This window comes from Streptomyces sp. CB01201 (assembly GCF_002803085.1).
GTDB classification, from domain to species: domain Bacteria; phylum Actinomycetota; class Actinomycetes; order Streptomycetales; family Streptomycetaceae; genus Streptomyces; species Streptomyces hundungensis.
The window spans coordinates 204801-320143 of sequence record NZ_NNBJ01000004.1 but is presented as its reverse complement, the minus strand read 5'-3'; the positions used below and the strand labels follow the sequence as shown (position 1 = coordinate 320143).

The 115343-nt window shown below is 71.0% G+C and carries 103 protein-coding genes and 2 pseudogenes (2 of these 105 cut by a window edge); 42 read left to right on the top strand and 63 right to left on the bottom strand.

Features of this window, described 5'->3' with window-relative positions:
* From CG740_RS11625 to CG740_RS11615, 3 genes are all read left to right on the top strand, one after another.
* Nucleotides 1-185: the 3' end of a TIGR04053 family radical SAM/SPASM domain-containing protein gene (locus tag CG740_RS11625; protein ID WP_100574967.1), read on the top strand. 994 nt of this gene lie to the left of the window's left edge; 185 of the gene's 1179 nt are visible here — the last part of the coding sequence; its start codon lies beyond the left edge, outside the window; it ends in the stop codon at nt 183-185.
* Nucleotides 182-1579 (top strand): protoporphyrinogen oxidase, encoded by a 1398-nt coding sequence (gene hemG, locus CG740_RS11620; RefSeq protein WP_100574966.1) that lies wholly within the window; start codon nt 182-184, stop codon nt 1577-1579. Before CG740_RS11625 ends, hemG begins: the two co-directional genes overlap by 4 nt.
* 69 nt (nt 1580-1648) lie before the next feature.
* Entirely contained in the window at nt 1649-3235 is a 1587-nt protein-coding gene (locus CG740_RS11615) for an alpha/beta hydrolase (protein WP_234376197.1), read from the top strand.
* A gap of 199 nt (nt 3236-3434) precedes the next feature.
* Here CG740_RS11615 and moeZ read toward each other — a convergent pair whose 3' ends face one another.
* From moeZ to CG740_RS11560, 12 genes are all read right to left on the bottom strand, one after another.
* The gene (gene moeZ, locus CG740_RS11610; RefSeq protein ID WP_100574964.1) at nt 3435-4613 is read right to left on the bottom strand and encodes an adenylyltransferase/sulfurtransferase MoeZ; all 1179 of its coding nucleotides are present in this window, start codon (nt 4611-4613) and stop codon (nt 3435-3437) included.
* 63 nt (nt 4614-4676) lie between these two features.
* Nucleotides 4677-5453 (bottom strand): spherulation-specific family 4 protein, encoded by a 777-nt coding sequence (locus tag CG740_RS11605; protein ID WP_100574963.1) that lies wholly within the window; start codon nt 5451-5453, stop codon nt 4677-4679.
* A complete protein-coding gene (locus CG740_RS11600) occupies nt 5441-6409 on the bottom strand; it encodes an NAD-dependent epimerase/dehydratase family protein (RefSeq protein WP_100574962.1) in 969 nt (322 codons plus the stop codon). Before CG740_RS11600 ends, CG740_RS11605 begins: the two co-directional genes overlap by 13 nt.
* Before the next feature lie 146 nt (nt 6410-6555).
* On the bottom strand, nt 6556-7623 hold the full coding sequence (locus CG740_RS11595) for a hypothetical protein (RefSeq protein WP_234376196.1): 1068 nt from the start codon (nt 7621-7623) through the stop codon (nt 6556-6558).
* Nucleotides 7620-9431, bottom strand: coding sequence for a DUF3492 domain-containing protein (locus tag CG740_RS11590; protein WP_100574961.1), 1812 nt, complete (start codon nt 9429-9431; stop codon nt 7620-7622). The genes CG740_RS11595 and CG740_RS11590 overlap by 4 nt, the downstream gene beginning before the upstream one ends.
* Nucleotides 9432-9622: 191 nt before the next feature.
* The gene (locus CG740_RS11585; protein ID WP_100574960.1) at nt 9623-11470 is read right to left on the bottom strand and encodes a dipeptide ABC transporter ATP-binding protein; all 1848 of its coding nucleotides are present in this window, start codon (nt 11468-11470) and stop codon (nt 9623-9625) included.
* Nucleotides 11467-12465 carry an ABC transporter permease gene (locus tag CG740_RS11580; RefSeq protein ID WP_100574959.1) on the bottom strand — a complete coding sequence of 333 codons (999 nt, stop codon included), beginning with the start codon at nt 12463-12465 and terminating at the stop codon, nt 11467-11469. Before CG740_RS11580 ends, CG740_RS11585 begins: the two co-directional genes overlap by 4 nt.
* Nucleotides 12462-13511, bottom strand: a complete 1050-nt coding sequence (locus CG740_RS11575; protein WP_100574958.1) for an ABC transporter permease — start codon at nt 13509-13511, stop codon at nt 12462-12464. The genes CG740_RS11580 and CG740_RS11575 overlap by 4 nt, the downstream gene beginning before the upstream one ends.
* Before the next feature lie 2 nt (nt 13512-13513).
* Nucleotides 13514-15244, bottom strand: a complete 1731-nt coding sequence (locus CG740_RS11570; protein WP_100574957.1) for an ABC transporter substrate-binding protein — start codon at nt 15242-15244, stop codon at nt 13514-13516.
* A 169-nt stretch (nt 15245-15413) separates the two neighbouring features.
* Nucleotides 15414-15509, bottom strand: coding sequence for an Ms4533A family Cys-rich leader peptide (locus tag CG740_RS41720; protein WP_317617795.1), 96 nt, complete (start codon nt 15507-15509; stop codon nt 15414-15416).
* Nucleotides 15510-15597: 88 nt separating this feature from the next.
* Nucleotides 15598-16923, bottom strand: a complete 1326-nt coding sequence (locus CG740_RS11565) for a DUF3152 domain-containing protein (protein ID WP_234376195.1) — start codon at nt 16921-16923, stop codon at nt 15598-15600.
* Nucleotides 16924-16931: 8 nt separating this feature from the next.
* On the bottom strand, nt 16932-17930 hold the full coding sequence (locus CG740_RS11560) for an alpha/beta fold hydrolase (protein ID WP_100574956.1): 999 nt from the start codon (nt 17928-17930) through the stop codon (nt 16932-16934).
* Nucleotides 17931-18065: 135 nt separating this feature from the next.
* Here CG740_RS11560 and CG740_RS11555 point away from each other — a divergent pair, with 135 nt between their 5' ends.
* From CG740_RS11555 to CG740_RS11540, 4 genes are all read left to right on the top strand, one after another.
* Nucleotides 18066-18287, top strand: a complete 222-nt coding sequence (locus tag CG740_RS11555; protein ID WP_100574955.1) for a hypothetical protein — start codon at nt 18066-18068, stop codon at nt 18285-18287.
* 145 nt (nt 18288-18432) lie between these two features.
* Entirely contained in the window at nt 18433-19074 is a 642-nt protein-coding gene (locus CG740_RS11550; RefSeq protein WP_100574954.1) for a TetR/AcrR family transcriptional regulator, read from the top strand.
* Between the two features lie 153 nt (nt 19075-19227).
* Entirely contained in the window at nt 19228-19455 is a 228-nt protein-coding gene (locus tag CG740_RS11545; protein ID WP_100574953.1) for a DUF3107 domain-containing protein, read from the top strand.
* Between the two features lie 223 nt (nt 19456-19678).
* Nucleotides 19679-19942 carry a hypothetical protein gene (locus tag CG740_RS11540; RefSeq protein ID WP_100575091.1) on the top strand — a complete coding sequence of 88 codons (264 nt, stop codon included), beginning with the start codon at nt 19679-19681 and terminating at the stop codon, nt 19940-19942.
* A 55-nt stretch (nt 19943-19997) separates the two neighbouring features.
* Here CG740_RS11540 and CG740_RS11535 read toward each other — a convergent pair whose 3' ends face one another.
* On the bottom strand, nt 19998-20759 hold the full coding sequence (locus CG740_RS11535; RefSeq protein WP_100574952.1) for a ferritin-like fold-containing protein: 762 nt from the start codon (nt 20757-20759) through the stop codon (nt 19998-20000).
* 383 nt (nt 20760-21142) lie between these two features.
* Between CG740_RS11535 and CG740_RS11530 the strand changes: the two genes are divergently transcribed.
* Both CG740_RS11530 and CG740_RS11525 read left to right on the top strand, forming a co-directional pair.
* The gene (locus CG740_RS11530) at nt 21143-23605 is read left to right on the top strand and encodes a DEAD/DEAH box helicase (protein WP_100574951.1); all 2463 of its coding nucleotides are present in this window, start codon (nt 21143-21145) and stop codon (nt 23603-23605) included.
* 97 nt (nt 23606-23702) lie between these two features.
* Entirely contained in the window at nt 23703-24554 is an 852-nt protein-coding gene (locus CG740_RS11525; RefSeq protein WP_100574950.1) for an alpha/beta fold hydrolase, read from the top strand.
* Nucleotides 24555-24825: 271 nt separating this feature from the next.
* Here the strand turns inward: CG740_RS11525 and CG740_RS11520 are convergent, their stop codons facing one another.
* Entirely contained in the window at nt 24826-25755 is a 930-nt protein-coding gene (locus CG740_RS11520) for an NYN domain-containing protein (protein ID WP_234376194.1), read from the bottom strand.
* Between the two features lie 277 nt (nt 25756-26032).
* Between CG740_RS11520 and CG740_RS40305 the strand changes: the two genes are divergently transcribed.
* Nucleotides 26033-26185, top strand: a complete 153-nt coding sequence (locus CG740_RS40305; protein WP_167157160.1) for a hypothetical protein — start codon at nt 26033-26035, stop codon at nt 26183-26185.
* A gap of 126 nt (nt 26186-26311) precedes the next feature.
* Here CG740_RS40305 and CG740_RS11515 read toward each other — a convergent pair whose 3' ends face one another.
* The 3 genes from CG740_RS11515 to CG740_RS11505 all read right to left on the bottom strand — a co-directional run bounded on the left by CG740_RS11515 (nt 26312) and on the right by CG740_RS11505 (nt 28751).
* A complete protein-coding gene (locus CG740_RS11515) occupies nt 26312-26917 on the bottom strand; it encodes a MarC family protein (RefSeq protein ID WP_100574949.1) in 606 nt (201 codons plus the stop codon).
* A gap of 182 nt (nt 26918-27099) precedes the next feature.
* A complete protein-coding gene (locus tag CG740_RS11510) occupies nt 27100-27966 on the bottom strand; it encodes a PHP domain-containing protein (protein WP_100574948.1) in 867 nt (288 codons plus the stop codon).
* A gap of 146 nt (nt 27967-28112) precedes the next feature.
* Nucleotides 28113-28751 (bottom strand): DUF6758 family protein, encoded by a 639-nt coding sequence (locus CG740_RS11505; protein ID WP_100574947.1) that lies wholly within the window; start codon nt 28749-28751, stop codon nt 28113-28115.
* A gap of 238 nt (nt 28752-28989) precedes the next feature.
* Between CG740_RS11505 and CG740_RS11500 the strand changes: the two genes are divergently transcribed.
* Nucleotides 28990-30231: an MFS transporter gene (locus tag CG740_RS11500; protein WP_100574946.1), complete on the top strand. Its 1242-nt coding sequence runs from the start codon at nt 28990-28992 to the stop codon at nt 30229-30231.
* A 723-nt stretch (nt 30232-30954) separates the two neighbouring features.
* Here the strand turns inward: CG740_RS11500 and CG740_RS11495 are convergent.
* Nucleotides 30955-31539 (bottom strand): suppressor of fused domain protein, encoded by a 585-nt coding sequence (locus tag CG740_RS11495; protein WP_100574945.1) that lies wholly within the window; start codon nt 31537-31539, stop codon nt 30955-30957.
* A 482-nt stretch (nt 31540-32021) separates the two neighbouring features.
* Here CG740_RS11495 and CG740_RS11490 point away from each other — a divergent pair, with 482 nt between their 5' ends.
* Entirely contained in the window at nt 32022-33146 is a 1125-nt protein-coding gene (locus tag CG740_RS11490) for a magnesium and cobalt transport protein CorA (protein ID WP_100574944.1), read from the top strand.
* Nucleotides 33147-33150: 4 nt separating this feature from the next.
* On the opposite strand, the gene CG740_RS11485 is transcribed toward CG740_RS11490, so the two are convergent.
* Nucleotides 33151-34053 (bottom strand): DMT family transporter, encoded by a 903-nt coding sequence (locus tag CG740_RS11485; RefSeq protein WP_100574943.1) that lies wholly within the window; start codon nt 34051-34053, stop codon nt 33151-33153.
* Between the two features lie 68 nt (nt 34054-34121).
* Here CG740_RS11485 and CG740_RS11480 point away from each other — a divergent pair, with 68 nt between their 5' ends.
* Entirely contained in the window at nt 34122-34634 is a 513-nt protein-coding gene (locus CG740_RS11480; RefSeq protein WP_100574942.1) for a hypothetical protein, read from the top strand.
* 24 nt (nt 34635-34658) lie between these two features.
* Here the strand turns inward: CG740_RS11480 and CG740_RS11475 are convergent, their stop codons facing one another.
* On the bottom strand, nt 34659-35411 hold the full coding sequence (locus CG740_RS11475) for a hypothetical protein (protein ID WP_100574941.1): 753 nt from the start codon (nt 35409-35411) through the stop codon (nt 34659-34661).
* A gap of 193 nt (nt 35412-35604) precedes the next feature.
* Between CG740_RS11475 and CG740_RS11470 the strand changes: the two genes are divergently transcribed.
* Genes CG740_RS11470 through CG740_RS11460 form a run of 3 tightly spaced genes read left to right on the top strand, consistent with a single transcriptional unit; the run spans nt 35605 to nt 38622 of the window.
* Nucleotides 35605-36882: a magnesium transporter MgtE N-terminal domain-containing protein gene (locus tag CG740_RS11470; RefSeq protein ID WP_100574940.1), complete on the top strand. Its 1278-nt coding sequence runs from the start codon at nt 35605-35607 to the stop codon at nt 36880-36882.
* Nucleotides 36869-37444, top strand: coding sequence for a DUF1003 domain-containing protein (locus tag CG740_RS11465; protein ID WP_100574939.1), 576 nt, complete (start codon nt 36869-36871; stop codon nt 37442-37444). The genes CG740_RS11470 and CG740_RS11465 overlap by 14 nt, the downstream gene beginning before the upstream one ends.
* 44 nt (nt 37445-37488) lie before the next feature.
* Nucleotides 37489-38622, top strand: a complete 1134-nt coding sequence (locus tag CG740_RS11460) for an Mrp/NBP35 family ATP-binding protein (RefSeq protein WP_100574938.1) — start codon at nt 37489-37491, stop codon at nt 38620-38622.
* 102 nt (nt 38623-38724) lie between these two features.
* Here CG740_RS11460 and CG740_RS11455 read toward each other — a convergent pair whose 3' ends face one another.
* The 6 genes from CG740_RS11455 to sigE form a co-directional block, all read right to left on the bottom strand.
* Entirely contained in the window at nt 38725-40488 is a 1764-nt protein-coding gene (locus tag CG740_RS11455; protein WP_100574937.1) for an FAD-dependent monooxygenase, read from the bottom strand.
* 280 nt (nt 40489-40768) lie between these two features.
* The gene (locus CG740_RS11450; RefSeq protein WP_100574936.1) at nt 40769-41452 is read right to left on the bottom strand and encodes a hypothetical protein; all 684 of its coding nucleotides are present in this window, start codon (nt 41450-41452) and stop codon (nt 40769-40771) included.
* 152 nt (nt 41453-41604) lie between these two features.
* Nucleotides 41605-42054, bottom strand: coding sequence for a sec-independent translocase (locus CG740_RS11445; RefSeq protein WP_100574935.1), 450 nt, complete (start codon nt 42052-42054; stop codon nt 41605-41607).
* Nucleotides 42055-42296: 242 nt separating this feature from the next.
* Complete coding sequence (locus CG740_RS11440; protein ID WP_100574934.1) at nt 42297-44159, bottom strand: trypsin-like peptidase domain-containing protein; 1863 nt, start codon at nt 44157-44159, stop codon at nt 42297-42299.
* 90 nt (nt 44160-44249) lie between these two features.
* On the bottom strand, nt 44250-45239 hold the full coding sequence (locus tag CG740_RS11435; RefSeq protein ID WP_100574933.1) for an anti-sigma factor family protein: 990 nt from the start codon (nt 45237-45239) through the stop codon (nt 44250-44252).
* Nucleotides 45236-46012 carry an RNA polymerase sigma factor SigE gene (gene sigE, locus CG740_RS11430; protein WP_189761889.1) on the bottom strand — a complete coding sequence of 259 codons (777 nt, stop codon included), beginning with the start codon at nt 46010-46012 and terminating at the stop codon, nt 45236-45238. The genes CG740_RS11435 and sigE overlap by 4 nt, the downstream gene beginning before the upstream one ends.
* A 163-nt stretch (nt 46013-46175) precedes the next feature.
* On the opposite strand from sigE, the gene CG740_RS11425 reads away from it, so the two are divergent.
* On the top strand, nt 46176-46841 hold the full coding sequence (locus CG740_RS11425) for an O-methyltransferase (RefSeq protein WP_100574931.1): 666 nt from the start codon (nt 46176-46178) through the stop codon (nt 46839-46841).
* A 101-nt stretch (nt 46842-46942) separates the two neighbouring features.
* Here the strand turns inward: CG740_RS11425 and CG740_RS11420 are convergent, their stop codons facing one another.
* Nucleotides 46943-47110: a DUF3117 domain-containing protein gene (locus tag CG740_RS11420; protein WP_003966491.1), complete on the bottom strand. Its 168-nt coding sequence runs from the start codon at nt 47108-47110 to the stop codon at nt 46943-46945.
* 320 nt (nt 47111-47430) lie between these two features.
* On the opposite strand from CG740_RS11420, the gene CG740_RS11415 reads away from it, so the two are divergent.
* Nucleotides 47431-48231, top strand: a complete 801-nt coding sequence (locus tag CG740_RS11415) for an enoyl-CoA hydratase/isomerase family protein (protein ID WP_100574930.1) — start codon at nt 47431-47433, stop codon at nt 48229-48231.
* A gap of 72 nt (nt 48232-48303) precedes the next feature.
* Here the strand turns inward: CG740_RS11415 and CG740_RS11410 are convergent, their stop codons facing one another.
* Both CG740_RS11410 and CG740_RS40845 read right to left on the bottom strand, forming a co-directional pair.
* A complete protein-coding gene (locus tag CG740_RS11410; RefSeq protein ID WP_100574929.1) occupies nt 48304-48885 on the bottom strand; it encodes a DNA-3-methyladenine glycosylase I in 582 nt (193 codons plus the stop codon).
* Nucleotides 48882-49337, bottom strand: coding sequence for a hypothetical protein (locus CG740_RS40845; RefSeq protein ID WP_234376193.1), 456 nt, complete (start codon nt 49335-49337; stop codon nt 48882-48884). Before CG740_RS40845 ends, CG740_RS11410 begins: the two co-directional genes overlap by 4 nt.
* Before the next feature lie 112 nt (nt 49338-49449).
* Here CG740_RS40845 and folP point away from each other — a divergent pair, with 112 nt between their 5' ends.
* Complete coding sequence (gene folP, locus CG740_RS11400) at nt 49450-50334, top strand: dihydropteroate synthase (RefSeq protein WP_100574928.1); 885 nt, start codon at nt 49450-49452, stop codon at nt 50332-50334.
* A 7-nt stretch (nt 50335-50341) separates the two neighbouring features.
* Here the strand turns inward: folP and CG740_RS11395 are convergent, their stop codons facing one another.
* Complete coding sequence (locus CG740_RS11395; RefSeq protein ID WP_100574927.1) at nt 50342-51103, bottom strand: TIGR00730 family Rossman fold protein; 762 nt, start codon at nt 51101-51103, stop codon at nt 50342-50344.
* Nucleotides 51104-51250: 147 nt separating this feature from the next.
* Nucleotides 51251-52330 carry a succinyl-diaminopimelate desuccinylase gene (gene dapE, locus CG740_RS11390; protein WP_100574926.1) on the bottom strand — a complete coding sequence of 360 codons (1080 nt, stop codon included), beginning with the start codon at nt 52328-52330 and terminating at the stop codon, nt 51251-51253.
* Between the two features lie 48 nt (nt 52331-52378).
* Between dapE and CG740_RS11385 the strand changes: the two genes are divergently transcribed.
* A complete protein-coding gene (locus CG740_RS11385) occupies nt 52379-53350 on the top strand; it encodes a hypothetical protein (protein WP_234376192.1) in 972 nt (323 codons plus the stop codon).
* Between the two features lie 320 nt (nt 53351-53670).
* On the top strand, nt 53671-54120 hold the full coding sequence (locus CG740_RS11380; RefSeq protein ID WP_100574925.1) for an ATP-binding protein: 450 nt from the start codon (nt 53671-53673) through the stop codon (nt 54118-54120).
* An 83-nt stretch (nt 54121-54203) separates the two neighbouring features.
* On the opposite strand, the gene dapC is transcribed toward CG740_RS11380, so the two are convergent.
* A complete protein-coding gene (gene dapC / locus CG740_RS11375; protein ID WP_100574924.1) occupies nt 54204-55301 on the bottom strand; it encodes a succinyldiaminopimelate transaminase in 1098 nt (365 codons plus the stop codon).
* A gap of 103 nt (nt 55302-55404) precedes the next feature.
* The gene (gene fdxA, locus CG740_RS11370) at nt 55405-55725 is read right to left on the bottom strand and encodes a ferredoxin (protein WP_018845645.1); all 321 of its coding nucleotides are present in this window, start codon (nt 55723-55725) and stop codon (nt 55405-55407) included.
* Between the two features lie 141 nt (nt 55726-55866).
* On the opposite strand from fdxA, the gene CG740_RS11365 reads away from it, so the two are divergent.
* From CG740_RS11365 to CG740_RS11355, 3 genes are all read left to right on the top strand, one after another.
* Entirely contained in the window at nt 55867-56898 is a 1032-nt protein-coding gene (locus CG740_RS11365) for a GNAT family N-acetyltransferase (RefSeq protein ID WP_100574923.1), read from the top strand.
* A 71-nt stretch (nt 56899-56969) separates the two neighbouring features.
* On the top strand, nt 56970-57800 hold the full coding sequence (locus CG740_RS11360; protein WP_100575089.1) for a transglutaminase-like domain-containing protein: 831 nt from the start codon (nt 56970-56972) through the stop codon (nt 57798-57800).
* A gap of 613 nt (nt 57801-58413) precedes the next feature.
* On the top strand, nt 58414-58902 hold the full coding sequence (locus CG740_RS11355) for a DUF11 domain-containing protein (RefSeq protein ID WP_100574922.1): 489 nt from the start codon (nt 58414-58416) through the stop codon (nt 58900-58902).
* 56 nt (nt 58903-58958) lie between these two features.
* On the opposite strand, the gene CG740_RS11350 is transcribed toward CG740_RS11355, so the two are convergent.
* From CG740_RS11350 to CG740_RS11310, 8 genes are all read right to left on the bottom strand, one after another.
* Nucleotides 58959-59564 (bottom strand): response regulator transcription factor, encoded by a 606-nt coding sequence (locus CG740_RS11350; protein WP_199846410.1) that lies wholly within the window; start codon nt 59562-59564, stop codon nt 58959-58961.
* Entirely contained in the window at nt 59561-60679 is a 1119-nt protein-coding gene (locus tag CG740_RS11345) for a sensor histidine kinase (RefSeq protein ID WP_234376209.1), read from the bottom strand. Before CG740_RS11345 ends, CG740_RS11350 begins: the two co-directional genes overlap by 4 nt.
* Before the next feature lie 86 nt (nt 60680-60765).
* Nucleotides 60766-61524 (bottom strand): ABC transporter permease, encoded by a 759-nt coding sequence (locus CG740_RS11340; RefSeq protein WP_100574920.1) that lies wholly within the window; start codon nt 61522-61524, stop codon nt 60766-60768.
* A complete protein-coding gene (locus tag CG740_RS11335) occupies nt 61518-62456 on the bottom strand; it encodes an ABC transporter ATP-binding protein (protein ID WP_100574919.1) in 939 nt (312 codons plus the stop codon). Before CG740_RS11335 ends, CG740_RS11340 begins: the two co-directional genes overlap by 7 nt.
* A gap of 320 nt (nt 62457-62776) precedes the next feature.
* Nucleotides 62777-64933 (bottom strand): hypothetical protein, encoded by a 2157-nt coding sequence (locus CG740_RS11330; protein WP_159030275.1) that lies wholly within the window; start codon nt 64931-64933, stop codon nt 62777-62779.
* A 168-nt stretch (nt 64934-65101) separates the two neighbouring features.
* On the bottom strand, nt 65102-65509 hold the full coding sequence (locus tag CG740_RS11320; protein ID WP_100574916.1) for a DUF6113 family protein: 408 nt from the start codon (nt 65507-65509) through the stop codon (nt 65102-65104).
* Complete coding sequence (mshB, locus tag CG740_RS11315; RefSeq protein WP_100574915.1) at nt 65506-66393, bottom strand: N-acetyl-1-D-myo-inositol-2-amino-2-deoxy-alpha-D-glucopyranoside deacetylase; 888 nt, start codon at nt 66391-66393, stop codon at nt 65506-65508. The genes CG740_RS11320 and mshB overlap by 4 nt, the downstream gene beginning before the upstream one ends.
* Nucleotides 66394-66472: 79 nt before the next feature.
* The gene (locus CG740_RS11310) at nt 66473-66667 is read right to left on the bottom strand and encodes a hypothetical protein (RefSeq protein WP_100574914.1); all 195 of its coding nucleotides are present in this window, start codon (nt 66665-66667) and stop codon (nt 66473-66475) included.
* Between the two features lie 190 nt (nt 66668-66857).
* Here CG740_RS11310 and CG740_RS11305 point away from each other — a divergent pair, with 190 nt between their 5' ends.
* From CG740_RS11305 to CG740_RS11275, 8 genes are all read left to right on the top strand, one after another.
* Nucleotides 66858-69029 carry a S9 family peptidase gene (locus tag CG740_RS11305; RefSeq protein WP_100574913.1) on the top strand — a complete coding sequence of 724 codons (2172 nt, stop codon included), beginning with the start codon at nt 66858-66860 and terminating at the stop codon, nt 69027-69029.
* A gap of 351 nt (nt 69030-69380) precedes the next feature.
* Nucleotides 69381-70418 carry an ABC transporter permease gene (locus CG740_RS11300; RefSeq protein ID WP_100574912.1) on the top strand — a complete coding sequence of 346 codons (1038 nt, stop codon included), beginning with the start codon at nt 69381-69383 and terminating at the stop codon, nt 70416-70418.
* A 29-nt stretch (nt 70419-70447) separates the two neighbouring features.
* Nucleotides 70448-72229, top strand: a complete 1782-nt coding sequence (locus CG740_RS11295; protein ID WP_100574911.1) for an ABC transporter substrate-binding protein — start codon at nt 70448-70450, stop codon at nt 72227-72229.
* Between the two features lie 69 nt (nt 72230-72298).
* Nucleotides 72299-73276, top strand: coding sequence for an ABC transporter permease (locus CG740_RS11290; protein WP_100574910.1), 978 nt, complete (start codon nt 72299-72301; stop codon nt 73274-73276).
* Nucleotides 73277-73303: 27 nt separating this feature from the next.
* On the top strand, nt 73304-74371 hold the full coding sequence (locus tag CG740_RS11285; RefSeq protein WP_100574909.1) for an ABC transporter ATP-binding protein: 1068 nt from the start codon (nt 73304-73306) through the stop codon (nt 74369-74371).
* A gap of 19 nt (nt 74372-74390) precedes the next feature.
* Nucleotides 74391-75518: an ABC transporter ATP-binding protein gene (locus CG740_RS11280; RefSeq protein WP_100574908.1), complete on the top strand. Its 1128-nt coding sequence runs from the start codon at nt 74391-74393 to the stop codon at nt 75516-75518.
* 207 nt (nt 75519-75725) lie between these two features.
* The gene (locus CG740_RS39610; protein WP_159030274.1) at nt 75726-75881 is read left to right on the top strand and encodes a cittilin family RiPP precursor; all 156 of its coding nucleotides are present in this window, start codon (nt 75726-75728) and stop codon (nt 75879-75881) included.
* A 107-nt stretch (nt 75882-75988) separates the two neighbouring features.
* A complete protein-coding gene (locus CG740_RS11275; protein ID WP_199846409.1) occupies nt 75989-77311 on the top strand; it encodes a cytochrome P450 in 1323 nt (440 codons plus the stop codon).
* Nucleotides 77312-77346: 35 nt separating this feature from the next.
* On the opposite strand, the gene CG740_RS11270 is transcribed toward CG740_RS11275, so the two are convergent.
* The 12 genes from CG740_RS11270 to CG740_RS11215 form a co-directional block, all read right to left on the bottom strand.
* The gene (locus tag CG740_RS11270) at nt 77347-78381 is read right to left on the bottom strand and encodes an ABC transporter ATP-binding protein (protein ID WP_100574907.1); all 1035 of its coding nucleotides are present in this window, start codon (nt 78379-78381) and stop codon (nt 77347-77349) included.
* Nucleotides 78374-79348, bottom strand: a complete 975-nt coding sequence (locus tag CG740_RS11265) for an ABC transporter ATP-binding protein (RefSeq protein WP_100574906.1) — start codon at nt 79346-79348, stop codon at nt 78374-78376. Before CG740_RS11265 ends, CG740_RS11270 begins: the two co-directional genes overlap by 8 nt.
* Before the next feature lie 11 nt (nt 79349-79359).
* Complete coding sequence (locus CG740_RS11260) at nt 79360-80334, bottom strand: ABC transporter permease (RefSeq protein WP_100574905.1); 975 nt, start codon at nt 80332-80334, stop codon at nt 79360-79362.
* The gene (locus CG740_RS11255) at nt 80327-81250 is read right to left on the bottom strand and encodes an ABC transporter permease (protein WP_100574904.1); all 924 of its coding nucleotides are present in this window, start codon (nt 81248-81250) and stop codon (nt 80327-80329) included. The genes CG740_RS11260 and CG740_RS11255 overlap by 8 nt, the downstream gene beginning before the upstream one ends.
* Nucleotides 81251-81331: 81 nt before the next feature.
* The gene (locus CG740_RS11250; protein ID WP_100574903.1) at nt 81332-82960 is read right to left on the bottom strand and encodes a peptide ABC transporter substrate-binding protein; all 1629 of its coding nucleotides are present in this window, start codon (nt 82958-82960) and stop codon (nt 81332-81334) included.
* 161 nt (nt 82961-83121) lie between these two features.
* The gene (locus tag CG740_RS11245; RefSeq protein WP_100574902.1) at nt 83122-84270 is read right to left on the bottom strand and encodes an ABC transporter ATP-binding protein; all 1149 of its coding nucleotides are present in this window, start codon (nt 84268-84270) and stop codon (nt 83122-83124) included.
* A complete protein-coding gene (locus CG740_RS11240; protein WP_100574901.1) occupies nt 84263-85321 on the bottom strand; it encodes an ABC transporter ATP-binding protein in 1059 nt (352 codons plus the stop codon). The genes CG740_RS11245 and CG740_RS11240 overlap by 8 nt, the downstream gene beginning before the upstream one ends.
* 14 nt (nt 85322-85335) lie before the next feature.
* Nucleotides 85336-86277 carry an ABC transporter permease gene (locus tag CG740_RS11235; RefSeq protein WP_100574900.1) on the bottom strand — a complete coding sequence of 314 codons (942 nt, stop codon included), beginning with the start codon at nt 86275-86277 and terminating at the stop codon, nt 85336-85338.
* The gene (locus CG740_RS11230; protein ID WP_100574899.1) at nt 86270-87199 is read right to left on the bottom strand and encodes an ABC transporter permease; all 930 of its coding nucleotides are present in this window, start codon (nt 87197-87199) and stop codon (nt 86270-86272) included. The genes CG740_RS11235 and CG740_RS11230 overlap by 8 nt, the downstream gene beginning before the upstream one ends.
* Before the next feature lie 141 nt (nt 87200-87340).
* Nucleotides 87341-88972 (bottom strand): peptide ABC transporter substrate-binding protein, encoded by a 1632-nt coding sequence (locus CG740_RS11225; RefSeq protein WP_100574898.1) that lies wholly within the window; start codon nt 88970-88972, stop codon nt 87341-87343.
* Nucleotides 88973-89458: 486 nt separating this feature from the next.
* Entirely contained in the window at nt 89459-91366 is a 1908-nt protein-coding gene (gene typA, locus CG740_RS11220; protein WP_100574897.1) for a translational GTPase TypA, read from the bottom strand.
* 290 nt (nt 91367-91656) lie between these two features.
* The gene (locus tag CG740_RS11215; RefSeq protein WP_100574896.1) at nt 91657-94008 is read right to left on the bottom strand and encodes an ABC transporter family substrate-binding protein; all 2352 of its coding nucleotides are present in this window, start codon (nt 94006-94008) and stop codon (nt 91657-91659) included.
* A 321-nt stretch (nt 94009-94329) separates the two neighbouring features.
* Between CG740_RS11215 and CG740_RS11210 the strand changes: the two genes are divergently transcribed.
* The 4 genes and pseudogenes from CG740_RS11210 (at nt 94330) to CG740_RS11195 (ending at nt 98216) form a co-directional block, all read left to right on the top strand.
* Nucleotides 94330-94626 (top strand): hypothetical protein, encoded by a 297-nt coding sequence (locus tag CG740_RS11210; protein ID WP_100574895.1) that lies wholly within the window; start codon nt 94330-94332, stop codon nt 94624-94626.
* A gap of 18 nt (nt 94627-94644) precedes the next feature.
* A pseudogene (locus tag CG740_RS11205) lies at nt 94645-95479 on the top strand (hypothetical protein).
* Nucleotides 95480-95496: 17 nt separating this feature from the next.
* Complete coding sequence (locus CG740_RS11200) at nt 95497-97449, top strand: fumarate reductase/succinate dehydrogenase flavoprotein subunit (RefSeq protein WP_100574894.1); 1953 nt, start codon at nt 95497-95499, stop codon at nt 97447-97449.
* Nucleotides 97446-98216 (top strand): succinate dehydrogenase/fumarate reductase iron-sulfur subunit, encoded by a 771-nt coding sequence (locus tag CG740_RS11195; RefSeq protein ID WP_100574893.1) that lies wholly within the window; start codon nt 97446-97448, stop codon nt 98214-98216. Before CG740_RS11200 ends, CG740_RS11195 begins: the two co-directional genes overlap by 4 nt.
* Nucleotides 98217-98223: 7 nt before the next feature.
* Here the strand turns inward: CG740_RS11195 and CG740_RS11190 are convergent, their stop codons facing one another.
* Nucleotides 98224-99258 (bottom strand): glycosyl hydrolase family 18 protein, encoded by a 1035-nt coding sequence (locus tag CG740_RS11190; RefSeq protein WP_100574892.1) that lies wholly within the window; start codon nt 99256-99258, stop codon nt 98224-98226.
* Nucleotides 99259-99392: 134 nt separating this feature from the next.
* On the opposite strand from CG740_RS11190, the gene CG740_RS41515 reads away from it, so the two are divergent.
* Complete coding sequence (locus tag CG740_RS41515) at nt 99393-99584, top strand: hypothetical protein (protein ID WP_159030273.1); 192 nt, start codon at nt 99393-99395, stop codon at nt 99582-99584.
* Between the two features lie 28 nt (nt 99585-99612).
* Here the strand turns inward: CG740_RS41515 and CG740_RS11180 are convergent, their stop codons facing one another.
* From CG740_RS11180 to CG740_RS11155, 6 genes are all read right to left on the bottom strand, one after another.
* A complete protein-coding gene (locus tag CG740_RS11180; RefSeq protein WP_100574890.1) occupies nt 99613-102156 on the bottom strand; it encodes a SpoIIE family protein phosphatase in 2544 nt (847 codons plus the stop codon).
* 166 nt (nt 102157-102322) lie between these two features.
* The gene (locus CG740_RS11175; protein ID WP_100575086.1) at nt 102323-102727 is read right to left on the bottom strand and encodes an ATP-binding protein; all 405 of its coding nucleotides are present in this window, start codon (nt 102725-102727) and stop codon (nt 102323-102325) included.
* A 93-nt stretch (nt 102728-102820) separates the two neighbouring features.
* On the bottom strand, nt 102821-103222 hold the full coding sequence (locus CG740_RS11170) for a (deoxy)nucleoside triphosphate pyrophosphohydrolase (protein WP_100575085.1): 402 nt from the start codon (nt 103220-103222) through the stop codon (nt 102821-102823).
* A 130-nt stretch (nt 103223-103352) separates the two neighbouring features.
* Complete coding sequence (locus tag CG740_RS11165) at nt 103353-103535, bottom strand: hypothetical protein (protein ID WP_100574889.1); 183 nt, start codon at nt 103533-103535, stop codon at nt 103353-103355.
* Nucleotides 103536-103755: 220 nt separating this feature from the next.
* Nucleotides 103756-104508, bottom strand: a complete 753-nt coding sequence (locus tag CG740_RS11160; RefSeq protein ID WP_100574888.1) for a GntR family transcriptional regulator — start codon at nt 104506-104508, stop codon at nt 103756-103758.
* A gap of 156 nt (nt 104509-104664) precedes the next feature.
* Nucleotides 104665-105840: a DUF4190 domain-containing protein gene (locus CG740_RS11155; protein ID WP_159030272.1), complete on the bottom strand. Its 1176-nt coding sequence runs from the start codon at nt 105838-105840 to the stop codon at nt 104665-104667.
* A 549-nt stretch (nt 105841-106389) separates the two neighbouring features.
* On the opposite strand from CG740_RS11155, the gene CG740_RS11145 reads away from it, so the two are divergent.
* Nucleotides 106390-106575: a hypothetical protein gene (locus CG740_RS11145; RefSeq protein ID WP_100574886.1), complete on the top strand. Its 186-nt coding sequence runs from the start codon at nt 106390-106392 to the stop codon at nt 106573-106575.
* A gap of 291 nt (nt 106576-106866) precedes the next feature.
* Here the strand turns inward: CG740_RS11145 and CG740_RS11140 are convergent, their stop codons facing one another.
* Both CG740_RS11140 and CG740_RS11135 read right to left on the bottom strand, forming a co-directional pair.
* Nucleotides 106867-107610 (bottom strand): DUF4097 family beta strand repeat-containing protein, encoded by a 744-nt coding sequence (locus CG740_RS11140; protein WP_100574885.1) that lies wholly within the window; start codon nt 107608-107610, stop codon nt 106867-106869.
* A gap of 323 nt (nt 107611-107933) precedes the next feature.
* Nucleotides 107934-109250, bottom strand: a complete 1317-nt coding sequence (locus CG740_RS11135; protein ID WP_100574884.1) for a cation:proton antiporter — start codon at nt 109248-109250, stop codon at nt 107934-107936.
* 626 nt (nt 109251-109876) lie between these two features.
* Between CG740_RS11135 and CG740_RS40835 the strand changes: the two genes are divergently transcribed.
* The 4 genes and pseudogenes from CG740_RS40835 to CG740_RS40300 all read left to right on the top strand — a co-directional run.
* Nucleotides 109877-110005, top strand: coding sequence for a DUF6408 family protein (locus CG740_RS40835; protein ID WP_234376191.1), 129 nt, complete (start codon nt 109877-109879; stop codon nt 110003-110005).
* Nucleotides 110006-110166: 161 nt separating this feature from the next.
* Nucleotides 110167-112224: a DUF2075 domain-containing protein gene (locus tag CG740_RS11130; RefSeq protein ID WP_234376190.1), complete on the top strand. Its 2058-nt coding sequence runs from the start codon at nt 110167-110169 to the stop codon at nt 112222-112224.
* Between the two features lie 110 nt (nt 112225-112334).
* Entirely contained in the window at nt 112335-114215 is a 1881-nt protein-coding gene (locus CG740_RS11125) for a DUF2075 domain-containing protein (RefSeq protein WP_100574883.1), read from the top strand.
* Between the two features lie 198 nt (nt 114216-114413).
* Nucleotides 114414-114500 (top strand): annotated as a pseudogene (locus CG740_RS40300) (type II toxin-antitoxin system prevent-host-death family antitoxin); the annotation flags it as partial.
* Between the two features lie 168 nt (nt 114501-114668).
* Here CG740_RS40300 and ychF read toward each other — a convergent pair.
* On the bottom strand, nt 114669-115343 hold the 3' portion of the coding sequence (gene ychF, locus CG740_RS11115) for a redox-regulated ATPase YchF (RefSeq protein ID WP_100574881.1). Its footprint extends 414 nt past the window's final position; 675 of the gene's 1089 nt are visible here — the last part of the coding sequence; its start codon lies beyond the right edge, outside the window; its stop codon occupies nt 114669-114671.

Genomic DNA, 115343 nt, shown 5'->3' with positions numbered 1-115343 from the left:
CCACGCTCCGCGACCCCGCGCTGCTGCGCGGCAAGTGCGGGCGCTGCGAGTTCAACACCGTCTGCGGCGGCTCGCGTTCCCGCGCGTACGGACTGACCGGCGATGTGCTCGCCGCCGACCCGTGGTGCGCGTACGAGCCCGGCAGCTTCCCCCATCGAGACGACCTGCGAGAGCTGGCCCCATGACATCGAAGCGATCGGTCATCATCGTCGGCGGCGGCATCAGCGGCCTCGCCGCCGCCTGGCAGCTGCGCGGCCGGGCCGAGGTCACCGTCCTGGAGAGCGGGCCGCGGGTCGGCGGCAAGCTCCGCACCGGCACGCTGGCCGGGGTCGCCGTCGACGAGGGCGCCGAGTCGGTGATGGCGCTGCGGCCCGAGGCGGTCGACCTCGCCGAGGCGGTCGGTCTCGGCCGGGCCCTGGCCGACCCCGCGCCCGCCCCGGTGACCGTATGGACGCGGGGCGCGCTGCGCCCGATGCCGCCCGGTCATGTGCTCGGCATCCCGTCCGACCCGGCGGCCCTCGCCGGTACCGGACTCCTGTCGGAGGAGGGTCTCGCCCGGCTGCACCAGGAGCCGTCCCGGCCGGCCGTCCCCGTCACCGAGGACGTCGCGATCTCCGCCTACCTCGCCGAGCGGATCGGCCGGGAGGCGGTGGACCGCCTGGTGGAGCCGCTGCTCGGCGGGGTGTACGCGGGCAGCACCGACGCCCTGTCCCTGCGCTCGGCGATGCCGGGCATCGCGGGCATCGCCGAGCGCGGCGGGCCGCTGCTCCCGGCGCTGCACGGCCGCCCGCGTCCCACGGGTTCCTTCGTGCGCGGCATCGAGGGCGGCACCGGCCGGCTGCCGCTCGCCGTCGCCCGGGCCAGCGGGGCCCGCGTCCTGACCGGGACGACCGTACGGGCGCTGGAGCGCACCCCGTCCGGCACCTGGCGGGTCCAGGCGGCCACCGCCGACGGCCCGCTGCTGCTCGCGGCGGACGCGGTGATCCTCGCGGTGCCCGCTTTCGCGGCGGCGGCCCTGCTGCGCCCGCACGCGCCCGTCGCGCACACGGACCTGGCCGCGGTCCCGTACGCGAGCACGGCCGTGGTGACGATGGCGTTCGCGCGCGACCGGGCCGCGCTCGGCGGGCTTCCGTCCGGCAACGGCTTCCTCGTACCGCCCGTGGACGGGCACACCGTGAAGGCGGCCACCTTCCTGTCCAACAAGTGGCGCTGGCAGGCGGACGCGGCCCCGCACCTCTTCCTGCTGCGCGCCTCGATCGGCCGGGCCGGCGAGGAGCACCTCCTCGACCGCCCCGACCGTCACCTCGTGCGCACCGCCCTGAACGATCTGCACCACGCGGCGGGCCCGATCGGCGAGCCGCTCGCGGCCCGGGTCAGCCGCTGGGACCGGGGCCTGCCCCAGTACACGGTGGGCCACGCCGCCCGGCTGGCCCGCATCCGCGAGGACATCGCCCGGCTGCCCGGCCTTGAGGTGTGCGGCGCGGCGTACGACGGCGTCGGCATCGCGGCCTGTGTGGCGACGGGGTTCGCGGCGGCGGACCGGGTGGCCCGGGCGACCCCGGTGGGCGTGCCCGGCTGAGGGGGGCGCGCCACCCTGATGGGCCGCCCCGCTCGCGCGCCCCCCGGTGCGGCGCCGCAGGATGGGGGGATGGAACACCACCGTGCCCCGCGAGGGCGGAACCGGGCCGCCGCGATCAGCGCCGCCGCCGTACTGCTCGCCGCCGTCGGCTGTTCCGGCGGGGCGAAGGACGACGGCGGGCTCACCTCCGGCACCGCCGACGTGTCCAAGCTCGCCGCCCAGAAGCTGAACTGGAAGGCGTGCGCGGCACCCACCGCGGCGGAGGGCACGGGCTCGGCGCCCTCGCCGCCGCCGGGCGGCGGCGAGTGGAAGTGCGCCACCATGAAGGCGCCGCTCGACTACGCCGACCCCAAGGCCGGCACGATCGACATCGCCCTCATCCGCGCCGAGGCCACCGACAAGAGCCACCGCATCGGCTCGCTGATCTTCAACTTCGGCGGCCCCGGCGGCTCCGGCGTCACCACGCTGCCCGCCGCCGCGAGCGACTACGGCGCCCTGCGCGCCCGCTACGACCTGGTCAGCTTCGACCCGCGCGGGGTCGGCGCCAGCGCGCCCGTCCAGTGCGAGAACGACTCCCAGCTCGACACCTACTTCGCGCAGGACGCCACCCCCGACGACCCCGCCAAGGAGAAGGCGTACGTCGCCGGACTCAAGTCGTTCGCCGGCGCCTGCCAGGACAACTCCGGCAAGGTCCTCCCGCACGTCGGCACGACCAGCGCCGCCCGCGACATGGACCTGCTGCGCCAGGTCGTCGGCGACCAGAAGCTGTACTACATGGGGATCAGTTACGGCACCGAGCTCGGCGGGGTCTACGCCCACCTGTTCCCGAAGAACGTCGGGCGGGCCGTGTTCGACGCGGTCGTCGACCCCACCAGCGATGTGGAGCAGGGCGCGATCGGCCAGGCCAAGGGCTTCCAGCTCGCCCTCGACAACTTCGCGCAGGACTGCGTGAACCGGGGCGACAAGTGCCTGCTGCGCGGCGCGAACGTCAAGGAGGTCGAGGACGTCATCGTCAAGCTGCTCGCCCAGCTCAACACCAAGCCGATCCCGGCGGGCAACAGCGGGCGGCAGCTCGGCCAGACCCAGGCGACGAACGGCATCGCACAGGCGCTGTACTCCAAGGAGTACTGGCAGCTCCTTGAGCAGGGCGTCGACGAGGCCGAGGGCGGCAACGGCGCACTGCTGCTCGCGCTGTCGGACGCGATGAACGGGCGGAGCAAGGACGGCACGTACAGCAACATCCAGGCGGCCAACGCGGCCATCAACTGCGCCGATTTCAAGCAGCGTTACACGCTGGAGCAGACGAAGGCCAAGCTCCCCGAGTTCCACCGGGCCTCGCCGGTCTTCGGCGACTTCATGGGCTGGGGCCTGATGGGCTGCTCCGCCTGGCCGGTCGCCGGGCAGTGGACCACGCCCGACGTGAGCGCGCCGGGCGCGGCCCCGATCGTGGTCGTCGGCAACACGGGCGACCCCGCCACGCCGTACCAGGGTGCCAAGAACATGGTGGACAAGCTCGGCCCCGGCGTCGGCGTGGAGCTGACGTACAAGGGGCAGGGGCACGGGGCGTACAACAGCGGCGACAAGTGTGTGCAGAGTGCGGTGAACTCTTATCTCTTGGACGGAAAGGTGCCCTCTGCCGGGGCGGTGTGCCAGTAGACGGGTTTCTTGCTCCTCGGCTGCGGGCCGGTGGGGGCGTTCGCGCAGTTCCCCGCGCCCCTAGCAGGGTTGACGCCGCAGCACGGCCGAAGGGGCGGCCCCGCACGCATGGTGCGGGGCCGCCCCTTCGGCCATGTCTTTTGGGGGCGCGGGGAACTGCGCGCACGCCCCACGACGGCCCGCAGTCGAAAACCACGCCTCAGTAGATCGGCTTCTCCGGTTCGATCTGGTTGACCCAGCCGATCACGCCGCCGCCCACATGGACCGCGTCGGAGAAGCCCGCGGACTTGAGGACCGCGAGGACCTCCGCCGAGCGGACGCCCGTCTTGCAGTGCAGGACGATGCGCTTGTCCTGCGGGAGCGACTCCAGGGCCGTGCCCATCAGGAACTCGTTCTTCGGGATCAGCTTCGCGCCCGGGATCGAGACGATCTCGTACTCGTTCGGCTCGCGGACGTCGATGATCTCGATCTTCTCGTCCGCGTCGATCCACTCCTTGAGCTGCTTGGGAGTGATCGTCGAGCCCATGGCCGCTTCCTGGGCCTCCTCGGACACGACGCCGCAGAAGGCCTCGTAGTCGATGAGCTCGGTGACGGTCGGGTTCTCGCCGCAGACCGCGCAGTTGGGGTCCTTGCGGACCTTCACCTGGCGGTACTGCATCTCCAGGGCGTCGTAGATCATCAGGCGGCCGACCAGCGGCTCGCCGATGCCCGCGAGGAGCTTGATGGCCTCGTTGACCTGGATGGAACCGATGGACGCGCACAGCACGCCGAGCACGCCGCCCTCGGCGCAGCTCGGGACCATGCCCGGCGGGGGCGGCTCCGGGTAGAGGCAGCGGTAGCAGGGGCCGTGCTCGGACCAGAACACCGAGGCCTGGCCGTCGAAGCGGTAGATCGAACCCCATACGTACGGCTTGTTGAGGAGCACGCACGCGTCGTTCACGAGGTAGCGCGTCGCGAAGTTGTCCGTGCCGTCGACGATCAGGTCGTACTGGCTGAAGATCTCCATCACGTTCTCGGCTTCGAGCCGCTCTTCGTGGAGGATCACGTTCACGTACGGGTTGATGCCCTTGACCGTGTCCCGCGCGGACTCGGCCTTGGAGCGGCCGATGTCGGCCTGGCTGTGGATGATCTGCCGCTGGAGGTTCGACTCGTCGACCTCGTCGAACTCCACGATGCCGAGCGTGCCGACACCGGCTGCGGCCAGGTACATCAGGGCCGGGGAGCCGAGCCCGCCGGCGCCCACGGCGAGCACCTTCGCGTTCTTCAGCCGCTTCTGCCCGTCCATCCCGACGTCGGGGATGATCAGGTGGCGCGAATACCTGCGGACCTCGTCTACGGTGAGCTCAGCTGCTGGCTCGACCAGGGGTGGCAGCGACACGGAAACTCCGTCGGTCGGTAAGTCAGTACGGTTGTTCTCTCCGTAACACTGCCACGCTCCCCCTCATTCCGAGATAGCGGGTCCGATCCGCGAGACGATTTCGTCCCAGTAGCCGGGCAGCGCCTCGAATGGGTTGATCTGTCCGTTTCGACGGCGGGGGCGGTCGGCGCGGTCCGTGAAGTAGATCGTGCCCGCGCCCTGCCAGCGGGCGATCCGCAGCGCCTCCTCCAGATGCGTCCGGGGCACCCCGTGCACCAGGTGGCAGAAGCGCTCCGGCGGGTAGTCCGCGGTCCACTCGGCCACCTGGGACCAGCGGTACTCGTGCCAGGGTCCGCTGAAGGTGACCAGCTGGTCGGCGACCTCCGCATAGCCCGGGTACGGATGCGTTCCGTGGCCGAGGACCAGGTGGGCGCCCTCGCGCAGGGCCCGGAGGGTGTCGATGGTGCGCCGCATTTCGGGAAGTGCGTCTCGCTCTGTGGGACAGCGGTCGAGGAGGAAGCCGTCGACCCGGTACCAGTCGAGGTAGCGGTGCGCCTCGGAGATCCGCTCGCCGAACGGCCGGCTGCCGTGCGCCGTGTCGAGATGGCCGAGCACCCGGATCCCCGCGTTGCGGAGCCTGCCGACCGCTTCCAGGCAGTGCGGGTCGGGCCGGCTGCCCGGGCCCCCCGGGCTGCCGCCGGACACATTGAGCACGGCCCAGTGCAACGGCGTTCCGGGACGCGTGAGTTCGGCCCATTCCACCGGGGCGACCAGTGGGTGGGCGTAGCCGGGGACGCCCAGGCCGAGCCGGGTGGAGCCGGTCGCCGCGCGCCGGCTCTGGAGGCGGGTCAGATTCGGCATGCCGCCTCCATCCAGATGTCGGCGAGGGACTCCTCCAGGTTGATCCGGGGCCGCCAGCCGAGCCGGTCGCGGGCGGTGCGCACGTCCGCCTGCTGCCAGCTGCCGCAGCCGTCGGGGTACGGGGAGGGAGTGGCGAGGTGTTCGAGGGCGGCGCCCTCGCCGGAGCGCGGCGAGCCGATGAGGCCGGGCCGCATGACGGGCGGGCCGTCGAGTTCGTGCAGCGCGCCCGCGTAACCGGCGACCCTGGCCAGTACGGCGGCCGCGTCGCGGAGCTTCACCGAGCGTCCGGTGCCGATGTTCACCACGCCCTGCGCGGCCGAGAGCGATGCCGCGTGCACGGCCCGCGCCACATCGCGGACGTCCACGAAGTCCCGCTGGACTCCGAGCCCCCCGAGCTTCAGCTCGCCGTCGCCGGACTGCATGGCCCGCCGCATCGCCTCGGCCAGCCGGCCGAGGGGTGAGCCCGCGGGGGTGCCGGGGCCGACGGGCGAGAAGACCCGCAGCACGATCGCGTCGAGCCCCGAGCCGAGGACGAGTTCGGTCGCGGCGAGCTTGGAGACGCCGTACGGGCCACCGGGGCGCGGCACCGCGTCCTCGGCGGTGGAGGAGCCGGGCTGCGAGGGCCCGTACTCCGACGCGCAGCCGATCTGCACCAGACGGGCGCCGCAGCCGCTGCGCCGCAGCGCCTCGCAGACGGTGGCGACGGCGACGGTGTTGTGCCGGGTCAGTTCGCGGGCGCCGCCCCGGGTGGCTCCGGCGCAGTTGACGACGACTCCGGGGTGCACGGCGTCCAGGAAGCGGGTCAGGGCTCCCGGGCTGCCGGTGGCGAGGTCGAACCGTACGTCGGCGTCGTCGCCGCGCCCGAGCGCGGTGAGCTGGACGGCGGGGTCGGCGAGCAGGCGGTCGGCGACGAACCGGCCGAGGTATCCGTTGGCTCCGAGCAGCAGCACCCTCATCGCACGGTCCTTCCGTGCGGGCGGCGGGAGGCCGGGGGCAGGGCGGTCATGTGTCGTTCTCCTTCAATTGCCGTCTCGGCAGGCCCTGTTGGCGGGCGGGCGAGGTCGGCGCTTCGGTGGGGTGGGCGCGTCGTTCATCGGGCGCCTCACTGGTCACAGTGGGCCGAGGCGCGGGCCAGTACGGCGGCGGCTCGGGCGAGCAGGGCGAGAGCGGCGGCGCCGCACACCACGGCGGGCACGGCCCCGGGACCCCAGGCCGCCACGACGGCGTCCACGGGACGGCCGAGGAGGGCGAGTCCGGGCAGCCGGCCGGCGAACACGGAGGCCAGTGCGAGGAGTTCGGCTCCGGCCGCGGCGGCCAGCACCTTGGTGGCGGCGGCGGAGAATCCGTGCGCGGCGAGCAGCCGGGCGAGCCAGAGCAGCAGACCGAGCGCGACGCAGGACGCCAACTGCACCGATCCATACACGAGTTGAGCCGTGGCCAGGCATACGGTCAGGCCGCCGAGGAACAGCACCGCGGTCGCGAGGAGCAGGGGCCGCGAGCGTCCCGAGAACTCGGCGAGCCCGCGGCTGGAGGCCAGCTTCCCGCGCGCCTGTACGGAGAAGAGGTGCGCGCACCACAGCGCGGGGGCCACGGCGAAGGCGAGGCCGGTGGCCGCCGCCGGGTCGAGCGCCCAGAGTCCGTCGGGGCCGCCGCGCAGGGCGTCGCCGAGCAGCCCGTCACCGCCGACCGCGTACGCCAGCAGCCAGCCGGCGCAGACACGGCCGAGGGGCCGGGCGCCCCGGCCCGCGCGCAGGGGCCCGCGCCGCAGGGTCAGGGTGAGGGCCACCGCGAAGGCCACGGCGCCGAGCGCGCCCACCGTCGGGCGGATACCGCCGGAGGTGAGCCGCACGCCCGTGACGGCCAGGGCGCTGACGACACCGGGCAGCAGCGCCCACCGGGCCCACCCGGTGGACGGCCGGGTCAACTCCCGTACAGCGGAGGGAGTTTGCGTGTCCCGGGGCACCCGGGCGTAGAGCTCTTCGGCGAGCGAGAACACGTCGCGGTGGCGGAAGCGCGCGGCGGTACGGTCGGTGACACCGTGCGCCTCAAGGCCGGCCGCGATCTCCAGGGGGTCGACGGCGCGTTCGCACAGTTCGCGGTGGCGGTGCATGAGCGCCTTGACCGGGTCGGCGGGTCCGCGCCGGGCGGTGGCGGTGGGCAGATCGGTCATGCGCCGGCACCTTCCTCCGCGATGTCGAGGCGCTCACGCGGCTCGGCGCGCTCGCTCGGGTCGGCGCGGTCGCGCGGGTCGGGGCGGTCGCGCGGGTCGAGGCGGTCGCGCAGGAGAACGGCGAGCGGACGACCGGCCGCCCAGCTCGGCGCGCGTAGGGCCGCGCCCGCCGGGATCCGGGCGGCGGTCGGGGCGGCCCAGCGTCCGGGCACATGGGCCTCGGCGGGGTGGGCGAAGGGCCGGGGCGCCTGCGCCCGGTCGGCGCTCTCGCGGTGGACCGGGTTGTGCGACATGAGCTCCAGGTAAATGCCGCGAAATGCCGCGATGTTCTGCTCGACGGTGAACAGTTCGAGCGCACGGGCGCGGCCGGCAGCACCCAGGCGCGCGCGCCGCTCGGGGTCGCGCAGCAGGCTCACACAGGCATCGGCGAGGGCGCGCGGATTGCGCGGCGGCACCACCAGGCCCGTGCCGCCGATGACTTCGACGACCGCGCCGGTGTCGGTGGAGACGGTGGCCCGGCCGCAGAACATGGCCTCGACGAGGCTGAGCGGGAAGCCCTCGACGACGCTGGACAGGACCACGACGCTGCCGGCGGCGTACGCGCCGGCCAGGTCGGGAGCCTCGGGGCCGCCGAGTTCCTCGAAGGAGACGGGGTTCTCGCCGACGGCGTGGGCACCGGCCGCCTCGTCCGGGAAGAGCTGGGCGGCGAGCGACCGGCAGTGCGCGAGATAGCCGGCGGCCCCGGCGCCCTCGGTGGGGACGCAGACGAGGCGCAGCCTGGCCGCGGGTTCGGCCCGGCGGACCTCGGCGAAGGCGTGCAGCAGCGCGACGAGGTCCTTGGCGGGTTCGATTCGGCCGACCCACACCAGGGTGTTCGGTTCGCCGCCGTAGGCGCCTTCGCCCACGGCGTGGAAGCGGTCGGCGGACATGCCCGGGTAGACCGTGCGCAGTTTGGCGCGGTCCGCGCCACAGCGCTCCTGCCAACGGCGGGCGTGGGTGTTGCCGGGGGTGACGAGTTCGGCCCGCGCGTACACCTCGGCGGCCAGGCGGCGCTGGAAACCGGCCTGCAACGCCCTGACGGGGGCGGACAGTTGACGGCTCGCGAGGTACTGGGCGCGCAGCTGGACGCCGTATTCGGTGACGAGCAGCGGGACCCCGCAGAAGCGTTTGGCCAGAAGGCCGGGCAGGGCCGCGCTGCCGCCGGACGTGGCGTGGCTGAGGTCGGCCGCGCCGAGCGCGTCGTCGCCGTACCAGTCGAGGGAGAGCGGGCGCAGGGCGCGCTCAAGGAGGCCGGCGAAGGCCAGGTGGTCGGGCACCCGGGCGGCCCGGACGGCCCGGTTCGCGCCGGGCGCGCGGCAGGCGGCCTCCAGGATGCGGACGGCCGTCTCGGAGCGCAGCTCGACGTCGAGGGCGCCGTGTTCCCGGGCGAGGGCCGCGAGCCCGTAGAGCCCCTCGGCGAAGCCGTCCGCATCGTGTGGACCCGCGGTTTCCTCCGCGCACAGGGCGGTGGCGAGACGCCCGAAGTGGGCGGCGAATTCCCGGCGTTCACGCCGCCCGTGGCCGCGTCGCGCGGTGCGCCCGCGTCCGACGGGGCGGTGGTCGGGCGCGGTCCAGAGCGGGGCGGTGTTGACCCGGCGGACCTGGGGCGGCAGCTCGACCAGGCCCCGCTCCTCCTGCTCCCGGCTGCGGCTCAGCGCGAATATGTCGAACTCGTGCCGCGCGAGCCCGCGCACGAGCCGGTCGCACCACAGTCTCGACTCGCCGGTCGTGTACGGATAACCGCCATCCGTGAGCAGTCCGATCCGCATGTGCGCACCCCCGATCTCCCTTGTGGGCGGCCCCCGTCGGCACCGGGGACTCGCAGCGGGACGAACGTAAGCGGAGATACCGATGGCGCGACGGACGGTTGTCCATCGCGCCACCGGAAGGGGTGAATGCACGTAACTTTCCCGACCCGGGTGCGTTCGGTCGCGCTACGGTGCGGCTCGGTCACATACGGCTACGCCACCGCCGCTTCCGCCCCCTCACGCCGGGCCGCACGGCGGACGGCGGCCAGGGCGGGGTCGAGCGACGGCACGGCGGCGAGCAGCTGCCGGGTGTACGGGTCCTTCGGCTCGCCGTACACCACGTCCACCTCGCCCTCCTCCACGATCCGGCCCTGGCGCATCACGGCGACCCGGTCACTGACCTGCCGCACCACGGCGAGGTCGTGCGCGACGAAGACCAGCGCCAGGCCGAGCTCGCGCTGCAACTCGGCCAGTAGTTCGGTGACTTGGGCCTGGGTGGTGACGTCCAGGGCCGATACCGGCTCGTCGCAGACGATGAGCTTCGGTTCGGCGGCCAACGCCCGTGCGATGCCCACGCGTTGGCGCTGCCCGCCGCTGAACTCGTGCGGGTAGCTGTCGTAGCGGTCCGGGTCGAGCCCCACGCGCGCCAGGAGTTCGGCGACGCGGGCCCGGATGCGGGTGTCGTCGCGTTCGCCTGCCGCGCGGAGGGGGTCGGCCACGGATTCGCCGATGGAGCGGCGGGGGTTGAGGGAGGAGACGGGGTCCTGGAACACCATCTGGACGTCGCCGGTGCGGGTGACGCGTCCCGCGCTGGGTTCGAGGAGGCCGACCAGCATGCGGCCCAGGGTGGTCTTGCCGCTTCCGCTCTCGCCGACGATGCCGAGGGTTTCGCCCCGGCGGACGTGGAGGTCGACGCCGTCGACGGCGTCGAACGCGGCGCGCCCCCGCCCGAACCGCTTCCGAAGCCCAACGGCTTCCATCACGAGGCCCTCGCCTGCGGCGGGCTCCTCCCCCACCCCGCCCCTTCCCGAACCCCTCCGGGGGGATGGGACGGCTGCGGACCGTGCGTGGCTGGTCGCGCAGTTCCCCGCGCCCCTGGCAGGGCTGGGCTCGGCCCCCTCTGCCACTGCGGGCCACGCAGGGCCCGTCGCTCTGTCCGTGCTGGGCTCGGCGGCATCTTCAGCCCGTCCGGCGTTTGAGGACGAGCGCCGTTCAGGCGCGAACGGGGTCCGGGGCGGAGCCCCGGCGGCCTCCGTCCCCGGGCTGGGGGAAAGCCTCGGCACCGCAGACAGCAGCGCCTTCGTATACGACTCCCTCGGCGACGCCAGGACCGAGCCGACCGGCCCCCGTTCCACCTCCCGCCCCGCCCGCATCACCAGGACCTCGTCCACGCTCTCCGCCGCGACCCCCACGTCGTGGGTGACCAGGAGCAGCCCGAGTCCGGTGTCGCGCCGCAGATCGTGCAGCAGATCGAGGATCTGCGCCTGGACGGTCACGTCGAGCGCCGTCGTCGGCTCGTCCGCGATCAGCAGTCGCGGTTCGCAGGCCAGCGCCATCGCGATGAGCGCCCGCTGTCGCATACCGCCGCTGAACTCGTGCGGACGGGAACGGGACTTGCGGGCCGCGTCCGGAATGCCGACCCGGTCGAGGACCGTGATCGCCCGCGCCCGGGCGGCCCGCCGCGAGCCGCCCTTGTGGACCCGGTACACCTCGGCGATCTGGTCGCCGATCGTGTAGTACGGGTCGAGCGAGGACAGCGGGTCCTGGAACACCATCGCCGCCAACCCACCCCGCAGCGACCGGAGTTCGGCGTCGGAGGCGGCGACCACGTCGACCCCGCCCACCCGGATCGCGCCCGAGACCCGCGCCCCGGTGCCCCGGTGCAGCCCGAGCAGCGCGTACGCCGACGCGCTCTTGCCGGAGCCGGACTCGCCGACCACGCCGAGCGCGGCGCCGGGCTCAAGGGTGAAGGAGAGGCCGTCGACGGCCCGGACATCACCGAAGGAGACGTGCAGGTCGGCGACCTCCACCAGCGGCGCCCCAGCAGGAACCGGCGTCATGACAGCACCACCCGTCGATCGGCCATCGCGTACAGGACGTCCGCCACGGCATTGGCAAGCACCACGAAGAATCCGGTGGTCAGGACCACGCCGACCACCACCGGCAGGTCGACCGTGCGCACCGACTCCACGAGCTGGCGGCCGATGCCGGGGATGCCGAAGAGCGTCTCGGTGAGCACCGCGCTGCCGAACATCGTGCCCGCGTCGAGCGCGCTGAGCGCGATGACGGGGGCGACCGCGCCGCGCAGTGCGTGGCGCCCGACGATGGCCCGCTCGGTCAGGCCGTACGCGCGGAACGTCCGCACATGGTCCTCGGCGAGCGTCTCCAGCATCGAACTCCGGGTCAGCCGTGCGTACTTGGCCGACTCGATCAGGGCCAGGGAGAACCAGGGCAGCAGCAGGCCCCAGAACCACTGTTCCGGGTTGTCGGTGAACGGCACGTACTGCGGGAACGGCAGCCACTGGAGCGTGGAGCAGAGGATGATGATCAGCAGCAGGCCGATGACGAACACCGGCGTGGACGTGCCGGCCAGGGTCAGCCAGGTGAGCAGCCGCTCCACGACTCCCCCGCGCTTCCACGCGGAGAGCACCCCGGTGCCGACGCCGATGAGCAGCCACAGCGCGAACGCGCCGATCACGAGCGAGCCGGTGACCGGGAGCTTGCCGAGGATGAGGTCGGTGACCTGTTCGTCGGTGCGGTAGGACTGGCCGAGGCAGGGCGCGGAGCAGTGGACCACTCCCGTTCCGGAGGAGAAGTCGCGTCCGGCGAAGATGCCCTGGACGAAGTGGCCGTACTGGAGGTACAGCGGATCGTCGAGCCCCAACTTGTCGTGGACCAGGGCAACTTGCTGCGGTGAGCAGCGTTCGCCGCAGACGATCTGGGCGACGTTGCCGGGGGCCACGTAGAAGACGGCGTACACGACGACGGAGAGCGCGAGGAGCACGAAGACGGCTCCGGCGATCCGCCGCAGCAGAAAGCCCGTGAAGCCGTTCAACTTGCTTTCTCCTCAAGGGACTTGGCGGATTCGATGGCGGGGCCGGGTTCGGCGGCCCGGGCGGCTTCCGCGGCCCTGTTCTGCTTGCGCGTGCCGACCCGCAGGCGGGACGCCGCCCTCGGGTCGAGCGCGGTGCGGACCCCCTCGCCGATCACGGTCAGGGAGAGCACCGTGAGGAACAGGAGCCCGGCCGGCAGGAGCAGATAGGTGGGCGCCGCCTGGTACCAGGTGTTGGCGTCGGTGAGCATCTGCCCCCAGGACGGGGTGGGCGGCTTGATGCCGACGCCCAGGAAGGACAGCGCCGCCTCGGCCACCACGTTGCTGGGGACGAGCAGGACCGCGTAGGTGATCACGGGCGCGGCGAGGGCGGGAAGCAGCTCGCGGCGGGCGATCGCCCAGGTGCTCCAGCCGCTGAGCCGGGCCGCCGAGACGTGGTCCAGGGTCTTGAGCGACAGGGCGCCGGCCCGCACGATCTTCGAGGTGCCGAACCAGCCGAGCCCGGCGATGATCAGCGTGATCAGGACCGGCCGCGGGATCGAGGCGGGCGCCACGGCGAGCAGGCCGAGCGTGATGACGAGCATGGGCAGGGCGGCCGCGACATCGGTGACGCGGCTGACGATCTGGTCGGCCCAGCGGCCGCCGAGCGCGGCGAACAGGCCGAGCCCGACGCCGAGCGCGACCTGGATGAGGGTGGCCACGAAGGCGACGCCGAGCGAGACACGGGCGCCGTAGACGATCCGGGCGAACAGGTCGCGGCCGGTCTGCGGCTCGACGCCGAGCCAGTGGTCGCCGCTGATCCCGCCGAAGGAGCCGATCGGCACTCCGCCGCTGGCCGAGTCGACGAGCGCGGGGTGGTAGGCGTTGGGATCCTGGCCTTCGAGTGCGGTGAGCAGCGGGGCCGCGAGCGCGACCAGGACGAGCAGGGCGAAGACGGCCGCCGCGGCGGTGACCGCGCGCTGGGCGCGCAGCCGCCGCCAGAAGAGGCGACCGCCGGGGGCGGGCGTCGCGACGACGCCCGCTCCGGTGGTCAACAGGGCTTCGGACATGGTTACTTGACCGCGACCTGCGAGATGTCGAGCACGCCGGTCCAGTCGCTGATGACGACGTTCTTGACGTCCTTGCCGACGAGCCGCTTGTAGACGGGGTGGAACAGCGGCACGACCACGGCCTGCTCGCCGATCTTCTTGTCGAGCGCGCCCCAGCGCGGGGCGGCGGCGGCCAGATCGGTCAGCTTGTTGATCTCGTCGATCTCGTTGTTGACGGAGGGGTCGTTCAGGAAGCCGGTGTTGAAGTTCGCGCCGTCCTGGACGATCTGACGGCCGTCGAAGATCGGCGCGAGGAACGGCCCGCCGGAGGGCCAGTCGGCGCCCCAGCCGCGCAGGAAGAAGCCGGGCTCCTTCTTGGTGCTGGCGACGGTGTCGTTGTAGTCGTTGCCTTCGAGGCCCTGGAGCTTGACGGTGATGCCCGCCTTCTTCAGGGCGTCCTGGAGGGCGGTGGCGACTTCGGGTCCCTTGGGGCCGCCCTTGGCGTTGGAGTGGGTGAGCGTGACGGTCAGGCCGTCGGCGTAGCCCGCCTCCTTCAGAAGCTCCTTGGCCTTGTCGGCGTTGCCGGACGCGCCCGCCGGGAACGGGTCGTAGGGGGTGTACCCGAAGGCCTTCTGGTTCGGCAGGAAGGTGGTGGCGGGCTCGGCGAGCGAGGAGCCGCCCACGGCGTTGACGGCCGAGGAGCGGTCGACGGCGTAGGCGATGGCCTGGCGGACCTTGGGGTTGTCGAACGGCTTCACGTTCGGGTTGAACGCGATGTAGTTGGTGTAGCCGAAGTGCCCGGTGCCGACCCGCGCGGCGAGCTGCTTGTCGCTGGTGACCTTGGCCAGCTCGGCCGGGCCCAGATTGGTGTCGGTGGTGACGGCGGCGGCGTCCGGGCCCTGCGAGGCGGAGAGCCGCTGGTTGATGACGGCCTGGTCGAGCCCGGAGCGCACGTCGATGGTGTCCGGGTAGGCCTTGCGCTCGGGGTCGGTCGCCTCGGACCAGTTGGGGTTGCGCTCCAGGACGAGGTGCTCGCCGTCGTTCTCGTTCTTGACGACCTTGTACGGGCCCGAGGAGACGGGGTGCTCCTCGTACTTGGTGCCGTTGTCCTTGGCCTTGGGGACGGGGGCGAACTGCGTCTGGGTGGCCAGGAAGGGGAACTCGCCCTCGGGCTTGTTCAGATGGAACACGATGGTCTTCGCGTCCGGCGTCTCGATCGAGTCGAGGCCCTTGCCGCCGTCCTTGTAGGGGCCCGTGTACTTGGCGCCGCCGACCAGCCAGTCCCTCAAGTACGGTGCGCCGCCCGAGAGTTCGGCCGCGAAGGAGCGCTCGATGCCGTACTTGATGTCGGCGGTGGTGATCGGGCTGCCGTCCTCGTACTTGAGGCCGTCCTTGAGCGTGTACGTCCATACGGTGGCGTCCGCGTTGGGCCGGCCCGTGTCGGTGGCGAGGTCGGGCACCACCTTCGTGCCCTCGGCGCCGCTCGCGCGCTTGCGGGTGGTCAGGGTGCGGAAGACGAGCGAGGGCACGTTGCCGCCGCCGGAGGTGTAGAGCCGGGCCGGGTCGAAGTCGGTCTGCGCCTCGTTGTTGAGGACGCTGAGCGTGCCGCCCTTCTGGGGCGTGCCGGACGCCGCGGACCCCGCGCTCTTGGCGCCGCTGTCCTCGGGGCCGCAGGCGACGGCGCCTACGGCGAGAACCACGGCTATCGCGGCCGCTCTTGCGACATTCCCTGACGAAATGGACGTGTGACGCATCGGAAGGAGACCTCTCGGTGACTGCGGGGCAGGGCGGCGGAAACGGGCGCCCGCAGCACCGGAGGGAAAAAGGGGGTGGCTGCGCCCGTGTGCGGAGACCGTGCGGAAGCACGGAAATGCCCGGGCGCAAAAAAGGAAAAGGGAAAAGTCGAACGCGCTCGGGACGGCGTCAGCTACAGAGAATGTCGGCCACGCTGTGCCCGGTCACGCCGATGAGCGCCAGCTCGATGGCGGCGCGTTCGGGGGTGGCGTGACGGTGCGACATGCCGAGAAATATGAACGAACCGCTGTTCACTGTCAATCGAGAACGAGACGGCCGTCCCACATGCTGGGACATGTCGCACCGTTGCGGCTCAACTCTGCGGATACACCCAGGGGTTGGGCCGGCACTTGATCCCGTCGATGTCCAGGGACTTGGTCTGCTGCTGCATCACCGGGGCGAGCGCGCCGGGCGTGCGGCAGCTCACATGGTTGTGCCCGAGCCGGTGGCCGACCTCGTGGTTGATGAGCATCTGGCGATAGGTGAACATCGCCTTGTCCCAGCCGTACGTCACCGAGCCCTGCGCCCAGCGGAACGCGTTGATCATCACGCGGTCGGTGGCGGCCGAGTCGCAGGAGACGTTGTCCTCGGTGGTGTCCAGGCCCGACTTGGCGCACCAGACGCCGGTGGTCCCGGGGCTCGCCAGGGTGACCACGAAGTCCGGCTTGCCCGAGGAGATCCGCTCGAAGGTCATGTCCCCGCCGTGCGCCCAGCTGCGGTCGTCGTTCAGGGTCTTCTGCACGGCCTCGGCGAACAGCGCGCCGTCGAGGCCGAGGCCCTGCTCGATGTCCACCTGGTAGCGGTACTTGTGGCCCTTGCCCGGCGCCGCGTCGGACCCGGGCACGGTGTCGAAGTTGCCGGACGCCTTGAACTTGGGGTCCATCGGGTACTGCTGCGCCATCTTCTGGTCGTACGTCAGGACCGCGGGCGCGATCTGCGGAGTGGAGCGGCCGCTGCCCCGGGAGGCCGAGCCGTCGTCCTCGCGCCCCTTCTCGTCCGCGGACCGGCCGGCCGCGTCGTGCTTGTTCCCGGCCGAGGTGACCTGCCCGGCGACGACGACCGCGAGCACGGTGGTCACCGCGGCGGCCGCGATCCCGGTGAAGGTCCGCCCCTTGGACACCTTGGAGCCCTTGGGCGCCTTCGGCTTCGCCTCGGGCCCGGGTGCGGGCGGCTCCTCGCGCAGCTGCGCCGGAACGCCGATGGTGCGCTGCTTGCCGGTGTCGCCGGCGCCGGCGCCGGTCCCGGTACCGGCTTCCGCGCCGGTGCGGGGGCCGGAATCGGGCCCCGGCCCGTCGAAGGCCTCGGTGTAGGAGCGACGCGGGCCCGGAATGCGCGGGCCCCCGGTGTTGAGCGGGGTGCCGAGGTGGGCCGGGCGCGGCTTGCCGTGCCATTCGCCGTAGCGGGGTTTGGCCCCGCTCGCGGGGCCGTCCTCGTCGTGCTGCGGATGTCCGCCGCGCACCTGCGGGGTGCCGAAGGCGGGGGTGCCTGCGCCGTGCCGGTCCTCGGAGACCTCCTGCGGCGCCTGCCGTCTGCGCCGGCCGCCGCCGGAGGCGACGGCCTGCTCGGCCCCGGTGGCCGGTGGCGCCTGGGATATCGGCGCCGCTTCGCCGTCTTCCCTGGGTCGGCTGTGTCGTCCCACGCCCCGGATCAGCTCCTGTTTCCTCGGTCGGCGCCGCGGTGGCCGCCGCCGGCGCTCTCGTCGATCAGTTCCCGTACGGCCTGCGCGACCGTCTCGGGGTACTCCATCATCGCCACGTGCCCGGCATCGGGCAGGGTAAGCAGCCGCGAATCCCGGAAGGCGGCCGCCGCCCGGCGGGCCATCCGGAACGAGACGAGCTGGTCGCGCGCCCCGTACACCAGCAGCGTCGGCGCGAGCACCCGCTCCGCCTGCCGCCACAGCCCGTGCTGGCCGCCCAGCGTGTACGCGTCCACGATGCCACGGGCCGAGCGGGCCATCGCGTCCCAGAAGTACGGCAGTTGGAGGCGCCGCTCCATCTCGTGCACGGCGGCCTCGAACCCCTCGGGGCTGACCCGGCCCGGGTCTCCGTAACAGAGGGCCATCACCCCGCGGGTGCGGTCCTCGGCGTTCCAGTCCTTGGTCAGCCGCGCGAACAGGGTGGCCACGCCCGGCAGCGCGACGAGCGCGGTGGGCCAGGCGCTGCGCTGGACGCGGAGCTCCGGCAGCGCGGGCGAGACCAGCGTGAGCGTGCGCACCAGGTCGGGGCGGACGGCCGCGACGCGGGTGGCGACCGCGCCGCCCAGCGAGTTGCCGATGAGGTGGACCGGGCCGCGGTCCGAGGAGTCGAGGAGGCGAATCACGGCGCGGGCGTGGCCGGTGACCGAGTAGTTGCCGTCGTCCGGCGGCGGGGAGTCCCCGAAGCCGGGCAGGTCGAGCGCCTCGCCGTCCAGCCGGTCGGCGAGCAGCGGCATCAGGGCCGACCAGTTCTGCGAGGAGCCGCCGAGCCCGTGGACGTACAGCGCGGGTTCGCGACCGGGGCGGGCGTCGCCGGGCCGGGACCGGACGGTCAGGGTGAGGCCGGGCAGGCTCACGGAACGCAGTTCCTCGCCCTCCGCGACCCCGACCGCGCCCACGCGTGGTGCCAGCGAGGCAGCGGCGAGGGTTTCCGGCAGCTCGGTCGAAGACATGCGGCAATGTTACGAGACGATCACACCGTGGTTCATGTGTTCGCCGTCACAGGCCGTATAGCGGCCGGCGCCGGGAACTCCTAGGCTCGTAGGGAAGCCCCCGAATCACTCGTAGTGGACGAAAAGGGAGCAGTCATGTCCGTCGATCCCAGCGATCCGGAAACCTTCCAGGAAGAAGAGGGCGGCACGGCCGAGCTGCCCGAGGAGACCCCCGAGGCGGACGCGGCCGAACAGCACGCGAACGTACGACAGGACCGCGACGACCCGCTGAGCGGCGTCGATCCCGGCGCGGCCAACGAGGCGGACATCGCCGAACAGGCGCGCGTGGTCGCCCTGGACGAGGACGACTACCGATGATTTGTTCGGTTTACCTCGGGTATCTCCGGCTGTCCAGCACGTCCGGTCCGTGAAATTCTGCGTTCGCACCGCGCACAGCCGGGTTACCCAAAAGTACGATGGCGGCGCGCGTACATCGCGCACCAGATCAACTTTGGGAGGCGGCGTGACAGCCATCGAGCAGACCGAGGCGGCGCGCCCGCGAGGCACGCGCCTGCCGCGCCGGGCCCGCCGCAATCAGCTCCTGGGCGCGGCCCAGGAGGTTTTCGTCGCGCAGGGTTACCACGCGGCCGCCATGGACGACATCGCGGAACGCGCGGGCGTCTCGAAGCCGGTGCTCTACCAGCACTTCCCCGGCAAGCTTGAGCTCTACCTGGCCCTTCTGGACCAGCACTGCGAGTCGCTGCTGCACGCGGTGCGCACCGCGCTCGCGTCGACGACGGACAACAAGCTCCGGGTCGCGGCGACGATGGACGCCTACTTCGCGTACGTCGAGGACGAGGGCGGCGCCTTCCGGCTCGTCTTCGAGTCGGACCTGACCAACGAGCCGGCCGTGCGCGAGCGCGTGGACCGGGTCAGCCTCCAGTGCGCCGAGGCGATCTCGGACGTCATCGCCGAGGACACCGGCCTGTCCAAGGACGAGTCGATGCTGCTCGCCGTGGGCCTCGGCGGAGTCTCCCAGGTGGTGGCCCGCTACTGGCTCTCCAGCGAGTCGACGATCCCCCGCGACAAGGCGGTGGCGCTGCTCACCTCGCTGGCCTGGCGGGGCATCGCCGGCTTCCCGCTGCACGGCACCGAGGGGCACTGAGCGGCCTCCGACCGGATCGTTCCCGGATCATTCCCGGATCCTGTTCGCTCCTGGCGTTCGGCCACCGGCCATTTCCGGTCGTCTCCCCGGGCTAATGTGTGCAGCGTACGGCGCGGCTGACCGCGCACCGCACGAGGTCGGAGGGACTTAGCCGTGGAGGTCAAGATCGGCGTGCAGCACGCGCCCCGGGAGATCGTTCTGGAGAGCGGGCAGTCCGCCGAACAGGTCGAGAGCGCGGTATCCGACGCCCTCGCCGGCAAGGCGCAGCTGCTCAGCCTCACGGACGACAAGGGCCGCAAGGTCCTGGTGCCGGCCGACAAGATCGCATACGTGGAAATCGGCGAACCCTCGGTCCGCCGCGTGGGCTTCGGCGCCCTGTAGTACACGGCACGCAACGGAAGGGGGCCACCGGTTCGCACCGGTGGCCCCCTTCCGCATGCCCGGGGAAAGCCGGTCCGGCGGTACCGCCGGGGCCCGTTCCGCGGCTCGGGGCGGCCCGCCCGCCTTGCTTCCTCCCGGTGAGGGGAGGGTTGCGTTCCGCGAGCCTCGGGTAGGACGGCTTGTGACCGGTTCCGCCCTGGCCGCACCCCTGGGAGGCGACGTAATGCTGCTGGAAGCCCTTGGCTCCGTACTGCTGGGATTCGCCCTCGCGTGGGCTGCCGTGGCCCGGCTGTCCCACCGACTGCCCGACCGCCGTACGGTGCTCGGAGTCGGTCCGCTCGCCGGGCTCTTCGGCGCCTTCCTGACCCACTCCGCGATCGGCCCCGGCCACGGTGTGATCACCTTGCTCGGCGCCACGTTCGTCGCGTCCGTCACGCTCTCGCTGCTGCTGCGGCCGACGCGCCGCCTGCGCCGGTGGGCGGCGTAGGCGGCGCTCCCGCCCGCTTCTTGAGCGGGCGTCAGCCGTGCGCGGCCGTCGCCGGCTAGGCGGCCAGGCCCAGCGCGGCCATCCGCTTGGTGTGGGCCTTGGTGATCCGCGTGAACATCTCACCGACGGCCGCGAGGTCGAAGCCCGCGGCCACCCCGTCCACCCCGCCGACCAGCATCGTCGAGAGCGCGTCGCGCTCGGCGACCACGCGCTGGGCCTGCGAGAGCGCCTCGCCCATCAGCCGGCGGGCCCACAGCGCGAGCCGGCCGCCGACGCGCGGGTCCGCCTCGATCGCGGCGCGCACCTTCTCCACGGCGAAGTTGCCGTGCCCGGTGTCGTCGAGGACCGACAGGACCAGGGAGCGGGTGTCGGAGTCGAGGTGGTTGGCGACCTCGCGGTAGAAGTCGCTGGCGATCGAGTCACCGACGTACGCCTTGACCAAGCCCTCCAGCCAGTCGGAAGGGGCGGTCTGCTGGTGGAAGTCGTCCAGCGCCTTGGCGAAGGGCTCCATCGCGGCCGTCGGCTCGGAGTCGATGTGGGCGAGCCGGTCCCGCAGCCGCTCGAAGTGGAGGAACTCCGCGGAGGCCATCTTCGCCAGCTCCGCCTTGTCCGCCAGGGTCGGCGCGAGCTTCGCGTCGTCGGCGAGCCGCTCGAAGGCCGCGAGCTCGCCGTAGGCGAGGGCGCCGAGGAGGTCCACGACCGCGGCGCGGTACTGGGGAAGCGCGGAGGCCGTCTCCCAGTCCTGGGCGGCGATCCCGGTGCGCTCGGGCTCCGGGGTGTTTTCTTCGGCTGCAGTGGCGTTGTCAGACGTCTCCATAAGCCGCACAATAGCCCGCCCGGGGCAGGCTGTAAGGGCCTGCTTGCTCACACCCGTACCACCGGTCCCGCGAATTCTCCCAACACACATGCGCGAATCCGGGGTACAGTGGTAATGCGCCCGGCGAGTATTTCGACGGGCCGCACGAATGAGGATGCCCGGTCGGTTGCTCCGGTCGGCTCCGACCCGACAGCCCTCCGCAGGGTACGTATCAGTACGTGCCACCGAAGAGGGATCCCTCAGCGGCACGAGCGCTTGAGCGACGGCAGTGGTCCCGCGCCACCCGGCAACCCGATCGAATCTGATCCCCCGCCGGATGAAATGGGCACGGTAAGACCCGCCGCGTTCGCCTCCGTACCGCGTCTCACAGAAGAGGCAGCACCCTGACTACGTTCCGAGAGCTCGGGATCCTTCCCGAGACCGCCGAAGCCCTTGAAGCCGTCGGCATCGTGTCCCCGTTCCCCATCCAGGAGCTGACGCTCCCGGTCGCCCTCTCCGGCACCGACATCATCGGCCAGGCCAAGACCGGCACCGGCAAGACGCTCGGCTTCGGTCTGCCGATCCTGGAGCGCGTGACCGTCCCCGCCGACGTCGAGGCCGGCCGGGCCACCAAGGACCGGCTGACCAACACTCCGCAGGCCCTCGTCGTCGTCCCGACGCGCGAGCTGTGCCAGCAGGTGACCAACGACCTGCTCACCGCGGGCAAGGTCCGCAATGTGCGCGTGCTCGCCATCTACGGCGGCCGGGCGTACGAGCCCCAGGTCGAGGCGCTCAAGAAGGGCGTCGACGTGATCGTCGGCACCCCGGGCCGCCTGCTCGACCTGGCCGGGCAGAAGAAGCTCGACCTGTCCCACGTCAAGACGCTGGTGCTCGACGAGGCCGACGAGATGCTCGACCTCGGCTTCCTGCCCGACGTCGAGAAGATCATCCAGCTGCTTCCGGCGAAGCGCCAGACGATGCTGTTCTCGGCGACCATGCCGGGCGCCGTCATCGGCCTCGCCCGCCGCTACATGTCGCAGCCCACGCACATCCGCGCCACGTCGCCGGACGACGAGGGCACGACGGTCGCCAACACCGCGCAGTACGTCTACCGCGCCCACTCCATGGACAAGCCGGAGATGGTCGCGCGCATCCTCCAGGCCGAGGGCCGCGGCCTCGCGATGATCTTCTGCCGTACGAAGCGGACCGCCGCGGACATCGCCGAGCAGCTCGCCAAGCGCGGCTTCGCCTCCGGCGCGGTCCACGGCGACCTCGGCCAGGGCGCCCGCGAGCAGGCGCTGCGTGCCTTCCGCAACGGCAAGGTCGACGTGCTGGTCTGCACCGACGTCGCCGCCCGCGGCATCGACGTCGAGGGCGTCACGCACGTCATCAACTACCAGTCGCCCGAGGAGGAGAAGACCTACCTCCACCGCATCGGCCGCACCGGCCGCGCGGGCAAGAAGGGCATCGCGATCACGCTGGTCGACTGGGACGACATCCCGCGCTGGCAGCTGATCAACAAGGCGCTCGACCTGAAGTTCCCGGACCCGGTCGAGACGTACTCCACCTCCCCGCACCTGTTCGAGGAGCTGAAGATCCCGGCCGGCACCAAGGGTGTGCTGCCCCGTGGCGAGCGCACCCGCGCCGGCCTCGCGGCCGAGGCGGTCGAGGACCTGGGCGAGACCGGTGGGCGCGGGCGCAAGTCCGCCGCCGCGGCTCCCGTGGTCACCGAGGAGCGTCCGGCGCGTACGCGTACGCCGCGTCAGCGTCGCCGCACCCGGGGCGGCACGCAGCTGGAGGGCGGCGAGGTCACCGCGCCTCCCGTCGCGACCCCGGTGGCCGAGGCCACCGAAACCGAGTCCGTGACCGAGCAGCGCACGCCGCGCCGTCGCCGCCGTACCCGCGTGGGTGCGCCGTCGACCGCGCCGCAGGCCGCGGCCCCGGTGATCGAGGCCGCGCCGATGGCCGTCGCCGTTGCCGAGGCGCCCGCCAAGACCGAGCCCGTCCGCAAGGCCGAGCCGACCGTCAAGGCGCAGGCCGTCCGCAAGGCCGAGCCGCGCAGGCGTTCCGCGCCGGTCGCCGCACCGCCCGTCGTCGAGCCGGTCGAGGCCAAGGCCGCGCGGCGCCGCCGGGTGCGCAAGGCCACCGAGCCCGAGGTCGGCTTCGTGACCCCCGAGTCGGCCGCGTTGGAGCTGGCCCGGGCCGCGAAGGCCCGGACCACCGCCGCGATGTCCGACGTCGCGGAGGCTCCGGCCGCCGCGGTCGCCGTGGCCGAAGCCCCGGTCAAGCCGAGGCGTACGCGGACGAAGAAGGCCGCCGAGCCGGTCGTCGAGGCGGCGCCGGTCGAGGCCGCCCCGGTCGCCGAGGCCGAGGCACCCGCCAAGCCCCGCCGCACCCGCGCCAAGAAGGTCGTCGAGACCGCGCCCGAGGCGGTCGCGGAGACGGCCGCCGAGGCCGAGGCCCCGGCCAAGCCGCGCCGGACCCGCAAGAAGGCCGCCGAAGCCGTCGTCGAGACGGTCGAGGCACCTGCGAGCGAGGCTCCCGCAGCCGAAGCGCCGGCCAAGCCGCGCCGCACCCGCGCCAAGAAGGCCGTGGAGTCCGTGGAAGCTGCGGCGGCCACGGAGGCCCCCGCCGAGGTGGCCGAGGCTCCGGCGAAGCCGCGTCGGACGCGGGCCAAGAAGGTCGTCGAGACCGCGCCCGAGGCGGTCGCGGAGACGGCCGCCGAGGCCGAGGCCCCGGCCAAGCCCCGGCGCACGCGCAAGAAGGCCGCCGAAGCCGTCGTCGAGGCCCCCGCGGCCGAGGCCGAGGCTCCGGCCAAGCCGCGCCGCACCCGCGCGAAGAAGGCCGCGGTCGCGCCCGAGGCGTGATCCGCACCGCCTGAAACGGCCCGGTCCCCCACGGGGGCACCGGGCCGTTCGCGTTCCCGCGCCGGGCTCCCGCGGGGCCGCCGGATACGCTCTACTCATGAGTAAGCCCCGCTCCCTCGCCCTTCCCGCCCGTACGCGTGCGTACCGGCTCGACACCCCGCGCCAGGAGTTCGCGGTGCTCGACTCACGGCCTCAGGGGCGGGTGCGGGGCACCGTGCTCCTGGTGCCCGGGTACACCGGGAGCAAGGAGGACTTCCTCGCGCTCCTCGACCCGCTGGCCGACGCCGGGTACCGGGCCGTGGCGGTCGACGGGCGCGGGCAGTTCGAGAGCCCGGGGCCGCGGCGCACCTCCGGGTACACCCCGCGCGCCCTCGGCACGGATGTGCTCGCGCAGGCCGCGGCCCTCGGTGACGGGCCCGTGCACCTCGTGGGGCACTCCTTCGGCGGCTTCGTGGCCCGCTCGGCGGCCCGCCTCGATCCGTCCGCCTTCCGCTCCCTGACGCTGCTGTCGTCCGGTCCCGGGCGGGTCGGCCCCGATCAGCGCACCAAGCTCCGGATGCTCCGGGCGGCGCTGCCGGTGCTGCCTCCTTCGTGGGTGTGGGCGGTGACGCAGTGGCTGGACGGCCGCGACCCGGCGTACGTCGCCGACCCGCCCGAGATCGTGTCCTTCCTCGAACGCCGCTGGTTCGGCACGCAGACCGCCCAACTCATCGCCACAGGGCGGCAGTTGAGGACAGAGCCGGACCGTACGGAGGGGCTTGCGGGGTTGCCGCTGCCGCTGCACGTGGCGTACGGCGAGGGGGAAATGGTGTGGACGGTGGGGGAGTTGGCGCATATGGCGCGCAGCGTGGGGGCTCGGCACACCGTCATCGCGGGGGCGGACCACTCCCCCAACGTCTCCCATCCGGGGGAACTGGCCTCGGCCCTGGCCGACTTCTGGACCACCTGAGCCGCGTCGGCCCGGTGGGGCTGTTCGCGCGGTTCCCCGCGCCCCTGGGCGGGCTGCCCGGCCCAGCACCGACCTCGCCGCTCCCGCGCCTTCCACTTCACCTGCGGACCGTGCGGGGCCGTTCGCGCAGTTCCCCGCGCCCCTAGGCAGCCCGCACGACCCAGCACCGATCATCACCAGCCCCGCCAGGGGCGCGGGGAACTGCGCGACCAGCCACCGGCGACCTGCGGACAGCCAGCGAATCGGCAGGCACGGGCCACTCCGTACTGGGTCAGTACTGGGACTGCAAGTGCTGCCAGAAGCCGTCCCGGAGGGAGCGGCGCAGGTCCGCGTGGCCCCGCAGGGAGTACTGGAGGAGGCGTTCCGCCTCGATGAGGAGGTCCTGGTCCACCGGGCCGGGCAGATAGGGGTGCCCGGGCAGGAGGTCGGCGAGCGCGGCCCGCCCCCGCTCCGAGAGCCACGTCGCGGCGATCCGCGCCCCCACGAACCGCACGTCCTCGCGGCTCGGCGCCGGCCCGTCCTGCTCGTACAGCGTGACCGGCCGCCGCGTCACGTACGGCTTGCAGAAGTCGAGGTCGAACGTGCGCTGGCTGTCCACCTCCCACAGCAGCGGCTCCGCCTGGTTGCGCCCCTCCGCCGCCTCGATGCCCCACAGGTGGACCCGCGCCCCGTAGCCCTGCGCGGCCTCGACCGCCGAGACGAGGTCCTCGTCGCCGCCGATCAGGGCCGCGTCACTGATCGCGCGGTGGCGGGCCAGCGACTCCAGGTCGGAGCGGATCAGCGAGTCGACACCCTTCTGCTGATTGTTCGCGTTGAGGTTGCCGAGCCTGACCTTGACGTCCGGCAGCTCGGCGATCGACTGCTGCTCGGGGGTGTGGATGCGCCGGCGCGCGCCGTCGTACCAGTACACACGGAGCAGCCGGCTGTCGGCGAAGATCGTGCGCGCCTTGTCGATGAAGGCCTCGATCAGCCCCTCGGCGTCGAGGTCGAAGGAGCGCCGGTCCTCGGTGCCGGTGACGAGGAGGCCGCCGGCCGCGTAGACGTACCCGGCGTCGACGAAGATCGCGTGCGTGGAGGGCGTCTTCGCGACCTCCGCGAGCATCCGCTGGAGCAGCTCGTTGGTCGCGTCCAGCTTGCGGTCGAGCTGGGCGACGAGGTCATGCGGCACCTGGGCCGGCTGAGGTTCCTGGGTTTCGTCCATACGCTTTCCATTGTCGACTTCGTGACGCAGCGGGCACAACCGGGCACGTGTGGTTGTTTTTTCCCGTCAATCCTTAGCAATCCGAAAAATTTCCTTAGCGTAGGGAATGTTTGCTGGAGGCAACCCGTTGATCCCTACGGAACGCGTTGCACAGTGGCCACGCAATCCACTCTTAACGGGCGGGCAACCGCCCCGACGCCTCGCGGGAGCAGGCTGTTCCAGCAGCCCCCCGCACCAGTAGTTCTCCTAGCAGGAGGATCAGACGAAGGGAGAAGCCATGCGCTTCGAAATCATGCGCCTGGACGACGTCGACGGTACCGCCGTTGACAGCACCGTCGTGGACGCCGCCTCCGTCAACCGGATTGTGCAGCAGGCCGCCGCAATGGGTCAGCGCATCTACATCCGCCCGACCGAATCCGCAGCCTCGTAACGCGTAAGAGGCAGTGCCCCCGCGAGCCGTGAACGGCCGCGGGTGCCGTACGTAGAAGCGCCCCCGTACAGACGAGTACGGGGGCGCTTTGGCGCGTCCGGGGCCCCAACGGGCTTGCCCGGGGCGTCAGTTGGCGTGGATGACCTGGGTGACGCCGTTGATGATCTGCTGCACCGCGAGAGCCGAGAGCATCATGCCCGCGAGCCTCGTGACCAGGACGACACCGCCGTCCTTGATGACTCGGATGATCAGCAGCGAGTACCGCATGGTCACGTACAGCACGAGGTGGATGGCGATGATCGCCGCCCAGACCGAGACCTGCCCGGTCACCGAGTCGTGGTTCTGGACGGCCAGGATGACCTGCACGATCGCGCCGGGCCCGGCGAGCAGCGGCATGCCGAGCGGCACCAGGGCGACGTTGACGTCCTTGGTCTGCTTGGGCTCGTCGGTCTTGCCGGTGAGCAGGTCGAGCGCGATCAGGAGCAGCAGCAGACCGCCCGCGATCATCAGCGCGGGGACGTCGATGTGCAGATACGTCAGGATCTGGTGCCCGACGAGCCCGAAGAGCGTGATCACTCCGAGCGCGACGGCGGCGGCCTGCCAGGCCATCCGGCGCTGGACCTTGGCGGCCCGGCCGGCGGTCAGCGCGAGGAAGATCGGCGTGATCCCGGGGGGATCCATGATGACGAACAGGGTGAGGAAGAGGGAGCCGAAGACGGCAGCGTCGAACACGGTGAGCCTTGCAAGTGAGGGGCGTACATGAGGAGGGCCGGGCGCGGGTGCACGGGCCGGCCGGGCCCGTCCCCCGGGGCCGCGCGGAAGCCGGCCGGGGCGGGGGTTCGAGGAGTGGGGGGTACGAGGGCGGCGCCCCCGGGTCGGGAGAGGCGCCCCGGATCGGGAGAGGCGCGCTCTCCCTACGGGCGGGTGCTTCCGCCCGCGCCCGGCACGGGGAAGGCCCCCGTGGCGCGGCGGGTGATCTCGCCGTAGATCTCGGGGTCGGTGGTGTACTCCCCGAGCCGGACGGTCTTGCGGCTGCCGTGGTAGTCGCTGGAGCCGGTGGCGAGCAGGCCGAGTTCGCGGGCGAGGCCGCGCAGCCGGTCCCGGGTGGGGGCGTCGTGGTCGGTGTGGTCGACCTCGATGCCGTCCAGCCCGGCGGCGGCCAGCTCCGCTATCGCGGACTCGGGCACGACCCGGCCGCGCTTGACGGCGAGCGGGTGCGCGAAGACGGTGACACCGCCGGCGGCCTTGACCAGCCGGATCGCGTCGAACGGGTCGAGCTCGTGCTTGCCGACGTAGGCGCGGCCGCCGTCGCCCAGCCAGTCCGGCACGAAGGCGTCGGACACCGAGTCGACGACGCCGAGTTCGACGAGCGCCTCGGCGACGTGCGGGCGGCCCACCGAGCCGTCGCCCGCGATGCGCGCGACCTGCTCCCAGGTGGTGGGCACGCCGAGTTCGCGGAGCTTGGCGACCATCCCCTGGGCGCGCGGCACCCGGTCGTCGCGCACGAGCTCGCGCTCGCGGGAGAGCTCGGGCTCCTCGGGGTCGAAGAGGTAGGCCAGCATGTGCAGGCCGATGCCGTCGATGCGACAGGAGAGTTCGGCGCCGGTGACGAGGGTGAGCCCGGCCGGGAGCGCGGCGATGGCCTGCGCGTATCCCCGCGTGGTGTCGTGGTCGGTCAGCGCGACGACGTCGAGCCCGGCGGCGGCCGCGTTGGTGACCAGCTCGGCGGGGGTGTCCGTTCCGTCCGACGCCGTGGAGTGGGTGTGCAGATCGATGCGCACGACGCGTACTCCAGGGCATAAGGGGCGGATCAGGGGACGCTCAAGGATAACCGCCCGGCCACCCGCAGCCGTCCGCCCGGCCACACCCCCGCAGTCCCCGCAGTCCCGGCCGTCCGCTCCGCCCGGTGCGGTCGCGGATCGCCGGGTCAGGACAGGATGCGTGGGGTCAGCGCCCCGCACGGGACCAGTTCGACCTCGGCGCCCGCGTCGCGCAGATCGGTCAGGACCAGCTCGTCGTACATCAGGAGGCCGGACTGCTCGGGCCACACGATGGCCCACAGCCACAGGCCGCGGGCCTCTCCCGCGAAGACCGCCCGGTCGTCCGGGGTGCGGGTGACGTGCCACAGCGGGGTGGGGCGGCCGGCCGCGAGGACCTTGGTGTGCGGGGGCTTCTCCACGCTCATGAACGGGCCGGGGTCGGGCCCGTCGATGCCCGCGTACCGGGCGCCGAGCCCCACGCCCAGCTCCTCGGCGACCAGGATCAGCTCGCCGATGCCGCCGAGCGGGCCGGGGCCCGAGCAGGCGACGGCGGTGGCGCGTCCTCCGCTGCGGTCGTCACCCGCGTACGCGACGCCGGTGAACAGCCAGCCGACCGGCAGCGGCCAGGGCATCCAGGCGGGCACCTGGGCCCGGCGCACGACGACCTCAAGGGCCTCGACGCTGGGCGGCACCACCGGCTGGAGCGGATACACCGGCCCGTGCGCGTCGCACTGCCAGGTGTCGGCAAAGAGACCGGGCGCCCTGACCCGGCCTCCACACTTCGGGCAACTGGGTTCGCCCCTCATAGAGCCCCACGGTCCTCCCCGCCCGTCGCCCCGTCAAGGACGATCACCCGTCCGGAGTGCGGCCCGCCCGTCGGCCCCGGACGCGGAGTCGGCGGCAGGGGCCCGGAGGCCGTGCGGCACCGGGACAAAAGTAGTTTCATCTTGCATCCATTAGCCTCGCTAAGTTATTATGTGTATCGCACAACGATCTTGGGCCGCCCATCCGGCGGCGGCCGTCCAACGGGAAGCGGGAGCAGCCATGCGGCAAGGAAAGGACCCCCTCGACGAAGGTGCGGGAGCCGGCGGTCTGTTGCGTCAGCCCAAGGCGGTCTGGGCGACCGCGGGCGCGTCCGTCGTCGCCTTCATGGGCATCGGCCTGGTCGACCCGATCCTGCCCTCCATCGCCAAGGGCCTGGATGCCACGCCCAGCCAGGTCTCCCTGCTCTTCACCTCGTACTTCCTGATCACCGCCGTCGCCATGCTGGTCACCGGCTTCGTGTCCAGCCGGATCGGCGGCAAGAAGACGCTCCTGGCGGGCCTCGCCCTGGTGGTGGTCTTCGCCGCGCTCGCCGGCACCTCGAACTCGGTCGGCGAACTCGTCGGCTTCCGGGCCGGCTGGGGGCTCGGCAACGCGCTGTTCGTCTCGACCGCGCTCGCCGTCATCGTGGGCGCGGCGGCCGGCGGAAGCGCGGCCGCGATCCTGCTCTACGAGTCGGCGCTCGGGCTCGGTATGGCGTGCGGGCCGCTGCTCGGCGCGATCCTCGGCGACATGAAGTGGCGCTACCCGTTCTTCGGCACCGCGGCCCTGATGGCGATCGGCTTCATCGCGATCACCGCGCTCCTCAAGGAGCAGCCCAAGCCGGCCCGCAAGACCTCACTGCTCGACCCGATCAAGGCGCTCGGCCACGGCGGACTCGCCTCGGCGGCGGCCTCCGCGTTCTTCTACAACTACGCGTTCTTCACGGTCCTCGCCTTCACCCCGTTCGTCCTGAACATGTCGCCGTACAAGTCGGGCGGCGTCTTCTTCGCGTGGGGTGTGCTGCTCGCGGTCTTCTCGGTCCTGGTCGCGCCGCGGCTCCAGGCGCGGTTCGGTTCGCTGAAGGTGCTCGGCGGATCGCTGGTGCTGCTCGCCGCGGATCTGATCGTGCTGGGTTACGGCAACCACGCCACGGCGGTGGCCGCGACCATCGCTTCCGGTGCGTTCATCGGCCTCAACAACACCGTCTTCACCGAACTGGCCCTGGGGGTCTCGGACGCGCCCCGGCCGGTGGCGAGCGCGGGCTACAACTTCGTGCGCTGGTTCGCCGCGGCGGCGGCCCCCTACTTCGCGCCGAAGATCGAGGAGTGGAGCAACATCCACATCCCGTTCGTCGTCGCGGCCGTCGCGGCGGTGCTGGGCGCGCTGATCGTGTGGGTGCGGCGGGCTTCGCTCACGCACGAGGCGGAGGAGCTGCGGCCGGCGCATGCCACGGAGGACGGGGTGTCGGTCTTCGCGAACTGAGCGGTTTGCCTCCGGCGGGGGCGGGGGGTGCTCTTGCCCCAGCAGGACCGGCGCTGATCAGCACCGGCATCCCCGCCCGCGCGGTGCCCGCCCCGGGGCCTCGGCCTTCGGGTGCGGGCCGCGCGTGGTTGCTCGCGCAGTTCCCCGCGCCCTTGGCCGTCCTGGTGCTGGCCCGCATCGGCATCCCCAGCTCGTGCGGTGCCCGCACCCGGGGGCCCGGCCTTCGGGTGCGGGCCGTGCGTGGTTGCCCGCGCAGTTCCCCGCGCCCCTGGCCGTCCCGGTGCTGGCCCGCATCGGCATCCCCAGCTCGTGCGGTGCCCGCACCCGGGGGCCCGGCCTTCAGGTGCGGGCCGCGCGTGGTTGCCCGCGCAGTTCCCCGCGCCCCTGGCCGTCCCGGTGCTGGCCCGCATCGGCATCCCCAGCCCGCGCGGTGCCCGCCCCGGGGGCCCGGCCTTCGGGTGCGGGCCGTGCGTGGCTGGTCGCGCAGTTCCCCGCGTCCCTAAGCGGATCGGCGCCGGCCGGCACCGGCATCCCCGCCCGCGCGGTGCCCGCCCCGGGGCCTCGGCCTTCGGGTGCGGGCCGTGCGTGGTTGCTCGCGCAGTTCCCCGCGCCCCTGGCCGTCCCGGTGCTGGCCCGCATCGGCATCTTCAGCCCGTCCGGCGATTGAGGACGAGCGCCGTTCAGGCGCGGACGGGGTCTGGGGCGGAGCCCCAGGGGTGGGGGTCAGGTCAGGGGGACGGACTGGCGCAGGGGGTCCCTCAGGTCCGTGCCCCGGGTCAGCCAGCGCTCCTCCAGCTCCGCCGCGCCGCGAACCCGCTTCCACGCCGCCTCGTTCGAGGTCATCGGGAGCAGCGGCAGGAAGCGCACCGGGTCCAGCGGGGCGTCGAGCTCCAGGTCCTCGACCAGGCCTCCCGGCTCGGCGACCAGCACGGAGGCGAAGGGGGCGCCGGGCCACAGCGGTTCGCCCAGGTCGAGCGAGGCGCCCGGGGCCACCACGAGGCCCTCCACCTGCGGGGACGCGGCCAGCACGGCGAGCGGGCGGAGCACCTTGTCGGTGTCGGCCAGCCCGGCCCGTACCGACAGGACCAGCTCGGCCCGCGGGCCCTTCACCGGGTCGGCGAGCGCGGAGGTCGGATCGCCCATCGGCTGGGCGGACATGCCGAGGGTCGCGTACCGGACGATGTCGCCCTCGGTGAACCGCAGCACCTCGATGCGGTCCGTACCGAGAAAGGTGACCGCCGCGCGCGCGTCCGGCTCGCCCAGCGCGGTGCGCAGCCGGGCCTCGACCAGAGCAAGAACATCAACCATGGGCCGAGCATAGAAGGCGTATGCAAGCGGCAAAGACGGGGCTTGACGCAACAGTGGGCTGATAGTCTTGGCCGCTGTTCGGGACAGCAGGAAGTCCCCCACGGGGGACCGGCTGGAGGAGGTGGGGCTGCGATGGATCGAAGTCGGCCTGGCAGTACCAACCGCTCTTCCGCACGGCTGCGTTGTCCCCGGTGATCTGAACTCTCGTCGATCCGAGAGCGTGCATACCCGGCCCTCGTGCCCGGAAACACCTGAACCTCATGGCGTTTCGCCAACGGAAGAGCATCTCGCCTTGCGTTGTCCGTTTCAGTAGCGAACGCCGTCCCCGCGTGCCCCTGTGGTGCCGCCCGCTGTGCGAACGTGTGCGATGAATGCCTTTCGGGGTCGATTCGACCCCTTGACCCCCTTCATTGCAGTACGTCCCCATTCGGGCAGTTCCAGAGCGTCACGCCCCGACGGCCCCTCCGTGAAGGAGTCCTGCCATGTCGATGATCCGTGACCTGCGTGCCGTGGTCCGCCCCGCACTGCGCAAGAACAGCACCCCGTACAACGGCTACGACACCACCCGCGACCCGTCGGCGAGCAGCGCCGTCGTGGACTGCGCGGTCTACCGCGACGGGCGGCGGCTGCGCTCCGTCGAGGAGAACACCTGCCTCACCCCGCGCGAGGCGATGCGCCGGGTCCGCGAGGACGGCGGCTTCGCGTGGATCGGTCTGCACGAGCCGACCGAGGCCGAATTCGCCGGTATCGCAGCCGAGTTCGGGCTGCACCCGCTCGCCGTGGAGGACGCGGTCCACGCCCACCAGCGGCCGAAGCTGGAGCGCTACGACGACACCCTGTTCACCGTCTTCAAGACCATCCACTACGTGGAGCACGCCGAACTCACCGCGACCAGCGAGGTCGTGGAGACCGGCGAGGTGATGTGCTTCACCGGGCCGGACTTCGTCATCACCGTCCGGCACGGCGGCCAGGGCTCGCTGCGCGCGCTGCGCAAGCGCCTCCAGGACGATCCGGAGCTGCTCGCCAAGGGTCCCTCCGCCGTGCTGCACGCCATCGCCGACCAGGTGGTCGACGGCTACCTCGCCGTCGTGGACGCGGTGCAGGACGACATCGACGAGGTCGAGATCGAGGTCTTCTCGGCCCCGGCCAAGGGCAGCCCGCGCGGCGTGGACGCCGGCCGGATCTATCAACTCAAGCGCGAGGTACTGGAGTTCAAGCGCGCGGTCTCCCCGCTGCTGCGCCCGATGCAGCTCCTCAGCGAGCGTCCGATGCGGCTCGTCGACCCGGACATCCAGAAGTACTTCCGTGACGTGGCCGACCACCTCGCCCGCGTCCAGGAGCAGGTCGTCGGCTTCGACGAGCTGCTCAACTCGATCCTCCAGGCCAACCTCGCCCAGGCCTCCGTCGCCCAGAACGAGGACATGCGCAAGATCACGTCCTGGGCGGCCATCATCGCCGTACCGACGATGGTGTGCGGGGTGTACGGCATGAACTTCGACCACATGCCCGAGCTGCACTGGAAGTACGGCTACCCGATCTCGATGGGTCTGGTGGCCGTGGCCTGCTTCGCCATCCACCGCACCCTCAAGCGCAACGGCTGGCTCTGACCGGTCAGTTGGCGCGGTTCGCCCGGACGACCAGCGCAAGCCCGGCCAGGATCACCAGGAGCGCCGGGTAGGCGAGGGCCGGAGGCTGCTGGCCGAGCCAGAGCGCGGCGATGAGGGCGGCGCCGGGTGTCTCCAGCAGGATCGCCGTCGAGGTGACGGACGGCCCGAGGCTCGCCACCACCCGGTTCAGGAGGGAGTGGCCGAGCAGCTGCGCCGCGAGCGTGAGCACGGCGAGCTTCACCCACGTCCCGGCGTCGTACGAGGTGAGGTCGGCCCCGCTGACGAGCGAGGCCGCCAGGAGCCCGGCGGCGGCCGTGCCGTAGCAGAGGTAGGTGTACGGGACGGTGTCCACCGTTCTGCGGACCTCGGCGCCGAGCAGCACGTACCCGGCGGCCGCGATGCCGCCGCCGAGCGCCAGCGCGTCGCCCGCGAGCGCGCGCGAGGAAAGGCTGAGGTCGACGCCGGTGAGCAGCAGGACCCCGACGCAGGCGGCCAGGGTGCCGCTCCACACCAGGGCCGGCGGGCGGTGGCCGCGCAGCCGCAGCGCGAGGGTGGTCCAGATCGGGGTGGTGGTGCACAGCGCGGTCGACGAGGCCACGGACGTCATGCTCAGGCTCGGCAGCCACAGCCCGAAGTGCAGCGCCAGCAGGGCGCCCGCGCCGAGCGTGAGGCCCACCTCGCGCCGGGTCAGCGCGCGCAGCCGGGCACGGTACTTGAACCAGGCCACCGGGGTCAGCGCGCCGACCGCGAGGGCGTTGCGCCAGAACGCGACGGCGAGCGCGGGCGCGGCGGTGGCCGCGATGAGCGGCGCGGACAGCGAGACGCTGGCGAGGGCGACACCGAGCAGGACGAGGTCGACGCGCGGGAAGGCGGCGACGGCCGGCGCGGGGGTGGCGGCAGTGGTCACGGCGGCAGCGTAAGGGGCATGGCCGGATTACGGAACTGACTATTCCCCGGGGCCTCTACTGTGGTCCCATGACGCAGACGTTGCTCGACCAGGCCCTGGTCGAGGAGGCCACGAAGAAGTCCGGGCTCATCTGGGTGCGCGGCACCGGGGGGAGCGCCGAGCGCGCCCTGTGGCACGCCTGGCTCGACGGGGCCGCGTATGTCGTCGGGGGCGGTCCCGGCGAGCAGCCGCTCGACGGCCTGGCCGACGGCGGTACGGCGACGGTGACGGTCCGCTCCAAGGACAAGGGCGGCCGGCTCGTCGCCTGGACGGCGTCGGTGTCGGAGATCCCGGCGGGCTCCGAGGCCTGGGACACGGCCGTGGCCGAACTCAAGGGCAAGCGGCTGAACGCCCACGACGGCGAGGCGATGCCGGCCCGCTGGGCCGCGGAGTGCCGCCTGGTGCGCCTGGAGCCGCTCGGGTCCTTGGAAGCGGCCCCGGATTCCTCCCTGGCCGCCGCGCCCGTGCCCACATCGGCGACCACCCGGCACCCGGTACCGGCGGCGCTGCCGCGATTGCTCCTCAAGCGCAAGCGGCGCTGACCCCGCCCCCGGCGGCCGTCCGGATCATGTCGTCGGAAGCTGGTGGCCGTAGTCCACTGTCGCGTCCTTCGACGGCGGCGCGAGCGTGAAGTCCTGGTTCCAGTCGGCGAGTTCGAGGACTCCCGCGCCGCCCGCGCGCTCGAAGCGCAGCGGGTAGGGCGTGCCCTGGAGGGAGACGTCGAGGGTGCCGCCCTCGCCGTCCTTGCCCGCCTCGATCCGGACCGTACGGACCTTGCCGACCTCCGAGCGGTCTCCCTTCGACAGGGTGCCCTGGAGCCCCAGCATCCCCTTGAGCAGGACCGACTTGTCGGTGAAGCCGCGCAGTTGCTGGTAGGCGGGGTCGCCCGACGGCACCTTGACGTACTTGTCGTCGAGCTTGCCCGCGGCCTGGGCCGCGCCGCCCGACTCGCTGCGCGACCAGAAACCGGCGCCCGCCTTGAGGAACAGGTCGTCGCCCACCCGCAGCAGCCCGAACGTGCTCTTCTGCGAGGTGACCGTGCCCGACCCGCCGCTGCCCTTCAGCTTCATGTCGATCTTGTACGAGCCGCCCTTGCTGACCAGGGTTCCCGACAGACGCACCGCGTCCGCCCCGTCCGCGGCCGTGCGCGCCTTGCTCTCGATCTCGGGGGCGGACAGCTTGCCGACGCCGTTGGTCCCCTCGTCGGGGTCCGAGCCGCAGGCGGTGAGCGCCGCGGCGAGGCCCGCGCACAGCGCGACGGGCAGTGCGGCCCGGCGGGCCCGGCCCCGCACCCGTACGGACAAGGGGGATGAGGTCACCTGCGCACTGCCTCTCACATGGATGTAGGGGGTCGGCAGACCGCACCCTACCCGCAGTGCATACGCTGCTCGGCAGAGCTCCGGACGGACGACCCGCAAGGGCGTACCCCGCCGCCACCGGCTAGCCTGAAGCCCTTGTCCCGCAGCGATCGCGGTGGTGCGGAGCAACCCTGAACAGTAAGGAGGCGCTCGTATGGCGGCAGGCGCCCCCCGGGTCTTCGTATCGCACCTCTCCGGCGTAGCCGTCTTCGACCCCAACGGCGACCAGGTCGGCCGGGTGCGCGACCTCGTGGCGATGCTGCGGGTCGGCCGCAGGCCTCCCCGGCTGCTCGGCATCGTCGTGGAAGTCGTGAGCCGGCGGCTCATCTTCCTGCCCATGACCCGGGTCACCGGAGTCGAATCGGGCCAGGTCATCACCACCGGCGTGGTCAATCTGCGCCGCTTCGAGCAGCGGCCCACCGAGCGCCTGGTCCTCGGTGAACTGCTCGACCGCCGGGTCACCCTGGTCGAGAACGGCGAGCAGGTGACCGTCCTGGACGTGGCGATCCAGCAGCTTCCGGCCCGCCGCGACTGGGAGATCGACAAGGTCTTCGTCCGGCGCGGCAAGTCGGGCGCGCTGCGCCGCAAGGGCGAGACGCTGACCGTCGAGTGGTCGGCCGTCACCGGATTCTCCCTGGAGGAGCACGGGCAGGGCGCCGAGAACCTGGTCGCCACCTTCGAGCAGCTGCGCCCCGCCGACCTCGCCAACGTCATGCACCACCTCTCCCCCAAGCGCCGGGCCGAGGTGGCCGCCGCCCTCGACGACGACCGGCTCGCGGACGTCCTGGAGGAGCTGCCGGACGACGACCAGGTGGAGATCCTCGGCAAGCTGAAGGACGAGCGGGCCGCCGACGTCCTGGAGGCGATGGACCCGGACGACGCCGCCGACCTGCTCTCCGAGCTGCCCGAGGAGGACAAGGAGCGCCTCCTGACCCTGATGCAGCCCGACGACGCGGCGGACGTGCGACGGCTGCTCTCGTACGAGGAGCGCACGGCGGGCGGCCTGATGACGACCGAGCCGATCGTGCTGCGCCCCGACGCGACGGTCGCGGACGCGCTGGCCCGGGTGCGCCAGCAGGACCTCTCGCCCGCGCTCGCCGCGCAGGTGTACGTCTGCCGGCCGCCGGACGAGACGCCGACCGGCAAGTACCTCGGCATGGTCCACTTCCAGCGGCTGCTGCGCGAGCCGCCGTTCACGCTGGTCAGCTCGGTGGTGGACAGCGATCTGAAGCCGCTGCCGCCGAACGCCTCGCTGCCCTCGGTGACCAGCTTCCTCGCCGCGTACAACATGGTGGCCGCGCCCGTGGTGGACGAGAGCGGCTCGCTGCTCGGCGCCGTGACCGTCGACGACGTGCTCGACCACCTGCTGCCGGACGACTGGCGCGAGACGGAGTTCCACGGGCCTGAGGGGGTGCCCGATGGGCAGCACTGACCGCGGGGAGGAGCGCACCCGGGCGAGCGGGGCGAGCGCCGTGGCCCGCGGCCGCGCCCGGCTCGACCAGCCGCGTTCGGGGCGCGTACGGCTGCTGCCGGAGTGGGACCCGGAGGCGTTCGGGCGGTTCAGCGAGCGGATCGCGCGGTTCCTGGGCACCGGGCGGTTCATCGTCTGGATGACCCTGATCATCATCCTGTGGGTCGCCTGGAACATCTTCGCGCCGAGCAGCCTGCGCTTCGACAACTACCCCTTCATCTTCCTCACGCTGGCCCTCTCGCTCCAGGCCTCCTACGCGGCCCCGCTGATCCTGCTCGCGCAGAACCGGCAGGACGACCGCGACCGGGTCACCCACGAGCAGGACCGCAAGCAGAACGAGCGGTCCATCGCCGACACCGAGTACCTGACCCGGGAGATCGCCGCCCTGCGGATGGGCCTCGGCGAGGTGGCCACGCGCGACTGGATCCGCTCCGAACTCCAGGACCTGGTCAAGGAGATGGAGGAGCGCCGGCACCTATTCCCGCCGGAGCGGCCGTACGGACGTGACGAAGGCGACCGCTGACAGGGCTTTCCGTACTGTGCGGTAAGCGCCGTACCATCGACCGTATGGCTACGGAAGACGCGGTGCTTGAGGCACTGGCGACGGTGAACGACCCCGAGATCCACCGACCGATCACTGAGCTCGGCATGGTCAAATCGGTGCAGATCGGCGAGGACGGGGCAGTTGCCGTCACGGTGTATCTGACCGTCTCCGGCTGCCCGATGCGCGAGACCATCACGAAGAACGTCACGGAGGCGGTCGAGCGGGTCGAGGGCGTCACCCGTGTCGACGTCACGCTCGACGTGATGAGCGACGAACAGCGCAAGGACCTCGCGTCCGCGCTGCGCGGCGGCACCGCCGAGCGCGAGGTGCCCTTCGCCCAGCCCGGCTCGCTGACCCGGGTGTACGCGGTCGCCTCCGGCAAGGGCGGCGTCGGCAAGTCCTCGGTCACGGTCAACCTGGCGGCCGCGATGGCGGCGGACGGCCTGAAGGTCGGCGTCGTGGACGCCGACATCTACGGCCACTCGGTGCCGCGCATGCTGGGCGCCGACGGCCGGCCCACCCAGGTCGAGAACATGATCATGCCGCCGTCGGCGCACGGCGTGAAGGTCATCTCCATCGGCATGTTCACGCCGGGCAACGCCCCGGTCGTCTGGCGCGGCCCGATGCTGCACCGCGCGCTCCAGCAGTTCCTCGCGGACGTGTACTGGGGCGACCTGGACGTCCTCCTGCTCGACCTGCCGCCGGGCACCGGTGACATCGCGATCTCGGTGGCCCAGCTGGTGCCCAACGCCGAGATCCTCGTCGTGACCACCCCGCAGCAGGCCGCCGCCGAGGTGGCCGAGCGGGCCGGTTCCATCGCCGTGCAGACCCACCAGAAGATCGTCGGCGTCGTCGAGAACATGGCGGGCCTGCCCTGCCCGCACTGCGACGAGATGGTCGACGTGTTCGGCACCGGGGGCGGCCAGAAGGTCGCCGACGGGCTGACCAGGACGACCGGTGCCACCGTGCCGGTGCTCGGCTCCATTCCGATCGACGTCCGGCTGCGCGAGGGCGGCGACGACGGCCGTCCCGTCGTCCTGTCCAACCCCGACTCCCCGGCCGGTGCCGCCCTGCGCGCCATCGCGGGCAAGCTCGGCGGCCGTGCCCGCGGCCTGTCGGGCATGTCCCTCGGGATCACCCCGCGCAACAAGTTCTAGCCGGGCGCCCGGGGCGTCGCTCGGCGCCCCGGCCCCCCGCGCGGCACGCTCCGGCCCCACGCGGCGGCGCTCCACGGCTACGCCGGGACCGACGCTCCCCTGCTACGCCGGGACCGACAGTGCCGCGCAGTACTCGGCCAGCGCCTCCTTCGTCCGGTGGAGCGGGAAGCGGGCCCCGAGCTGTCCGTCGGGCCGGACGATGAAACCGGTCGGGCCCTGGGGGCGGTAGAGCCGCGCGAACTCCCCTGCCGTGTCCAGGTATCCGGGCACCGGCAGCTCCACGACGGCCGACACGTCGGCCGGGCTCGGCAGCGGGGAGCGGGCCGTCGGAGTGCCGGGCTCCAGGGCTTCGATCCCCTGGCCGGCCACCGCCACCGTCCGCAGCCCCGGCGCTCGACCGGGTGCCCCCGCCCCGAGTGCGCGGGCGCCTTCGAGTTCGGCGGCGGCCTGGGCCGCGACCGGATCGGTGGGGTCGGGCAGATAGAGGATCACGGCGTGCCCGGGGCGGCCGCGCAGCACGTCGAGCAGCCGCATCCGGTAGGCGGGCAGCGGCGCGGCGAGGCCGTCGCAGTCCGGGGCGCGATCGCCCGGCTGGGGCGCGTCGGCGGGACCGTACGGGGTCGTGGCGAGCGGGCCGTCACGGTAGCCGATCAGCAACTGCGCCTCGCGCAGCATCAGCGTCCGCCCGTCGTCCGGGTCGGCCTGGACGCCGTGGGCGGCGTGCCGCACGGTCCGCCCCACCACCTCCTCGCCCACCGGGCGGCGTTCGGCGTCGTAGCTGGTGAGCAGGGCGGGCCCGGCCGAACCCCGCAGGACGAGGGCGAGCTTCCAGGCCAGGTTGCAGGCGTCCTGGATGCCGGTGTTCATGCCCTGGGCACCGGTGGGCGGATGGATGTGCGCGGCGTCCCCGGCGACGAAGACCCGGCCCTCGCCGTAGCGGTCGACGATCCGGTGGCTGATGCGGAACACCGAGGACCAGCGCATCCGGGAGAGCACGGAGGGCCTCGGCGCGAGCCGGTCGACGACGGCCTGGATCTGGGACAGCTCGGGGAGCCGCTCGCCGCCCAGGCCGTGGGCGATGCCGTCCGCGGGCGCCCCGGCGGCCGGGCCGTCCGCGGCCGGGCCGTCCGCGGCCGGGCCGTCCGCGAGGAGCTCGGGCGCGGCCGGCATGGACAGGCGGTACCGGTGCACCCCGGGCAGCGGCACACAGACCAGCAGGTCGTCGACCGTGCCGTCCGCCGCACGGTGGCTGGCCCGCACGCTGTAGCCGGCCGGCAGGTCCCAGTCCGCCTCCACGTCGGCCAGCATGTACGAGGTGGGGAAGGCGCCTCCCTCGAAGGAGAGCCCGAGCCCCTTGCGGACCGCGCTGTGCGCGCCGTCGCAGCCGACCAGATACCCGGCCCGGATCTCCTCCTCGCCCCCTGCGGCGGTGCGCAGCAGGGCGGTCACCCCGTCCGGGTCCTGGCTGAAGGACAGCAGTTCCGTCTCGCGCTCGATGGCCGTGCCCAGACCGGCGAGGTACTCCTCCAGGAGGCGCTCGGTCTCGTACTGCGGCAGTGCCGCGAACCCGTACGGCACCTCGGGCGGCAGTTCCAGCTCCATCCGCGGCTGCTCGACACCATTGACGTAGGTCAGCTGGCCGTGGAGCGGCACGGCCGCCTCCATGATCCTGCGGGCCAGTCCCATCCGGTCCCAGATCTCCAGGGTGCGGGGCTGGACGCCCACCGCCTTCGCGTAGAGCAGCCGGGCCGGCAGCCGTTCGACGAGCCGCACGCGGACTCCGTGCCGGGCCAGCTCGGCGGCGGCACTCAGGCCGACGGGGCCGGCGCCCACGATCAGTACGTCGGTGCTGCGGGTGTGCGCCACGGGTGCCTCCCATGCCTCGGCCCACGGCCCCCGATCCCCGATCCCCGATCCCCGATCCCCGATCCCCGATCCCCTTCCAGTGTGACCCTGCGCGACCCGGGCGGCGAGGCAACGGAAGCGTGCCTCGCGGCGGCCCACCGGCGGGTGCGCGCCGGCATCCGCCCTGGACGCGCGCGCGGTACCGGTAAGGGGCACCCCGCTATTGCGGGGTGCCCCTTACCGGTACCGCCGTTGACCCACCGCGCGCTCACGGCACGCTCCCGGCCCGCTCACCGCGTACTCACTCGTACGAGGCGATGTCCTTGACCACGGAGAAGCCGAGCCCGTAGGCGCTCAGGCCGCGACCGTACGCGCCCAGGTGCACCCCGCTCCGGGCCGAGCCCGCGAGGATCCAGCCGAACTCGGACTCGCGATAGTGGAACTCGGTCGGTTCGCCGTCCACCGGGAGCGAGAGCGTCGACCAGTCGGGGCCGGCCAGATCGTCGGCGAGCTCCCAGGCCGTCTCGGTCTGCTGGTCCAGCCATTCGCCACGCAGGACGTGGTCCATCTGCGCCGGCCAGGTGAAGGAGAGCAGCCCCGAGCCGGCCAGCCAGGCCGCCGAGGAGACCGAGGTGGCTTCCAGGACGCCCGTGCCGTCGCCGCTGCGGCGCACCGGGTTGGCGGGGATGCTCACGACCACCGCGAAGCGCTCGCGCTCGGCCGTGCCGCCCGGCGCTTCGGGCCGTATCGAGGGCTCGTCACCGTGGCCGACCGAGCCGTGCTGGACCGTGTCGTCGGCGGCGAGCGCCACCTGCATCAGCCAGCGCGGCCCGGTGAACGCCTCGTCGAGTCCGTACCAGGGGAAGGGCGCGCGCAGATAGCCGTCGACCGTGCGCCGGGCGCCCGGCACTCCCTCCGGTGTGGCCCCGGCACCCTCGGGCCCCCCTTGAGGGGACTGCCCCGCTACCCGGCTTGTCGTCTCCATCTGCCCGGCCGCCTCCTAGATCAGTTGCGTCCGGAGCGGCCCGCCCCCCTCGGGCGTCCTGGCATCCGGACAGATGGAGGATAGCCATCTCTTCGGGGCTCGCCGGAAAAGCCCATGTCGGATTGGCGTGTACGAGCGGGTATCGGCGCCTGTCAGGTGGCGTCGGCGTCGAAGGGCGGGCGCTCGCCCGGCTCCAGCTTCTCGCGCTTCTTCAGGAGGTCGGGGGTGCCCGAACCGTTCGCCGAGCCGTTGGCGGCCGTGGTGGCGGGGGCCGATTCGCGGCCGTGCACCGCGTCCGCGACTTCTTCCATGTCCTTGCGGAGGTCGAAACTGTTGCGGATCTCCTTCAGGCCCAGGTCGTCGTTGTCCATCAGCTGCTTGCGGACGAAGTTCTTGGGGTTCAGGTCCTCGAACTCGAAGTCCTTGAACTCGGGGCCCAGCTCGGCCCGGATGTCCTGCTTGGCGCTCTCGGAGAAGCTGCGCACCTTGCGGATGATGTTCGACACGTCCTGGATCAGCTTGGGAAGCTTGTCCGGGCCGAAGATGAGCACGGCGAGGACCACGAGTGTGACCAGCTCCATGGGCCCGATGTCGTTGAACACCCGCTGCTCCTCGTGTTCTCAGTGCGCGCGATCTCGGCGCTTGTCTCTCAGCCCCGCGTCCGGTCATGGACCGCTCCACGGTACCCGGCGAAACTGTCGCCGCGGTACCCGCGGGGTGACCTTTGGGCATCGGCACGGGGCCGGTGGGACGCCGGGCGCGGCACGGGCCCGTCCCGGGTGGCTCCGCACCGGCCCGTCCCGGGGAGTCCTGACCGGCCCGTCCCGTTCCGTCCAGAAGAGCCTCAGGAGGCGGAGCCGAGCGTCAGCGTGAGTTCCTGTTCCCTGCCGTCCCGCGTGAGGGCGAGACGCAGCTGGTCGCCGGGGCGGTGCGCGCGGACCTTCACTATCAACTCCTCGGCGCCGTGCACCCGCTGGCCGTCCACCTTGGTGATCACGTCCTGCGGCCTGATGCCCGCCTTGGCCCCGGGGCCGTCCGCGGTGACGGACGGTTTGCCGTCGAGCGCCTTGTCGGCCACGCGGGCGCCGTCGCCGGTGAACTTCATGTCGAGCGTGACGCCGATCACCGGATGCGTGGCCCTACCGGTGTTGATCAGCTCCTCGGCCACCCGCTTGGCCTGGTTGATCGGTATGGCGAAGCCGAGCCCGATCGAGCCGGCCTGACCGCCGCCGCCCTCCGCGCCGCCGCTCCCTGCCGATCGGATCGCGCTGTTGATCCCGATCACGCGGGCCTTGGAGTCGACGAGCGGGCCGCCGGAGTTCCCCGGGTTGATCGGGGCGTCGGTCTGGAGCGCGTCGACATAGCTGACGTCGCTGCCGTCGCCGTCCTCGCCGCCCGCGGTGATCGGGCGCTCCTTGGCGCTGATGATGCCGGACGTGACCGTGTTGGAGAGGTCGAAGGGCGCGCCGATCGCCACCACCGGGTCACCGACCAGGACGTTGTCGGAGTTGCCCAGCGCAAGCGGCTTCATCCCCGATACGCCGCTGACCTTGACCACCGCGAGGTCGTAACCGGTGTCCCGGCCGACCACCGTGGCGGCGACGCTCTCGCCGCCGCTGAAGGTCACCGAGATCTTCCCGGAGTCACCCGCGGCCTTCACCACGTGGTTGTTGGTCAGGATGTGCCCGGCGTCGTCGAGGACGAAGCCGGTGCCGGTGCCGGACTCGGTGGCGCCGGTGACATGGATGGTGACCACACTCGGCAGCGCGCTCGCGGCGATCCCGGCGACACTGTCCGGCGCCCTGCCCAGCGGCTCCTTGCCGGACTGCGGCAGCTTGACGCTGCTGGTGATACCGCCGTTGCGTTCGACGTACGCGCCCACACCGCCGCCGATGCATCCGGCGACCAGGGCGAGCAGCACCGCCCCGGCAAGCAGCGCCCCGCGCCGCCGCCTCCTGGGCCCCGGCTCCCCCGCCTTGGTGAACGGCTCCCCCGGGGCGCTCCAGGGGTCGTACTGCGTCCACTGCGGGGCGGGGTGTGCGGGGTGGGTGGCGGGTGCGGCGTAAGGGACCTCGGATGCGGGTGCCTGGCCGGCGGCGTACGGGGGCGGGGGCGGCAGCGCGGTGCCGCCCGGCGGTGTCGGTACGGGCCGCTGCACGGGCGGCGCGGGCGCCCACGGCCCGGGTCCGCCGTAGGGCGGCGTGCCGTACGGATCGGGAGCGTGCAGGGGCTGGCGCGGGGCCGGGGGTGCCTCGGCTTGGACCGGCTCGGCGGGCCCGGTGGCCGGGATGGTCAGCGGAGCCTCCGGCTCGGGGGCGCTCGGCGCCGGGGCCGGGTCGGGCGCCGGTGTGTGATCGCCGGCCCCGGGCGGGGTGGCCCCGGACTCCGCGGGAAGGCTCGGCGGCGTCGCCGGAGCCATGGGCTCTCGGGGCGGGCCGCCTGATATGGGCTCCGCGTCGCGCGCAGCATCTGACGGTGTGTCAGCACTGGGTTCCGCGGCGTCGGCACGCTCCTGCTCGGGGGACGCGGAGGACGCGGCGGCTGCGGCGTGGCCGGGGTCCGCGGCGTGGCCGGCGTCCGCGAGTACGGGCGTCCCGGCCGGCGGGGCCAAGTCGTAGGCGTCGGCCGGGGGTTCCGTGGGGCGGGGGCGGTCGGCCTGCGGACGGCTCCACCACTTCGGCTTCGGCCCGGTGGGCTGCTCGTTCATGCTCTCCCCGCGACTGGCTTCCCTGCGTGCTCCGACGAGCACCCCTCCCCGGGATTCAACCAGGTTGCCCGGGGCGGCGGCAGAGCGCGGTCAGCGCCGGGCGGCCAGCGGGAGCCCGGGGGCGATCGGCGCGGCGAGCTGCTGCGGCGGCGCGGGGGTCGCGGAGGGCGCGGCGGCGAGCACCCCGGTCGTCAGGTCCGTCGTGGTGAGCGGCAGCGTCGCCACCGCGGGCCGTATCAGCGGCGGCAGCGCGGAGCCGTTCAGCCGGGCCGCCGGGAATGCGCCGCCCAGGGGCTGCACGGGACCGTTCTGCGCCGGCAGGGCGTTCAGGACGCGCGGGCCCGGCGCAGTGGGCGTCGTGGACTGGGCCGACATCGCCGAGAGGAGGCTTGCCGCCCCACCGCGGCGCCGGTCCTCGGCCGAACTCCCGCTCGGGGCAGGGCCGTTGGACCGCATGGGCACGACATTGCTGCCTGCCCCGGCGGCACGGGCCCCGGACGTCGAGCTCAACGGCAGTGTGCCGCCCAGCGCGATGGCCGCGAGGGACACGGCACTCGCCGCGGCGAACGCGAACCTGCGGCCGCGCCAGGGCGAGCCCGGCCGGTCCGGCTCGGACCTGCCCACTTCGTGGATGCGGAAGCCGCCGCGCAGCGCGTCGGGCAGCACGGCCGCGTGGGAGCCGACCGGGACGTAGCCGAAACCGCCCGGGCGGGGAACGCGCGGGTCCCCGGGGTCGGCGGCCGGGGGGCTCAGCACTCCGGATCCGGCGAAGAACCCGTCGGCTCGGCGTCCCCCGCCGAACGGTCCCCCGGAGCCGTCGTCGTCACCTCCGGTGCCGGCCGGTCCGCCGGGCAGACCCTGGAGCCTGGCCAGGAAGCCCTCGGAGGGCGGCGGCGGGGCCGCTTGGGCGAAGACGTTCTTCACGTTGCGCTGGGCGTCGGCCTCCGCCTTGCACTTGGCGCAGGTCGCCAGATGGGACAGGACACGCTCGCGGGCATCGTGGTTCAGCTCGCCGTCGACCAGGGCCGCGAGCCGGTCCCCGAGATGCAGTTCCGCCGGGGTGGGACTCGAACCACTCACGCCATCCCCTCTCCGGCCACCCCGAGAGCTCCCGGCGCCACCCCCGCGAGGGCGCGCTGCTGCTCGGCGCGGGCTTCGGGCGAACGGTGCTGGAGGGCCTTGCGCAGATGGGAACGCCCGCGGTGGATCCGGCTGCGGACGGTACCGAGCTTCACCCCGAGGGTGGCGGCGATCTCCTCGTAGGAGAGACCCTCGATGTCACAGAGGACCACGGCCGCACGGAACTCGGGCGCCAGGGTGTCGAGCGCCTGCTGGACGTCGGCGTCGAAGTGGGCGTCGTTGAAGGCCTGTTGGGGGTTGGGCTCGCGGCTGGGCAGTCGCTCCGCCGCGTCGTCGCCGAGCGCGTCGAAGCGGATGCGCTGACGGCGGCGGACCATGTCCAGGAAGAGGTTGGTGGTGATGCGGTGCAGCCAGCCCTCGAACGTGCCCGGTGTGTACGTCGACAGGGAGCGGAAGACACGGACGAAGACCTCTTGCGTCAGGTCCTCGGCGTCGTGCTGGTTTCCCGTCAAACGGTAGGCGAGGCGGTAGACCCGACCGCTGTGCGTGCTGACGATCTCCTCCCACGTAGGGGGAGTCCACGCCTGGGAATCCGCGTCGGCGAACGTCGCGGTGGTTGCGGAGCTGGTAGCGCGGGAGCGGTCAGCAAAGTTGGTCACGGATTTCGGCTCACCCGCCGACCTGAGAAAGCGCCGCAGCACTCCTCCCCGATCCACAGGCGCAGCCGCACCTCCCCTGTCGGCTCTGGTGGTGTCCAGTGGAGCCCCTACCATAGCCACCTCGCCCGTTAGCTCCGGATAAGAATCTTTACGTGCATTTGGGACCGGCTTCCGGTCCTCTCCCCTGAACCCGTCCATACGCTCCCCCGCTGTTCCCCTGCCCCCATAACGCGCGGTCCCATCTGCGAGTTCCCGACGCCAGCGGATACAGTCACCGTTGCGCCAACCAAGGGGACAGGAGAGGGCCATTACCGCCAACCGGCAGACGAGCTGGGCGTTCGCTGACGCCTTTGTCGCCGAGGACGACGCACTGCACTGGGCCCGTGACCGGTCCCGGGACGCGGGCCTGCGTTCGGTGTCCCCGGGGACAGGCGCCGCGCTGCGGCTGCTCGCTGCCACGGCGGACGCCAAGGCGGTCGCGGAGATCGGCACCGGCACCGGCGTCTCCGGCATCTATCTGCTCCAGGGGCTGCGGCCGGACGGCGTGCTGACCACCGTCGACCCGGAGCCGGACCGCCAGCAGTTCGCCAAGCAGGCCTTCCGCGCGGCGGGCTTCGCCGCCAACCGGGCCCGGTTCATTCCCGGGCGCGCCTTGGACGTGCTGCCCCGGCTCGCGGACGGCGGGTACGACCTGGTGTTCTGCGACGGCGACCCGTTGGAGTCGCTCGATGTGCTCGCTGAATCGTTGCGCCTGCTGCGGCCCGGCGGAATCGTCTGCTTCGAGGGCGTCTTCGCCGACGGCCGCACCGTGGATTCGGCGGCCCAGCCGGCCGAGGTGCTGCGGCTGCGCGAACTGCTGCGCGCGGTGCGCGAGAGCACCGAGCTGCTGGCCTCGCTGCTGCCGGTCGGCGACGGACTGCTCTGCGCGGTGCGCCGCGGCTGATCCGCCCGGCGCGGCCCCCGCATACGACACCGCCCCGGTTCGGCACACATTCTCGTGTGTGCCGAACCGGGGCGGTGAAGAGTCTGGGTCGTGCCGCTAAGTCAGCCGACGACCTTCTTCAAGGCGTCGCCGAGGGCGTCGGCCTCGTCCGGAGTCAGCTCGACGACAAGCCGACCGCCGCCTTCGAGCGGAACGCGCATGACAATGCCCCGCCCCTCCTTGGTCACCTCGAGCGGGCCGTCGCCCGTCCGCGGCTTCATGGCCGCCATGCTCGTTCCCCTTCCTGAAACCAGCTCATCGTCAGCCGACGGCCCCCGGGATTGGGCACGCGTCACGGCATCGAACACATTGCTTCCAGGTCATTATCCCGCATGGCAGGACCCGATGACCAACATCGGTCCGCATCGCTTGGGCAACGCGCTCTATCAAAACCACTCAATTCGGCGATCCGCCTGCGATACTTCGCCGCCGCCGGTTCCCGACGGTAGCCGGATTGTTAGACGCAGGTCACATGCCCGGCGCTCGTGATCTCCGCCATGCTGAGCGGATACGACAGCTGAGAAGCATCCGCGACGGAGGGGATCCCACCATGGCCGACACCGTGCTGTACGAGGTGAGCGACGGGCTCGCGACGATCACGATCAACCGGCCCGAGGCCATGAACGCCATGAACACCGAGGCCAAGGTCGCGCTGCGCGAGGCCGTGCGGGCCGCCGCCTCGGACACCGCGGTACGGGCCGTGCTGCTGACCGCGACCGGCCGGGCGTTCTGCGTCGGCCAGGACCTCAAGGAGCACGTGGCCTCGCTCACCGCGGACCGCGAGGCGGGCACCGGGCAGACCATGAGCACCGTGCGCGAGCACTACAACCCGATCCTGACGGCGCTCACCGAGATGCCCAAGCCCGTGGTGGCCGGGGTCAACGGCGTGGCGGCGGGCGCCGGGCTCGGCTTCGCGCTGGCCGCGGACTACCGGGTGGTCGCGGACACGGCCGCGTTCAACACCTCGTTCGCCGGGGTGGCCCTGACCGCCGACTCGGGCGTCTCGTGGACGCTGCCCCGGCTGATCGGCCAGTCCCGCGCCGCCGATCTGCTGCTGTTCCCGCGTTCCGTCCCCGCCGCGGAGGCGTATGAGATCGGCCTGGTCAACAAGGTCGTACCGGCCGCCGAGCTGGCCTCGGCGGCGCTCGCGGTGGCCCGGACCCTCGCCGAGGGCCCGACCGTCGCGTACGGGGCCCTCAAGGCGTCCCTGGCCTATGGCGCGGGGCACACGCTGGCCCAGACGCTGGAGAAGGAGGACGAACTCCAGGCGAAGGCGGGCGCGTCCGAGGACCACGCCATCGCGGTGGCCGCGTTCCTCGCCAAGGAGAAGCCGAAGTACGTCGGGCGCTGAGCCGGGCTGCCGCAGGTAGGGGTGCCCCGGGTGGACGGACGCCGAGCCCGTCCCCCCGGAGCGGGGCGGTGCTCAGGCGCCGCCCCGCGCCACGCAGTCCGCGAGGTGGTCGTCGACCAGGCCGCAGGCCTGCATCAGGGCGTACGCCGTGGTCGGCCCGATGAAGCGCAGGCCGCGCTTCTTGAGCGCCTTGGACAGGGCCGTCGACTCGTCGGTGACGGCCGGCACCTCGGAGAGCGTGCGGGGGGCCGGCCGGGTGGCCGGGTCCGGCGCGTACGACCAGATGAGGTCGTCGAGCTCGCCGGGCGACCAAGCGGCCAGGGCCTGCGCGTTGGCGACCGTCGCCTCGATCTTGAGGCGGTTGCGGATGATGCCCGCGTCGCCGAGCAGGCGCTCCTTGTCGGCCTCGGTGAACTCGGCCACCGCCGCGATCTCGAATCCGGCGAAGGCCCGCCGGAAGCCGTCGCGGCGGCGCAGGATCGTGATCCAGGAGAGACCGGACTGGAAGGCCTCAAGGCAGAGCCGTTCGTACAGCGCGTCGTCGCCGTGGACCGGGCGGCCCCACTCGGTGTCGTGGTAGGCCACGTAGTCCTCGGTGGAGAGCCCCCAGGGGCAGCGGAGCCGCCCGTCGGGCCCGGGGATCGCGTCACTCATCGCCGGGGCTCCTCGTCGGTCGGGTCGGCCCGGTGAGGGGGCGTCACCAGGTCCTGGCCGGAGCCCGGGAGCACGTCCTCGCGGGCTTCGGGCGCGGCCGGTCCGGGCCGCGCGGCGGCGGCCGGGCCGGGCTGCGCCGTCTGCCGGTCGTGGAGCGCCGGGCGCGCCGCCGACCGGAGCTCGGCGATCCGTGCGTCGCGCTCGGCGAGTTCGGCGCCGAGCCGGCTCAGGACGTCGTCCACGTCCGCCATCCGGTAGCCCCGCAGGACCACCGGGATGCGCAGCGCCTCCACGTCGGCCCGGACCACCGGGCGGTGCTCGGGCAGCGGGTCCACCAGGTGTTCCGGCTCGGCATCGGACAGCACCGCCGACTCGTCGCCGCCGCCGCCCACCACGGCGAGGGTCACCGCGGTGACCACGACGACCATCGCGATCAGCAAGAACCAGAACACGAGCGAGCCTTCCCGACGCCGGAAACTGTCGGGTCCGATCGTGCCATGCGGCACTGACAGTTAGGGTCGCAGGCGAACAACGGCCGGACCCACAGCAAAGGATCAACAGGGGATGCACAGCGGAACGGACCGCGGCACGCTGCGGCTTGGCCGGCGCGAATTCACCGCGTACGAACCGGTGATCATGGCCATCGTGAACCGGACCCCCGACTCCTTCTACGACCAGGGCGCGACCTTCCGGGACGAGCCCGCGCTGGCCCGCGTGGAGCAGGCGGTGGCCGAGGGCGCGGCCATCATCGACATCGGCGGGGTCAAGGCGGGTCCCGGCGAGGAGGTCACCGCCGAGGAGGAGGCGCGGCGCACGGTCGGGTTCGTGGCCGAGGTCCGCCGGCGCTTCCCCGAGGTCGTCATCAGCGTGGACACCTGGCGGCACGACGTGGCCGCCGCGGTCTGCGAGGCAGGCGCGGACGTCCTGAACGACGCGTGGGGAGGCTTCGACCCGAAGCTCGCCGAGGTCGCGGCCCGTTACGGCGCCGGTCTCGTCTGCACCCACGCGGGCGAGGTGGAGCCGCGCACCCGGCCGCACCGGATCGCGTACGAGGACGTCATGGCGGACATCCTGCGGGTCACCCTGGGACTGGCCGAGCGGGCCGTCGAGCTGGGCGTGCGACCGGACGGGATCATGATCGACCCCGGGCACGACTTCGGGAAGAACACCCGGCACAGCCTGGAGGCGACCCGGCGTCTGGAGGAGATGGCCGACACGGGCTGGCCGGTCCTCGTCTCCCTTTCCAACAAGGACTTCGTGGGCGAGACGCTGGACCGCCCGGTGAAGGAACGGGTGATCGGGACGCTCGCGACGACGGCGGTCTCCGCCTGGCTGGGCGCCCGGGTGTACCGCGTCCACGAGGTCGCGGAGACCCGTCAGGTCCTGGACATGGTGGCCTCGATCGCGGGCCACCGGCCCCCGGCGGTGGCCCGCCGGGGGCTCGCCTGAGGCCTGCCTAGCGCCCGGACTCCTTGGTGACCAGGGCGATCGCCTCGTCCACGTCGTCGGTGACGTGGAAGAGCAGGAGGTCGCCCTCGGACGCCTTGCCCTGGCCGACCACGGTGGTGCGCAGCCAGTCGACGAGGCCGCCCCAGTACTCCGTGCCGAACAGCACGATCGGGAACCGGGTGACCTTGCGCGTCTGCACCAGGGTCAGCGCCTCGAACAGCTCGTCCAGGGTACCGAGTCCGCCCGGCAGCACCACGAAACCCTGGGCGTACTTGACGAACATGGTCTTGCGCACGAAGAAGTAGCGGAAGTTGATCCCGATGTCGACGTGCGGGTTGAGCCCCTGCTCGAAGGGCAGCTCGATGCCGAGGCCGACGGAGATGCCGTTGCCCTCCCGCGCTCCCCTGTTGGCGGCCTCCATCGCGCCAGGCCCGCCGCCGGTGATCACGGCGAAGCCCGCGTCGACCAGGGCCCGGCCGATCCGCACGCCGGCCTCGTAGTCGGGTGATCCGGCCGGCGTGCGGGCCGAGCCGAACACGCTGATGGCGCTGGGCAGTTCGGCGAGAGCGCCGAAGCCCTCGACGAACTCGGACTGGATGCGCATGACCCGCCAGGGGTCGGTGTGCACCCACTGCGAGTCCCCCTCGGAGTCGAGGAGACGCTGATCGGTGGTGCCGGCCTGGACCTGATCGCGGCGGCGCAGCACCGGTCCGAGCCGCTGTTCGAGCCGCTGCTCCGCCGGAAACGGGCTTCCCTCGGGGTTGGCCATGCCGTGCTCCCTCCGCTGACGATGTTGCGCGTGCTCAGCCAGGGTAGGTCGGCGAACATGACGAATGGCGGAATTCCGGCAGGCCACACCGCTACCGACGGCTGGAAAGAAGGGCCCGCCCGCCCCTGACGGGCTCCGGCAGCCGGCTCAGTCGGTCAGCCAGGCCCGCAGCCGCTGCTCGCACCGGGTGATCCGCTCGACGACGACGTGCTCGTCCCGCTTGTGGGCCAGGAGCGCGTCGCCCGGCCCGTAGTTGACCGCGGGGATGCCGAGGTCGCCGAAGCGCGCGACGTCGGTCCAGCCGAACTTGGGCCGGGCCGTGCCGCCGACCGCCGCCATGAACGCGGCGGCCGCCGGGTGCGAGAGCCCGGGCAGGGCCGCCCCCGAGTGGTCGTCGACGACGAACTCGGCGATGTCGCAGTCCGCGAAGACCTCGCGGACGTGGGCGAGCGCCTGCTCCCCGCTGAGGTCGGGCGCGTACCGGTAGTTGACGACGACCGTGCAGGCGTCCGGGATCACGTTGCCGGCCACGCCCCCCTCGATGCGTACCGCGTTGAGGCCCTCGTGGTACTCCAGACCGTCGATGACCGGGCGGCGCGGCTCGTAGGCGGCCAGCTTCGCGAGGATGGGGGCGGCCTTGTGGATGGCGTTGGAGCCCATCCAGCTGCGGGCGGAGTGGGCGCGCTCGCCGCTGGTCTTCAGAAGCACCCGCAAGGTGCCCTGGCAGCCGCCCTCGACCTCGGTGTCGGAGGGTTCGAGCAGTACCGCGAAGTCGCCGGCCAGCCACTCGGGGCGGGCCTCGGCGATCTTGCCCAGGCCGTTGAGGTGGGCGGCGACCTCCTCGTTGTCGTAGAACACGAAGGTCAGATCGCGGTTGGGCTCGGTCACGGTCTGCGCGATGCGCAGCTGGACCGCCACGCCCGACTTCATGTCGCTCGTGCCGCAGCCCCAGAGCACGCCGTTCCCGTCCAGCCGGGAGGGCACGTTGTCGGCGATCGGCACGGTGTCGATGTGCCCGGCCAGGATGATCCGCTCGGCCCGGCCCAGGTTCGTGCGGGCCACGACGTTGTTGCCGTGCCGGTCGACGGTCAGGTGGGCCAGCTTGCGCAGCTCGTGCTCGATGGCGTCGGCCAGCGACTTCTCGTCGCCGCTGACGGAGGCGAAGTCGACGAGCCGGGCGGTCAGCGTGGGCGCGTCCGCGGTGAGATCCAGGGTGGTTTGGGCCATGCGTCCGACCCTAACGCCAAGGCCGGGGGGCCTTCGCGCTCCAGTACGGTGGGCTCCGTGTCCGAGCTCAGCGACCTCCCGCGCCCCTCCCGACACGGCCGCCTCCTGCGTGTCGGCGCGGCCGTCGCCGTGCTGCTCGCGCTCGCCGGGTACCTGGTGGTGCAGTACGTGAGCGGGGGCCCCGGGGCGCCCAGATGTGTGGCGGGGACGGGCGACGGACAGGGCGCCACCTTCGGGATGAGCCCCGAGCAGGCGGGGAACGCGGCGACGATCACGGCCGTCGGGCTCGCCCAGGGAATGCCGGAGCGGGCCGTGACGATCGCGCTGGCCACCGCCCTCCAGGAGTCGGGTCTGCGCAACCTCGACCACGGCGACCGGGACTCGCTCGGCCTCTTCCAGCAGCGGCCCTCGATGGGCTGGGGCAGCCCCGAGCAGATCATGGATCCGGTGTACTCGGCCGGGAAGTTCTACCAGCACCTCGCCGAGGTCCCCGGCTACTCGCGGCTTCCGCTGACCGTGGCCGCGCAGAAGGTGCAGCGCAGCGGCTTCCCGCAGGCGTACGCCAAGCACGAGCCGGACGCGGCGGTGCTCACGGCCGCGCTGACCGGCCGCCAGGCTGCCTCGCTGACCTGCACGGTGGCCAAGAACGTACGGCCCGGCGACCCCGCGGAAGTGCGGACGGACCTGACGAAGGCGTTCGGCGAGGGCGTGGTCGCGGCACGGCAGCCGGCCGGGGCGGGCCAGGACGTGGCCGTGCCGGTGCGGGTCACCGAGAGCGCGGCGGCCTCCGGCACCGGCCCGGAGCAACGCGGCTGGGCCCTGGCGCACTGGGCGGTGGCGCAGGCAGAGGCGCTGCACATCGCCCGGGTCGGCTATGCGGGCCGGGTCTGGAACGCGGACGAATCGGCCCGGGGCTGGACCACCGGGCCGGCCGGCGCCTCCGCCTCCCCCGGGCCGGGCACCGCCGTGGGCGCCCCCGCCGACGGCACGCACGAGGTACTGATCACCCTCGCGCCCTAGACCGGCCCCGCGTCACACCCCGGTCACGCGTTCGGCCGGGCACTCGACCGAAGTACCGCCGCATTCCCGGTTCCGGGTTTCGCACCCGCGTCCGGATTCCACTCGGCAGAACCGTCAATTCCCTTGCGGGCAAAGGGATCTGACGGACCGTCACTCCCCATGCCAATGAATCAATTGCCCGCTTTTATCCAGAGTAGATAATGCGACGCATTGGGAACTCTTTACCCGGGCCCACCGCAACCTCCCCTCCCCTCAAGACGGTTGTCACTGCGTCCGAACGCCGGACAGCGACACATTTCCAACCCGTCTGAAGGAGCACCATGTCCCTCCCCCTGACCCGTCGGATCGCCCGCGCCGCGCTGCTCATCGCGGCAGGTGCAGCGCCCGTGGTCGGTGCGGCCGGCTCCGCAAGCGCCGTGGACGTCCCCCAGGTCGCCCCGAACCTCAGCGGCCTGACCCAGATGGACCCGAGCTCGGTCAGCAACGCCGTGGACGGGGTGACCCAGAAGACCACCGGCATGGCCGGCAACACCGGCGCCGAGGCCGTCAAGAAGGCCGTGCCGGCCGCGGGCAAGACGGTCGGGCAGACCGGCAAGGTGGCGACCCCGGCCGCGCAGAAGGCGGCCGGCGACGCGGCGGGCAGCGCGGGCGACATCCTCGGCTCGGCCGCCAAGACCGCCACCCAGAGCGGCCTGCCGGGCGGCAACCTGCCCACCCACGGCGTGCCGAGCACCGACCAGCTCCCCCTGAAGGGCCTGCCCCTCGGCTGACCGGGACGCGGGTGATGCCAAGGGGCCCGAGGAGTACACACTCCTCGGGCCCCTTCGCGTAACGCCGGTGAGGCGGCCGGCCGCTACCGCGCGAGGCGCTTGACGGCCGCCTCGACGCGCTCGTCGGTCGCGGTGAACGCGACCCGCACGAACCGCTCCCCGGCCTCGCCGTAGAAGTCGCCGGGCGCCACCAGGATGCCGAGCCCGGCGAGGTGGGCGACCGTCTCCCAGCAGCCCTCGTCGCGGGTCGCCCACAGGTACAGGCTGGCCTCGCTGTGCTCGATGCGGAAGCCGTGCCGCTCCAAAGCCTCGCGCAGCGCCGTGCGCCGCGCCGCGTACCTGGCCCGCTGCTCCTGTACGTGGGCGTCGTCGCCCAGGGCCGCGACGGTGGCCGCCTGCACGGGCGCGGCGGTCATCATGCCGCCGTGCTTGCGGATCTGGAGCAGCTCGCCGAGCACCTCGGCGTCACCGGCGACGAAGGCGGCCCGGTAGCCCGCCAGGTTGGAGCGCTTGGACAGCGAGTGGACGGCCACGATGCCCTCGTAGCCGCCACCGCACACGTCGGGGTGCAGCACCGAGACGGGCTCGGCCTCCCAGCCCAGCTCCAGGTAGCACTCGTCGGAGAAGACGAGCACGCCGTGCTCGCGGGCCCACGCCACGATGCGGACGAGTTCGTCCTTGGCGAGCACCCGGCCGGTCGGGTTGGAGGGCGAGTTGAGCCAGAGCAGCTTCAGGTGGGTCGGGTCCAGCTCCGTCGGGTCGTCGTACACGACCGCCTCGGCGCCGCACAGCCGCGCGCCGACCTCGTACGTCGGGTACGCGAGCCGCGGGTAGGCGACCTGGTCGCCCGCGCCGAGCCCGAGCTGGGTCGGCAGCCAGGCCACCAGCTCCTTGGAGCCGACCACCGGCAGGATGTTGGTGTGCTCGACCGAGCGCGCGCCCAGACGCTTCTCCAGCCATCCCTTGATCGCGTCCCGCAGCGCGGGCGTGCCCCACACCGTGGGATAGCCCGGCGAGTCCGCCGCCCCGGCCAGGGCCTCCTGGACGAGCGCGGGGACCGGGTCGACGGGCGTGCCGACGGAGAGGTCCACGATGCCGTCCGGGTGGGCCGCGGCCGTCGCCTTGTACGGCTCCAGCTTGTCCCAGGGGAAGACGGGAAGGCGTGAGGAGACTGCGCTCACGGAAGTGCTCACTTTCTCGTACGTACGGTGCTGTGCGAGCCGCGCCGGGAAACACCGCGGCCCCGTACGGCAGCTGCGCCGTACGGGGACCGGGGAAGCGCGATCAGCCGTTCTGCGGCGGCAGCGCTGCGATGAAGGGGTGGTCCCGCTCGATCAGGCCGAGCTTCGAGGCGCCACCGGGCGAGCCGAGCTCGTCGAAGAACTCCACGTTCGCCTTGTAGTAGTCCTTCCACTCGTCCGGGGTGTCGTCCTCGTAGAAGATCGCCTCGACCGGGCACACCGGCTCGCAGGCGCCACAGTCGACGCATTCATCCGGGTGGATGTACAAGGACCGGGAGCCCTCGTAGATGCAGTCGACCGGGCACTCTTCGATACACGCCTTGTCCTTGACGTCGACACAAGGCTGCGCGATGACGTAGGTCACGCTGTCGTTCCTCCTCGATAGGGCGCGGCGGGCCGATCTGCGGCTCCGTCCACGTGGCGCGCGGGAGCGCGGCGTCGTCGATGCCCGCACCTAGTATCTCCGGTTCGGGGCACGATCCGAACAGGAGGGGCGGAGAGACCTGTGGAATTCACCACCGGCGGACGGCTTGAGGTCCGAATTACGGCGGCCGATACGGGCAAACGCGTATCAGTCCGGCGCCTGAGCTCCGGCGGAACCCCGGGCTCGCTGTTCACGGACACGGTCGGCGTGCTCACCTCGTGGGACAACGGTGTGTTGTCGATCACACGAAAGAGCGGTGAGACGGTGCTCGTCGACGAGACGACGCTCGTCGCCGGCAAGGTCGTGCCGCCCGCGCCGGCCCGCCGCCGCGGTCCGGCCGCCTCCTTCGCCGAACTCGCCCCGGTGCTCGCGCGCGCCTGGCAGCCCGTCGAGAGCGAGCCGCTCGGGCAGTGGACGCTGCGGGCCGCGGCCGGTTTCACCCGCCGGGCGAACTCGGCCCTCCCCCTCGGTGACCCGGGCCTGCCCCTGCCGGACGCCCTCGGCCGCGTACGCGACTGGTACGCGGCGCGGGGCCTGCCCGCCTACGTCCAGACCGCGACGGGTGCCGAAGGGACCCAGGAGGTGCTCGGCGCGGAGCTCGAACGGGCGGGCTGGGAACGGGAGGTGAGCGCCGAGGTACGGATCGCGGCACTGGCGCCGATCGGCGACGTGGACGCGGACGTGTCCGGGGTGCGGCTGGAGCGCGGCGTCGACGCGGCGTGGCTGAGCCGCTACCAGCGCTCCGCGGAGCCCGGAGAGCACGTCCTGAAAGTCCTGGGCAGCGGGCCTTCCGTGTGGTTCGCCTCGATCCCGGGCGAGGGTGCGGCGCCGGCGGCGATCGGGCGGTGCGTGGTGGACGGGCGCTGGGCCGGGTTCATGGCGGTCGAGGTCGACCCGGCGCGGCGCCGGAGCGGTCTCGCGACGGCCGTGATGGCGGCGCTCGCCCGCCGGGCCCTGGACGAGGGCGCGTCGGCGGCCTGGCTCCAGGTGGAGGCGGACAACGCGGGCGCCCGCGCGCTCTACGGCGGCCTGGGCTTCGCGACGCACCACAATTACCACCACTTCCGGGCCCCCTCCGGTGCCGGTGCCGGTGCCGCTGCCGGCACCGGCTGACCGGTGGCGAGGCCGGCATGAACGAGCCCGACGAAATGGCCGATCCGGACGACATGGACGACATGGACGACATGGATCCGGAAAACCCCGACTGGCGGCGGGAGTTCGCCGAAGAGGCCCGCTCGGAACGTCCCGACGTGGGGAGGCTCTGTCTGCTCCTCGCCGCGGTCGCGGACCCCGAGCTCGGCCAACGCGGCATCGACGCGGCGCAGATCGAACTGGACCGGCTGGCCGGGTTGCTCCCCCACGGCCTGGCGGACGCCCGGTCCTGGGCCGCGGCCACGGCCGAACTCCTGGGCTCCGCCTGCCACTTCCGGGGCAGCGCCGCCGACTACGAGCGTCTGGATTCGTCCCTGCTGCCCGAGGTGCTGCGACGCCGGCGCGGCCTTCCCATCCTGCTCTCGGTGGTCTGGATCGAGGTGGCCCGGCGGGCCGGGGCGCCGGTGTACGGGGTGGCCCTGCCGGGCCACTTCGTGGTGGGGTTCGGCCCGCGCGAGGACCGGGTCCTCGTCGACCCGTTCGACGGAGGCAGGCTCCTGACCGGCTCGGATACGGAGCTTCTGGTGGCCGGGGCCACCGGGGCAGGCCTCGACGAGTCGATGCTGAGCCCGGCCGCGCCGCTGGAGACGGTACTGCGCATCCTCAACAACATCCGTGCCTGGGCCGCGGCCCGCCCCGAACACAGCGCGGTCGCCCTCTGGGCGGTGGACCTCTCCCTGCTGCTCCCCTCCCACCCGGCCGCGCTACGCCTGGAACGGGCCGAACTCCTGGTCCGGAGAGGGGAGTTCGCGGCCGGGGCGGTGGAGCTGGAGGCCTACGCGGCGGTACTGGATCCGGTGGATCCGGCTGCGGCGTCCGCGATCCGCCGCCGCGCGTTCGCCGCGCGAGCGATGCTCAACTGAGGCGTGGGGGCCTTCGGCTCGCCCTGAGCGCGGGTAGCTCGCCCGGGCTGCGGGTGGCTCGCCCTGAGCGCGGGTGGCTCGCCCTGGGGACGCTGGGCCCACTGATTGCGCAGTTCCCCACGCCCCTGAAACCCGACTTCACATGCGGGCCGTGCGTGGCTGGTCGCGCAGTTCCCCACGCCCCAAAAAACCGCCTCCACCTGCGGACCGTGATCGCTTCTCGCGCAGTTCCTCGCGCCCCAAAAGGTGGCCCGGGATGCTTCGGTGCCGGCCCGCATCGAGCACCCTCAGCCCGTCCGGCGATTGAGGACGAGCGCCGTTCAGGCGCGAACGGGGGTGCAGGGGGCGAAGCCCCCGCAGCGGGTCTGGGGTGCAGCCCCGGGGGCCGAACCCTGAATCCGCTGCACAGGCGGGCGGCAGGGTGGGCAAAATGCCCCCGGGGCAGGGGCAGAGCCCCAGGGGATCGGATTCGGCCAATCCGGCGGGGCGGGGGGAAACGCCTGCCGGGGCGCCCGGCAGCGGTCACAATCTGTGGGCGCGACCTCAACAGGGCGTACCTGAAGCCCTGTTGAGCGGGCGCAGCCATGCCCCGTCGACCTCTCCGGGAGTCACCTTGCCACGCCTCAGACGCATAGCCGCCCGCCTCGCCCCCGCCCTCCTCCTCCCCCTCCTCGCCCTCGGCTCCGCCGCCCCCGCCGGCGCGGACACCGGCCAGGCCGATCTGGCCGTCTCGCTCGACGCCTCCCCGAAGGGCCTCGGCATCAACGCGGCCACCTTCACCGCGAGCGTCACCAACGCCGGGCCCTCGGCCGTCAGCGCCGCCCGGGTGTGGTTCAGCTATCCGGCCGGGTTCACGGCCCCCGCCGCGTCCGGCTGCACGATCGACAGGACGAACCGGACCGCCGTCTGCGCACTCGGCGCGATCCCCTCCGGCGCCACCGTCACCAAGAAGCTGACGCTGCACGCCGGCCTCCTGACGGCGAGCGGCAACCTCCCGGTCACGGCCGCTTTGGTCGACCTGACCCCCGCCGACCCGGACCCGGGCAACAACTCCGCCGTGCACATCTGCTCCGCGCTGACCCTGCTGCTGGTGAGCTGCTGAGCCGCTGAGAGCACCCCCGGCCGGTGGGCGCACCCCACCGGCCCCTCTCAACACCCTTACAGCCAGCCCTTCTCGCGAGCGATACGGACCGCCTCCGCACGATTGCGGGCCGCCAGCTTCTGGATGGCCATGGAGAGGTAGTTGCGGACCGTGCCTTGTGAGAGGGACAGCGCCGTGGCCAGCTCCGCGTTGGTCGCCCCGTTCTGCGCCGCGCGCAGCACATCGCGTTCGCGGTCGGTCAGCGGGTTCGCCCCCTCGGCCAGCGCGGCAGCGGCCAGCGTGGGATCGATGACCCGCTCCCCGGCGAGCACTTTGCGCACCGCCGTGGCGAGTTGGGCCGCCGGGGCGTCCTTGACGAGAAAGGCGTCCGCGCCCGACTCCATGGCGCTGCGCAGATAGCCCGGCCGTCCGAACGTGGTCAGGATGACGATCTTGACGGCCGGCAGCTCGCGGCGCAGATCGGCCGCCGCCTCGATGCCCGTACGGCCCGGCATCTCGATGTCGAGCAGGGCGACATCGACGTCGTGGGCGCGGGCCGCGTCCAGGACCTCGTCCCCCCGGGCGGCCTGCGCGACCACCCGCATGTCCGGCTCCAGGCCGAGCAGCGCGGCGAGGGCCTCGCGGACCATGGACTGGTCTTCGGCCAGGAGAAGTCGGATCATGGGCCGGATACTAGAGGGATTCCGGACGCGTCCGGAATCAGCGGGATCCGGGCGGTGAGCGTGAAGCCCTTGCGTCCCGCGTCCGCCTCCAGGACACCGGACACCTTTTCCAGGCGCTCCCTCAGCCCCGTGAGGCCATGGCCCGGGTCCGGCGCCGGCGCCCCGGGGCGCGGCTTCCCGTCGTCCTGGACGCGCAGTTCGAGGAACCGTCCGTCCAGCGTCTGGCAGGCTTCGAGCGTGACCGTGCAGTGCCGGGCGCCACTGTGGCGTACGACATTGGTGGCAGCCTCGCGCAGCACCCAGGCGAGGACTTCCTCCTCCGCCGCGGGCAGCCCCTCGGGCGCCTCGGTCGGCACGTCCGCCTGGATGCCCGCGGCGTTCAACACCGTACGGGCGCCCGCGAGTTCGGCCGGCAGGGTCATCCGGCGGTAGCCGCTCACGGCGGCCCGTACGTCGGCCAGCGCCTGGCGGCCGACCTGTTCGATGTCGGCCACCTCCTTGGCCGCCTGGTCGGGGTGGTCGGGCAGCATCCGTCCGGCCAGCTCGCTCTTGAGCGTGATGAGCGAGAGGGAGTGTCCGAGCAGGTCGTGCAGATCGCGCGCCATCCTCAACCGCTCCTCGTTGGTGGCGAGTTGGGCCACGGTCGCCCGTGCCTCGCGCAGTTCGACGGAGGTGCGGATCAGATGGCGTACCCCGGTCATCGCGAAGCCGCCGAGCAGGGCCGGGATGGCCAGGCCCGGCACGACGTCGCCGACGTGGGCGACCTGCGTGCCGATCACCGTCATCGTGGCGGTCGTCACGAGGATCGCCCACGTCGCGAGGGCCAGTGACAGCGTGGCACCGCACGAGACGGACACGTAGACGAAGAGCACCAGCCAGGAGGAGCCCAGCGTCAGGGAGAGCGCGAGGGCCACGGCCGCCAGGAGGGCGAGGAGGCTGTAGACCGTGGCGGTGGTCATCGGACGCGCGGTGTGCCGCAGCACCAGGGCCAGGTAGACGGTCACGAAGCCGACGAGGCCGATCCAGCCGAGGACGGTGGCCACGGTGGTGTGGCTGCCGTCCAGCAGATCGCCGATCGGGGCGCTCATGAAGGCCAGCCAGACGCCGACCCACATCAGCTTCTGCCACACCTGGCGGCGCGTCTCGGGGCTCAGCCCGATCCGCACCGCCGGCGCCCTGCTGTGACCCTGGTTCACGGGACTCACGCCTTCAGGGTGTCCTTCCGGTACAGCCATGCCGCGCCGCCCGCGAAGAGCAGGAAGTAGAAGACGAGGATGGCGAGGTCCTTGCCGTGCGGGGCGTCGCCCAGCTCGATGGCCTGTCCGAGGGCAGCGTACGCGTGGGTGGGCAGCCACTCCGCGATGTTCTGGAGCCACTGCGGGAAGACGGTGCTGGGCATCCACAGGCCGCCCAGGATCGACATGCCGAAGTAGATGATCATCGTGATCGGACGGACCGCGTCACCGCTGGCGATGTAGCCGATGGCCACGCCCAGCGCGGCGAAGCAGAGCGAGCCCGCCCAGATGGCGACGGTCAGGGCGCCCCACTGCCAGGCCTCGAACCGGACGCCCTTGGTGACGGCGGCCACCAGGAAGACGACCACGATGCACGGCAGGGTCACGACTCCCGCGCTGGCGATCTTGGCCAGGACGTAGCCGCGTCCGGGCAGGGTGGTCAGGCGCAGCTGGCGTACCCAGCCCTTCTCGCGCTCCTTGGCGATCTTCTCGCTGTTGCCCATGAGCACGGCCGTGATCGCGCCGAAGGACGCCATCGAGACCATGTACAGGGCGGGGAAGGTGAGATCGGTGCCCTTGACCTTGTCGGTGCTGTTCTGCGAGGCCGCGAAAAGGAGATAGAGCACCGAGGGGTAGACCACCGAGAAGAACATGAACTTCTTGTTCCGCAGGGTGCGGGTGATTTCCAGCTTGATCAGCGCCCCGGAAAAAAATTTGGTCAGCATGCTGCGTTGGCCTCCTCGGCCGAGGTGATGGCGACGAAGGCCTGCTCAAGGCCGAGACCCGCGACTTCGAGGTTGCGCGGGTAGAGGCCGAGCCCGTACACCGCGTGCACCGTGGCGTCGGCGTCGTGCGACTGGATGCGGACGGTACGGCCCGAGATGTCGATGGTGGAGAGGAAGGGCAGGGCGCGCAGGGCGGCCTCGTCGATGGCACCCTCCAGGTCGAAGCTGACCCGGCGGGCGCCGGCCTTGGCCTTGATCTCGGCGGCGGTGCCGTCCGCGAGGAGGCGGCCCTTGTGCAGGACGAGCACCCGGTCGGCGATGGCGTCGGCCTCTTCCAGGTAGTGCGTGGCGAACAGGACCGTACGTCCCTGCGCCGCCTGCTCGCGCATGGTCGCCCAGAACGCCTGCCGGGCGGTGACGTCCATGCCGGTGGTCGGCTCGTCGAGGACGATCAGGTCGTTGGCGCCGACGGTCGCGAGCGCGAAGCGGACGCGCTGCTCCTGGCCGCCGGAGAGCTTGTTGACCTTGCGGTCCGCGATCTGGGCGATCCCCGCGCGATCCATGACCTCGGCCACCGGGTGCGGCTTGGGGTGCAGATCGCAGCCGAGCTTGACCAGCTCGCGTACGGTCACGTCCTCCATCAGGCCGCCGCTCTGGAGCATCGCGCCGACCTTTCCGGCGTTGATCGCCTGGGCGGGCGTCATGCCGAAGAGGCTGACGGTGCCGGAGTCGGCGTTGCGCAGCCCGAGCAGCAGATCGAGCGTGGAGGACTTGCCGGCGCCGTTGGGGCCGAGCAGGGCGACCGTTTCGCCGGGGTGGAGCCGCAGCGACAGGTCGGCCACGGCACGGACGTCGCCGTAGCTCTTGTTCACGTTCTCGAAGCTCACCACGGACTGGGCGGTCCGCTCGGCGGCTGGTGCTGTCTGCGTCATGCCCCCAGGTTCGCCCAAGCCCCCGCACGACGGCAGTGGCGTGCGTCGTGACTCCGGCATGACGGATGTCATGCCCAGCGACATGACACCGGGCGCCCTACAGGGGCAGAGGGACAGCCCCCCTGCCCCGCGACACCGGGCGCCCTACAGGGGCGCGGGGAACTGCGCGAGCAACCACCCACAGCGGACGGACGAAACGAGACCCGGGGCGCGGGGAACCGCGCGAACACCCCGACGGGCCCGCAGTCGAACCCCCGGGCCCCGACCCCCTCCGCCGCAGCGGAACCCAGCCGGGGCCGAAGCCGGGGCCCGGGAAGGGGCTACTCCCCGATCGTCACGGTCCGCTGAGCCGTCGTCTTGCCCCGGAGCGCCGTCTTCATGGCGGCAGCCACGTCGTCCGCGGACACCTCGTGCTTCGGGCCGCCCTCGCTGACCATCACACCCTTGAAGGTGCTGCCGATCAGCTCGGTGATGGCGGCCTTGTCGTAGACCTCCACCAGCTTCCCGTTGTCCGCCTTCATCGAGAGGATCTTGGGGAGCGACTTGAGCGGGCCGAAGGGGAGCGACTTGCCGCCGGCCTTGATCGTCACGTTCGCGGACATCGCAGGCTTGGCGAACTCCTCCATCGCCCGGTCGATCTCCGCCTGGCCGACGGTCGGCTGCCGGACCGCGACGGGCAGCGGCACCGCGTCCGCCTTGCCGGTCTGCACCAGCGTCCGGTACGCGTCCTTGACCGCGATCATCGAGCGGTTGACGTCGAGCGACTTGCCCGCCTTGCCCGGCACGGCCACGGCCTTGCCCGGGACGAACTTGATCGTGCCCTCCGACGCGGAGCCCGAGGCCCCCGCGAGGTCGGTCAGTGCGACGCCGAGCTTCTCCTCGTCGAAGGGGAAGACCGGCTGGGCGACCCGCTTGCCGCCGAACAGCGAGCCGATGACGGAGACCGGGTTGTAGTCGCTGCCGGCCGCCGCCCGTACGGTCGCCTGGGTGTCCAGGGACAGGCCCGCGATCTCCGGCTTCAGCTGTTCCTGCTTGCCGTCGACCGTGAGGTGCAGCGGCTGGTTGGCGCGCTTGCCGAGCGTCTGGTCGAGCTTGGAGACGGCCGCCTCCTTGGTGCCGCCGCCGATGTCGACGCCGAGGACGGTGGTGCCCTTGGGGACCTCGGAGTGGTTGAGGACCAGACCGGCGCCGTACGCGACACCGGCCAGGACGATCACGCCACCGCCGAGCAGGGCCAGCTTGGAACGGCCCTTCTTCTTGGCGGGCGCGGAGGTCTTCTTGGGCGCCGCCGGGGGCTCGGCCGCGTCCTGGCCGGCGGCCGGGGGCGGGGTGAGCGTCGGGCCGCCGGGCGACATGGCGGGCCCGGCCGGGAAGGACGCCCCCCGGTGCTCCGGCGGGACCACCGGGATGCCGCTGGTGAGGGTGTCGCCGGAGACATGGCCGCCCGGGGCGGGGGCCGCCGGGTTGACCGCCGGGTTCGCCAGCGGGTTGCCCACGGAGTGCGTGAGCGGGCTCGGCGCCGGGGTCTGCGGGGTGAGGATCGCGGTGTCGTCCGACAGGACGGGGGCCGGGCCCGGCCCGCCGGGTGCGAAGGGGTGGCTGCCGCCCGGCGACGTCAGCGGGTTCTGGCCGGGGCGGGCGGCCTCGCCAGGGCCCGGCCCTTCGCCGAAGCCCAAGTCGGCTCCCTGACGCGGCCCTTCGCCGAAGCCCAAGTCGGCTCCCTGACGCGGCCCTTCGTCGAAGCCGAGGTCGGCACCCTGACGCGGCCGCTGGTCCGGGCCGCTCCCCAAGTCGGCTGCCGGAGCCGGGGGTTGACCCGGCGCGGCGCCGAACAGCGAGGGCTCGCCGGGCCGCGCCTCCGGGCCCGGCCGGGCGCCCGGCCGGTTGCCCACGGGCCGGACGGGCAGCGCCGCGTTCCCGGTGACGGGTCCCGTGGTCGGCCCGGAGGGCGCACCGGGAAGCGAGCCGTCGGAGCCGCCGAGGCCGTTCGCTCGGGCGGCGGTGCCGCCGTTCGGCGCGGCGGCGCCCGGCCCGTCCGAGAAGTACGGAAGGTCCGGCCGCGGGGTGCCGCCCGGCGGGGTCGTCGAAGAGCCGGGCGCCGAGGCGGACTTGCGCGGGGCGAACCAGTCGCTGGCGGGCTTCTCACCGGCGGCCGGCTCCTCGGGCTCCGGGGCCGGAGCCTCGGGCCGGGGCACCGAACCGGTGCGCTCGCTCACGCCGTCCGCCTCGGGCGCCTTGGCGATGTCGCTCATCGGCGTACGCATCACGACGGGCGGAATGGGGCGCGAGCCCGGGATGTTGATGCGGATCCGCGTCGTCAGCGTGGTCTCGGTCTTCGGCTCGTCCGGTTCGCCGGTGGCCTCAGGAGTGTCCTGGCCCGGTGACGACGGGGTTCCGTAGGGCGGGGTACCCGACGGATACCCGGCTGTGCCCCGGCCCTGGGGGCCGGAGGACGAACTGTCAGTTTCACGACTCAAGGCTGGTTCTCTCCCGATCGGCTCCGCCACCCGGTCTCGTTCTTGTGGTGCCTCTGTACGGGCGGCTCGGCGGCGCGCACCACCATACTGGCCGTCGCCGCCGCGTACGGGGCGGCCCCGAGAAGGCGTACCCCGTCCCCCTCTACTGCGTCGCGGCGGCCGTGCACGTCACTTGCCAAGTCGGGCGGCCGGAGCGCCGGGTTGCGCGAATCCGCCGATCGTGGCGCAGATCACAGCGGCGACCATTCCGCCGAGCAGGAAGACGTACGAGCCCATTCCGGCGCCGAACACGAAGTCGCCCTCGGGGCGCGAAGTGGTCAGCAGGACGACCGTGACCAGCCAGCCGGCCGCGGGCGCCCCCACCCCGCCCCGGGCGCCGGTCAGTTGCGTACCGGAGTAGAACAGGCCGACCGCGCCGGCGAGCGCGAGGACGAGGCCGCCCGGGAACCAGGCCGCCTGGACGAGCGCCCCGGCGGCGGCGACGAGGGCCCCGAGGACGGCGAGCCCCGCGTACAGCGCGATGCGGGCGGCCCTTGAGGGCGTCCTCGTGTCGTCCATGGCCGTACGCGTACTCATTCGCCCACCCCTTCAAACAAATCGTGCTCGCGCCGGCCGGGCTCGACGGCGGGCACGCCGGCGGCCAGTTGGTAGTACTCGGTGGTGAAGATCGGCTGGCCGAGGTCGTTGGAGAGCGCGAAGTAGGGGCCCTGGACGGCGATCTGGGTCGCGTGCGCGCGCATCGCCGCGCTCTTGGCGGCGGCGTGGGCGGTGCCGTCGATCTCGGCGGTGATGTCCGACTCGTCCACTACGCCCGGCACATCGTCGATGGCGGCAATGCCGGGAAAGTCGGTTTTCGCGGCGCGCAGCTCGGCGAAGGCCCGCTCGGCGACCGGGCGGGGCACCCGGTTCCAGTAGATCTTCGCGATGGTGTGCGGCTCGCCGAGCTCGGTGCGGTAGCCGGGCTCGGCGGCGAGTTCGGCGGCGCGCATGGCGACCCGGTGCGCCTGGATGTGGTCGGGGTGGCCGTAGCCGCCGTCCGGGTCGTAGGTGATCAGGACCTGCGGGCGCAGCGAACGGATCACCTCTACGAGGTACCCGGCGGCGTCCTCCACGTCCGTGTTCCAGAACGCGCCCGCGCGGTGGTTCTGCTCGACGCCCATCATCCCGGAGTCGTGGAAGCGCCCGGGGCCGCCGAGAAAGCGGTGGTCGGTGACGCCCAGGTGCTTCATCGCGGCGGCGAGTTCGGCGATGCGGTGGGCGCCGAGGCCGCCCTCCCGGTCGGGCGCGAGATGGGCGAGGTCCGGCGGGATGACCTCGCCCTCCTCGCCGAGCGTGCAGGTCACCAGGGCGACGTGCGCGCCTTCGGCGGCGTACTTGGCCATGGTGGCGCCGTTGTTGATCGACTCGTCGTCCGGGTGCGCGTGGACCAGGAGAAGACGGCGGGCGGGTAGTTCCGACATGGGGCAAGCCTACGAGGCCGGGGCCGGGCCGCGCCCCGGCCGCCGGGCCGCTCGCGGGGATCGGTGAGGGCCGCCCCGGCTAGAACTTGATACCGCCGATCATTCCGGCCACGTTGCTGGTCACTTGGCTGATGGTCGGGGCGATGGACGAACTCGCCAGGTAGAAGCCCAACAGGACGCAGATCGCCGCGTGTCCGCCCTTGAGCCCGGATTTCCGGACCAGCAGGAAGACGACGATCGCCAGCAGCACCACCGCCGAAATCGAGAGTGCCACGGCGGTTCACCTCCATCTGTTCCGGTGGTCGGACGGACCCAGCAACGCGTGTACGGCAGCAGGTTGATACCCACTGAGTGCTACGGATCATAACTATCCGTGGGACCGCATTGATCGGGGCACGGGCGCACAAGGGGCGCACGTGGCTCGCGGCCGAGCGGGTCGCACAGCCTGCGACTAGGTTCCCCTCATGACGACCACCGCATCCCAGCACCCGGAGGACCCCGGGCAGCTCTCGTTCCCCAGGCAGTCGGCACGCACCCAGCGCTTCACGCTCGGTGCGCCCCGCGCCGTGACCGTGTCGCCGGACGGGGAGCGGATCGCCTTCCTGCGCTCGCCGTCCGGCACCGAACGCACCCATGGGCTGTGGGTGCTCGACCTGGCGCGCGGCGGCAAGGAGCGGATCGCCGCGGACCCCGAGGCGCTGCTCGGCGGCGCCGAGGAGCGCCTCTCCGCGCAGGAGCGGGCCCGGCGCGAACGCAGCCGGGAGGGTTCGGCCGGCATCGTCGGCTATGCCACCGACGCGGCCGTGGAGCTGGCCGCCTTCGCCCTGTCGGGGCGGCTGTTCACGGCGGAGCTGCGGGCCGGCACCGCGCGGGAGCTGCCGGTGCCGGGCCCGGTGCTCGACCCCCGTCCCTCCCCCGACGGCCGGCACGTGGCCTATGTGGCCCGGGGCGCGCTGCGGGTGGTGGGGGCGGAGGGCGACGGCGACCGGGCGCTCGCCGAGCCCGAGTCGCCCGAAGTGGCGTACGGGCTGGCCGAGTTCATCGCGGCGGAGGAGATGTCCCGCACGCGCGGCCACTGGTGGAGTCCCGCGTCGGACCGCCTCCTGGTGGCCCGCGCGGACGAGGCGCCGGTGCGGCGCTGGTGGATCGCGGATCCGGCCAACCCCGGGCACGAGCCGTCCCGGGTCGCCTATCCGGCGGCGGGCACGCCCAACGCCGAGGTGCGGCTCTTCCTGTACGCGCTCGACGGCAGCCGTACCGAGGTCGTCTGGGACCGCGTCCGCCATCCCTATCTGGCCAGGGTCCACTGGTCCTCGGACGGGGCTCCGCTGCTGCTCGTCCAGTCCCGGGACCAGCGCGTCCAGCACCACCTCACGGTGGACCCGGACTCCGGGACCACCCGGACCGTGCACGTCGACGAGGACGCCGACTGGCTCGAACTGCTTCCCGGCGTCCCGGCCTGGGCGCCCGACGGGCGTCTGGTGCGGATCGCGGACGAGGGCGGGGCGCGGGTCCTCGCCGTGGGCGACCGCACCCTGACCGGGCCGCAACTGCACGTCAGGGCGGTGCTCGACATCGGCGCCGGCGATGTGCTGATCTCCGCGTCCGCGGGCGCCGGGGCCCCCTCGTCCGCGGGCAGTGCTCCCGAGACCGGCGAGATCCATGTGTACCGCGTCAACGAGCTGGGTACCCAACGCGTCTCGGAGGGAGCCGGAGTCCACACGGCCGCACGGTCCGGCGCGGTCACCGTGCTCAGCTCCGCCCGGCCGGACCGCCCGGGGGTGACGGTCCGGGTGCTGCGGGACGGCCAGGAGCCGGCGACGATCGCGTCATATGCCGCCACCCCATGCCTGTCGGTGTCGCTCCGGCTGACCGAAGGGGGCGCGCAGCGCATCCCGTGCGCCGTGCTGCTTCCGTCCCACTACCGCGAGGGCGATGGACCGCTGCCCGTACTCATGGATCCGTACGGCGGTCCGCACGGACAGCGGGTGGTGGCCGCGCACAACGCGCACCTCGCCTCGCAGTGGTTCGCGGACCAGGGTTTCGCGGTGGTGGTCGCGGACGGACGCGGAACCCCGGGCCGCTCGCCCGGCTGGGAGAAGTCGATCAGTGGCGATTTCACGCTCGCCCTGGACGACCAGATCGAAGCGCTGCACGGCCTGGCGGGCACGTACCCGCTGGATCTCGGCCGGGTCGCGATGCGGGGCTGGTCCTTCGGCGGCTACCTCTCCGCGCTCGCGGTGCTGCGCCGGCCCGATGTGTTCCACGCCGGGATCGCGGGCGCGCCCGTGACGGACTGGGAGCTGTACGACACCCACTACACCGAGCGCTACTTGGGCGACCCCGCCGAGAACCCGGCCGCCTATGCCGCCAACTCGCTCGTCTCACAAGGCGAGTTGACGCGCGGCGCCGATCCGGCCCGTCCGCTGATGGTCATCCACGGCATGGCGGACGACAACGTGGTGGTGGCCCACGCCCTGCGGCTCTCCTCCGCGCTCCTCGCGGCCGGTCACCCGCACGAGGTGCTGCCGCTCACGGGCGTGACGCACATGACCCCGCAGGAGCAGGTGGCCGAGAACCTCCTGCTGCTCCAAGTCGACTTCCTGCGGCGCTCGTTGGGTCTCGCACCGGCCTAGATCCGGTCCCGGATGACGGCCGGCCGGGCCCCCAGGAGGCGCCCGGCCGGCCACGGCACCCGCACGGCCGTACGGTGCTCACCGTGCCATGTCCGCATATCGGCGCCGCGACGGGCATGTTGCCTGTGTGTTAAGGAAATTGATGCCCTTTTAGCGGGAGATTCCGGATTGCCCAGGAGGCTGTCAAGCACGCCGCCGCACCGAAGACAGAAATCTTGGGCCAAGTTATCCGGGGAGTTCGCCTTGGCCTGCTCGAACCCCTTGACTGGCGCCGCCGCACGCATGAATGTTCCGATCAACAAATGACGCAGTGGCGCCTGCTGAATCCTTCCTGTGCGGAGGGCAATGCGAATGAAGAGTTCCACCAGAGCTGCCATGGAACCATCCGGTCCACTTCCCGGCGAGGGACAAAACCCCGACCCGGCCGACGGTTTAGAAGTCAAGACGAGTGAGCTTGTCGGACGCTCCCCGGGGCGTCTGGCGTGGATCCGGTTCAAACGCGACAAGGTCGGAATCCTATGTGCCTTTACGGTTCTGGGATTCATTGTGATCGCGCTGGCTGCTCCACTCATCTCCAAGTTGTACGGAAAAGATCCTTACCAGCTGTACGGGCAGGACCGCGGGCTGCTGAACAGCTACGGCACTCCGCTCAAGCCCAACGGTGGCATCGACGGGGACTTCTGGTTCGGCCTCGAACCGCACCTCGGCCGCGATGTGTTCACGCTGTTGATCTACGGCATCCGCACCTCCCTGCTCATCGCCCTCGCGGTCACCGTGGTCGCGGTGATCATCGGGGTCCTGGTGGGGCTGGTGCAGGGGTACCTCGGGGGCAGGACCGACTACTTCGTCGGCCGGTTCTCGGACCTGATGCTGTCGTTCCCGCAGCAGTTGTTCTTCATCGCCTTCACGCCGGTGATCGTGGCGCTGTTCGTCTCGCCCACCGACGACGAGCCGACGTACGTCCGGGTGGTGGCACTGATCCTGGTCCAGCTGATCCTCGGCTGGATGACGATCGGCCGGCTCATCAGGGCGCAGGTGCTCTCCCTGCGGGAGCGCGAGTTCATCGAGGCGGCCCGGCTCAGCGGCGCCTCGGGCTGGCGCATCATCCGCAAGGAGCTGCTGCCCAACATCTGGTCGACCGTGCTCGTGCAGTCGACCCTGCTGCTGCCGGTCAACGTCACGGCGGAGGCGGGGCTCTCCTATCTCGGCGTCGGGGTGCACAACCCCACGCCCGACTGGGGCCTGCTCTTCCAGTCCGGAGCCACGTACTACGACTCCGATCTCACCTTCATGTTCTTCCCCGGCATCGCGATGGTCGTCTTCGTCGTCGCGTTCAACCTGCTCGGGGATTCGGTCCGGGACGCTCTCGACCCCAAGACCGTGCGCTGAAGTCCGATCATCCTGACAGGCAGGAACTCATGAGAATAAACAAGGCGCGCCAGGTTTCCGCGGTCCTCGCGGTCGGGGCACTGGCGCTGACCGCCGCGTGCAGCAGCGGCGGGGCGAGTGGTGGCGGCGGCGGTTCCGACTCGGGCAAGAAGGCCACGGTGACGAACTTCGGTGTCGGCACCAAGGCCGACTCCACCGGGCCGGCCCCGGCGGTCGACGGCGCCAAGAACGGCGGCACCGCCTACAGCCTCGACCAGGCCGGTTTCGACTATCTGGACCCGGGCCAGCAGTACGTGAGCGACCAGCTGTCCGTGCAGCTGCTCTACAACCGCTCGCTCACCGGCTACAAGATCGACCCGAAGACCGGCAAGACGATCGTCGTCGGCGACCTCGCCACCGACAGCGGCACGCCGTCGGACGGCTCCAAGACCTGGACGTACACCCTGAAGGACGGGGTGAAGTTCGAGGACGGCACGCCGATCACCACCAAGGACATCAAGTACGGCATCGAGCGGCTCTTCTCGGACTACGAGACGCAGGGCCCGCAGTACGTCCAGAAGTGGCTGTACGGGGCCGACTACCGCAAGCAGTACGCCGGCCCGTACGACGGCAAGGAGATCCCGGACGCGAAGATCTCCACCCCGGACGACAAGACGATCGTCTTCCACTTCCTGGCGCCGCACGCGGACACCCCGTACGCGATGGCGATGCCCAACATCTCGCCGGTCCCGAAGGCCAAGGACGACAAGCAGAAGTACAACAACCACCCGGTCTCCACCGGCCCGTACAAGATCGAGAGCTACCAGCCGGGCAAGTCGCTGACCTTCGTGCGCAACACCAACTGGGACCCGAAGACGGACCCGATCCGCAATGCCTACCCGGACAAGTGGCAGTTCCAGCTGGGGATCGCGGAGCCGGGTCTGACCAACCGGCTCTCCGCCGACACCGGGACCGACAAGTTCGCCATCAACATGTCGGGCTCCGCGGATCCGTCGAAGATGCAGACGCTGACCTCGGACCCGCAGTACAAGGGCCGGACGGTCAACGAGTACCAGCCGTACGTCGAGGTGTTCAACCTCAACACCAAGCGGATCACGAACCCGAAGGTCCGCCAGGCGCTGGCCTACGCGTTCCCGATGTCGCAGGTCCAGCAGGCCTTCGGCGGTGGTGCGCAGGGCGACCTCGGCACCACGCTGCTGAGCCCGACCGTGGCCGGCTGGAAGAAGTTCGACCCGTTCGGCAAGCTCGCCAAGCCGATGGGCGACCCCGAGAAGTCGCTCCAGCTGCTCAAGGACGCGGGCGTGACCACCCCGTACAAGATCTCCCTCGCGTACGCCAACACCCCGCGCTGGGACACCGTCACGCTGACCATCCAGAAGGCTCTGGAGAAGGCCGGCTTCAAGGTCGAGCGCAAGGCGATCGACCCGACGTCGTACTACACGGTGGTCGGCAAGGTGGACACCCCGTACGACATGTACCGCACCGGCTGGGGCGCGGACTGGCCCAACGGCTCGACCGTCGTGCCGCCGACCATGGACGGGCGCAACCTTCAGGACGGCACCAACAACTACTCGTTCCTGAACGACCCGAAGGTCAACTCCGAGATCGACCGCATCAACCAGATCACCGACCTCACCCAGCAGGCCGCGGCCTGGGAGCAGCTCTCCGAGTACGTCCTGCAGACGGACACCTCGCAGATCCCGTTCATCTTCGACAAGTACTTCAACCTGTACGGCTCGGGCCTGGGCGGCGTCACGTACAACCAGGTCTACGGAACGATCAACCCGAACTCGATCTTCGTGAAGCAGTAGTACCTGCGGCTCGGTTCCCCCGGCCCCGACCGGGCCGGGGGAACCGCATAGCGACGGAAGAGCCATTCCATGTTCCGTTTCCTCGTGCGCCGCGTGCTCGGTGCCATGGTCATCCTGCTGCTTATCAGCATGATCACCTATTTCCTCTTCTTCGCCCTGCCCTCCGATCCGGCGCTGCTTTCCTGTGGCAAACAATGCGATCCACAGAATGTCGCGCTCATCCGGAAGAACCTCGGGCTCAACCTGCCGATCTGGACCCAGTACTGGCATTACATGGTGGGAATTTTCGCCGGCCGCCACATGCCCGTAGGTGACTGCCCGGCACCCTGTTTCGGCTATTCCTTCGCCAATCAGCAGCCGGTCTGGGGCACGATCGCCGACAGTTATCCGACCACGCTGACCCTCGCGGTCGGCGGCGCCGCGACCTTCCTCACCATCGGCGTCTCGCTCGGCCTCATCTCGGCCTGGCGCCAGGGCACGGTCTTCGACCGCATCGCGAGCGCCACCTCGCTGCTCGGCCAGTCGGTGCAGATCTACTTCATCGGGCCACTGGCGATCCTGCTCTTCTCCACCAAACTGGGCTGGCTGGACCGGGGCCACGACGTGGACTGGGCGCACGACGCCTGGGGGTCGGTCACCGGAATGATCCTGCCCTGTCTGGTCCTGTCGGTGATCTTCTGGTCCAACTACAGCCGCCAGACACGGTCGTTGATGGTCGAGCAGCTCTCGGAGGACCACATCCGGGCGGCCCGCGCCAAGGGCATGTCGTCGCGCTATGTCTTCCTGCGGTACGCGCTGCGGGGCGCGATGGCCACCATCATCACCATCTTCGGCGTGGACCTGAGCGCGGTGCTCGGCGGCGCGATCATCACCGAGGTCACCTTCGGCCTGCACGGGCTCGGCCTGCTCTCGGTGCAGGCGGTGCTGCGCAGCGATCTGCCCCTGGAGATGGCCGTCATGCTCATCGGCGCCACCCTCATCGTCGTCTGCAACATCGTCGTGGACCTGGCGTACGCCTTCATCGACCCCCGGATCAGGCTCGCCTGACGCCCGCAGACTCCAGGAGAACCATCCGTGTCCACCCTGAGCCAGACCGCCGCCGGGCCCGTCGCCGGGCCGGCGTCCTCCTTCCTGTCGGTCCGCGACCTGTACGTCCACTTCGCCACCGAGGACGGCACCGTCAAAGCCGTCGACGGTCTCTCCTTCGACCTGGAACGCGGCTCGACGCTGGGCATCGTCGGCGAGTCGGGCTCCGGCAAGTCGGTGACCAACCTTGCGATCCTGGGGCTCCACAACCCGCTCAACACCAAGATCCAGGGCGAAATCCTGCTGGACGGGCAGGAGTTGACCGGCGCCAGCGAACGCCAGCTGAACCGGCTGCGCGGCAAGAAGATGGCGATGATCTTCCAGGACTCGCTGGCCGCGCTCTCGCCGTTCTACACGGTGGGCCGGCAGATCGCCGAGCCCTTCATGAAGCACACCGGGGCCTCCCGCCGCGAGGCGCGGGCACGGGCCGTGGACATGCTGCGCAAGGTCGGCATCCCGCAGCCCGACCTCCGCGTCGACGACTATCCGCACCAGTTCTCCGGAGGCATGCGCCAGCGCGCGATGATCGCGATGGCTCTGGTCTGCGACCCGGACCTGGTGATCGCGGACGAGCCGACCACCGCGCTCGACGTGACGGTGCAGGCGCAGATCCTCGATCTGCTCAAGGACCTCCAGCAGGAGACCGGCGCGGCGATCATCATCATCACCCACGACCTGGGGGTCATCGCCAAGACCGCCGACCAGGTGATGGTGATGTACGCCGGCCGGTGCGTGGAGCGCGGCACCGTCAAGGAGGTCATGCAGCGGCCTCAACATCCCTACAGCTGGGGCCTGTTGAGTTCGGTTCCGCGCCTGGACTCCTCGGTGGACACCCCGCTCGTACCGATCCCCGGCGCCCCGCCGAGCCTGCTCTCACCGCCGCCGGGCTGTCCCTTCCACCCCCGGTGCGGTTTCACCGACCTGGTGGCGGGCGGGGTCTGCGCCACCACCCGGCCCGAGCTTCCCGAAGGTGAACGACGCGGCTCCGCCTGCCATTTGACGGCCACTCAGAAGGAAGCCGTCTTCATCGAGCAGATCCACCCCAGGCTGCGCTGACAAGGATGCGGACATCGTCATGAGTGAGAACGCCACCAGCCTCGTCAAGCAGCGGGGCCCCGCGTCCGGATCCGGCGGCGGCGGACCGCTGCTCGAAGTGACCGGGCTCGCCAAGTACTTCCCGATCAACATGGGGTTCCTCTTCAAGCGGCACGTCGGCGACGTACGCGCCGTGGACGGCATCGACTTCAGCGTCGGGCGCGGCGAGACCCTGGGCCTGGTGGGCGAGTCCGGCTGCGGCAAGTCGACCACGGGCCGTCTCGTCACCCGGCTCCTGGAACCGACCGACGGCAAGATCGTCTACGCGGGCCAGGACATCACCCACGCCTCCCGACGCACCCTCGCGCCGATCAGGTCCGAGATCCAGATGATCTTCCAGGACCCGTACGCCTCGCTCAACCCGCGCCAGACGGTCGGCGACATCATCGCCAACCCGATGGTGGTCAACGGCATCAAGCCGCCGGGCGGAGTGGAGCACCGGGTCCGCGAGCTCCTGGAGACCGTCGGCCTGAACCCCGAGCACTACAACCGCTTCCCGCACGAGTTCTCCGGCGGTCAGCGCCAACGCATCGGTGTGGCACGGGCGTTGGGCATGGAGCCCAAGCTCATCGTGGCCGACGAGCCGGTCTCCGCGCTGGACGTGTCCATCCAGGCGCAGGTCGTCAATCTGCTCCAGGACCTCCAGCGGGAGCTGGACATCGCCTTCCTGTTCATCGCCCACGACCTGGCGATCGTGCGGCACTTCTCGCAGCGGATCGCGGTGATGTACCTGGGGCGCATCGTCGAGGTCGGCGACCGCGATTCGATCTACCAGCGGCCGCGCCACCCCTACACCCACGCGCTGCTCTCGGCGGTGCCCGAGGCCGTGGTGGAGGAGGAGGGCGAGGGCCGCGAGCGCATCCGGCTGGCCGGGGACGTGCCCTCGCCGGTGAACCCGCCCTCGGGCTGCCGCTTCCGCACCCGGTGCTGGAAGGCCCAGGACAAGTGCGCCGCCGAGACACCGCCGCTCGTGCGCATCGAGGGAAACCGGGAGGGGCACTTGACCGCGTGCCACTTCCCCGAGGAACCGACGGTCGCGGCGCGGGGCGAGGACGTCGTCCTCGATCCCGCCCTCGCCGCGATCGAGGAGGCGACGGACACCCATTGACCCGAGTCCCGGGCCTCCGCTCGGCAGGGCCCGCGCCCGTACACCCCGAACGACACGGGCGCGGGCCCATTCCGTTTGCCGGCTTCGCCGTCGTCCGCTTACCGGCATCGCCGTCGTGCGCGGACAACCGTTGCCGCTGAACAGCGGTCAAGCGCGCGGACAATAGGCCGCCCGGCAAACGAAAGTCAACTCTTGTAACCCGCACCTGTGTTGATTAGTGTCGCTGAAAGATCGCGGCCCGATAACCAGATCGGACGCCCTGCTGAGAAGGAGATTGAGATGCGCAAGCTCATCCTGACCGGTGCCCTGTTCGCCCGTCTGTCCCGCAAGGACCGTCTCACCAAGGCGTACATCTACTACTAGGCCGAACCGGCTTGAGAAGCGGATGACCGAACCGGTGGCCGGGGCAACACCATGCCCCGGCCATCGGCGTTCCCAGAGTCGAATGAGGGTAGCCGAATGAGGCTGACGTGACGGCAGTTGAGCCCCTGACCGACATCCCGGGACCCGCCGGGGACACCTACCTCGGCAATCTGCACGCCTTTTCCAGCGATCCGCTGGGATTCCTCACGCGCTGCGCCGGTGAATACGGCGACGTGGTGCGGCTCGGGGAGCACAATGTGCTGCTCACCGGCCCCGAACTCGTCGAGCGAATGCTGGTCGACCGCGGCGGTGACTTCAACAAAAAAGGAGCGGAGGATTCCGGTCGGGCGGCCCGTGGAAGGGGTTTTCCCACGGCCATGATGAACAGCGACGGGGCCGACTGGAAATCCAAACGCCGCCGAATGCAGCCCGCCTTCGGCCGCACCCTCGCGGTGAAGGCCGCCGAACTGGTGGACGCCCAGGGCGAACGGATGCTGTCCGGCTGGCGGTTGGGCGAGCAGCGCGATCTGCACGGTGACGTCTCGGTGCTCGTGCTGCGGCTGGTCACCCAGCTGATGTTCGGGGACGAGTTCACCGACCGCGACGCGGCACTGGTCTCCCGTCTCGTCCGCCCCATCATGGAGCTGTCCACCTCCCCGCTGCTGCTCCCCGACTGGGTGCCGACCCCCCGCCACATCAGGCTCAGACGCGGGCTGCGCGACATGGACCGGCTCCTGCGCCGGCTCACCTCGAACCCGCAAGCCGTCGACCCGGAACGCGCCCCGGTGCTGCACGCCCTCGTCACCGGCAGCCCCACCCCCTCCCCGCAGGAACTGCGCGACGAGCTGGCCACGCTCGTCCTCTCCGCCTTCGAGACCTCCAACGACGCCGTGGTGTGGACGAGCGTGCTGCTCGCCCGGCACCCGGAGATCGCGGGGCGGGTACGGGACGAGGCCCTCGCCGCCTTCTCCTCGACCCCGGCGGGCCTGTCCCGGATGGAGCGGCTGCCCTACACCGGCGCGGTGGTGCGGGAGTCGCTGCGGCTGTACTCACCGGCCTGGATGACCAGCCGCGATTCGACGGCGGACCTGGAGTTCGGCGGGTACGGGGTGCCGGCCGGAACGACCGTCACGGTCAGCCAGTGGGTCAACCACCGCGATCCCCGGCACTGGGAGCGCGCCGAGGAGTTCGACCCCGGACGCTGGCTCGACGAGGGCGCGCGGAAGATGCCCAGGGGCTCGTACTTCCCGTTCGGACTCGGCGCGCGGGCCTGCATCGGGGCCTCGCTCGCCACCACCGAGATCGTGCACATCGTGGCCGACATCTGGCGCCGCCACCGGCTGGAACTCATCGACCCGCAGGGCATCACCCCGCGCCCGGCGCTCGCCCTCCAGCCGATGGGCGTGAAGGTCGTGCCGCGCGCCTGGTGACGGCGCGGCCGGCCGCCCTCGGCAGGCGCCCGGAGTCACCCCGACTCCGTGGGCACCACCCGCTTCTCCTCCGCGAAGTGGCATGCCGAGGGGTGGTGCGCCGGGCCCTCCGTCAGACGGAACTCGGCCGGCACCGCCAGCAGCGGCACCTCCTGCGCGCAGCGCTCCTGCGCCTTCCAGCAGCGGGTGCGGAAGGTGCAGCCCGAGGGCGGGTTCGCCGGGGAGGGCACATCGCCGGTGAGGATGATCCGCTCGCGGTGCTTGCGCGCCGAGGGGTCGGGCAGCGGCACCGCGGAGAGCAGCGCCTGGGTGTAGGGGTGGGTGGGGTGGTCGTAGATCTCCTCGTCCCGGCCGATCTCGACGACCCGCCCCAGGTACATCACGCCGACCCGGTCGGAGATGTGCCGCACGATGGACAGATCGTGGGCGATGAAGACGTACGAGAGGGAGAACTCGCTCTGCAACCGGTCGAGGAGGTTGACGACCTGGGCCTGGACGGACACGTCGAGCGCGGAGACCGGCTCGTCCGCCACGATGATCTCGGGCTGGAGCGCCAACCCCCGTGCGATGCCGATGCGTTGGCGCTGACCGCCGGAGAACTGGTGCGGATAGCGGTTGATGTACTCCGGGTTGAGCCCGACCACGTCGAGCAGATCCTGGACCTTGCGGCGCCGGTCCCCCTTCGGGGCGACCTCGGGGTGGATCTCGTAGGGCTCCCCGATGATGTCGCCGACCGTCATGCGCGGGTTCAGCGAGGTGTACGGGTCCTGGAACACCATCTGGATGTTGCGGCGCACGGCCTTCAGGGCCCGGCCCGACATCGTGGTGATGTCCTCGCCCTTGTACTTGATCTGCCCCGCCGTCGGGCGCTCCAGGTTGACCAGCATCTTGGCGACCGTGGACTTGCCGCAGCCGGACTCGCCGACGATGCCGAGCGTTTCGCCGGCCGCCAGGTCGAAGGAGACCCCGTCCACGGCCTTGACCGCGCCGATCTGCTTCTTGAAGAGGATGCCCTGGGTCAGCGGATAGTGCTTGACCAGGTCCCTGACCTCCAGAATGGCCTCAGCCATCGAGGGTCTCCTTCCAGAAGAAGCAGGCGCTCTGCCGGTCCGGGGCCACGTCGAACAGCGGCGGCACCTCGCTGCGGCAGACGTCCCGGGCCATCGGGCAGCGCGGGTTGAAGGCGCAGCCCGGCGGGATGTGCATCAGGTTGGGCGGCAGGCCCTTGATCGCGTACAGCTCCCGGCCCTTCTGGTCCAGGCGCGGGATCGATTCGAGCAGACCCTTGGTGTACGGGTGCGCGGGCGCCTTGTAGATGTCGTGCACCGGGGCCTGTTCGACGATCCGGCCCGCGTACATCACGGCGATCTTGTCCGCGACGTCGGCGACCACGCCGAGGTCGTGGGTGATCAGGATCAGGCCCATGTTCAGCTCGCGCTGCAACTCGGCCAGCAGATCCATGACTTGGGCCTGCACGGTGACATCGAGGGCGGTGGTCGGCTCGTCCGCGATGATCAGCGAGGGCTCCAGGGCCAGGGCCATCGCGATCATGATGCGCTGGCGCATGCCGCCGGAGAACTGGTGCGGATACTGGCCGACCCGCTCCTTCGCCGCCGGAATGCGCACCCGGTCCATCAGCTCGACGGCCTTGGCCCTGCCCTCCTTGCGGGACATCCCGCGGTGGACGGTGAACATCTCCGAGAGCTGGTCGCCGACGCTGAGCACCGGGTTCAGGGACGACAGCGCGTCCTGGAAGATCATGGCCATCTCGGAGCCGCGCACCTTGCGCCGCTCGTCCTCCTTGAGCTTCAGGAGGTCCCGGCCCTGGAAGAGGATCTCGCCCCCGGCGATCCGGCCGGGCGGCATGTCGAGGATGCCCATCACGGCCTGTGCGGTCACGGACTTGCCGGAGCCGGACTCGCCCAGCACGGCGAGCGTCTCGCCCGCGTCCACCGAGTAGTTGACCCCGTTGACGGCCTTGGCGACCCCGTCCCGCGTCTTGAACTCCACTTGGAGATCACGTACTTCGAGCAGCATGGCGGGTCTCCTCACCGCAGCTTGGGGTCGAGGGCGTCGCGCACCGCGTCGCCGAGCATGATGAACGCCAGCACCGTGACCGCCAGCGCACCGGCCGGCCAGAGCAGCATGTGCGGGGCGTTGCGGATGTACTGGGAGGCGGCCGAGATGTCGATGCCCCAGGAGACGGTGGGGGGCTTGAGGCCGACGCCCAGGTAGGACAGCGTCGCTTCGAGGGCGATGTAGGTGCCGAGCGCGATGGTGGCCACGACGATGACCGGAGCGACCGCGTTGGGCGCGATGTGCCGCAGCAGCATGCGGGAGTTGGAGGCGCCGAGCGCGCGGGCCGCCTGGACGTAGTCGTTCTGCTTGGCGGTGATGACCGAGCCGCGGGCGATGCGGGCGATCTGCGGCCAGCCGAGCAGGATCATGAAGCCGATGACCGGCCACACGGTGGAGGAGGTGACCACCGACAGGAACACCAGCCCGCCGAGGACGACGGGGATGCCGAAGAAGATGTCGGTGACGCGCGAGAGCAGCGCGTCCCAGCCACCGCCGAAGAACCCGGCGAGCCCGCCCACGAACGAGCCGAACAGCGCGACGCCGACGGTGGTGCACACGCCGACGGTGACCGAGGTGCGGGCGCCGTAGACGGTCCGGGTGTAGACGTCGCAGCCCTGCCCGTTGTACCCGAAGGGGTGGCCGGGCTGGGAGCCCTCCTGCGCCTTGGCGAGGTCGCACTGGAGCGGGTTGCCACTGGCGATCAGGGAGGGCCACAGCGAGATGACGACCAGGAAGAGGATGACCAGGGACGAGATGATGAAGACGGGGTTGCGCCGCAGGTCGCGCCAGGCGTCCGACCAGAGCGAACGCGCCTTCTCGGCCGGACCCGTGCCCTGCGGCCCGCCCGGCGTGCGCTCCAGGGTCGTCGCCTCGCTCGCCGCGAGGTCCATCGCGCCACCGGCACCCGTGCCGGCGATCGCTCCGTCGTCGTAGGGCTCAGGCATAGCGGATCCTCGGGTCGAGTACGGCGTACAGAAGGTCGACGATGAGGTTGGCGATCAGGAAGACCAGGACGAGCACCGTCACGAAGCCGACCACCGTCTGGGTGCTCTGGCGCAGGATGCCCTGGTAGAGCTGGTAGCCCACGCCGTGGATGTTGAAGATCCGCTCGGTCACGATCGCGCCGCCCATCAGGGCGCCGACATCGGTGCCGATGAAGGTGACGACGGGGATCAGCGAGTTGCGCAGCAGATGCCTGGTGATCACCCGGCGCCTTGGCAGCCCCTTGGCGATGGCGGTACGGACGTAGTCGGCGCGGGCGTTCTCGGCGATCGAGGTCCGGGTCAGCCGGGTGACGTACGCCAGCGAGACGGACGCCAACACGAGCCCGGGGATGAGGAGTTCGTTGAAGGGGGCCTCCGGCTGGACCGTGGGTTTGACGATCCCCCATTCGACGCCGAGCAGCAGCTGGAGCAGCAGTCCCGTGACGAAGACGGGGATGGCGATGACGACGAGGGTCAGCATCAGGACCACGGTGTCGACCGGACGTCCTCGGCGCAGTCCGGTGACCACGCCGAGGCTGATGCCGATGACGATCTCGAAGAGGATCGCCACGATGGTGAGCCGGATGGTGACGGGGAAGGCGGCCGACATCAGCTCGGTGACCTTCTGCCCGTTGAACGCGGTGCCGAAGTCGCCGGTGAACACGTTCCCCATGTACGTCAGGTATTGCTGCCACACGGGCTTGTCGAGGCCGAACTCCTTCTTGAGCTGGGCGGCGGTGGACGGGTCGCACGCCTTGTCGCCGCACAGCCCCGCGATGGGGTCGCCCATCACGTTCACCATCAGGAAGATCAGCAGCGTCGCCCCGAAGAAGACCGGGATCATCTGGAGCAGACGCCGGATCACATACCGTCCCATGAGGCCCTCCGGGGGGTCGTCGGAACTCTCAACGGCCAGGGCCCGGCGCCGAGTTGGGCGCCGGGCCGGGCACCTGCGGCGTCAGCTGACCTTGATCTGGTCGTAGACCGGCACGCTGAACGGGTTCAGGGAGACGTTGGAGATGCGGGTCGAGTAGCCGGCGCTGCCGTTCTGGTACCAGAGCGGGATGGCGGCCATCTGGTCCCGTACGACCCCTTCGGCCTGCTGGAAGGTGGAGACCGCCTTGGCCTTGTCGGTCTCGGCGTTGGCCTGGTCGACCAGCTTGTCGAAGTCGGCGTTGGTCCACTTGCCGTCGTTGGAGGAGGCGCCGGTGTAGTACAGCGGCTGGAGGAAGTTCTGGATCAGCGGGTAGTCCATCTGCCAGCCCGCCCGGAAGGGGCCGCTCATCTTGGACTGGGTGATCTGGCTGCGGAAGTCGGCGAAGGTGCCGACCGGGCCGCCGACGCACGCCCGGTCGTTGCCGAGCGCGTTGTTGATGCTGTTGCAGACCGCGTCGACCCATTCCTTGTGCGAGCCGGTGTCCGCGTTGTACGAGATCTTCAGCTGCCCGCCGGGGATGCCGCCGCCGTCGGCGATGAGCTTCTTGGCCTCGGCCGGGTTGTAGTCGCAGCCGTCCCCGCAGAGCCCGGCCTTGTAGCCGCCGGCCTCGCCGAGCACGGGCGAGGTCCAGTCGGTGGCGGGGGTGCGGGTCTTCTGGAAGATGGTGTCGGTGATCTGCTGCCGGTTGATCGCCCGTGAGATGCCCTTGCGCACCTTGGCCGCGTTCGGGGTGTTCCAGGCGGCGTCGTAGTACGGGAAGGCGAGCGTCTGGATGATGCCGGCCGGGGTGTTGATGTACCGGTCGCCGAGATCCGCCTTGACGTTCTTGAGCTGGGAGGCGGGCACGTCGTCGACGAGGTCGAGGTTGCCGGCCGTCAGATCGGTGTAGGCGGTGTTGTTGTCGGTGTAGACCTTGAGGTCGATGCCGCCGTTCTGCGCCTTGTCCTCGCCCATGTATCCGGCCCACTTGCGCATCGAGAGCTTCGAGCCCTTGGTGTACGAGTCCACCGTGTACGGGCCGTTGCCGACCGGCTTGGAGAGCCAGGCCGCGTGGTTGTCGAAGAACGCGCGGGGCAGCGGCGCGAACGCGGGATAGCCCAGGGTGTCGGGCCAGGTCGAGAACTTCTGGTTGAGCTTGACCGTGAAGGTCTTGTCGTCGACGACCTTGAGGCCCGACATGGTGTCCGTGGACGGGCTGCCGCTCTTGGGGTGGATCTGGTCGAAGCCGTCGATGTAGGCGAACATCGACGCGTTCTTCTGGTTGTTCTTCAGGTTCGCGCCGTAGTTCCAGGCGTCCACGAAGGACTTGGCGGTGACCTTCTCGCCGTTGGAGAACGTCCAGCCGTCCTTGAGCGTGACCTTGAAGTTCTCCGAGTCCGAGGTGTCGATGGACGCGGCGAGCATGTTCTTGGCCTCACCGGTCTTCGGGTCGTACCGCTTGAGACCGCGCATCAGCATGTCGAGGACCTTGCCGCCCTGCACCTCGTTGGTGTTGGCGGGCTCCAGCGGGTTCTGCGGGTCGCCCCAGGAGGAGCTGACGATTCCGTCGGCGCCACCGCCGCCACCGCTTCCCCCACCACCGCAGGCCGTCGCCGCGAGAGCGACGATCACCGCACCTGCGGCCCACTTGGCGTGCGTGGCTCCGCGCATGGCGTCCTCCTAGAGTCCTACTCGGGTCCCAAGTCTCACTTAGGCCCAAATATCACCCCAGAAGCGGACAGGCCGCACCTTTACCAGAGCCGTCCGGGCGCGCAAACGGGTGGGCCCGCGATCCCTGACGGAATCGCGGGCCCACCCGTTCGTACTGGTTGTCAGGCGGCGCCGACAACGTCCTTCTCCTCGGCGAAGTGGCACGCCGACTCGTGTGCGACCGGGCTGTCCAGACCCTGGAAGCGCTCCGGGATCGCGAGCAGCGGGACCTCGGTGGAGCAGCGGTCCTCCGCCTTCCAGCACCGGGTGCGGAAGCGGCAGCCCGACGGCGGGTTGGCGGGCGAGGGGACGTCTCCGGTGAGGATGATCCGCTCGCGGTGCTCGCGCGCGTCCGGGTCGGGGACCGGGACGGCGGAGAGCAGCGCCTGGGTGTAGGGGTGCGTCGGGTGCTCGTAGATCTGCTCGTCGGTGCCGATCTCGGCCATCTTGCCGAGGTACATGACACCCACGCGGTCCGAGATGTGCCGGACGATCGACAGGTCGTGCGCGATGAAGACGTACGACAGGTTGAACTCGTTCTGCAGCTTCTCCATCAGGTTGATGACCTGGGCCTGGACGGACACGTCCAGGGCGGAGACCGGCTCGTCGCAGATGATGATCTCGGGGTTGAGGGCCAGGCCGCGGGCGATGCCGATGCGCTGGCGCTGACCGCCGGAGAACTGGTGCGGATAGCGGTTGATGTACTCCGGGTTCAGGCCCACGACGTCCAGCAGCTCCTGGACCTTGCGGCGCCGGTCGCCCTTGGGAGCCACCTCGGGGTGGATCTCGAAGGGCTCCCCGATGATGTCGCCGACCGTCATCCGTGGGTTCAGCGAGGTGTACGGGTCCTGGAACACCATCTGGATGTTGCGGCGCACGGCCTTCAGGGCGCGCCCGGACAGCTTGGTGATGTCCTGGCCCTTGTAGAAGACCTCGCCGGCGGTCGCCCGCTCCAGCGTCATCAGGAGCCGGGCGACGGTGGACTTGCCACAGCCGGACTCACCGACGATGCCCAGGGTCTCGCCCTGGTACAGGTCGAAGGAGACGCCGTCGACGGCCTTGACCGCGCCGACCTGCCGACGGAACAGGATGCCGCTGGTCAGCGGGAAGTGCTTGACCAGATTGCGGACCTGGAGGATCGGCTCGCCCCGGTCGACCGGAGCGTCGAGGATCGCCTCGACCTCGGTGGTCGTGGAGGCGTCCACCTTGACGATGTCGGTGACGTTGGGGGTGGCGTCCACGGCCTCGTCCTTCTTGTCGAGCTCAGCCATGGATCGTCTCCTTCCAGAAGTGGCAGGCGCTGCCGCGGCCGACCAGATCGGTGCCGTCCTGCTCGGTCACCTGGTGCAGCACCGGGACATCGGTGCGGCACACGTCCTGCGCCATGGTGCAGCGCGGGTTGAACGCACAACCGCTCGGAATCTTCATCAGGTTGGGCGGCAGGCCCTTGATCGCGAACAGCTCCTGGCCCTTGTGGTCCAGGCGCGGGATCGATTCGAGCAGACCCTTGGTGTACGGGTGCGCCGGACGCTTGTAGATCTCGTGCACCGGAGCCTGCTCGACGATCCGGCCCGCGTACATGACCGCGATCTTGTCCGCGACGTCGGCGACCACGCCGAGGTCGTGGGTGATCAGGATCAGGCCCATGTTGAACTCGCTCTGGAGTTCCGCGAGCAGGTCCATGACCTGGGCCTGGACGGTCACGTCGAGCGCGGTGGTCGGCTCGTCCGCGATGATCAGGTCCGGCTCAAGGGCCAGCGCCATGGCGATCATGATGCGCTGGCGCATACCGCCGGAGAACTGGTGCGGGTAGTCGGTGACCCGGGCCGCGGCGGCCGGGATCTTGACCCGGTCCATCAGCTCGATGGCCTTGGCCTTGGCGTCCTTCTTGGACAGGCCCTGGTGCACCCGGAACATCTCGCCGAGCTGGTAGCCGACGCTCAGCACCGGGTTCAGCGCGGAGAGCGCGTCCTGGAAGATCATCGCGATCTTCCGGCCACGGATGGCGCGGCGCTCCTCGGCGGACATCTTCAGCATGTCCTGGCCGCGGAACAGGATCTCGCCCTGCGGGATCTTGCCCGGCGGCATGTCCAGGATGCCCATGATCGCCTGCGCGGTCACGGACTTGCCGGAGCCGGACTCGCCGAGCACGGCGAGCGTCTCGCCCGCGTTCACCGAGTAGTTGACACCGTTGACCGCCTTGGCCACACCGTCACGGGTGTGGAACTCGACGTGCAGGTCCCGGACTTCGAGCAGCGGGCCGCCCTTGTCGTCGCCCGAACGGGGCGCCGGGACGGTCGCGGATTCTTCAATGATGGTCACGTCGTACGCCCTCCTCAGCGCAGCTTGGGGTCGAGAGCGTCGCGCACCGCGTCACCGAGCATGATGAACGCGAGCACCGTGATGCTCAGCATGGCGCTGGGGAAGAACAGCACGTGCGGGGCGGTACGGATGACGGTCTGGCCGGATGAGATGTCGTTGCCCCAGGAGACGGTGGAGGGCGGAAGCCCGATACCGAGGAAGGACAGCGTCGCCTCGGCGGCGATGTAGCCGCCGAGCGCGATGGTGGCGACGACGATCACCGGGGCGATCGCGTTCGGCAGGATGTGCCGCAGCATGATCCGGCCGGTGCCGGCGCCGAGCGCCTTGGCGGCCTGCACGTAGTCGGCCTGCTTGACCGTCAGCACCGAGCCGCGCATGACGCGGGCGAGCTGGGTCCAGCCGAGGACGCCGAGTGCGAGGACCACGGTCCACACGCTGCGGTGGGTGAAGGCGTTCAGGACGACGATCGCGCCGAGCAGCAGCGGGATGCCGAAGAAGACGTCGGTGAGGCGGGAGAGCAGGGAGTCGAACCAGCCGCCGAAGTAGCCGGCCAGCATGCCGACGAGTCCGCCGAGGATGGTCACGACGAGCGTCACGCAGACGCCGACGATGATCGAGGCGCGGGCGCCGAACAGGACGCGCGCGAAGATGCTGCGCCCCTGCACGTCGTAGCCGAACCAGTCCTCCTGGAAGACGTGGCTGTACTGCGGCACGCCCAGGTAGTGCTTGCCGAGGTCCGCGTGGTCCGGGTCGACCGACGTGAAGAGGCCGGGGAAGGCCGCCACCACGATCAGGAAGACGATCAGGATCGCGGAGATCACGAAGACCGGGTTGCGGCGCAGGTCCCGCCACGCGTCCGACCAGAGGCTGCGGGGCTTTTCCGCGGCGACGGGGACGGGGGCGACGGCCGGTGACTCGGCGGCCCCGGCGGAAGCCTTGTTGAGGGTCTCAGGCATAGCGGATCCTCGGGTCCAGAGCGGCGTACAGCAGGTCGACCAGAAGGCTGGAGAGCAGGTAGACGATCACGAGGATCGTCACGATGCCGACCACCGTGGCGTTGTCCGACTGATTGATCGACCGGTACAGCGTGTTGCCGATGCCGTGCACGTTGAAGATGCCCTCGGTCACGATCGCGCCGCCCATCAGGGCGCCGAGGTCCGTACCGAGGAAGGTGACCACCGGGATGAGCGAGTTGCGCATCAGGTGGATGCCCACGACGCGACGGCGCGGCAGGCCCTTGGCGATGGCGGTGCGGATGTAGTCCGCGCGCAGGTTCTCGGCGAGCGACGTCCTGCTGAGCCGCGCGATGTAGGCGAACGACAGGGAGCCGAGAACGGCGCCCGGCAGGATCAACTGCGTGATGTCGTCGGAGTTCTGCACGGTCGGCGTGGTCCAGCCGAGTTGGTCCGCGAAGATCGTCTGGAAGATGAAGCCCAGGACGAAGATCGGGATCGAGATCAGCAGCAGCGTGATCACGAGGACCAGCTTGTCCCACAGCTTGCCGCGGTTCAGGCCGGCCAGGAGGCCCAGCGAGAGGCCCACCACGATCTCGACGGCGAAAGCGATCAGTGCCAGCCGGATGGTCACGGGGAACGTCTCGGCCATGACGTCGATCACCTTACGGCCGGTGACGAAGCTGCTGCCGAAGTCACCAGTGACGACGTTGCTGAGATAGTGCCAGTACTGCGCGAGGACCGGCCGGTCGAACCAGTACTCGTGGCGCAGCCGCGCCATCGCCTGCGGATCGGCAGGTCTGTCGCCCCACAGAGCCCGGACGGGGTCGCCGGGAAGTGAGTACACCATCAGAAAGATGAGCAGAGTGGTCCCGATGAACACCGGGATCATCTGGAGCAGTCGCCTTGCGACGTAGCGCCCCATCGAGCCTCCATAGTCAGCCGCTACAGCAGCCGGCCCGCCCCGCTCCTCGTGGGAGGGGCGGGCCGGCTGCCCTGCGCGAACGGTGTGGCGCCGACGCGATGTCGGAACGCCGGGGTGGATCGACCGTTAGCGGCCTGTTCGCTACTTCTTCAGAACCTCGACGGCGGTGAAGACCGGCTTGCCGAAGGTGTCGTACGTGACGTTCTTGACGTTGGCCGAGTAGCCGGCGTTCGTCTTGTAGTACCAGAGCGGGATGGCCGGCATGTCGGCGTAGAGCGACTTCTCGGCGTCCTGGTACAGCTTGACCGACTCGTCCAGGGTCGGCGCCTTGTCGGCCTTGGCCGTCAGGTCGTCGAACGTCTTGTTCGAGTAGCCGCCCTCGTTACCCGCGGCGGTGGTGCCGTACAGGTCCTTGAGGAAGTTGGCGTTCAGCGGGTAGTCCTGCACCCAGCCCGAGCGGTAGAAGCTCTGGACCTTCTTGTTGGTGCGGACGTCCAGGACGGTCTTGAAGTCCGCCTTGGAGTCGCTCTCGCACTTGACGCCGGTCGCCTGGGTGATGTTGGAGCAGACCGCCGACACCCATTCCTTGTGGCCGCCGTCGGCGTTGTAGAGGATCGAGATGGAGGCGTTGGCGCCACCGGCCTCGGTCACGAGCTGCTTGGCCTTGGCGGGGTCGTACTTGCAGTACTCACCACAGGCGTCGGCGAGGTAGCCCTTGACGGCCGGCGGCACGAAGCCGGTGGCCGGGGTACGCGAGCCCTGGAGCACCGTCTTGGTGATGGTGTCCCGGTCGATCGCCATCGAGATGCCCTGCATGAACTTGCCGCGGTCCTTGACACCCTTGATCGCGTCCGCGTAGGTGGCGACGGCGATCGTCTGGATCGAGTTCTGCGGGGCGTCCACGGCGCGCTTGCCGAGGTCCTGGTGGTAGGTGGCCATGCCGCTCGGGGCGACCTGGTCCAGCACGTCCAGGTTGTTGGAGACGGTGTCCTTATAGGCGGCCTCGGAGGTCGTGTAGAACTTGAAGTCCACACCACCGTTCTTCGGCTTGTCCGCACCGGCGTACTTGTCGTAGGCCTTGGTGAGGAAGTCCTGGTTGTGGTTCCACTTCACGAACTGGTACGGGCCGTTGCCGATGGGCTCTTCGCCGTACTTCTTCGGGTTCGTGTAGAAGACCGACGGCAGCGGCGAGTAGGCGCTGTAGCCGAGCTTGTAGGTCCAGTACGGAGCCGGGTTGGCGAGCTCGACCTTGATCGTGTAGTCGTCCGGGGTGGACAGACCCGACATCTTGTCGGCCTTCGGGTCACCCTTCTCCGGGTGGACCTCGTCGTAGCCCTTGATGTCCGAGAACCAAGAAGCGTTCTGCTGCGCGTTCTTGGCGTTGGCGCCCCAGTTCCAGGCGTCCACGAAGGACTTGGCGGTGACCTTCTCGCCGTTGTGGAACGTCCAGCCCTGCTTCACCTTGATGGTGTAGTGGCTGGCGTCGTCCTGCTTGATCGAGTCGGCGACGACGTTCTCGATCGCGCCGGACTTCGCGTCGAAGTCGACCAGCTTGGAGAAGAGGACGTCGGTGATGCGTCCGCCGCCGGTCTCCATCACGTTGGCCGGCTGGATCGGGTGCTGCGGTTCGCTGCTCTGGTAGCTGAAGACACCTGCCGGGTCAGCAGCCGCGCCCGAGTTGTCCGTGCTGTCCTTGCCGCCACCACAAGCGGTCGCAGCCAGGGCGATGATTGCCGCTCCCGCGACCCACTTGGCGCTCGTAGCACCACGCATGGGTTTCCTCCTCATGAGTCCACTTGTCACTACAAGAGGGGCACTTCTACGCGCGCTGACACCCCTGACAGCGCTTCTACGTCAAGTACCCCGAGTGTGCTCGTGAGTCGGCACTCCCCACAGTGCGTGACCCATTGACCCGAGCTCAATGGAGCCAACTATTAAGTACGGCCGGGCTGTAAACCACACTTAAAGGGTCTCGGTTTGACAACATCAGTACCGGGCAACGGCCCGAAATTCGGACAAAATGAGCACAGACAGACACCCCCGAAACGGACCGTTAACACATCTTCCGGAGAGCGACGGTCGATATCCGAACAGGATGTCCCTTAAAACAACTTGACCCTAGAGGCCGACGACCCGTGCGCGCGGGGGTCCTTGGACATGATCACCCACGCGTGTGTACCCAGCCGTCCAAACCTCCACACCGACGCCGAAGCCCGGCCCCGCTGCTGCGGGGCCGGGCTTCGGGGCGTACGGGGTGCGTCAGTTGCGCTTGGCGCGCGACGCGGTGCGGCCGCGCTCCTTGGCGTCCAGGACGACCTTGCGGATGCGCACGGCCTCCGGGGTCACCTCGACGCACTCGTCGTCGCGGCAGAACTCCAGGGACTGCTCCAGGGAGAGCTTGCGGGCCGGCACCACGTTCTCGGTGTTGTCGGCGGAAGCGGCACGCATGTTGGTGAGCTTCTTCTCCTTGGTGATGTTCACGTCCATGTCGTCGGCACGCGAGTTCTCACCGACGATCATGCCCTCGTAGACCTCGGTGCCGGGCTCGGTGAACAGCACACCGCGCTCCTGGAGGTTGATCATCGCGAAGGGGGTGACCGAACCGGCGCGGTCGGCCACCAGCGAACCGTTGTTACGGGTCGTCAGGGTGCCGAACCACGGCTCGTGGCCCTCGTGGATGGAGTGGGCGATACCGGTGCCGCGGGTGTTCGTGAGGAACTCCGTACGGAAGCCGATGAGGCCGCGGGAGGGCACGACGAACTCCATGCGGACCCAGCCGGAGCCGTGGTTGGACATGTTGTCCATGCGGCCCTTGCGGACGCCCATGAGCTGCGTGACCGCGCCCATGTGCTCCTCGGGGACGTCCACCGTCAGGCGCTCGACCGGCTCGTGGGTCTTGCCGTCGACCTGCTTGGTGACCACCTGCGGCTTGCCGATGGTCAGCTCGAAGCCCTCGCGGCGCATCTGCTCGACGAGGATGGCGAGCGCGAGCTCACCACGGCCCTGGACCTCCCAGGCGTCGGGACGCTCGGTGTCCAGGACGCGCAGCGAGACGTTGCCGATGAGCTCGCGGTCGAGGCGGTCCTTGACCTGACGGGCGGTGACCTTGCGGTCCTTGACCGTCGACTTGGCGTCCGCGCCCTTGCCGGAACCGCCACGGCCGACCAGCGGCGAGGTGTTGGTGCCGATGGTCATCGAGATGGCCGGCTGGTCGACCGTGATCAGCGGCAGCGCGATCGGGTTCTCCGGGTCGGCCAGGGTCTCGCCGATCATGATGTCGGGGATACCGGCGACCGCGCAGATGTCACCGGGGCCCGCCATCTCGGCCGGCTTGCGGGTGAGCGCCTCGGTCATCATCAGCTCGGTGATGCGGACGTTGGCGATCGTGCCGTCCCGCTTGATCCACGCGACCGTCTGGCCCTTGCGCAGCTCGCCCTGCTCGACGCGGAGCAGCGCGATGCGGCCGAGGAAGTTGTCGGCGTCGAGGTTGGTGACGTGCGCCTGGAGGGGGGCGGTCTCGTCGTACTCGGGGGCCGGGACGCTGGAGAGGATCGTCGAGAAGAACGGCTCCAGGTTGTCGCTGTCGGCCGGGACCGTGCCGTCCTCCGGCTTGGTCAGCGAGGCGACGCCGTCACGGGCGCAGGCGTAGACGATCGGGAACTCGATCTGGTCCTCGTCCGCGTCCAGGTCCAGGAACAGGTCGTACGTCTCGTTGACGACCTCGTCGATCCGGGAGTCCGGGCGGTCCGTCTTGTTGATGCACAGGATGACGGGCAGGCGCTGCTGGAGCGCCTTGCGCAGCACGAAGCGGGTCTGCGGCAGGGGGCCCTCGGAGGCGTCCACGAGCAGGACCACCGCGTCCACCATCGACAGACCGCGCTCGACCTCGCCACCGAAGTCGGCGTGGCCCGGGGTGTCGATGATGTTGATGGTGATGACGTCGCCGCCATCCTTGGGGTGGTACTTCACGGCCGTGTTCTTGGCCAGGATCGTGATGCCCTTCTCACGCTCCAGATCGTTGCTGTCCATCATGCGGTCGTCGAGCGACTCTGCGGCGTGCGCGGCGAAGGCACCGGCCTGCTTGAGCATGGCGTCGACCAGCGTGGTCTTGCCGTGGTCGACGTGGGCGACGATGGCGACGTTACGGATGTCGTGGCGCGTGGGCATACTGACTGGCGCTTCTCTCGATCGTGGGATCAGGCGTCTGACGCGGTCGAGTCCTCGTCCGCCCGCCGGGCAGACAGGCCACGGCTCCTCCCCATGGTACGGGGCCGCCGCGCCGACGGCTTCCCGGGCCGATTCCACCGATCTCGAACAGGGGGCTGCGCCGTGTATTGAGCCTGGGTCAGGGGCGTACACGACCTTGCCCGCCGGCGGGGCCGGCGGGCAAGGGACTTGAGCAGGTTCTGAGCTTGGGGCCGCTCGGGCCCAAGGCTGTGACCTGGTGGTTTTCTCTTCTACTTCTGAGTGTTCGCCGATCCGTTGTGCGCCGTTTCCGGCTTCTTGAACCCGATGTCCTCGAAGTTCGGGGCCGCGAAGCCGAAGGCGCCCGCATTGGCCACATTGGGCTTGACCGCGACCAGCTCGGGGCGCTGGTAGAGCGGGATCGAGCCGGCCGCCGCCCAGATCCGGGCGTCCGCCTTGCGCACGAGGTCGCGGGCCTCGTCCTCGTCCAGTTCACCGGCGGCCTGCTCGAAGAGCTGGTCGATGCGGTCGGTGCCGACCCGGCTGTAGTTCTGTTCGACGAGCAGCGAGCCGTCGGACGCGGGCTCCGGCTTGGCGAAGATCGGCCGGTCGTCGGTGGCCGGGTAGGCCGTTCCGGGCCACGAGTACAGCGCCAGGTCGAAGTCGCCGGAGGCGATGTGGTCCTTGAAGTAGCTGTCGTCGGCCACCTTGACGATCTCGGTGTTGATGCCGACGCCCTTCAGCATGGCCGCGATCTTGTCGCCCACGGCCCGCAGCGACTCCGAGCCCGGGCCCGAGGGCAGGACGAACCGCAGGGTGAGCGGCTTGCCGTCCTTGCCGAGCGGGCCGCCCTGCGGTGCCGGGGCCGCCGTTCCCTGCGGGGCGTACGCGCCGGGGGCGCCGCCCTTGGGGCGGGCCTCGGTCTTGGTGTCCTTGCCGGTGTCCTTCTTGGCCTGCTCCGCGGGGTCGGCGTCGAAGAAGCGGGCCTGGCGGCGCAGCGCGGCCTGCTGCTGTGCCGCGGTACGGGCCGGGGCGAGCACATGGGTGCCGGAGGCGCCGGAGCTGCCGGGCTTGTCGTCGCCGACGATGTAGGTGCCCTCGTCGTCGGGGTGGTTGCCGGCGGCCGGCGGGGTGTCGGAGGCCCGGCGCTTGCCGTCCTCGGAGTCCTCGGCGCCGTCGTCCGCCTTGCTGCCGGCCTTGGCGACGTCCTGCTTGGGCTTCTGCCGGGCGCCGTCGGTGGTCCAGCCGGCGTCGGCGAGCAGCGCCCGCGCCTCCTTCTCGTCCTGGCTGCCGAGCGCGTCGCTGCTGTCGCTGTACGCGTCCTGTCCGGCCAGCGCGAGGTGGCTGCCGGGCGGCAGGGCGGGCAGGCCGAGCGGCTTGAGTACGGCTTCGGCGAGTTCCTGGCGGTTCAGCGCGCGGGCCACCGCGCGTCTGACCCGCTCGTCCGCGAGCGGCCCGGAGGCGCCGTTCAGGGCGAGCTGGGTGTAGGCCGGCTCCAGGGTCTTGCGGATCGCGAAGCCGCGCAGGCCGGCCTGCTCCCTGGCGTACTTCTCGATCGCGGCCCGGCTCTCCTTGCGGGCCTCCTGCTCGGCCTCCGCCTTGTCGTCCTCGGCGCCGTGGGCGATCGCCCAGGAGCGCAGCGCGGAGGCCGGCGTGATGGCGGCGGCGGGGCCGTGCGTGACGGCCTGGCCCTTGTCGCGTTCGGCGAGCGTGATGCGGTCGGCGTCCGCGCGGTCGATCTCGGCCACGTCCACGCTGCCCTCGGCGAGCGCCGCGGCCCGCTTGTCGCGCGGCACGGCTTGCAGGACCAGGCTGTCGAGCTTGGTGGGGCGGCCCCACCAGCGCGGGTTGCGCTCCAGGGTGATCTCGCCCTTGCCCTTGTCGGCCGCCTTGAGCCGGAAGGCTCCCGCGGTCGCCTTCAGGGTCGTACGGGCGCCGTCGTTGAAGGCGTCGGGAGTGCCGGTGACGTCCTTCGGGTAGAGCGGGCTGAACAGCGAGCGCCAGTCCGCGTACGGCTTGGCGAAGGTGACCTTGACCTCCAGGTTGTTGGCACCCTTCTCGATCTTCTCGATGCGCTCGTACCCGGCGTTGCGGGCGGTCCAGTACGCCGAGTCCTTGCCGCTGAGCGCCCGCCACTGGGCGACGAAGTCGGGGGCGCCGATCTCCCGGCCGTCGCTCCAGACCGCCTTCTGGTTGAGCTTGTACAGGACGACCTGCTTGGGCTCGTGCTGGACGACCTCGGCGGACTCCAGGTAGTCGGCGTTGCGCTGCGGGCGCCCCCGCTGGTCCAGCGTGAAGAGCGCGGGCAGCACCGCCTGGGCGACGCGCTGGGAGGCGGCGTCGGCGTCGGCCTGGAAGGTGTTGAGCGTCTGGGGCATCGCGTCGACGGCCCACTTCAGGGTGCCCCCGTCGGCGACGTTCTGCCGGGCCGCGGCCCCGATGTCCTGGGGAGCGGCGCCGGCCGCGGTCCCGCTGTCGGCGGAGCCGCAGCCGGTCAGCAGCACGGGGAGCGCGAGCACCCCGGTGGTCAGGAGCGCGACGGAGCGCGACCGGACGGAGGCCGCGGTCCGGATCGCAGCGACGATCCGGGGCGCCCTCCCGTTCGGGTCACCGACGTGGGACATGGCTTGTACCTCTTCGTCAGATTTATGGGACTTCATGCCATTTCGCGATGATCACACCTATCCCAGTCACTGAAGAGGACGGTCCCCCCACCGGGGCGGCGACACGGCGCAGCGGGGCCCGAACCCCACCCGTGCGGCCGAACGCACCCGCGAATCCGGCGCCCCGCACCGGCCCGGCTCGAACACGGGCCGAACAACGGGCGCGCCCCGCACCCGCAACCCCACAACCCCGTGCACGCACCTTCACAACCGCGCATGTGAGGCGCGACACTCTCAGGCGCATGAACATTGCCACCCGCTCCGGCGAAAGGCAGGCAAGTCATGTCCCTGCAGGACGAGTTGACGGCGGCTCAGCGCTGCCTCGACGACCTCGTACGAAGTGTCGGGCGGCTGGAGGAGCAGGTCGGGAGCGGCCTGGACATCCGGCGGGTACGGACCGACACCGACCATCTGCGCGAGAGCCTCGCCCTGCTCCGCGAGGCGGCGCCGAGCGGCGCGGCGGCGGCCCGGCCCGACCTGGTCACCATCCCCGACACCCCGTACGACACCTCGCTCTGGACCGATTCGGACGACGAAGGGCTCGGGAGCACCCGGTCCCGCGGCCGGCGCACCCCCTGACCTCCTCTGGAGCCACTCTTGGCCACAGGCACGGAACCCTCTCCCCCGGCGGGGAACGGCACCGGCGTCCATGACGCCTCGCGCGCCGCGATCGGCCCCCGCCATCTGCGCACCGACCGCTGGTGGCTCGCCCCGGCGGTGACCGCCGCGGGGCTGCTGGCCTTCGTCGTGTACTCGACCTGGCGGGCGTTCGCGAACGCGGACTACTACCACGCGCCCTACGTCTCGCCGTTCTACTCGCCGTGTCTGGCCGACAACTGCGCGACCATGCGGCACGGCCCGAACGCGGACGTCTTCGGCAGCTGGTGGGGCCTGTCCCCGGCGCTGCTCATCCTGATCTTCCCGCTCGGCTTCCGGCTGACCTGCTACTACTACCGCAAGGCGTACTACCGGGGCTTCTGGGCCTCGCCCCCGGCCTGCGCGGTGGCCGAGCCGCACCGGAAGTACTCGGGCGAGACCCGCTTCCCGCTCATCCTCCAGAACGTCCACCGGTACTTCTTCTACTTCGCGGTCGTGGTCGCCGGAATCCTCACCTACGACACCGCGCTCTCGTTCCGCGACGAGCACTACCGGTGGGGCCACATGGGGCTCGGCAGCCTGCTCTTCCTGACTGATCAACATCGCGCTGATCTGGACGTACACCCTGTCCTGCCACTCCTGCCGGCACATCATCGGCGGCCGGCTGCGGCACTTCTCCAAGCACCCGGTGCGCTATCGGCTCTGGGGCTGGGTCGGCAAGCTGAATGAGCGTCACATGCTGCTGGCCTGGGCCTCGTTGATCAGCGTGGCGCTCGCCGACTTCTATGTGTATCTGCTCTCGACCGGGGCGTTCGACGATCCGAGGTTCTTCTAAACATGAAGGCAGCCTGAATGACTCAGCTGGAACGGCAGCAGTGGGACGTCGTCGTGGTGGGCGCGGGCGGCGCCGGCCTGCGGGCCGCGATCGAGGCGCGCGAGCGGGGCGCCCGTACGGCAGTGATCTGCAAGTCCCTGTTCGGCAAGGCGCACACCGTGATGGCCGAGGGCGGCATCGCCGCCTCCATGGGCAACGTCAACTCCGGGGACAACTGGCAGGTCCACTTCCGGGACACCCTGCGCGGCGGCAAATTCCTCAACCAGTGGCGCATGGCGGAGCTGCACGCGCGCGAAGCACCCGATCGCGTCTGGGAGTTGGAGACCTGGGGCGCCCTGTTCGACCGCACCCCCGACGGCCGCATCTCGCAGCGCAACTTCGGGGGCCACGAGTACCCGCGCCTCGCGCACGTCGGCGACCGTACCGGCCTTGAACTCATCCGCACCCTCCAGCAGAAGATCGTGAGCCTCCAGCAGGAGGACAAGAAGGAGTTCGGGGACTACGAAGCACGCCTGAAGGTCTTTCAGGAGTGCACCGTCACACGGGTGTTGAAGGATGCGTCCGACAGCGCCGACGCCTCGGGCGGCCGGGTCTCCGGCGCGTTCTGCTACGAGCGCGAGAGCGGGCGGTTCTTCGTCCTGGAGGCGCCCGCGGTCGTGCTCGCCACCGGCGGTATCGGCAAGTCCTTCAAGGTGACCTCCAACTCGTGGGAGTACACCGGCGACGGCCATGCGCTCGCCCTGCTCGCCGGGGCGCCGCTGCTCAACATGGAGTTCGTGCAGTTCCACCCCACCGGCATGGTCTGGCCGCCGTCGGTCAAGGGCATCCTGGTCACCGAGTCGGTGCGCGGCGACGGCGGAGTGCTCCGCAACTCCGAGGGCAAGCGGTTCATGTTCGACTACGTGCCGGACGTCTTCAAGGAGAAGTACGCGGAGTCCGAGGAGGAGGGCGACCGCTGGTACGAGGACCCAGACCACAACCGCCGCCCGCCCGAGCTGCTCCCCCGCGACGAGGTCGCCCGCGCCATCAACGCCGAGGTGAAGGCGGGCCGGGGCAGCCCGCACGGGGGCGTCTTCCTGGACGTCTCGACGCGCATGCCGGCCGAGGTGATCCGGCGCCGGCTGCCGTCGATGTACCACCAGTTCAAGGAGCTGGCGGACGTCGACATCACGGCCGAGGCGATGGAGGTCGGGCCCACCTGCCACTACGTGATGGGCGGGATCGCGGTCGAGTCCGACACCGCGGCGGCCCGCGGGGTGCCGGGCCTGTTCGCGGCCGGTGAGGTGGCCGGCGGCATGCACGGCTCCAACCGGCTCGGCGGCAACTCGCTCTCCGACCTCCTGGTGTTCGGCCGGCGGGCCGGGCTGCACGCCGCCGAGTACGCGGCCTCGCTCGCCGGCCGCCCGGCCGTGGACGAGATCCAGATCGACGCGGCGGCCGCGGAGGCGCTGCGCCCCTTCAGCGCCGAGGCTCCCGAGGACGGCTCGCCCGTCGAGAACCCGTACACCCTGCACCAGGAGCTCCAGCAGGCGATGAACGACCTGGTCGGCATCATCCGCCGGGAGGGCGAGATGCACCAGGCGCTGCGCAAGCTCGCCGAACTGCGCGCGCGGGCCCGGCGGGCCGGGGTCGAGGGGCACCGCCAGTTCAACCCGGGCTGGCACCTCGCGCTCGATCTGCGCAACATGCTCCTGGTGAGCGAGTGCGTGGCGCGGGCCGCCCTGGAGCGCACCGAGAGCCGCGGCGGCCACACCCGCGAGGACTGGCCCGGCATGGACCGCGCCTGGCGCCGGGTGAACCTCCTGTGCCATCTCGCCGACCCCACCGAGGGCCTGGCGCCGTCCGAATCGGAGCGCGGCCAGATCCGGCTGGAGCGCGAGGAGAGCGACCCCATCCGGGCGGATCTGCTCTCCCTCTTCGAGAAGGAGGAGCTGGTCAAGTACCTCGCCGAAGAGGAGCTGAAGAGTTGAGTACGTACGATGCGAGCTTCCGGGTCTGGCGGGGCGACACCGGCGGCGGTGAACTCACCAATTTCACGGTCGAGGTGAACGACGGCGAGGTGGTCCTCGACATCATCCACCGCCTCCAGGCGACCCAGGCCCCCGACCTCGCGGTGCGCTGGAACTGCAAGGCGGGCAAGTGCGGTTCGTGCAGTGCGGAGGTCAACGGCCGCCCGCGCCTGATGTGCATGACGCGGATGTCGGTGTTCGAGCCGTCCGACGTCATCACGGTGACTCCCTTGCGGGCGTTCCCCGTCGTGCGGGACCTCGTGACGGACGTGTCGTTCAACTACGCCAAGGCGCGGGAGGTCCCGGCGTTCGTGCCGCCCCAGGGCGTGGCGCCCGGCGAGTACCGGATGCAGCAGCTCGACGTGGAGCGCTCGCAGGAGTTCCGCAAGTGCATCGAGTGCTTCCTGTGCCAGGACACCTGCCATGTGGTGCGGGACCACGAGGAGAACAAGGCGGCCTTCGCGGGCCCGCGCTTCCTGATGCGGGTCGCCGAACTCGACATGCATCCGCTGGACGCCGCCGCCGAGACCGGCCTCGACCGCAAGCGGACCGCGCAGGACGAGCACGGGCTCGGCTACTGCAACATCACCAAGTGCTGCACCGAGGTGTGCCCCGAACACATCAAGATCACCGACAATGCGCTGATCCCGCTGAAGGAGCGGGCGGTGGACCGCACGTACGACCCGCTGGTCTGGCTGGGCAACAAGATTCGCCGGCGCAACTCCTGACGCTTCATCAACTCCAGCCCCTGCGGTAGGCGGACCAGTCTCCCGGGCGCTCCGCGAAGTCGACGTACAGGGCGAGTCCGAAGTTCTGGCGGTGGCGGTCGGTGCGGGCCAGTCCGAGTCGGGCCCCTCGCACGGCCGCCTCCACGGTCTCGGCGGAGCCGTGGTGGGTCAGGGTCTCGTCGTTGTAGAACGGCAGCCCCATCAGCAAGTCGGTCTGCTTCGGGGTGACTTGAAGGGCGAGGGCGGTCTGCCGGGCGACATAGCCGCCGTACAGGCTCTGCACGGGCATGGCCGTGTCGTACGACATCACGGCGATCTGGTCGACCCTGCGGGCCACCTGGCCGAAGTAGGCCTGCGCCCACCACTTGCCGTGTCCGGTGAGGCCGTCGGCGGCCGTGTGCAGGGCGGGCAGCGGGTCTATCTGGTGCGCGGCCACGGAGAGCAGGGCGCCGCGCGCCCGCGTGAGGGCGTGCAGCGAGTCGAGCAGCGCGAGGTAGTTCCGGTCGCCCGAGGGCAGCGGCTCCAGATCGAAGTGGACGCCGTCGAAGCGGGCCCGGTCGAGCACTTGGCGGGCGCTGGCGACGACCGAGGCACGGGTCGCTTCGTTGTCGAGCCGCAGCCCGACGGGGCCCTCGCTCGCCAGCTCGTCGCCCAGCCATGCCTGCACCCGCACGTTCGGCAGCCTGCGGTGCACGCCCTCGACCAGCCAGGCGGCCCTGGGGTAGCGGGCGGCGGGCAGGGTGCCGTCGTGGTCGAGCGGCCCGGTGTGCACGAAGAGGTCCCTGATCCCGCTGCCGCGCACCTTCGCCGCGAAGGCGTCGAGGTCCTTGTCGCCCTTGCGGCCGTCGACCCAGGCGTGCCCCAGCCAGTACGCGTCCTGGCCCCGGGTCCTGGTGCCGTCGCCCGGGACACCGGCGTACTGGGCCCGCAGGGCCGTCCCCGCGGCGGCTGTCAGCACCACGACGACCAGCGCGGCGACCAGCAGGGTGCGGCGTGTCCAGCGCCCTCCGCGGCCGTGCCACCAGGTACGTATCCCAGCCATTTCCGTGCCCCTCCCCCTCCGGTGCCGAACTGCCCACCCTAGCTGCGCCCCGCGCAGGGGCACCGCGTCGGCAAGATGAACCAGAGGGGTACGTTCCGGTCGCCGGTGGCCTGTTTCAGCCATACGCTCGAAGCGTGATGCAGCCCGCTTCGACCGTCGACCTGGTGCTGCCGGTGGCCGTGGTCGTAGTGGCCGGCGCATCGGCCGCGTACGCGTACCTCAAGCGCAAGCGGCGGACCCACACCCGCACCACACCGGCCGGGACGGCGAGACCGCACGGACCGCACGGACCGCACGGACCGCACGGACCGCACCAGCACGGCTAGCTCAGGACGTGCGCACGGCACGGCTGGTTCAGAACATGCTGAGGAGTTGTTCCTCCGTCAGCTCAGTCGGGCCCGACTCACCGTCCGGCAGGGCCAGTTCGAACCAGACCGTCTTGCCGCGCGGGGTGCGGCGCGCCCCCCAGGCCGCGCTGAGCAGTCCGACCAACTGGAGGCCGCGGCCGCCCTCGTCCGTGTCGCGGGCGCGGCGGCGCCGGGGCTGGACCAGGCCCGCGTCCCACACCTCGCACACCAGCGTGCGGTCGCGCAGCAGGCGCAGCCGTATCTCGCCGTCGCCATAGCGCAGCGCGTTGGTGACGAGCTCGCTGACCAGGAGTTCGGTCGTGTCGACCAGGCCTTCGAGGTCCCAGGCGAGCAGCTGGGTGCGGGCGAGCTCACGGGCCCGGCCCACCGAGCGGGGCTCGCGCGGCAGCCGCCAGTCGCCGACCGCGTCCGAGGGCAGGCCCTGGATGCGGGCGAGCAGGAGCGCGATGTCGTCCTCGCCGTGCCGGGTGTCGAGCGAGCCGAGGACCTGGTCGCACACGTCCTCAAGCGGGCGGTCCGGGTCGGTGAGGGTCTTGCGGAAGGCGTTGAGGCCCTCGTCGAGGGGGTGGTCGCGGGATTCGACGAGTCCGTCGGTGTAGAGGGCGAGCAGCGCGCCCTCGGGCAGATCGACCTCGACCTCCTCGAAGGGCTCCCCGCCGACGCCGAGCGGCAGCCCCGGCGGCACGTCGAGCAGCATCGCGGGCTCCCCCGGGTCGTCGCCCGGCTCGACCAGGACGGGCGGCAGGTGCCCGGCGTTGGCGAACGTACAGCGGCGGGTGACCGGGTCGTAGACCGCGTACACACACGTCGCCAGGTACACCTCGCCGAGGTCTGCGTCGCGGGACTTGTGGGCGACGCGGGAGGCCTGCTGGCTGCCGCCGGGGGCGCCGAGGCCCCGGGCGATCTCGTCGAGGTGCGAGAGGACTTCGGCGGGCTCCAGGTCGAGCAGCGCCAACGTCCTTACCGCGGTGCGCAGTTCACCCATGGCGACGGCGGCGCGCAGGCCGCGCCCCATCACGTCGCCGATGACGAGCGCGGTGCGGTGTCCGGGCAGTTCGATCACGTCGAACCAGTCCCCGCCGACCTCGGACTCGGCGCTGCCGGGCAGATAGCGGCAGGCGATGTCGAGCCCGGCGGCCTCCGGGTCGCCGGGCGGCAGCAGGGAGCGCTGGAGGATCAGCGCGCGCTCGTGCTCCCTGCGGTAGAGGCGGGCGTTGTCGATGCAGACCGCGGCGCGCGAGGCGAGCTCGGTGGCCAGCGCCCGGTCGCGCTCGCCGAACGGCTCGCTGCCCTTGGCGCGGGCGAACTGCACCAGGCCGACGACCGTGTCGTGGGCCACCATCGGCACGGCGAGGGTGGTGTGCACCAGGCCGCCGTCGGCGCCGCGCACGGTGTGCACGCGTGCGGTGCGCAGGGCGCTCGCGTACGGGGAGTGGAAGCGGTAGCGGTGCAGATCGCCCACGCCGACCTCCCCTTCGCCCTCGCCGCCGGCCAGCGGGCCGTCCGACACCGCGCTCGCGAAGGCGACCCGGCGCAGTTCGCCGCGCCCGTCGGAGGATCCGGTGGCGGGGTCGTCGCCGGCGAGCAGGGCCTGGTAGAGGTCGACCGAGGCCAGGTCGCAGAAGCCGGGGACGGTGATGTCGAGGAGTTCGCGGGCGGTGGTCTCCAGGTCGAGGGAGTTGCCCATGCGGGCACCCGCCTCGTTCAGGAGGGCGAGGTTGCGGCGGGCGTCGGCGGCCTCGCGGGCGGCGTTGTGACGCCGGGTCACATCGATGCCCAGCCCGGCGACGCCGATCGGGCGGCCGGTGCCGCTGTGCACGCGGTAGAGGTTGATCGACCAGTGCCTGCGGTCGGAGCCGCCGGGGGCCGAGCCGACTATCTGGAGGTCGGTGACGGACTCCCCGGTCTCCAGGACCCGTTGCAGCGCCGCCGACATCCGGTCGGCCTCGGCGCGGCCGAGGTAGTCGTGGACGGTGTGGCCGCGGTGCTCGTCGGGGTCGCCGCCGAAGACGGTGGCGAAGCGGCGGTTGGCGCGCAGCACCGTGAGATCCGTACCGAACAGCAGGAAGCCATAGGGAGATTGACCAAAAATGGCCTGCGACGCGGCGAGGTCGGTCTCGATGCCGCGCAGAGCGCGTACGTCCACGACGATACAGAGGGCCGCGCGTTCGTCGGCGGCCGTGCGGCTCGGCATGACGTAGAGCTCGGCCAGCCCCTGGGCGCGTTCACCGCCGTCGGGCGACGGCACGCGGAACGGGACGACGCCGGTCCACTCCTTGCCGTCCAGGATCTCCGCGACCCGGCCGTGGCCGCGCGGGCGCAGCTCGGGGGGCATGAACGCCTCGACGGGATCGCGGCCGATCACGGCGGCCGCGGCCAGGCCGAACTGCTCCTCGGCCCGCAGGCTCCACTGCTCGATCAGTCCGTCCGGGCCGATCGAGAACGAGGCGACGCGGATGTAGTCATAGATCGAGCCAGGCGGACTGCTCTGCCACACGACATCGCCAGCCGTCTCAGGTATCTCGCTCACGCGACCGTCCCCTCCAGCTCACCGCACCGGACCGGCCTTGACCGCAGTATTCAGCACTACGGCCCCAGCCGACACGGCGTTCACGATCACATCCCGGTCTCGTTCTTTTCCAGCCGTTGTCGACCGGTCCCGTTACGGGCTTGTGATCGTCCGTCCCTCCCTCCTTCTAACCATGCAGAGCCAGCTCGAACCACACGGTCTTGCCCGTTCTGCCACGACGGGTCCCCCAGCGCCGGGCGGAACAGGCCACGAGCTGTATGCCCCGGCCCCCTTCGTCGTCGATTCCGGCGCTGCGTTCGACGGGCGGATCGGGCAGCGGGTCGGACACCTCCACCAACAGGGTGGTGCTGTCGAGGCGGTCGAGCCGTACGCCGATGGGCCCTTCGGCGTACCGCAGGGAGTTGGTCACCAGCTCGCTGACCAGGAGGACCGCCACGTCCACGGTCCCGTGGTCGAGGTCCCAGCCGCGCAGGGCGTCCCGGACGGCGTGCCTGGCGGTTCGTACGGCCCCTGGTTCAGCAGGGAAGGTCCACTCGGCGCACTCGCCCGAGGTGTCGATCACGCCGATCACCCGCATCCGATGGTTCGGGGGGTTTGAAAACGATTAATAGGCACATACCCGATATTTGGTACGCCCTATCCCCAACTGGGGCGGATGGCGGCACTAACGGCGCAATGTTTCCAGGATGCGCATGGCTTCGGCGACCGCCGGGCGGTCCTGCGGGAGCCAGTCGACGGCGTCGGCCTCCTCGGGGGCCAGCCAGCGCAGTTCGTCGTGGTCCTGGAGCGGGCGGGCCTGGCCGTCGAGCAGTCGGGCGGTCCAGGCATGCAGCACCAGGCCGGGGCGCAGCGGCCACTCCCCCGCGATTCGCTCCAGCGGCTCGGTCTCGATGCCGAGTTCCTCGCGGAGTTCCCGTACGAGTGCCTGCGGGGAGGTCTCGCCCGGCTCCACCTTGCCGCCGGGCAGTTCCCAGCGGCCGGCCAGCTCGGGCGGGGCGCTGCGGCGGGCGGCGAGCAGGCGCCCCCGGTCGTACACGGCTCCGGCCACCACGACGGTCTCGTTCATGCGCCGGAGCGTAACGCGCGGGCGCCGTGCGGCCCGCACCGCTCCTGCTGGGACCTCTGCCGGCCCGTTGCCGGGCCGCCGCCGCGCCATTGCCGAGCCGTTGGCGGGCCGTTGGCGGGCTCCGGGGCGGCTACTGCTGGGCGGGGGCGCCGATCCGCTCGACCCAGTAGAGCTGCTTGTGCCCGCGGTCGTCGAGGCTGTCCGCGATGCGCTGCGCCTCGGCCTGCGTGGCGTACTTGCCGACGCGGTACTGGTTGCCGTTGTCGTCCTGGCGTATCACCAGCCAGGTGAGCACAGCGCCACTGTCGTTCATCGCATCCCTCCCGGCATTGGCGTGCAGGTCAGTAAGCCTCGGCAGGAAACCCCAATCCGCATATGCCCGAGCCTACGCCTGACCTTTACTCAGCGGATACGTGTTTACACAAAGAGATACGAATTCGGTCAACGGCCGCAGATGCGAAAGGGGGCGCACCCGATGGGTGCGCCCCCTTGGTCCCGCCGGGACCCTCGTGCGGCCCGGGCCGCCGGCGGTGTTACTTCACGGGCAGGTGGTACGCGATCCGGTAGCGGTCGGCGGGGACCACCACGTCGGCCGTCTCCACGGCAAGACCCGAGGCGTAATAGGTCCGTTCGATGACAAGGACGGCATGACCGGGGACCCCGCCGAGCGCCAGGAGTTCCTCCGCGAGCCCCGGGCGCGCGCCGACCTCCTCGACCACGTTGTCCACCACGATGTCGATCGCGGCCATCCGCTCCACCACCCCGCAGCCGCCCAGCGGCCCTTCCTCGGGCAGCATCACCGGGCTGCGGCCGGTGACCGACAGCGGCTCCCAGGAGGTGGACAGCATCATCTGCTCGCCCGCGTCCCGGAACACGTACCGCGTGCGCATGACGCGGTCGCCGGGGTCGATGCCGAGGCGCTTGGCGATCTCCGGGGTCGCCTCCTCCTGCTCGCTGCGCGACTCCCAGGTGCCGCGCGCGGCCTCCTCGGCCTGCTCCTGCCGGAACGGGCTCGCGCCCTTCGTCGGCCGGTAGCCGGAGCGGGCGACGCGGCGCGGCACCGGGCGCTCGCGCACGTAAGTGCCCGAGCCGGAGCGGCCCTCGACCAGTCCCTCCGCCATCAGTACCTTGCGCGCCTCCAGGGCCACGGTGTCCGAAACCCCGTACTCCTCGCGGATCCTGGCCTGCGAGGGGAGACGGGTGTGCGGCGGCAGCGAACCACTGACGATCTTCTGCCTCAGATCGCTGGCTACGCGCAAATAGGCCGGCTGCTCACCGAATGTCACGGGCCACTCCCATCAGGTTGACAGACTGCAACAGCGTGGCAACCGTGGGTTGGCGACCGCAAGCAAAGGCCAAACATTCACTCGAAGTGATGAAGCGCCTTTACCCAGGGCGAACCCGCGGTACAGCGCGTACGTTCTGCCCGGCCCGGGGCCCCGTCAGACGCTTTTGGAACCGTCGCTTCCGGAACCGCCGGCGCTTCCGGAACCACCCGAGCCGCCGCTGCCCCCGGTCCCGCCCCCGTTCCCGCCGCCGGAGCGGTCGTCGGTGGACGGCGGGATGGTGGCGAGCCCGAGCGCGCCCCGCGCTGAGATCTCGATCGACTGCCTCATGGCGTTGTCCGCCGCCGCGGAGTGCAGATAGAAGGAGTTCGCGTCCCGCGAGGCCGCCGCCTTCTGCCATTCCCTCTGCGCGATCCTCATGCCGTCGATGTACGGCTGCACGGACGGCGAGAGACGGCTGGGCCAGGAGTGTCCGGTCAGCGCGTCGGCCTGGGCGCCCATCGTGCCGGACACCGCTCCCGCCCACTTCTGGAACGCGGGCAGGTCGTCCTCGACGCTGTCCTCGTCGGGCGCCTCGGCCATGACGCGGTCCACGTCGTTGACCGTGCGCAGGAACGCGAGCTGGTCCGCGTCGAGCGTGCCGGCGTCATTGCGGACCGAGCCTTCGAGCTTGCCGCTCTCCGACGCGAACGCACAGGTCACGGCGTGGTCGCCCCGGCTCCAGCTCTGCGTGCTCGGCGTGTAGTAGTAGGGACCGGCCTCGGCCGGAACCTTCCACCGGTCCATGGCGTACGACTGCTCGATGACCGAGCACTGCTCGTCGGCCTGGCGGGCGATGGCGCTCTCGCCCGGGTACACGGTGCCGGTCAACCGGAACGAGCCGGACACCTCGGCGTCGTGCTTGCCGGAGCACGGCACGATCCGCACGGAGACGACCTCGCGCTCCAGCTTGCCGCCCGGCACGTCGAAGCAGTCGCCCTTGCGCAGGTCGAGGGTGCTGCGCGAATTCCGGACGCCTTCGTTCCAGCCGTCCTTGAAGCCGCGCCAGCCAGCGCCGAGTCCGCCCGTCGCGATCGAGACCACCAGCGCGATCGTGCTGAGGGACGAGAGCACGACTCCGGCGACGGCCATGCCCTTGCCGCGCAGCCCCTTCCTCTTGATCTGCCCGAGCGCGAACCCGCCCAGAACCAGACCGAGCGGGGGTATGCAGCACAGGATGCCGGAGACGAGGGAGCCGACGGCGAGCCCGCTCACGGGCGGTTGCGACGGCGCGGCCGGATACGGGTACCAGGGGCCGCCGTTCATCGGGCCGCCGTTCACTGGACCGTTCATGGGGCCGCCGTTCATCGGCTGCCCCGGATACGCCCCGGGCTGCCCGCCGGGCACCTGAGGGGGCGTCGGCCATCCGTAACCCTGCCCCGGTTGCGGCTGCTGCGGCTGCCCTGGCGCCGGCGGCGGCGGTATCTCCACGGGTACGGTGCTCCTCATCGAACTGCGGCGAACTGTTGCGCGAATCCGCATCGTACGCGGACGGGTCGCGGCAACGGGGACGCCGTGGACGAGCCCGCTCAGCCGGAGCCCGTGCTCGCTCCGGCACGGGAAGAAGCCGTCGAAGAAGCCGTGACAAAGCCTTGGCCGAAGCCATGGACGAAAGCCCGACCAGAACCCTGCCCGGAGCCCGGGCCAGAACCCTGCCCGGAGCCCCGACCGGAGCCCCGGCCAGACCCCTGACCGGACCCCTTTGACCGCGCGCCCCATACCGTCCGTAATCGCCTGAAATGCGATGCGTGTCCCCCCGTGCCACGCTGGTCGAGGCCCGGAGGAGCCGAGGGAACAGCCCCGGCTCCCCGCCCCCTCACACCCCAGTAGGAGTGAACCCAGATGGGCATCAAGGACCAGTTCCAGGACAAGTCGCGCGAACTTCAGGACAAGGCCAAGGCCGCCATGGACGGCAGCCGGGACGAGGCGTCGGAGCGCGCACGGCAGGCCCAGGACAAGGCCCAGGACAAGGGCCGGGACGCCATGCAGGAGCAGCAGGACAAGTTCGACATGGACTACGACGCCTGACGCGACGCGTCCCCTGACGGAAGCGGCGCACCCGCGGCACCGGGTGCGCCGTTCTCGTGCGCGCGGGCCGAGGGTTGGCTCGTGCGCGCGATGACGGATGAAGAGGGTTGGCCTTTCGGGACCCGGCGGTTCCACGGGCGAAGGGCGGCGGTCCGCACCGTCGGGACCGGCGGAGGCGCACAGGTCCGGCATGGATGACGGCGGACCTCCGCGGCAGCGCACGGCCCGGATGAGCGATCGCGAACAGCCCAACTGCCCTCGCCCCAAAGGGCGTCGAGAAGATCGTTGACCTCAGGCTGCCGTAACGCCCACGTCCCCGCTACCGGTCTTCACACCGATCTCGTACTTGCCCGCGGGGTCGTTGGGCACCTTGACGTCCTTGTCGCCGCTGCCGGTCTTCACGGACACCCGGTAGGCGGCGGACGGCACGGTCAGGCTGACGTCGCCGCTGTCGGCGGCGATCTGGACGTTCGACGGTTTGCTGGGCGTGAGGTGGACGTCCCCGGAGCCCGTCCGGGTGTCGATGGCGCCGCCCGCGAGGCCCTTCCCGGTGATCTCACCGCTGGTGGTCTTCACCTTGACCGCGCCGCTGATGCCGTCGAGGGCGATGTCGCCGGAGCCCGCCGACACGTCGACCGTGCCCACCCCGTGGAGGCTGACGTCCCCCGAGGTGACGTCCCCGCTGACGGGGATCCCGGCGGGCACCTGGACGGTGTACTGCACCGAGCAGGAGCCGGAGCAGCCGCCGAGGATCAGCACGCCGCCCTCGATCCGGTGGGTGGCGGCGGACGGCTTGGCGGCACCCTTGTCGTACCGCACCTTGCGGTGCAAGGACGCGGAGCCGCCGTCGGTACCGGTGACGGTGACCCCGCCCGAGCCGTTCTCCAGGCGCACGGAGGTGATCTTCCCGGAGAGCGCGCTGTCGTCCTCGAAGGACTGCCGGTCGATGGAGTTGATGGAGTTGCACGCGGCCAGTCCGCCGGCCGCGACGCCGATCGCGGTGAGGATGCCCAGGGCTCGGAGCTGCTGACGCATGAAATGTCTTCCAGTTCTGGAGAATCAACTGACCCGCACAGACTCGCCGCCCGCACAGGCATGGGGTGAACGCCGGCCTCGTGAAACCGCGGCCTTTCGTATCCCGAAGCTAACGCGGGGCGTCACGGCGCGTACATGGGGCAAGCCCCCGGGTGGCGGCTGAGGACTACCCCCGAGCAGCGCGTGACGAAGCGATCAACTCCCGCTCCAGTTGGCCGAGTTGCTTCGCACGTCAGTCACCCACATGGCTGACTACCCATCAATTAACTAACACATCAAGCAAGTTACCCATCAATTGGAATTCTCCCGTCCTCATGCATCGATCAGTGTTCGCCCCGATGGAACTCTCGGCCACCGGACACTGCGCCCCGGGCCGCGACGAGCCGCGCTCCGGCGGGGCGGTGCTCGCCCCGGGCGAGGAGAGTGAGCAAAGGACCCGTCATCGCCGTCGTGGTCAGCGCCATGACGATCAGCGCGAGGGCAAGGGGACCGGTCAGGATGCCCGCGCTCAAGCCCGCCTGTAGGGCGACGAGTTCGGTGAGGCCTCGGGTGTTCATGAGAACGGCGACCTTGCGGGCGGTTGCAGGAGTGCGGCCGCCCCGGCGCGCCCCCAGATAGCTCCCGAGCCCCTTGCCCAGGCAGCCGAGCACGAGGGCCGCGACGATCAACTGCCAGGAGGTGTCGGTGAACGAGCCGGTGAGCACGGTGATCCCGGTGACCACGAAGAAGGCGGGCGCGAGGATCGCACCGGCCCGCGAGACGGTGGCCACCGCATCCTCCCAGGGCATGCCCTCGCCCGCGGGGATCGCGAAGCCGACCAGGGCCGCGCCGAGGATCGGCGTCATGCCGAGCCGGTCCATGGCGATCGCGACCACGAGGGCCACCGCGCCGAGGAGCACCGCCGTCGTGCGCGGCAAGCGCGCGCAGGCACTCCTGGCGACCCGGGTGCGCAGCCCGTAGCGGAGGCCGAGTGCGCACAACACGCCGAGCCCGAGCGCCCGTACGGAGTGCAGCATCCCTTCCGGACTCCCCTTGCCGAGACTGACGGCGAGGGACAACAGGAGCCAGCCGACCGCGTCGACGACGACGGCGGCGCCCAGCGCCGTCTGCCCGGCCCGCGAACGCGTCATGCCACGGTCGGCCAGGATCCGGGCCATGACGGGAACGGCGGTGATGGCCATCGACACCGCGACCATCAGCAGGAACGCGGGCAGCGGGGCGCTGCCGCGCGCCGAGTCGTCACCGGTGAGCAGCACCAGACCGGCCAGGAGCAGCCCGGCGACGAGCGGCGGGACCAGGGCCCCGGCCACCACCCAGAGGCTGCCGCCGCGCCGCGCGGCGGATTCCACGCCCAGCTTGTGAGCGAGTCCGACCAGGAAGAGGACGAGGCCGGCCTGCGCCACGAGCCTGACCACGTCGAGCACGGACCCCGGCAGCAGCACGTTCAGGGCACCCCGCCCGAACAGGGCGATCACGGCGGGCCCGGAAAGCAGCCCGACGACCACCTCCCCGATGACCACGGGCTGACGCAGCGCCCTGGCGAGGAGTCGCCCCACGAGGGCGATCAGCAGGATGACGACGAGCGCCACGAGAGCATGGCCGACACACGGGGCGTCCCCGAGGTTTCGGAGCACTTCCATGGCCCGGTCTCCCATCGTGGGCTCGGTGGTGTGGGGCGGCGTGCTGGTAGGCGTGTTCGCGGGTGCGGGGCGGCGCGTTCGTACGCCTCGGGCAGTGTCTCCGCGAGTGGCCGCACCCTGTCGTCTTACGCCTCGGGCAGTGCTCCCGTCAGCCGCCGCGCCTCGCCGTGCGACTGCCCTGAACTCCCTTGCCACGGGCCCGAACCGGGCGAGCACGGGCGTCGGCCGCACCTCGGTTCCACCCATACCGGGCAGAACGCATCTGACCGCACCTGTACAAGTAGGCGGACGGACTATGGCAGTACGGGCGGACGTTGGGGTGCGGGAGAAAACGGATCCCGAGGGGGCTTCACCCACCCGCCGTCGATCTGAGGTGGCTCGGTGAGCGGGCCGGTCGGGCCGACCCTCGCATCACCGGCTCGCCCGTGCCTGCGCGTTAACTCCTCGCCCACGTAGCTCAGTTGTAGACTACCGTTGCCATGCACCGCGTGCCCTCCTCGGAGGGTGCACGTGACGTGACCCGGGGAGTACGTAATGCCCTTCGGTTCGGTGCTGCAGCCCCTTGGTGTGCTCCCGGCGGGAGCCATCCGGGCCGTCGCCGATCAAACCGAAGGGGACGCATTCCTGTGGTTGCCGTCGAGTACATGCCCAAGCGCCGCACATGGGTCCGTGATGTCCTGGTTGGCATCGCGGCGAGCCTCGGCTCGAACCTGACGTGGGCTCTGGCGCAGGTCGTGGTGCACCGCCTCGGCTGAGCCGAGCGGTGGGCGGGCCTCCAGGGGCCCGCCCACCTTCATTCGCAGCCGGGTAATCTGCGGAACGTCATTGCGGCCCGACGGGCTTCCGCTCCGCTTCGGCGGAGTCACGAAGGACATGCCCCCACCCGCACGAGTCATCTCGTGCCTGGGGACCCTTCGTGCTCCTTCAACTGTCCGCAGCCGAACTCGGTCGGCTCATGGTGGCCCGAGCCGGATCGGCGCACCTTCCGCTCACCGAGAAACTGATTCAGGAGCATTCCCGGCTCAAGGGAGGAGCGGCCAGCCAGGGAGACGTCGCCTCCTGGAACAACAGCGTCCCCGTAGTGGTCAAGGCTCTGCTGGACTGCGGCCTCGACGAGGTCGAAGTGCAGGTCGAGGTGGATCTGCCGCACACCAACTCCGCCGTGGACCTGGTGCTGTGCGGCCGACACCCCGGCACAGGAACGGATTCATACCTTGCGGTCGAGCTGAAGCAGGTACGGCACGCCACGGTGGACCCGCTGTGCCCCATCGCTGTCGATCTCGGGTTCGGCGACGGGAAGAACAAGCTGCATCCGGTGCGACAGGTACAGCGCTATTGCGAGTACATGCTGCGCTATCTGCCCCATCTTCGTGAGAACGAGGACCAGTTGATGGGTGTGGCACTACTCCACAACGCACATGACGCGAACGTGGAGGCCTTGTTCGGTCTGCCGGAGACCGATCACGGCTTCCTCTACACGCTCGATGATCTGGCTCGCTTCCGACGAGTGCTCACATCGAGATTCGCTGCCGCGTCCGGGAAACGGGCCGCATCCGCACTGGAACATGCCCGCCAGGACCCGTTGCTCAAGGTCACCGATGTGGCCCGTCAACGCTCTGTCGTCGGTGGCGGTCTTACGCTCCTCGACGAGCAGTACGTCGCGGTCGATCGGATCACCCGGCACCTGGAGAAGACCACCCACTTCACCGGTTTTGACGTCGGGTTGTTCTACGACGCCGAGACCGCCCACAGCCCGGCTCCCGATGCCGGCGTCAAACGCGTCTACATCCTGCGGGGCGGCCCTGGCAGCGGCAAGAGCGCGGTGGCCCTCGAGTTGCAGCGTGCCCTCGGGCTCAAGGGCCGCGAAGCCGTGCTGGCAAGTGGCTCTCACGCATACACGGAGACTCTGCGCGAGATCATGCTCACCACGGCCCGCCGCGGGCAGACAGCGGACAAACGCCGCGCAGCCAACAGGCTGTATCGCTATTTCAACAGCTTCAGCGAGAGCTCACCAGACAGCATCGACGTCCTCATCTGCGACGAGGCGCATCGCATGAGACGTAGCTCGACATACCGCTGGATGCCGAAGGTTCTGCGAGACGATGACCGGCCGCAGGCATCCGAGGTGATAAGAGCCGCGAAAGTGCCGATCTTCCTGCTCGACGATCACCAGTCGATCCGCCCGGACGAGGTGGGCACCGCCACCTATCTCAAAGAGCTCGCCGAGGACATGGGCTGCGACGTCGAAGTGACTGACCTGGAAGGCACGTTCCGCGCGGGCGGCAGTAAGCGGTTCCAGGGATGGGTCCAACAACTGCTGGGCCTCGGCGCCTCCGATCCGGTGGCCTGGCGACCGGACGGGAGGATGACGTTGACGGTCGCCGACTCCCCCGAGCAGATGGAGCAGTTCATCCGGGAGCGCCATTTGGAAGGAGCCACGGCTCGTATTACCGCGGGCTTTTGCTGGCCGTGGAGCAATCCGGACGAAGAACAACTTGTCGACGACGTGAACATCGGGGACTGGCGCCGGCCTTGGAACGTGAAGCCGGAGCACAACATCCCGAACGCACCACGGTCGGACCTTTGGTCGACCGATCGCCGTGGTGTCGACCAGATCGGCTGCGTCTACACAGCACAGACCTTCGAGTACGACTGGAACGGCGTCATCATCGGACCCGATCTGCTCTTCCGTGAGGGGAAGTTCAGGGTGGACCGGAGTGCTTCCTGCGATCCCGCCTTCCGGAACTCCATCGACGACGCGATCGTCACCCGGTGCGTCCTCAACGCCTACCACGTACTCCTCACCCGCGGCGTGGTCGGCACCGTGGTCTACGCGGTCGACCCGGCGACACACAACGAGCTGCGACGGCTCATCACAGGCGCCATCGGTATGCAGCACTACAACGGTGCCCAGCCAAAGCTCACCGCTGAAGGATCACAGCTGCCGCCTGCCTACCGCAGACGGCACGGGTAACCTTGATCCCTACGTAGTTGCGGCCCGCCGGGCTTCCGCTCCGCCTGGCGGAGTCACGAAGGACATGCCCCCACCCGCACGAGCTTCTTCGTGCTGCCTGGGGGCATGTCTTGCTGTTCCGCGACTCTGCCGCAACGGTCGCCGCCGAGTGCCACTCCGGTGCCCTGTTCTTCCGCTTGACGGAGCAGTTCGTGCACGTGCACGGCCACAAGCCCGGTTCGTCCGAAGTCCGCTCGTGGGAGCGGAGCATCCCCGTGCTCGCGAGCGCGCTCAACGATGCCGGTCTCGGACAGGTCGAGGTGCTCCTGGAGTACGGACTGCCCCTGACCAGCAAGCGGGCCGATGCGGTGCTGGCCGGTGTCCACCCCAAGACCGGGTTGCCGTCTTACGTCATCGTGGAACTGAAGCAGTGGAGCAGCGCGGAGCCGGACGACGACGATCCGTCGCTGTGCCGTATCGACTCATACGCTCGGGCGGTACTGAATCCAGTCGCCCAGGTACGCGGCTACTGCGAGTACCTGGTCTCCTTCAACGGAGCCTTGGCCAAGCACCCGGAACGCGTCAACGGGGCCGCATACCTGCACAACGCCACCGAGTTTGGCGTCGGCGGCCTCTTCGAGGCGGAGCAGGACCAGTACGGTCAGCTCTTCATTGGTGCGCGACGCAGCGAGTTCATCGCCTACCTGCGTGCGAAGCTGGCGCCGGAGTCAGGTGCTTCTGCCGCGGACGAGTTCGTCAACGGGAAGATCGAGCCATCCAAGCAACTCATGGCAGTGGCTGCCCAAGAGGTTCGCGAACGCGAGCAGTTCGTCCTGCTGGACGAGCAGCAGATCGCGTTCCGCACTGTCCTGAACGCCGTCCGCCGCGCCAAGCAATCCGACCACAAGGAGGTCGTGATCGTCTCCGGCGGACCCGGCACCGGCAAGAGCGTCATCGCCCTGTCGCTCCTCGGTGAGCTGTACCGGCAGGGCACCACCGCGCTGCACGCAACGGGCTCCAACTCGTTCACCACCACCATGAGGAAGGTCGCTGGGGCCCGGAAGCGTGAGGTGCAGGAGCTCTTCAAATACTTCAACAGCTTCATGACCGCCGAGCGCAACAGCCTCGACGTCCTGATCTGCGACGAGGCCCACCGCATTCGGGAGACATCTGCCAACCGCTACACCCCGGCGTCGAACCGCACCGGCAAGGCCCAGATCGAGGAGCTTATCGACGCGGCACGCGTCCCGGTCTTCCTGCTCGACGAGCATCAGGTCGTTCGGCCCGGCGAAATGGGCACGGTCGCGGAGATCAAGGCAGCCGCCGCCAAGAAGGGGCTCCAATGTCGGGTAGTTCCGCTGGACAGCCAGTTCCGGTGCGGAGGCAGCGACGCATATCTGCGCTGGGTGGTACGGCTGTTGGGCCTAGAGCCAGGCGGCCCGGTGGAATGGGAACCCGACGACAAGATGCACCTCACGGTCGCAGACAGCCCTCAGGAGTTGGAGGCGCTTCTCGACAACCGCCGCTCACAGGGGTACAGCGCGCGCATGTCGGCTGGCTACTGCTGGAAGTGGACGAAGAAGGTGCCCCCCGGCCAGGCACTGCCCGCGGACGTCGTCATCGGGGGGTGGGAACGGCCCTGGAACGTCTTCGGTGATCGATCCGTCGGGGGCGCGCCTCCGGCCGCACTGTGGGCAACCGATCCGGCCGGTTTCGGGCAAGTGGGCTGCGTTTACACCGCGCAGGGCTTCGAGTACGACTGGAGCGGCGTCATCATAGGTCCCGACCTGGTGTGGCGCGGCGACTGCTGGGTCACCGATCGTTCAGCGTCCAAGGATCCGGTATTCAAGAAGTCCACCCCGGACACCGATGTGGACCGGCTGATTCGCAACACGTACAAGGTGCTGCTGACGCGGGGGATGATCGGCACGGTGGTGTACTCAACCGATGCCGAGACACGCGAAAAGCTGCGGGAACTGACCGGCGTGACCGCCAGCGTCGCTGTCGTGTGATCCGCTAACCCTCGTCTGGCACGGAACACCGAGCCCCTAGGCGGCAGGCTCACCCATGGCGCAACTCTCTCCCACCACCCCGCACGAGACGGTACACAACGGATGCTCTGCGTTCAGTAGTGAAAGCGAGCCGCAAGGATCACAGCCCTGTGTCCGCGCGGCTCGGGGTTGCCGGTCCCGTCAACGCTCACGCTCGACATCCTCCGCGACGTGCGCGCACACCTCGCCGAGGTCGTGGAGCGTGCCGATCGCGATGACGTGCCCACGGTCATCACGCGCCGAGGCACGGACCGAGTTCCGGAGGATTCCTCGCGCCATGGCGCTGCGCAGACCGCACGTCAGAATAACCAGCACCCATCCCGAACGGTGACGACGAAGGGGTCGGACTCGACAGAGCCCGACCCCTTCTGACGTACGCGTTTGACCGAAGTCAAACGCGTAGTGAGGCGACGACTACACGTTGAAGCGGAACTCCACCACATCCCCGTCCTGCATGACGTACTCCTTGCCCTCCATCCGCGCCTTGCCGCGCGAGCGGGCCTCGGCCACCGAGCCCGCTTCGATCAGGTCGGCGAAGGAGATGACCTCGGCCTTGATGAAGCCCTTCTGGAAGTCGGTGTGGATGACACCGGCCGCCTCGGGGGCCGTGGCGCCCTGGGGGATGGTCCAGGCCCGGGTTTCCTTGGGGCCGGCCGTCAGGTAGGTCTGGAGGCCGAGGGTCGCGAAGCCGACGCGGCCGAGGGTGGCGAGGCCGGGCTCCTCCTGGCCCATGGACTGGAGGAGTTCGAGGGCCTCGTCGTCGTCCAGCTCGATCAGCTCGGACTCGATCTTCGCGTTGAGGAAGATCGCCTCCGCGGGGGCGACCAGGGCGCGCTGCTCGTTCTTGAAGTCCTCGTCGATCAGCTCGTCCTCGTCGACGTTGAAGACGTACAGGAACGGCTTGGTCGTCAGCAGGTGCAGCTCGTGCAGCAGGTCGCCCTGCTCCGTGCCCTTGGTGATGCCGTGCGAGAAGAGGGTGTCGCCCGCCTCAAGGATCTTCTGGGCCTTCTCGACCGCCGCCAGGACCGCGATCTTGTCCTTCTGGAGGCGGGACTCCTTCGTCAGGCGCGGGATCGCCTTCTCGACGGA

Coding starts and splice junctions, on each gene's coding strand:
- CG740_RS11440 (WP_100574934.1), bottom strand. CDS start 44,159: ATGAACGAGCAGCCCACCGGGCCGAAGCCGAAGTGGTGGAGCCGTCCG.
- CG740_RS11595 (WP_234376196.1), bottom strand. CDS start 7,623: ATGACCGATCTGCCCACCGCCACCGCCCGGCGCGGACCCGCCGACCCG.
- CG740_RS11495 (WP_100574945.1), bottom strand. CDS start 31,539: ATGGTTGATGTTCTTGCTCTGGTCGAGGCCCGGCTGCGCACCGCGCTG.
- CG740_RS11410 (WP_100574929.1), bottom strand. CDS start 48,885: ATGAGTGACGCGATCCCCGGGCCCGACGGGCGGCTCCGCTGCCCCTGG.
- CG740_RS11305 (WP_100574913.1), top strand. CDS start 66,858: ATGACGACCACCGCATCCCAGCACCCGGAGGACCCCGGGCAGCTCTCG.
- CG740_RS11230 (WP_100574899.1), bottom strand. CDS start 87,199: ATGGGGCGCTACGTCGCAAGGCGACTGCTCCAGATGATCCCGGTGTTC.
- CG740_RS11500 (WP_100574946.1), top strand. CDS start 28,990: ATGCGGCAAGGAAAGGACCCCCTCGACGAAGGTGCGGGAGCCGGCGGT.
- CG740_RS11260 (WP_100574905.1), bottom strand. CDS start 80,334: ATGCCTGAGCCCTACGACGACGGAGCGATCGCCGGCACGGGTGCCGGT.
- sigE (WP_189761889.1), bottom strand. CDS start 46,012: ATGGTAGGGGCTCCACTGGACACCACCAGAGCCGACAGGGGAGGTGCG.
- CG740_RS11520 (WP_234376194.1), bottom strand. CDS start 25,755: ATGGACGAAACCCAGGAACCTCAGCCGGCCCAGGTGCCGCATGACCTC.
- CG740_RS11350 (WP_199846410.1), bottom strand. CDS start 59,564: ATGATCCGACTTCTCCTGGCCGAAGACCAGTCCATGGTCCGCGAGGCC.
- CG740_RS11170 (WP_100575085.1), bottom strand. CDS start 103,222: ATGAACGAGACCGTCGTGGTGGCCGGAGCCGTGTACGACCGGGGGCGC.
- CG740_RS11415 (WP_100574930.1), top strand. CDS start 47,431: ATGGCCGACACCGTGCTGTACGAGGTGAGCGACGGGCTCGCGACGATC.
- CG740_RS11235 (WP_100574900.1), bottom strand. CDS start 86,277: ATGCCTGAGACCCTCAACAAGGCTTCCGCCGGGGCCGCCGAGTCACCG.
- CG740_RS11245 (WP_100574902.1), bottom strand. CDS start 84,270: ATGGCTGAGCTCGACAAGAAGGACGAGGCCGTGGACGCCACCCCCAAC.
- CG740_RS11450 (WP_100574936.1), bottom strand. CDS start 41,452: ATGGAGACGACAAGCCGGGTAGCGGGGCAGTCCCCTCAAGGGGGGCCC.
- CG740_RS41720 (WP_317617795.1), bottom strand. CDS start 15,509: ATGTCGCACCGTCACGCCACCCCCGAACGCGCCGCCATCGAGCTGGCG.
- CG740_RS11155 (WP_159030272.1), bottom strand. CDS start 105,840: ATGAACGGTCCAGTGAACGGCGGCCCGATGAACGGCGGCCCCTGGTAC.
- typA (WP_100574897.1), bottom strand. CDS start 91,366: ATGCCCACGCGCCACGACATCCGTAACGTCGCCATCGTCGCCCACGTC.
- CG740_RS11200 (WP_100574894.1), top strand. CDS start 95,497: ATGACTCAGCTGGAACGGCAGCAGTGGGACGTCGTCGTGGTGGGCGCG.
- CG740_RS11540 (WP_100575091.1), top strand. CDS start 19,679: ATGCTGCTGGAAGCCCTTGGCTCCGTACTGCTGGGATTCGCCCTCGCG.
- CG740_RS11135 (WP_100574884.1), bottom strand. CDS start 109,250: ATGGAAGTGCTCCGAAACCTCGGGGACGCCCCGTGTGTCGGCCATGCT.
- folP (WP_100574928.1), top strand. CDS start 49,450: ATGCACAGCGGAACGGACCGCGGCACGCTGCGGCTTGGCCGGCGCGAA.
- CG740_RS11360 (WP_100575089.1), top strand. CDS start 56,970: ATGGATCCGGAAAACCCCGACTGGCGGCGGGAGTTCGCCGAAGAGGCC.
- CG740_RS11165 (WP_100574889.1), bottom strand. CDS start 103,535: ATGAACGACAGTGGCGCTGTGCTCACCTGGCTGGTGATACGCCAGGAC.
- CG740_RS11250 (WP_100574903.1), bottom strand. CDS start 82,960: ATGCGCGGAGCCACGCACGCCAAGTGGGCCGCAGGTGCGGTGATCGTC.
- CG740_RS11265 (WP_100574906.1), bottom strand. CDS start 79,348: ATGCTGCTCGAAGTACGTGATCTCCAAGTGGAGTTCAAGACGCGGGAC.
- CG740_RS11465 (WP_100574939.1), top strand. CDS start 36,869: ATGGGCAGCACTGACCGCGGGGAGGAGCGCACCCGGGCGAGCGGGGCG.
- CG740_RS11340 (WP_100574920.1), bottom strand. CDS start 61,524: ATGCTGACCAAATTTTTTTCCGGGGCGCTGATCAAGCTGGAAATCACC.
- dapE (WP_100574926.1), bottom strand. CDS start 52,330: ATGGCCCAAACCACCCTGGATCTCACCGCGGACGCGCCCACGCTGACC.
- CG740_RS11560 (WP_100574956.1), bottom strand. CDS start 17,930: ATGTCTTCGACCGAGCTGCCGGAAACCCTCGCCGCTGCCTCGCTGGCA.
- CG740_RS11505 (WP_100574947.1), bottom strand. CDS start 28,751: ATGAGGGGCGAACCCAGTTGCCCGAAGTGTGGAGGCCGGGTCAGGGCG.
- CG740_RS11600 (WP_100574962.1), bottom strand. CDS start 6,409: ATGAGGGTGCTGCTGCTCGGAGCCAACGGATACCTCGGCCGGTTCGTC.
- CG740_RS11280 (WP_100574908.1), top strand. CDS start 74,391: ATGAGTGAGAACGCCACCAGCCTCGTCAAGCAGCGGGGCCCCGCGTCC.
- CG740_RS11345 (WP_234376209.1), bottom strand. CDS start 60,679: ATGTGGGTCGGCGTCTGGCTGGCCTTCATGAGCGCCCCGATCGGCGAT.
- CG740_RS11460 (WP_100574938.1), top strand. CDS start 37,489: ATGGCTACGGAAGACGCGGTGCTTGAGGCACTGGCGACGGTGAACGAC.
- CG740_RS11480 (WP_100574942.1), top strand. CDS start 34,122: ATGACGCAGACGTTGCTCGACCAGGCCCTGGTCGAGGAGGCCACGAAG.
- CG740_RS11320 (WP_100574916.1), bottom strand. CDS start 65,509: ATGAGTACGCGTACGGCCATGGACGACACGAGGACGCCCTCAAGGGCC.
- CG740_RS11570 (WP_100574957.1), bottom strand. CDS start 15,244: ATGCGTCACACGTCCATTTCGTCAGGGAATGTCGCAAGAGCGGCCGCG.
- CG740_RS11395 (WP_100574927.1), bottom strand. CDS start 51,103: ATGGCCAACCCCGAGGGAAGCCCGTTTCCGGCGGAGCAGCGGCTCGAA.
- CG740_RS11210 (WP_100574895.1), top strand. CDS start 94,330: ATGTCCCTGCAGGACGAGTTGACGGCGGCTCAGCGCTGCCTCGACGAC.
- CG740_RS11190 (WP_100574892.1), bottom strand. CDS start 99,258: ATGGCTGGGATACGTACCTGGTGGCACGGCCGCGGAGGGCGCTGGACA.
- CG740_RS40305 (WP_167157160.1), top strand. CDS start 26,033: ATGCGCTTCGAAATCATGCGCCTGGACGACGTCGACGGTACCGCCGTT.
- CG740_RS11575 (WP_100574958.1), bottom strand. CDS start 13,511: ATGTCCGAAGCCCTGTTGACCACCGGAGCGGGCGTCGTCGCGACGCCC.
- CG740_RS11585 (WP_100574960.1), bottom strand. CDS start 11,470: ATGACGCCGGTTCCTGCTGGGGCGCCGCTGGTGGAGGTCGCCGACCTG.
- hemG (WP_100574966.1), top strand. CDS start 182: ATGACATCGAAGCGATCGGTCATCATCGTCGGCGGCGGCATCAGCGGC.
- CG740_RS11380 (WP_100574925.1), top strand. CDS start 53,671: ATGTCCCTCCCCCTGACCCGTCGGATCGCCCGCGCCGCGCTGCTCATC.
- CG740_RS11420 (WP_003966491.1), bottom strand. CDS start 47,110: ATGGCGGCCATGAAGCCGCGGACGGGCGACGGCCCGCTCGAGGTGACC.
- CG740_RS11525 (WP_100574950.1), top strand. CDS start 23,703: ATGAGTAAGCCCCGCTCCCTCGCCCTTCCCGCCCGTACGCGTGCGTAC.
- CG740_RS11615 (WP_234376197.1), top strand. CDS start 1,649: ATGGAACACCACCGTGCCCCGCGAGGGCGGAACCGGGCCGCCGCGATC.
- mshB (WP_100574915.1), bottom strand. CDS start 66,393: ATGTCGGAACTACCCGCCCGCCGTCTTCTCCTGGTCCACGCGCACCCG.
- CG740_RS11490 (WP_100574944.1), top strand. CDS start 32,022: ATGTCGATGATCCGTGACCTGCGTGCCGTGGTCCGCCCCGCACTGCGC.
- CG740_RS11335 (WP_100574919.1), bottom strand. CDS start 62,456: ATGACGCAGACAGCACCAGCCGCCGAGCGGACCGCCCAGTCCGTGGTG.
- CG740_RS11215 (WP_100574896.1), bottom strand. CDS start 94,008: ATGTCCCACGTCGGTGACCCGAACGGGAGGGCGCCCCGGATCGTCGCT.
- CG740_RS11300 (WP_100574912.1), top strand. CDS start 69,381: ATGAAGAGTTCCACCAGAGCTGCCATGGAACCATCCGGTCCACTTCCC.
- CG740_RS11140 (WP_100574885.1), bottom strand. CDS start 107,610: ATGCGTCAGCAGCTCCGAGCCCTGGGCATCCTCACCGCGATCGGCGTC.
- CG740_RS11295 (WP_100574911.1), top strand. CDS start 70,448: ATGAGAATAAACAAGGCGCGCCAGGTTTCCGCGGTCCTCGCGGTCGGG.
- CG740_RS11555 (WP_100574955.1), top strand. CDS start 18,066: ATGTCCGTCGATCCCAGCGATCCGGAAACCTTCCAGGAAGAAGAGGGC.
- CG740_RS11535 (WP_100574952.1), bottom strand. CDS start 20,759: ATGGAGACGTCTGACAACGCCACTGCAGCCGAAGAAAACACCCCGGAG.
- CG740_RS11290 (WP_100574910.1), top strand. CDS start 72,299: ATGTTCCGTTTCCTCGTGCGCCGCGTGCTCGGTGCCATGGTCATCCTG.
- CG740_RS11225 (WP_100574898.1), bottom strand. CDS start 88,972: ATGCGTGGTGCTACGAGCGCCAAGTGGGTCGCGGGAGCGGCAATCATC.
- CG740_RS11145 (WP_100574886.1), top strand. CDS start 106,390: ATGGGCATCAAGGACCAGTTCCAGGACAAGTCGCGCGAACTTCAGGAC.
- CG740_RS11470 (WP_100574940.1), top strand. CDS start 35,605: ATGGCGGCAGGCGCCCCCCGGGTCTTCGTATCGCACCTCTCCGGCGTA.
- CG740_RS11590 (WP_100574961.1), bottom strand. CDS start 9,431: ATGCGGATCGGACTGCTCACGGATGGCGGTTATCCGTACACGACCGGC.
- CG740_RS11605 (WP_100574963.1), bottom strand. CDS start 5,453: ATGCCGAATCTGACCCGCCTCCAGAGCCGGCGCGCGGCGACCGGCTCC.
- CG740_RS11270 (WP_100574907.1), bottom strand. CDS start 78,381: ATGGCTGAGGCCATTCTGGAGGTCAGGGACCTGGTCAAGCACTATCCG.
- CG740_RS11255 (WP_100574904.1), bottom strand. CDS start 81,250: ATGGGACGGTATGTGATCCGGCGTCTGCTCCAGATGATCCCGGTCTTC.